The organism is Agreia sp. Leaf244 (assembly GCF_001422695.1).
Lineage (GTDB): Bacteria > Actinomycetota > Actinomycetes > Actinomycetales > Microbacteriaceae > Agreia.
In genome coordinates, this window is the sequence record NZ_LMLX01000002.1 from 568638 (window position 1) to 682974 (window position 114337).

Annotated in this window: 106 protein-coding genes and 1 tRNA gene (2 of these 107 only partly in view); 57 read left to right on the forward strand and 50 right to left on the reverse strand. The window is 68.3% G+C overall.

From position 1 onward, the window contains the following. Both ASF06_RS07515 and ASF06_RS07520 read right to left on the reverse strand, forming a co-directional pair. A protein-coding gene (locus ASF06_RS07515) for a hypothetical protein (protein WP_055945245.1) crosses the window boundary here: on the reverse strand, positions 1-297 show its 5' portion. The gene continues 171 nt to the left of window position 1, outside the view; 297 of the gene's 468 nt are visible here — the first part of the coding sequence; the start codon lies at positions 295-297; its stop codon lies beyond the left edge, outside the window. 2 nt (positions 298-299) lie between these two features. Then, positions 300-692 carry a hypothetical protein gene (locus ASF06_RS07520; RefSeq protein WP_055945247.1) on the reverse strand — a complete coding sequence of 131 codons (393 nt, stop codon included), beginning with the start codon at positions 690-692 and terminating at the stop codon, positions 300-302. 215 nt (positions 693-907) lie between these two features. On the opposite strand from ASF06_RS07520, the gene ASF06_RS07525 reads away from it, so the two are divergent. From ASF06_RS07525 to ASF06_RS07535, 3 genes are read left to right on the forward strand one after another with little or no spacing between them, the layout of a single operon-like run. Continuing rightward, positions 908-1600, forward strand: a complete 693-nt coding sequence (locus tag ASF06_RS07525) for a TetR/AcrR family transcriptional regulator (RefSeq protein ID WP_055945249.1) — start codon at positions 908-910, stop codon at positions 1598-1600. Beyond that, positions 1597-2340, forward strand: coding sequence for a hypothetical protein (locus ASF06_RS07530; protein WP_200920335.1), 744 nt, complete (start codon positions 1597-1599; stop codon positions 2338-2340). Before ASF06_RS07525 ends, ASF06_RS07530 begins: the two co-directional genes overlap by 4 nt. After that, positions 2337-4583 carry a YhgE/Pip family protein gene (locus tag ASF06_RS07535; protein ID WP_055945251.1) on the forward strand — a complete coding sequence of 749 codons (2247 nt, stop codon included), beginning with the start codon at positions 2337-2339 and terminating at the stop codon, positions 4581-4583. The genes ASF06_RS07530 and ASF06_RS07535 overlap by 4 nt, the downstream gene beginning before the upstream one ends. A gap of 37 nt (positions 4584-4620) precedes the next feature. Here the strand turns inward: ASF06_RS07535 and ASF06_RS07540 are convergent, their stop codons facing one another. Further along, a complete protein-coding gene (locus ASF06_RS07540) occupies positions 4621-6153 on the reverse strand; it encodes a molybdopterin-dependent oxidoreductase (protein WP_055945253.1) in 1533 nt (510 codons plus the stop codon). 102 nt (positions 6154-6255) lie between these two features. Between ASF06_RS07540 and ASF06_RS07545 the strand changes: the two genes are divergently transcribed. Together ASF06_RS07545 and ASF06_RS07550 are read left to right on the forward strand one after the other, a co-directional pair. Beyond that, positions 6256-7914, forward strand: coding sequence for a sensor histidine kinase (locus ASF06_RS07545; RefSeq protein WP_055945255.1), 1659 nt, complete (start codon positions 6256-6258; stop codon positions 7912-7914). Then, positions 7911-9071, forward strand: a complete 1161-nt coding sequence (locus tag ASF06_RS07550; protein ID WP_055945258.1) for a sensor domain-containing diguanylate cyclase — start codon at positions 7911-7913, stop codon at positions 9069-9071. Before ASF06_RS07545 ends, ASF06_RS07550 begins: the two co-directional genes overlap by 4 nt. 15 nt (positions 9072-9086) lie before the next feature. On the opposite strand, the gene ASF06_RS07555 is transcribed toward ASF06_RS07550, so the two are convergent. Then, positions 9087-9704, reverse strand: a complete 618-nt coding sequence (locus tag ASF06_RS07555) for a hypothetical protein (RefSeq protein ID WP_055945261.1) — start codon at positions 9702-9704, stop codon at positions 9087-9089. 125 nt (positions 9705-9829) lie between these two features. On the opposite strand from ASF06_RS07555, the gene ASF06_RS07560 reads away from it, so the two are divergent. Together ASF06_RS07560 and ASF06_RS07565 are read left to right on the forward strand one after the other, a co-directional pair. Next, entirely contained in the window at positions 9830-11275 is a 1446-nt protein-coding gene (locus ASF06_RS07560) for a glycosyltransferase (RefSeq protein ID WP_055926689.1), read from the forward strand. Continuing rightward, positions 11272-11634: an Hpt domain-containing protein gene (locus tag ASF06_RS07565; RefSeq protein WP_055945264.1), complete on the forward strand. Its 363-nt coding sequence runs from the start codon at positions 11272-11274 to the stop codon at positions 11632-11634. Before ASF06_RS07560 ends, ASF06_RS07565 begins: the two co-directional genes overlap by 4 nt. Before the next feature lie 37 nt (positions 11635-11671). Here ASF06_RS07565 and ASF06_RS07570 read toward each other — a convergent pair whose 3' ends face one another. The 3 genes from ASF06_RS07570 to ASF06_RS07580 form a co-directional block, all read right to left on the reverse strand. After that, on the reverse strand, positions 11672-12592 hold the full coding sequence (locus tag ASF06_RS07570; protein WP_055945267.1) for a response regulator transcription factor: 921 nt from the start codon (positions 12590-12592) through the stop codon (positions 11672-11674). 76 nt (positions 12593-12668) lie between these two features. Beyond that, on the reverse strand, positions 12669-13745 hold the full coding sequence (locus ASF06_RS07575) for a glycoside hydrolase family 6 protein (RefSeq protein WP_055945269.1): 1077 nt from the start codon (positions 13743-13745) through the stop codon (positions 12669-12671). After that, positions 13742-14437 carry a TrmH family RNA methyltransferase gene (locus tag ASF06_RS07580; RefSeq protein ID WP_055945272.1) on the reverse strand — a complete coding sequence of 232 codons (696 nt, stop codon included), beginning with the start codon at positions 14435-14437 and terminating at the stop codon, positions 13742-13744. Before ASF06_RS07580 ends, ASF06_RS07575 begins: the two co-directional genes overlap by 4 nt. Positions 14438-14620: 183 nt before the next feature. Here ASF06_RS07580 and ASF06_RS07585 point away from each other — a divergent pair, with 183 nt between their 5' ends. The 3 genes from ASF06_RS07585 to ASF06_RS07595 are packed head-to-tail and all read left to right on the forward strand — an operon-like array spanning position 14621 to position 17460. Beyond that, positions 14621-15874, forward strand: coding sequence for an Nramp family divalent metal transporter (locus ASF06_RS07585; protein WP_055945275.1), 1254 nt, complete (start codon positions 14621-14623; stop codon positions 15872-15874). 18 nt (positions 15875-15892) lie between these two features. After that, complete coding sequence (locus ASF06_RS07590) at positions 15893-16603, forward strand: metal-dependent transcriptional regulator (protein WP_055945277.1); 711 nt, start codon at positions 15893-15895, stop codon at positions 16601-16603. A 56-nt stretch (positions 16604-16659) separates the two neighbouring features. Then, on the forward strand, positions 16660-17460 hold the full coding sequence (locus ASF06_RS07595; protein ID WP_055945279.1) for an HAD-IIA family hydrolase: 801 nt from the start codon (positions 16660-16662) through the stop codon (positions 17458-17460). Positions 17461-17548: 88 nt separating this feature from the next. On the opposite strand, the gene ASF06_RS07600 is transcribed toward ASF06_RS07595, so the two are convergent. The 5 genes from ASF06_RS07600 to pyrE all read right to left on the reverse strand — a co-directional run bounded on the left by ASF06_RS07600 (position 17549) and on the right by pyrE (position 22783). Further along, positions 17549-18352 carry a DUF1206 domain-containing protein gene (locus ASF06_RS07600; protein WP_055945281.1) on the reverse strand — a complete coding sequence of 268 codons (804 nt, stop codon included), beginning with the start codon at positions 18350-18352 and terminating at the stop codon, positions 17549-17551. 48 nt (positions 18353-18400) lie between these two features. Beyond that, positions 18401-20269, reverse strand: coding sequence for a DUF2207 family protein (locus tag ASF06_RS19695; RefSeq protein ID WP_082500769.1), 1869 nt, complete (start codon positions 20267-20269; stop codon positions 18401-18403). A gap of 97 nt (positions 20270-20366) precedes the next feature. Beyond that, on the reverse strand, positions 20367-21269 hold the full coding sequence (locus ASF06_RS07610) for an LPXTG cell wall anchor domain-containing protein (protein WP_055945285.1): 903 nt from the start codon (positions 21267-21269) through the stop codon (positions 20367-20369). A gap of 320 nt (positions 21270-21589) precedes the next feature. Beyond that, on the reverse strand, positions 21590-22231 hold the full coding sequence (locus ASF06_RS07615) for a septum formation family protein (RefSeq protein WP_055945287.1): 642 nt from the start codon (positions 22229-22231) through the stop codon (positions 21590-21592). 3 nt (positions 22232-22234) lie between these two features. Further along, complete coding sequence (gene pyrE, locus ASF06_RS07620; protein ID WP_055926666.1) at positions 22235-22783, reverse strand: orotate phosphoribosyltransferase; 549 nt, start codon at positions 22781-22783, stop codon at positions 22235-22237. A gap of 44 nt (positions 22784-22827) precedes the next feature. Here pyrE and ASF06_RS07625 point away from each other — a divergent pair, with 44 nt between their 5' ends. Next, the gene (locus tag ASF06_RS07625; RefSeq protein WP_055945289.1) at positions 22828-23664 is read left to right on the forward strand and encodes an exodeoxyribonuclease III; all 837 of its coding nucleotides are present in this window, start codon (positions 22828-22830) and stop codon (positions 23662-23664) included. 101 nt (positions 23665-23765) lie between these two features. Here the strand turns inward: ASF06_RS07625 and ASF06_RS07630 are convergent, their stop codons facing one another. Then, complete coding sequence (locus ASF06_RS07630; RefSeq protein ID WP_055945291.1) at positions 23766-24689, reverse strand: AEC family transporter; 924 nt, start codon at positions 24687-24689, stop codon at positions 23766-23768. Between the two features lie 9 nt (positions 24690-24698). Continuing rightward, positions 24699-26837 (reverse strand): acyltransferase family protein, encoded by a 2139-nt coding sequence (locus ASF06_RS07635; RefSeq protein ID WP_162237688.1) that lies wholly within the window; start codon positions 26835-26837, stop codon positions 24699-24701. 47 nt (positions 26838-26884) lie between these two features. Between ASF06_RS07635 and ASF06_RS07640 the strand changes: the two genes are divergently transcribed. The 5 genes from ASF06_RS07640 (at position 26885) to ASF06_RS07660 (ending at position 30548) form a co-directional block, all read left to right on the forward strand. Beyond that, the gene (locus tag ASF06_RS07640; protein WP_157439113.1) at positions 26885-27523 is read left to right on the forward strand and encodes a hypothetical protein; all 639 of its coding nucleotides are present in this window, start codon (positions 26885-26887) and stop codon (positions 27521-27523) included. A 119-nt stretch (positions 27524-27642) separates the two neighbouring features. Next, positions 27643-28263, forward strand: coding sequence for a hypothetical protein (locus tag ASF06_RS07645; RefSeq protein WP_055945296.1), 621 nt, complete (start codon positions 27643-27645; stop codon positions 28261-28263). A 64-nt stretch (positions 28264-28327) separates the two neighbouring features. Continuing rightward, a complete protein-coding gene (locus ASF06_RS07650; protein WP_055926657.1) occupies positions 28328-28678 on the forward strand; it encodes a hypothetical protein in 351 nt (116 codons plus the stop codon). A 5-nt stretch (positions 28679-28683) separates the two neighbouring features. Continuing rightward, positions 28684-29481, forward strand: coding sequence for a ThuA domain-containing protein (locus tag ASF06_RS07655; protein WP_055945299.1), 798 nt, complete (start codon positions 28684-28686; stop codon positions 29479-29481). Continuing rightward, the gene (locus ASF06_RS07660; protein WP_055945301.1) at positions 29478-30548 is read left to right on the forward strand and encodes a Gfo/Idh/MocA family protein; all 1071 of its coding nucleotides are present in this window, start codon (positions 29478-29480) and stop codon (positions 30546-30548) included. The genes ASF06_RS07655 and ASF06_RS07660 overlap by 4 nt, the downstream gene beginning before the upstream one ends. A gap of 14 nt (positions 30549-30562) precedes the next feature. Here ASF06_RS07660 and ASF06_RS19990 read toward each other — a convergent pair whose 3' ends face one another. Further along, positions 30563-30898 carry a hypothetical protein gene (locus ASF06_RS19990; RefSeq protein ID WP_235500933.1) on the reverse strand — a complete coding sequence of 112 codons (336 nt, stop codon included), beginning with the start codon at positions 30896-30898 and terminating at the stop codon, positions 30563-30565. Then, positions 30899-31252, reverse strand: a complete 354-nt coding sequence (locus ASF06_RS19995; protein WP_235500934.1) for a methyltransferase domain-containing protein — start codon at positions 31250-31252, stop codon at positions 30899-30901. It abuts the gene before it with no gap. Between the two features lie 134 nt (positions 31253-31386). On the opposite strand from ASF06_RS19995, the gene ASF06_RS07670 reads away from it, so the two are divergent. Together ASF06_RS07670 and ASF06_RS07675 are read left to right on the forward strand one after the other, a co-directional pair. Then, positions 31387-32394 carry an ATP-binding cassette domain-containing protein gene (locus tag ASF06_RS07670; protein WP_055945304.1) on the forward strand — a complete coding sequence of 336 codons (1008 nt, stop codon included), beginning with the start codon at positions 31387-31389 and terminating at the stop codon, positions 32392-32394. Next, positions 32391-33212: an ABC transporter permease gene (locus tag ASF06_RS07675; protein WP_200920336.1), complete on the forward strand. Its 822-nt coding sequence runs from the start codon at positions 32391-32393 to the stop codon at positions 33210-33212. Before ASF06_RS07670 ends, ASF06_RS07675 begins: the two co-directional genes overlap by 4 nt. Positions 33213-33232: 20 nt before the next feature. Here the strand turns inward: ASF06_RS07675 and ASF06_RS07680 are convergent, their stop codons facing one another. Together ASF06_RS07680 and ASF06_RS07685 are read right to left on the reverse strand one after the other, a co-directional pair. Continuing rightward, positions 33233-36613 carry an AfsR/SARP family transcriptional regulator gene (locus tag ASF06_RS07680; protein ID WP_055945308.1) on the reverse strand — a complete coding sequence of 1127 codons (3381 nt, stop codon included), beginning with the start codon at positions 36611-36613 and terminating at the stop codon, positions 33233-33235. A 22-nt stretch (positions 36614-36635) separates the two neighbouring features. Beyond that, positions 36636-37598: a DUF4190 domain-containing protein gene (locus ASF06_RS07685; RefSeq protein WP_162237689.1), complete on the reverse strand. Its 963-nt coding sequence runs from the start codon at positions 37596-37598 to the stop codon at positions 36636-36638. Between the two features lie 174 nt (positions 37599-37772). Here ASF06_RS07685 and ASF06_RS07690 point away from each other — a divergent pair, with 174 nt between their 5' ends. The 4 genes from ASF06_RS07690 (at position 37773) to ASF06_RS07705 (ending at position 42027) form a co-directional block, all read left to right on the forward strand. After that, complete coding sequence (locus tag ASF06_RS07690) at positions 37773-39209, forward strand: DUF6421 family protein (RefSeq protein ID WP_055945312.1); 1437 nt, start codon at positions 37773-37775, stop codon at positions 39207-39209. Positions 39210-39271: 62 nt separating this feature from the next. After that, positions 39272-39994, forward strand: a complete 723-nt coding sequence (locus ASF06_RS07695; protein WP_055945314.1) for an SDR family oxidoreductase — start codon at positions 39272-39274, stop codon at positions 39992-39994. Positions 39995-40021: 27 nt separating this feature from the next. Then, entirely contained in the window at positions 40022-41689 is a 1668-nt protein-coding gene (locus ASF06_RS07700; protein ID WP_055945316.1) for an alpha-amylase family protein, read from the forward strand. Positions 41690-41745: 56 nt separating this feature from the next. Beyond that, the gene (locus tag ASF06_RS07705; RefSeq protein ID WP_055945318.1) at positions 41746-42027 is read left to right on the forward strand and encodes a hypothetical protein; all 282 of its coding nucleotides are present in this window, start codon (positions 41746-41748) and stop codon (positions 42025-42027) included. Between the two features lie 84 nt (positions 42028-42111). Here ASF06_RS07705 and ASF06_RS07710 read toward each other — a convergent pair whose 3' ends face one another. From ASF06_RS07710 to ASF06_RS07720, 3 genes are all read right to left on the reverse strand, one after another. Next, positions 42112-45543 carry a TM0106 family RecB-like putative nuclease gene (locus ASF06_RS07710; RefSeq protein WP_055945320.1) on the reverse strand — a complete coding sequence of 1144 codons (3432 nt, stop codon included), beginning with the start codon at positions 45541-45543 and terminating at the stop codon, positions 42112-42114. A gap of 8 nt (positions 45544-45551) precedes the next feature. Beyond that, entirely contained in the window at positions 45552-46805 is a 1254-nt protein-coding gene (locus ASF06_RS07715; RefSeq protein WP_055945321.1) for an MFS transporter, read from the reverse strand. 63 nt (positions 46806-46868) lie between these two features. Continuing rightward, positions 46869-48110: an MFS transporter gene (locus tag ASF06_RS07720; RefSeq protein ID WP_055945323.1), complete on the reverse strand. Its 1242-nt coding sequence runs from the start codon at positions 48108-48110 to the stop codon at positions 46869-46871. 85 nt (positions 48111-48195) lie between these two features. Here ASF06_RS07720 and ASF06_RS07725 point away from each other — a divergent pair, with 85 nt between their 5' ends. Beyond that, on the forward strand, positions 48196-49938 hold the full coding sequence (locus ASF06_RS07725; RefSeq protein ID WP_055945324.1) for a cation:proton antiporter: 1743 nt from the start codon (positions 48196-48198) through the stop codon (positions 49936-49938). Between the two features lie 36 nt (positions 49939-49974). Continuing rightward, positions 49975-50646, forward strand: a complete 672-nt coding sequence (locus ASF06_RS07730) for a nucleoside/nucleotide kinase family protein (protein WP_082500772.1) — start codon at positions 49975-49977, stop codon at positions 50644-50646. Between the two features lie 27 nt (positions 50647-50673). Here the strand turns inward: ASF06_RS07730 and ASF06_RS07735 are convergent, their stop codons facing one another. Next, on the reverse strand, positions 50674-51387 hold the full coding sequence (locus tag ASF06_RS07735; RefSeq protein ID WP_235500935.1) for an HAD family hydrolase: 714 nt from the start codon (positions 51385-51387) through the stop codon (positions 50674-50676). A gap of 213 nt (positions 51388-51600) precedes the next feature. Here ASF06_RS07735 and ASF06_RS07740 point away from each other — a divergent pair, with 213 nt between their 5' ends. From ASF06_RS07740 to ASF06_RS07750, 3 genes are all read left to right on the forward strand, one after another. Then, positions 51601-52569 carry a hypothetical protein gene (locus ASF06_RS07740; protein WP_055945326.1) on the forward strand — a complete coding sequence of 323 codons (969 nt, stop codon included), beginning with the start codon at positions 51601-51603 and terminating at the stop codon, positions 52567-52569. A gap of 62 nt (positions 52570-52631) precedes the next feature. Continuing rightward, positions 52632-53711 carry a threonine aldolase family protein gene (locus ASF06_RS07745; RefSeq protein WP_055945328.1) on the forward strand — a complete coding sequence of 360 codons (1080 nt, stop codon included), beginning with the start codon at positions 52632-52634 and terminating at the stop codon, positions 53709-53711. A gap of 160 nt (positions 53712-53871) precedes the next feature. Continuing rightward, positions 53872-54471 (forward strand): nitroreductase family protein, encoded by a 600-nt coding sequence (locus tag ASF06_RS07750; RefSeq protein ID WP_055945329.1) that lies wholly within the window; start codon positions 53872-53874, stop codon positions 54469-54471. 60 nt (positions 54472-54531) lie between these two features. Here ASF06_RS07750 and ASF06_RS07755 read toward each other — a convergent pair whose 3' ends face one another. Continuing rightward, entirely contained in the window at positions 54532-56115 is a 1584-nt protein-coding gene (locus tag ASF06_RS07755; RefSeq protein WP_082500773.1) for an amino acid permease, read from the reverse strand. Between the two features lie 119 nt (positions 56116-56234). After that, entirely contained in the window at positions 56235-58388 is a 2154-nt protein-coding gene (locus ASF06_RS07760) for an ATP-dependent Clp protease ATP-binding subunit (protein ID WP_082500774.1), read from the reverse strand. A gap of 309 nt (positions 58389-58697) precedes the next feature. Here ASF06_RS07760 and ASF06_RS07765 point away from each other — a divergent pair, with 309 nt between their 5' ends. From ASF06_RS07765 to ASF06_RS07805, 9 genes are all read left to right on the forward strand, one after another. Further along, complete coding sequence (locus tag ASF06_RS07765) at positions 58698-62072, forward strand: DEAD/DEAH box helicase (RefSeq protein ID WP_055945332.1); 3375 nt, start codon at positions 58698-58700, stop codon at positions 62070-62072. A 183-nt stretch (positions 62073-62255) separates the two neighbouring features. Then, positions 62256-63140 carry a C40 family peptidase gene (locus tag ASF06_RS07770; protein WP_055945334.1) on the forward strand — a complete coding sequence of 295 codons (885 nt, stop codon included), beginning with the start codon at positions 62256-62258 and terminating at the stop codon, positions 63138-63140. A gap of 124 nt (positions 63141-63264) precedes the next feature. After that, positions 63265-63639, forward strand: coding sequence for a hypothetical protein (locus ASF06_RS07775; protein ID WP_055945336.1), 375 nt, complete (start codon positions 63265-63267; stop codon positions 63637-63639). 32 nt (positions 63640-63671) lie between these two features. After that, positions 63672-63968 carry a hypothetical protein gene (locus ASF06_RS07780; RefSeq protein WP_055945337.1) on the forward strand — a complete coding sequence of 99 codons (297 nt, stop codon included), beginning with the start codon at positions 63672-63674 and terminating at the stop codon, positions 63966-63968. A 129-nt stretch (positions 63969-64097) separates the two neighbouring features. After that, entirely contained in the window at positions 64098-65537 is a 1440-nt protein-coding gene (locus ASF06_RS07785; RefSeq protein ID WP_055945339.1) for a gamma-aminobutyraldehyde dehydrogenase, read from the forward strand. Positions 65538-65632: 95 nt separating this feature from the next. Continuing rightward, the gene (gene gabT, locus ASF06_RS07790) at positions 65633-66973 is read left to right on the forward strand and encodes a 4-aminobutyrate--2-oxoglutarate transaminase (protein ID WP_055945341.1); all 1341 of its coding nucleotides are present in this window, start codon (positions 65633-65635) and stop codon (positions 66971-66973) included. A gap of 13 nt (positions 66974-66986) precedes the next feature. After that, the gene (locus ASF06_RS07795; protein WP_055945342.1) at positions 66987-68984 is read left to right on the forward strand and encodes a primary-amine oxidase; all 1998 of its coding nucleotides are present in this window, start codon (positions 66987-66989) and stop codon (positions 68982-68984) included. 123 nt (positions 68985-69107) lie between these two features. After that, complete coding sequence (locus tag ASF06_RS07800; RefSeq protein WP_055945344.1) at positions 69108-69965, forward strand: universal stress protein; 858 nt, start codon at positions 69108-69110, stop codon at positions 69963-69965. A 27-nt stretch (positions 69966-69992) separates the two neighbouring features. After that, on the forward strand, positions 69993-71585 hold the full coding sequence (locus tag ASF06_RS07805; RefSeq protein ID WP_082500775.1) for an APC family permease: 1593 nt from the start codon (positions 69993-69995) through the stop codon (positions 71583-71585). A 71-nt stretch (positions 71586-71656) separates the two neighbouring features. On the opposite strand, the gene ASF06_RS07810 is transcribed toward ASF06_RS07805, so the two are convergent. Beyond that, positions 71657-73147: a GntR family transcriptional regulator gene (locus tag ASF06_RS07810; RefSeq protein ID WP_055945345.1), complete on the reverse strand. Its 1491-nt coding sequence runs from the start codon at positions 73145-73147 to the stop codon at positions 71657-71659. 78 nt (positions 73148-73225) lie between these two features. Then, positions 73226-74362 carry a class I SAM-dependent methyltransferase gene (locus ASF06_RS07815; RefSeq protein WP_055945347.1) on the reverse strand — a complete coding sequence of 379 codons (1137 nt, stop codon included), beginning with the start codon at positions 74360-74362 and terminating at the stop codon, positions 73226-73228. Between the two features lie 76 nt (positions 74363-74438). On the opposite strand from ASF06_RS07815, the gene ASF06_RS07820 reads away from it, so the two are divergent. From ASF06_RS07820 to ASF06_RS07825, 3 genes are all read left to right on the forward strand, one after another. Further along, the gene (locus tag ASF06_RS07820) at positions 74439-75041 is read left to right on the forward strand and encodes a class I SAM-dependent methyltransferase (RefSeq protein ID WP_235500936.1); all 603 of its coding nucleotides are present in this window, start codon (positions 74439-74441) and stop codon (positions 75039-75041) included. Positions 75042-75128: 87 nt separating this feature from the next. Next, the gene (locus ASF06_RS20000) at positions 75129-75272 is read left to right on the forward strand and encodes a hypothetical protein (protein ID WP_235500937.1); all 144 of its coding nucleotides are present in this window, start codon (positions 75129-75131) and stop codon (positions 75270-75272) included. Between the two features lie 126 nt (positions 75273-75398). Continuing rightward, the gene (locus ASF06_RS07825) at positions 75399-76745 is read left to right on the forward strand and encodes a glycosyltransferase family 87 protein (RefSeq protein WP_055945349.1); all 1347 of its coding nucleotides are present in this window, start codon (positions 75399-75401) and stop codon (positions 76743-76745) included. 20 nt (positions 76746-76765) lie between these two features. Here ASF06_RS07825 and ASF06_RS07830 read toward each other — a convergent pair whose 3' ends face one another. Beyond that, a complete protein-coding gene (locus tag ASF06_RS07830) occupies positions 76766-77227 on the reverse strand; it encodes a GNAT family N-acetyltransferase (protein ID WP_235500938.1) in 462 nt (153 codons plus the stop codon). A gap of 26 nt (positions 77228-77253) precedes the next feature. On the opposite strand from ASF06_RS07830, the gene glpX reads away from it, so the two are divergent. Further along, entirely contained in the window at positions 77254-78132 is an 879-nt protein-coding gene (glpX, locus tag ASF06_RS07835) for a class II fructose-bisphosphatase (protein ID WP_055945351.1), read from the forward strand. Between the two features lie 92 nt (positions 78133-78224). Here glpX and ASF06_RS07840 read toward each other — a convergent pair whose 3' ends face one another. From ASF06_RS07840 to ASF06_RS07860, 5 genes are all read right to left on the reverse strand, one after another. Further along, entirely contained in the window at positions 78225-78635 is a 411-nt protein-coding gene (locus tag ASF06_RS07840) for a heat shock protein transcriptional repressor HspR (protein WP_055926585.1), read from the reverse strand. A gap of 68 nt (positions 78636-78703) precedes the next feature. Next, entirely contained in the window at positions 78704-79690 is a 987-nt protein-coding gene (locus ASF06_RS07845; protein ID WP_055945353.1) for a DnaJ C-terminal domain-containing protein, read from the reverse strand. A gap of 90 nt (positions 79691-79780) precedes the next feature. Further along, positions 79781-80425, reverse strand: coding sequence for a nucleotide exchange factor GrpE (locus ASF06_RS07850; protein ID WP_055945354.1), 645 nt, complete (start codon positions 80423-80425; stop codon positions 79781-79783). A 2-nt stretch (positions 80426-80427) separates the two neighbouring features. Next, positions 80428-82299, reverse strand: coding sequence for a molecular chaperone DnaK (gene dnaK, locus ASF06_RS07855; protein WP_055945356.1), 1872 nt, complete (start codon positions 82297-82299; stop codon positions 80428-80430). A 181-nt stretch (positions 82300-82480) separates the two neighbouring features. Continuing rightward, positions 82481-83692: a hypothetical protein gene (locus tag ASF06_RS07860; RefSeq protein WP_157439115.1), complete on the reverse strand. Its 1212-nt coding sequence runs from the start codon at positions 83690-83692 to the stop codon at positions 82481-82483. 102 nt (positions 83693-83794) lie between these two features. Between ASF06_RS07860 and ASF06_RS07865 the strand changes: the two genes are divergently transcribed. Continuing rightward, the gene (locus ASF06_RS07865) at positions 83795-85243 is read left to right on the forward strand and encodes an MFS transporter (protein ID WP_055945359.1); all 1449 of its coding nucleotides are present in this window, start codon (positions 83795-83797) and stop codon (positions 85241-85243) included. Positions 85244-85344: 101 nt separating this feature from the next. Here the strand turns inward: ASF06_RS07865 and ASF06_RS07870 are convergent, their stop codons facing one another. From ASF06_RS07870 to ASF06_RS07895, 6 genes are read right to left on the reverse strand one after another with little or no spacing between them, the layout of a single operon-like run. Further along, positions 85345-86205 carry a prenyltransferase gene (locus ASF06_RS07870; RefSeq protein ID WP_055945361.1) on the reverse strand — a complete coding sequence of 287 codons (861 nt, stop codon included), beginning with the start codon at positions 86203-86205 and terminating at the stop codon, positions 85345-85347. After that, entirely contained in the window at positions 86202-86540 is a 339-nt protein-coding gene (locus ASF06_RS07875; RefSeq protein WP_055945363.1) for a lycopene cyclase domain-containing protein, read from the reverse strand. Before ASF06_RS07875 ends, ASF06_RS07870 begins: the two co-directional genes overlap by 4 nt. Next, positions 86537-86887: a lycopene cyclase domain-containing protein gene (locus ASF06_RS07880; RefSeq protein WP_055945364.1), complete on the reverse strand. Its 351-nt coding sequence runs from the start codon at positions 86885-86887 to the stop codon at positions 86537-86539. The genes ASF06_RS07875 and ASF06_RS07880 overlap by 4 nt, the downstream gene beginning before the upstream one ends. Further along, positions 86887-88728: a phytoene desaturase family protein gene (gene crtI, locus ASF06_RS20005; protein ID WP_235500939.1), complete on the reverse strand. Its 1842-nt coding sequence runs from the start codon at positions 88726-88728 to the stop codon at positions 86887-86889. Before crtI ends, ASF06_RS07880 begins: the two co-directional genes overlap by 1 nt. Next, the gene (locus ASF06_RS07890) at positions 88725-89600 is read right to left on the reverse strand and encodes a phytoene/squalene synthase family protein (protein ID WP_055945367.1); all 876 of its coding nucleotides are present in this window, start codon (positions 89598-89600) and stop codon (positions 88725-88727) included. The genes crtI and ASF06_RS07890 overlap by 4 nt, the downstream gene beginning before the upstream one ends. Beyond that, on the reverse strand, positions 89597-90667 hold the full coding sequence (locus ASF06_RS07895; protein WP_082500778.1) for a polyprenyl synthetase family protein: 1071 nt from the start codon (positions 90665-90667) through the stop codon (positions 89597-89599). The genes ASF06_RS07890 and ASF06_RS07895 overlap by 4 nt, the downstream gene beginning before the upstream one ends. Before the next feature lie 139 nt (positions 90668-90806). Between ASF06_RS07895 and idi the strand changes: the two genes are divergently transcribed. Next, positions 90807-91343 carry an isopentenyl-diphosphate Delta-isomerase gene (gene idi / locus ASF06_RS07900; protein WP_055926566.1) on the forward strand — a complete coding sequence of 179 codons (537 nt, stop codon included), beginning with the start codon at positions 90807-90809 and terminating at the stop codon, positions 91341-91343. On the opposite strand, the gene map is transcribed toward idi, so the two are convergent. Next, the gene (gene map / locus ASF06_RS07905) at positions 91315-92097 is read right to left on the reverse strand and encodes a type I methionyl aminopeptidase (protein ID WP_055945370.1); all 783 of its coding nucleotides are present in this window, start codon (positions 92095-92097) and stop codon (positions 91315-91317) included. The genes idi and map overlap by 29 nt on opposite strands. 47 nt (positions 92098-92144) lie before the next feature. On the opposite strand from map, the gene ASF06_RS07910 reads away from it, so the two are divergent. Further along, positions 92145-92411 carry a helix-turn-helix transcriptional regulator gene (locus ASF06_RS07910; protein WP_055945372.1) on the forward strand — a complete coding sequence of 89 codons (267 nt, stop codon included), beginning with the start codon at positions 92145-92147 and terminating at the stop codon, positions 92409-92411. Here ASF06_RS07910 and ASF06_RS07915 read toward each other — a convergent pair. Then, positions 92377-92847: a winged helix-turn-helix transcriptional regulator gene (locus tag ASF06_RS07915; protein WP_055945374.1), complete on the reverse strand. Its 471-nt coding sequence runs from the start codon at positions 92845-92847 to the stop codon at positions 92377-92379. The two genes, ASF06_RS07910 and ASF06_RS07915, sit on opposite strands and share 35 nt — an antisense overlap. 82 nt (positions 92848-92929) lie before the next feature. On the opposite strand from ASF06_RS07915, the gene ASF06_RS07920 reads away from it, so the two are divergent. From ASF06_RS07920 to mnhG, 7 genes are all read left to right on the forward strand, one after another. Next, positions 92930-93646, forward strand: coding sequence for an SDR family oxidoreductase (locus ASF06_RS07920; protein WP_055945377.1), 717 nt, complete (start codon positions 92930-92932; stop codon positions 93644-93646). Positions 93647-93789: 143 nt separating this feature from the next. Continuing rightward, positions 93790-96909 (forward strand): Na+/H+ antiporter subunit A, encoded by a 3120-nt coding sequence (locus ASF06_RS07925; RefSeq protein WP_082500779.1) that lies wholly within the window; start codon positions 93790-93792, stop codon positions 96907-96909. Next, the gene (locus ASF06_RS07930; RefSeq protein WP_055926556.1) at positions 96906-97349 is read left to right on the forward strand and encodes a Na(+)/H(+) antiporter subunit C; all 444 of its coding nucleotides are present in this window, start codon (positions 96906-96908) and stop codon (positions 97347-97349) included. The genes ASF06_RS07925 and ASF06_RS07930 overlap by 4 nt, the downstream gene beginning before the upstream one ends. An 8-nt stretch (positions 97350-97357) precedes the next feature. After that, the gene (locus tag ASF06_RS07935; RefSeq protein WP_055946319.1) at positions 97358-98923 is read left to right on the forward strand and encodes a Na+/H+ antiporter subunit D; all 1566 of its coding nucleotides are present in this window, start codon (positions 97358-97360) and stop codon (positions 98921-98923) included. A gap of 5 nt (positions 98924-98928) precedes the next feature. Further along, positions 98929-99570, forward strand: coding sequence for a Na+/H+ antiporter subunit E (locus ASF06_RS07940; RefSeq protein ID WP_157439146.1), 642 nt, complete (start codon positions 98929-98931; stop codon positions 99568-99570). Beyond that, positions 99567-99902: a monovalent cation/H+ antiporter complex subunit F gene (locus tag ASF06_RS07945; RefSeq protein ID WP_082479583.1), complete on the forward strand. Its 336-nt coding sequence runs from the start codon at positions 99567-99569 to the stop codon at positions 99900-99902. The genes ASF06_RS07940 and ASF06_RS07945 overlap by 4 nt, the downstream gene beginning before the upstream one ends. Continuing rightward, positions 99899-100285 carry a monovalent cation/H(+) antiporter subunit G gene (gene mnhG / locus ASF06_RS07950; RefSeq protein WP_055945382.1) on the forward strand — a complete coding sequence of 129 codons (387 nt, stop codon included), beginning with the start codon at positions 99899-99901 and terminating at the stop codon, positions 100283-100285. The genes ASF06_RS07945 and mnhG overlap by 4 nt, the downstream gene beginning before the upstream one ends. 108 nt (positions 100286-100393) lie before the next feature. On the opposite strand, the gene dcd is transcribed toward mnhG, so the two are convergent. Continuing rightward, the gene (dcd, locus tag ASF06_RS07955) at positions 100394-100981 is read right to left on the reverse strand and encodes a dCTP deaminase (protein ID WP_055928005.1); all 588 of its coding nucleotides are present in this window, start codon (positions 100979-100981) and stop codon (positions 100394-100396) included. A gap of 81 nt (positions 100982-101062) precedes the next feature. Between dcd and ASF06_RS07960 the strand changes: the two genes are divergently transcribed. Together ASF06_RS07960 and ASF06_RS07965 are read left to right on the forward strand one after the other, a co-directional pair. Next, a complete protein-coding gene (locus tag ASF06_RS07960) occupies positions 101063-102427 on the forward strand; it encodes an RDD family protein (protein ID WP_055945384.1) in 1365 nt (454 codons plus the stop codon). A gap of 65 nt (positions 102428-102492) precedes the next feature. Continuing rightward, positions 102493-102563, forward strand: a tRNA-Gly gene (locus tag ASF06_RS07965). 61 nt (positions 102564-102624) lie between these two features. Here the strand turns inward: ASF06_RS07965 and ASF06_RS07970 are convergent. Beyond that, positions 102625-102942 (reverse strand): GlsB/YeaQ/YmgE family stress response membrane protein, encoded by a 318-nt coding sequence (locus tag ASF06_RS07970; RefSeq protein WP_326941296.1) that lies wholly within the window; start codon positions 102940-102942, stop codon positions 102625-102627. A gap of 89 nt (positions 102943-103031) precedes the next feature. Between ASF06_RS07970 and ASF06_RS07975 the strand changes: the two genes are divergently transcribed. Then, positions 103032-103700, forward strand: coding sequence for a response regulator transcription factor (locus ASF06_RS07975; RefSeq protein WP_055926546.1), 669 nt, complete (start codon positions 103032-103034; stop codon positions 103698-103700). Between the two features lies 1 nt (position 103701). Here ASF06_RS07975 and budA read toward each other — a convergent pair whose 3' ends face one another. After that, on the reverse strand, positions 103702-104433 hold the full coding sequence (budA, locus tag ASF06_RS07980) for an acetolactate decarboxylase (RefSeq protein WP_235500940.1): 732 nt from the start codon (positions 104431-104433) through the stop codon (positions 103702-103704). Between the two features lie 40 nt (positions 104434-104473). Between budA and ASF06_RS07985 the strand changes: the two genes are divergently transcribed. Next, positions 104474-104875 (forward strand): PPOX class F420-dependent oxidoreductase, encoded by a 402-nt coding sequence (locus ASF06_RS07985; protein ID WP_055926542.1) that lies wholly within the window; start codon positions 104474-104476, stop codon positions 104873-104875. A gap of 4 nt (positions 104876-104879) precedes the next feature. Here ASF06_RS07985 and ASF06_RS07990 read toward each other — a convergent pair whose 3' ends face one another. The 5 genes from ASF06_RS07990 to ASF06_RS08010 form a co-directional block, all read right to left on the reverse strand. Continuing rightward, on the reverse strand, positions 104880-106652 hold the full coding sequence (locus ASF06_RS07990; RefSeq protein ID WP_055945390.1) for a glycoside hydrolase family 35 protein: 1773 nt from the start codon (positions 106650-106652) through the stop codon (positions 104880-104882). Continuing rightward, the gene (gene arfA / locus ASF06_RS07995) at positions 106645-108210 is read right to left on the reverse strand and encodes an arabinosylfuranosidase ArfA (protein ID WP_055945392.1); all 1566 of its coding nucleotides are present in this window, start codon (positions 108208-108210) and stop codon (positions 106645-106647) included. Before arfA ends, ASF06_RS07990 begins: the two co-directional genes overlap by 8 nt. Before the next feature lie 74 nt (positions 108211-108284). Next, entirely contained in the window at positions 108285-109637 is a 1353-nt protein-coding gene (locus ASF06_RS08000) for an ABC transporter substrate-binding protein (protein WP_157412025.1), read from the reverse strand. A gap of 78 nt (positions 109638-109715) precedes the next feature. Then, a complete protein-coding gene (locus ASF06_RS08005; RefSeq protein WP_055945394.1) occupies positions 109716-110666 on the reverse strand; it encodes a carbohydrate ABC transporter permease in 951 nt (316 codons plus the stop codon). 1 nt (position 110667) lies between these two features. Then, positions 110668-111603: a carbohydrate ABC transporter permease gene (locus tag ASF06_RS08010; protein ID WP_055926534.1), complete on the reverse strand. Its 936-nt coding sequence runs from the start codon at positions 111601-111603 to the stop codon at positions 110668-110670. Positions 111604-111762: 159 nt separating this feature from the next. On the opposite strand from ASF06_RS08010, the gene ASF06_RS08015 reads away from it, so the two are divergent. After that, positions 111763-112815 (forward strand): LacI family DNA-binding transcriptional regulator, encoded by a 1053-nt coding sequence (locus ASF06_RS08015; protein ID WP_055945396.1) that lies wholly within the window; start codon positions 111763-111765, stop codon positions 112813-112815. 6 nt (positions 112816-112821) lie between these two features. Here ASF06_RS08015 and ASF06_RS19465 read toward each other — a convergent pair whose 3' ends face one another. Both ASF06_RS19465 and ASF06_RS08020 read right to left on the reverse strand, forming a co-directional pair. Further along, positions 112822-112992 carry a hypothetical protein gene (locus tag ASF06_RS19465; protein WP_157439116.1) on the reverse strand — a complete coding sequence of 57 codons (171 nt, stop codon included), beginning with the start codon at positions 112990-112992 and terminating at the stop codon, positions 112822-112824. Positions 112993-113092: 100 nt separating this feature from the next. Then, positions 113093-113425: a DUF7882 family protein gene (locus tag ASF06_RS08020; protein WP_055945398.1), complete on the reverse strand. Its 333-nt coding sequence runs from the start codon at positions 113423-113425 to the stop codon at positions 113093-113095. A 181-nt stretch (positions 113426-113606) separates the two neighbouring features. Here ASF06_RS08020 and ASF06_RS08025 point away from each other — a divergent pair, with 181 nt between their 5' ends. Together ASF06_RS08025 and ASF06_RS08030 are read left to right on the forward strand one after the other, a co-directional pair. After that, on the forward strand, positions 113607-113873 hold the full coding sequence (locus ASF06_RS08025) for a hypothetical protein (RefSeq protein WP_055926529.1): 267 nt from the start codon (positions 113607-113609) through the stop codon (positions 113871-113873). Between the two features lie 94 nt (positions 113874-113967). Further along, positions 113968-114337 carry the 5' portion of a hypothetical protein gene (locus ASF06_RS08030; RefSeq protein ID WP_055926527.1) on the forward strand. 119 nt of this gene lie beyond the right edge of the window, so the window shows 370 of its 489 coding nt (coding positions 1-370); its start codon is at positions 113968-113970; its stop codon lies off the right edge, out of view.

A 114337-nucleotide genomic window follows, 5' to 3' on the forward strand; every position in this document is an offset into this window, starting at 1 on the left:
CAGCTCGATCACGGGCCGACCCGCGATCACCATGCCGGTCGGGACGAACTGGGTCACGGTGGCTGCGGCCTCGATGCGCTCGGCCCGCCCGTCGACCCGCCCGTCTACCGGGCCGTCGACGGGTCCGTCGACCGCGGCGCGCTCGGCCGACCGACGCTGGGCGGTCATCGTGGCGAGGGTCTGATTCGCACCGTTCATGCCGGCCTGCATGCGGGCGAGATCGCCCTTCACGTCGCTGTTCTTCTCCATCTCGTTCGTGAGCTTCATGACCTTGAAGTAGCTTGCGAAGACTCCCATGATCAGGCGGCCCGGTACAGGGCGTTGAACCGCTGGGCGACGCCGGGGTCGGCGGCCAGACGGGTGTTCCAGCCCTCGACGGCGACGGCCCAGTCCGCCGGAGCGACGCCGAACGAGGCGGCGACCGCGGGCAGCTTCGACGCGTCGTAGCCGTAGGGGGCGATGCCCTTGGCGATGCGCGCCCACAGCTCGATGTCGACGCCGGCGATCGGCACGAGGTTGGCGGGATTCGGCTCGATCGGCACGGGCGCACCGAAGCCGTAGGCTCCGGCGGCGCCGGCGGCAGGAGTCTGCATGGCCTTCGCCTGGGCGGACATCTCGTTGGCGGACTCGATCAGCCCGGGGGCGGCGTTCAGCATCGCGCCCATGTCGCGGAAGCCTTTGATGATGTTCATTTCTCGTCTCGATTCTTTGTCGGTATGTCAGTGATGTGGTGTGTCTGTGATGAGGTGCCGGTCTCCGGCAGTGACACCACTCTGCTGCGATGCGCACGGCGACGACTGAGCAGGCTCTACTCACTGCGTCGCGGCCGATTACCCACTCCGCCGAGTCGATCGGTCCTCGCGCGAAATAACTTGCACATTGATGTGCAAGTTATTAGAATCGTCCCGTGACCGACACCAGCACCTCCCCCCGCCGCGCCTCCCGGCCGCCCCGCGCACCCCGGCGCGACGCAGCGGAGAACAGGGTCGCCATCCTCGATGCCGCCATCTCCGAGCTCAACCACGACCCGGATGCGTCGCTCGAGACGATCGCATCGGCCGCCGGCCTGTCGCGCCGCTCGATCTACGGCCACTTCAGCACTCGCGACGAGCTGGTCGCGGAGCTGAACGACCGAGGCATCGCCCGGGTCACGGCGGCGCTCGCGCCCATCCGGCATTCGGATGCGCGAATCGCCCTCGCCCTGGTCGGCGCGCGACTCTGGAGCGAGGTCGAAGACGTGCGCGTCACCGCGCAGCTCGCCATTCGCGGCCCGCGCCGCGAGATCGTGGGCAAGGGCCTCGAGCCCGTGCGCCGCGGAGTTCTCGACCTCGTGCGCCAGGGAGTCGAGGCCGGGCAGCTGCGAACCGACATCGAACCGGCCACACTCGCCCGCCTCATCGAGGGTGCCGCACTGTCGGTACTCGACGAGGCGGTCCGCGCCGACATCTCGCGCGACGAGGGCCACCGGCTGGTGATGCTCGTCGCGCTCAGCACCGCCGGGCTGTCGTGGCGCGAGGCCGCCGAGCTCATCGACGCGTCGCCCGAGCTCGCCCCCGACGCCCAGCCCCACGCATCCCACCACGCAGGAGACACCGAATGAGAATCGACCTCGTCGACGTGACCGCGGGCGAGGGTGCGGATGCGCTGCGCCCGACGACGGTCGGCTTTGAAAGCGGCGCCGTCACGCTGATCGCCACCGAGACCGCCCAGCGGCCGACGCTGCTCGCGCTGATCGCGAGCGGGCGCATGATCCCCGAGCACGGCTCGGTGACCCGCGACCCCGACGCGAGCGGCGACGAGCTGCGCGCATCCGTGGCCGTCGTCGACGCACCCGACATCTCGGAGCCGGCCGCCGGACTGCGGCTCGACGGCATCGTGCAGGAGGAGCTGATGTTCGCCGAGCTGCCCTCGTCGTCGAAGGCCGTTCTCGAGACGCTCGACACGCTGGGCGCACGCGAGTTCGCCCGCACCCCCATCGAGCACGTTCCAGCGACCGTGCGCCTGCACGTGCTCGCCGAGCTCGCGGCCATGAGGGAGGACGTCGAGGCGCTCGTGCTCACCTCCCCCGACCGGCACGGTGGCGACCCGCTCGAGTGGTATCCCATCGCCGAGGGTCTGGCCGAGCGCGGCTACGCCGTTCTCGTGATCGCGGGAGCCGCGTCTGTGGCGCTGCTCGATGCCGCCCTCGCCGAACCGGAGCCCACGGTGGCACCGAAGCACGTGCTGCCACCCGAGCCCGAAGCAGACCCCGAGCCCGAGCCCCAAGCCAATCCTGAAACCGAGCCCGACCCCGTCGAGCTCGACATCCCTGCACCAGCAGAAGAAGAAGACACGAAATGACCATCGTCACGCTCGTCCGCGCCGAACTGCGCCGACTCACCTCATCGAGGATGGGAATCCTGGCGCTCGTCGCGCTCATGTGCGTTCCCATCATCTACGCGGGGCTCTACCTCTGGGGAAACAACGACCCATACGGCAACCTCAAAGACGTGCCCGTCGGCCTCGTCGTCGAAGACACGGGAGCCACGCAGACCGACTCCGACGGAACGACCGCGACCGTGAACTACGGCGACGAGGTGCGCGACGAGCTGCTGAAGGACAACAGCGTCAAGTGGATCGAGGCCACCGCGGCCGAGGCGAAGACGGGTGTCAGCGACGGCACCTTCGACTTCGTGCTCACCCTGGGCAAGGACTTCTCGACCGACCTCACCTCGCCCATCACCGCGTCGCCGAAGCAGGCCTCGGTCGAGCTGACGACCAACGACACGAACAGCTTCCTGGCCACCACCATCGCCGGCAACGTTGCCGAGAAGGTGCGCTCCTCGATCGCCGAGAAGGTCGGAAAAGAGGCGGCACTGCAGTTCCTCGACGGCTTCGCCGACGTGGGCACGAGCCTCGAGACCGCCATCGACGGCGCGAACCAGCTCGCCGACGGCACGACCACCGCGGCGAACGGCGCGGCGACCCTGAGCGCGGGAGCGGCGACCGTCAATGACGGCGCCCAGCAGCTCGCGACCGGACTCGACACCGCCCAGGCGGGCGCCGCGACGCTGAGCACAGGTGCGTCCGCCGCCAACGACGGTGCGCAGACTCTGTCGGCGGGCGCTTCGGCCGCGAACACCGGAATGATTCAGCTGCTCGCCGGTTTCACGACCCTGCAGACAGGCGTCTCGACTCTTCCGACCGACTCCGCAAACCTCAACACCGGCGCGCAAGACGTCGCGACCGGGGCACAGACGTTGACAGCAGGGGCACAACAGGTCGCAGTAGGGAACGCCGCGCTGGCCGACGCCGCTGCGCCGGTCGCCTCTGCCGCCCAGGCCGCGGCAGACAGTGTTCCCGTGATCCGTGCCCAGATCCAGCAGACGATGACGGATGACGGTTTCTCCCAGGAACAGATCGATGCCGTGCTCGCCGACCTCGACCCTCTCGGCGACAAGGTGATCGAAGCGAACACGCAGGCGCAGGGACTCGATCTGAAGCTCGACCAACTCGCCGAGGGAAGCCAACAGGTTGCCGATGGAAGTGTTGCCCTGGCCTCGGGAAGCGCACAGGTCGCCGCCGGCACCGCCCAGCTGGCGGGCAAAGCGCCCTCGCTCACGGACGGTGTGAACCAGGCTGTCGACGGTGCCACGAAGATCCAGGCAGGAACACAGCAGCTTGCCGATGGCACAAGCACCCTCGCCGCGAAGACTCCGGAACTCGCCTCGGGCGCGGCCACTTTGAGCAGTGGGATCACCGATCTCGACACCGGCGCTCGCACGCTCGCGGACGGAACGCCCGCTCTCGCAACCGGAGCCTCCGATCTGCAGACCGGCATCCTGAAGCTCGACGACGGGGCGCACAAGCTCGCATCCGGCCTCACCGAGGGCCTCGGCAAGCTGCCCATCGAGACGGCCGCCGAGCGCGAGAAGAGCGCGTCGATCATCTCCGACCCGGCCGCGATCGACACGAGCGCCGTGACCAAGGCCAGCACCTACGGCGCGGGAATGGCGCCGTTCTTCATCAGCCTCGCCGCCTGGATCGGCATCTACGCCCTGTTCCTGATCATCAAACCGCTGTCGAAGAGGGCGCTCACGGCGCTTCGCAAGCCCGTGCGGGTGACCGCGGCGGGCCTGATGACGCCCGGCATCCTCGGCGCCGTGCAGATGATCGCCGTCTTCGGCATCGTGACCCTCGCCCTCGGCTACTCCGTGGCCAACCCGCTGGGCATGCTCGGATTCATGATCGTGACCTCGGTGACATACGCCGCGATCATCCTCGCGCTGAACGTCTGGCTCGGCAGCGTCGGGCAGTTCCTCGGGCTGGTGCTGATGGTGCTGCAGCTCGTGACCGCCGGAGGCACGTTCCCGTGGCAGACGCTGCCCGGCCCGCTCGCCGCACTGCACCACGCGTTGCCGATGGGATACGCGGTCGACGGAATTCGGCAGCTCATGTACGGCGGCAACCTCGCGCTGGCGTGGGCCGACGTGGCCGTGCTGCTCGCGTTCCTTCTCGGTGCACTCGCTCTCTCGTGGCTGGGCGCGCGTCGCATGACGAGAACGCGCACCCTGAGAGACCTGCGCCCCTCACTGATCGGCTGAGCCGGGGGCAGGGCCCGAGCGTCGGAACCCGGCAGGGTCAGCTGCCGACCGTCACCGTGATCGTGTCCCATCCGGTCGCGCCGCTCGGTGCGGGCGGAGCCTCCTGCTGCGTCTGCGTGTACCCCGATTTGTCGGTCGCCCGCACGGCGATCGTGTGCGAGCCCGAGGTCGCCGGCCACTGCAGCACCCACTGCACCCACGTGTCGTCGGAGATCGGCGCGGCCAGGGTGGCTTGCTGCCAGGCCTCGTCGTCGATGCGCACCTCTACCCCGGCGATGCCGGTGTGCGGTGCCCAGGCCACGCCCGCGATCGCGACGGTGCCGGATGCGACGGTCTGGCCCGACAGCGGAACGTCGATCCTCGACTCGGTCACCACGGGCCCGAGCGCGTCCCATCCGCGCGGAGTCCAGTACCCCTCCGCATCGGCGAAGCGCGTGACCCGCATCTCGGTGACCCATTTGGTGGCAGAGACGTAGCCGAAGAGGCCGGGCACGATCATCCGGGCCGGGAAACCGTGTTCGGTCGGCAGCGGCTCTCCGTTCATGCCCACGGCCAGAAGCGCCTCGCGGTTCGGATCGGTGAGTGCCTCGATCGGCGTGCCGGCGCTGAATCCGTCGGGACCCGAGGAGAGCACCATGTCGGCCCCCGCCTGCGGCCCGGCCTTGGCGAGGAGCTCTCTGATCGGGTAGCCGAGCCAGGTCGCGTTACCGATGAGGCCTCCCCCGACCTCGTTCGAGACGCAGGCGATCGTGGTGACGTGCTCGGTGAGCGGCAGTGCGAGCAGCTCGGCATAGCCGATCGTGACCTCGGTGTCGACGAGCCCGGTGATCTTCAGCTGCCACGAGTCGGGGTCGATCTGCGGCACCTGCAAAGCCACGTCGATGCGATAGAACTGCTCGTTCGGGGTGACGAGGGTGGTGATGCCCTCCACGTCGAGGCTGGTTCCCGCGGGGATCGCCGGCGCCGGCGTCGCCGGGGCGGGCAGCGTGATCGCCTGCCGGATGGCGGTGACCGCCGCCGTGCTGGCGTTCATCGCGCGGGCACCGACGGCCGCGATCAGGGCGACGGCGCCCGTGACCCCGGCGAAGGTCAGGAACTGCCGCCTGCGCATCCCTGCCGCGGCGCTCGCCGGCGCGTCGACCCAGGCCCCGAGCCGCCCGATGCCCGTTCGCAGCACCAGCACTCCGGCGATCATTCCCAGCACGGTCGGGAACGCCCACAGGGCACTGGCCTCGGGCCGGGTCTGCACCGCGACGACCGCGATCGCCGAGAACAGCACCAGCACGGCGACTCCGAGGGGCGGTCGACGGCGCTCGAGAACTCCCGCGAGCGCGGCGAACGCCACGACCACGATGCCGAGGATCACGAAGAGCGCGATCTTGTCGCCCGTGCCGAAGAGGCCGATCATCGTCTCCTTGAGCCAGCCGGGGGCCAGATCGATGGCAAGCTGGCCGACCGCGAAGAAGGGCGATGACGAGGCCGAGACGAAGACGGCCACGACCTCGGCCACGGCCAGCACGGCGAGGGCCGACAGCACTCCGACGAGGGCGGCCATCCACTGTGTGCGCATGGGTTCGACACTACGCGTCGAGTCCGTGAGACCAGCTGGGTATTCGAGCCACCCCTCGGTTGCTACTCTCAGATGGTGGTAGCTGTGTCGGGGGACAGTGGGGTGGCCCTCCGCGCTGCCGTCGAGCGGTCCGTATTTCTCTCCCAGCTACTTCTGACGGGCGCGACGCTGGTGCTCGCGACGATCTCGTTCATCATCGATCCCTCGAATCTCGCCTCTCCGATGTTCTTCGCGGGAGTCATCGGCATCTTCACCGTGACCGGATTGGCCGCCGCCGTTCCGTGGGGCCGCATCGCGAAGACCTGGATCGCCATACTTCCCGTCCTCGACATCCTGTTCATCGCCTTGATCCGACAGGATCAACCCCTGCTGGGCGCCACCCTGCTCTTCGTCTTCCCGGTGATCTGGATGTCGATGCATTTCGGGTTGTGGGGCGCGGCCACGAGTGTGGTGCTTCCGGCCGTACTCACCTGGGGAGGCGAACTGATTCGCGACGGCGGTACCGCGATCGACCCCGCCGTGCTCCCACGACTCGGCGTCGTCCCCATCGTGCTCGGCTTCGTCGCCACCACGGTCTACACCACGACCCGACGTGCCGCGGCACAACGCTCCCTGCTCCAGCAGCAAGCCGATCTGTTCGACCAGGCCCTGCAGAGCTCACGCAGGCAGAAGCAGACGCTCGACGAACTCTTCGACGCCGTCGACTTCGGCGTCATCGGCTTCGATGGAAGCGGCCGTGTGAATCTGATCAACCGCGCCCAGCGCGAAATGGTCGCGCCGTTCGGGGTGGGAGACGGCGCGATCGTCCCGGCCGTCGTCTACAGGGAAGACCGCACGACCGCGTACGAAGAGGAGGATCGGCCTTTTCAGAAAGCGCTCCGGGGCCAGGTGATCGACCGTGAAACCGTGTGGTTCGGCGAACCGGGCGAAGCGCAGGTGGCGATTCTCACGTCGTCGCGGCCCGTGATCGACGAGCACGGCAACTACGACGGAGGGGTCATCGTCTTCCGCGACATCACGGCCGAGCTGAAGGCGGTCAAGGCCCGCGACGATCTCGTGGCATCGGTGTCGCACGAGCTGCGAACCCCGCTCACCTCGATCGTCGGCTACACCGAGCTCGCCCTCGACGAGGACATCTCCGACAGCACCCGGGCGATGCTCGAGATCACCTCGCGCAATGCCGACCGCATGCTGGGCATCGTCGCCGATCTGCTCACGGCCGCGAGCGAATCGACCCAGACCCTGCTGATGGTGTTCGCGCCCTGCGACCTGGCCCAGATCGTTCGCGAGAGCATCGAGTCGATCACGCCCGTCGCATCCATCAGCCACATCACCTTCACGACCCCCGAACTCGAATCGCTGGTGTTCGACGCCGACGCCTTCCGCCTGCGGCAGGTCGTCGACAACCTCCTGTCGAACGCCGTGAAGTACAACGTGCCGTACGGACGCATCGATGTCAGCCTCACCGCGACGTCCGAGGATGTCGCCGAGCTGCGTGTGCACGACACCGGCCGAGGCATGACGGATTCGGAGCAGGCCCATCTGTTCGACCGCTTTTACCGGGCCGACTCGGTGCGCAACTCGGCCGTGCACGGATCGGGCCTCGGGCTCAGTATCAGCCGCGACATCGTGCACCAGCACGGTGGCGAGCTGCGGCTCGAGTCGGCCCGCGGCAAGGGCACGACGGCGATCATGACTGTTCCGATGAAGGAACGCGAAGCGGCTGGCGACGCTTCATCTGAATCTAAGGTGACCCCATGACCCTCGACATCACCACCCTCATGACGATGTCGAGCCTCGCAGTGGTGCTCTGCGGAGTCTCGTTCATTCTCAACACCTCGTTCACACGCAACGACCCGACCGGTCGTATGTGGAGCCTGGGCTTCATCAGCGCCATCATCGTGGCCGCCGGTTTCGGGGTCGTGGCCGTCGTTCCGGGCGCCTGGTGGGGTCTCGTCATCGGCAATGTCGCCTATATCGGCGCCGTCGGCGCTCTCTGGTCCGGTACCCGGCTGCACAACGGTCGACGGCATCTGCTCTGGGTCGTCGTCACCATCGCCGCCATCGTCGCGGTCGTCACGCTTCTTCACACTCAATCCGAGGGCATCTGGGCCGGAGCGCCAGTGCTCTGGTTCGGGGTGAGCGCACTCAGCGTGCTCGGCGCCTTCGAGCTGCAGCGCGGCCGGCTTCGCCGCAACGTCAACGGGCGCTCGCTCGGAATCGTGCTCTGGATCGTCGCGGTCTTCTCCATCGGCCGCGCGGTCTCCTTTCTCTACGCCGGGCCCGAGGGCGTTCCCTTCAGCCTGTACTTCAACTCGGGAATCGCGTCCGTCGTCACGATGGCCCTCATCATCAGCGCCGCGATCACGGCCTCCGTGCTGCGCGCCGAGCAGGGCGGAGGCAGCGCGGTCGGAGACCTCAGCGTGGGCATCCTGTCGCGCGCCGGTGTGCTCTCCGCCGAGTCATTCCTTCAGATGGCCGAGGACCACCTCGAGAGGGCCGCTCCCCGCGGCGTCGGCATGGCCCTGATCGGTGCCGACGTCGACCGACTCCCCGAGGTCAACACGGCCTTCGGGCGCGCCGCGGGCGACGAGGCGATCTCCACGTTCGCCCAGACCCTGCGCGGAAGTGTCCCGGTGATGGCGGCCATCGGTCATCCGTCTGCCGGCCGTTTCTTCATACTCGTCGCCGTCGCCAGCGCGACCGAGGCACTCTCGTACGCCGAGCGCATCCAGGTGGCCCTCGTCGACAATCCTCTTCCTGCCACCCAGAAGATCAGACTCACCGCGAGTCTCGGCGTCGCCGATACTTTCGATCACGGTTACACGCTCGACGCGCTCATCGCCGAGGTGTCACGCTCGATCGACGCGGCGAAGGCGGCCGGCGGAAACCGCATCGAGGTCAGCGCCGCGTCGTGACGAGCGTTCCTGACGTCACTCAGCGATCGCGATCGTGACCTGGTCGCTGGCCGTCTGCTTGGCGTAGGTGCCCGACGTCGGCGTGGTCTGGATGAGCAGCTCGTAGGTGAACGACAGGGTCACGCTGGTGGCCGCGGGGTCGACTGCGGGCAGGATGAACGTCTGGCTGTAGCTGTAGGGCGACTTGATGTCGTAGCCCGGCGTGACGGAGGCCTGGTCGCTCAGCGGAGCCGGCGCCTCGAGGGAGCCCTTCGGCCCGGCCACGGCGACGACGACGCTGACCCGCGACAGGTAGACCCCCTGTCCCTGATCGGTTCCGAGGGCTGCGATCAGCGAGAAGCTGATGGGCTTGTTCGCCTCGGCGGTCCACTGATCCATGCTGAGGGTCGACCAGTAGTTGGCGGTGAGGGCCGCGTCGCCGGCCTGCAGCTGATGCTGGGCGGAGCCGGTGGCGAGCTCGTTCACGATCGACGTGATCGTGGCCTTGGGCGTCGGGGTCGACGTCTTGGTCGACGTGGCGGCGGATGTCTCGCCGGCGGCCCACGGGGCGGTGCCGCACCCGCTCAGGGTCACGACCAGGGCCGTGCCGAGGGCAGCAGCTGCGGCCGCGTTCTTCCAGCTTCTGCGAATCATGCGTCATTCCCCCAGACGGTCGCGTCTCACCCCTCGCATGAGGTGCGCGAATCTTGAGCATATCTTGTGGAGACCTTGTCATTGGCTTGCCGAAAGCCTGATGTCGCTCGGGCACAGTTGCATTCATGACCGAGACGAACCGCTACGTGAAGCCCCAGCCGGCTGTCGACCCCGCACTTGCCGCCTACGCCACCGAGTTCATCGACATCGTCGATGCCCTGCCGAGCTACCGCCCCATGGTCGGCTGCATCGTTCCCGCGTACAACGAGGCCGACTCCATCGCGGAGGTCCTCGAGTCGCTGCTGGCTCAGACCCGCCTCCCCGACGTCATCCACGTGGTCGTCAACAACTCCACCGACAAGACCGTCGAGATCGCCAGCGAGTACGCCGGCCCGCACAGCCGCACCGACAACGGCGTCACGCAGGAGACCGAGGTCTTCATCCACGACATCGGCGAGAACCCCGACAAGAAGGTCGGCGCGCTCAACTACGGCTACTCGCTGGTCGAGGGCTGCGACTACCTGCTCGGCGTCGACGGCGACACCACGGCAGACGTCACCGCCGTCGAGTCGCTCGAGGCAGAGATCGCCTCCGACACCCGCATCGGCGGCATCTCGGCGATCTACTCGATCGACGAGGCGCCCATCAAGGGCACCATGGCCAAGTTCCTCATCTCGGGACAGCGCGCCCAGTTCGCCGCCTTCAACATGCAGAACATGCTGCGCGGCCGCAACATGGCGGTTCTGGGCGGTCAGTTCTCGATCTTCTCGATCAAGGCCCTGCGCGAGGTCATGGCCGACAGCCACCAGGCCACCCCGTGGGTCAAGGACAGCGAGGTCGAGGACTCCCTGCTCTCGCTGCAGATCAAGAGCGCCGGCTACCTCACCAAGATCTCGGCCCGCGCCCGCGCCAACGTCGGCGGCATGACCACACTGCGCGGCCTCGACGCCCAGCAGGTCAAGTGGAACTTCGGCGCCATCGAGCTCATGTGGCCGGGGCAGCGCGGCGACACGAAGGGCCAGCCCTTCCACCCCAACCTGCGACTGCGCTGGCTCGAGAACCTCTCGATGGTCGCCAACATCGTCACCCGGGGCCTGTTCTTCCTGCTGCTCATCGCCTCGCTCTCGATCGGCGCCTTCGTCTTCAGCCCGGTCTGGCTCATCCCGCCCGTCGTCGCCATCGCGCTGAACTGGCGCACCGCGGCCTCGATGAAGAACCGCAGCTGGCGCGACACGTTCTTCGCCATGGCCATGTTCCCCGCCGAGCTCTACATGTGGGTGCGCATCGGACACTTCGTTCGGGCCTGGTCGAAGTTCGCCAGCAACAAGCAGGTCGACAACTGGGCAGAGCAGGCCAAGGCCGAGCGCGGCTCGGGCAACGCGTACCTCACCCCGCTGCTCGTCGCCGCCGGCATCATCGTCGCGATGGTCGTCATCTGGATGCAGCTTCCGATCATGCTGCAGTCCACGATCCTCTGGATCGGCTGGCCCGTGCTCGGTGTCATCACCGTTCTGCAGACGCTCACCATGTTCGCCAAGCTCGTCAAGCGCCAGCACGGGTACAAGGTATGAGTCGACTTCTCGACGAGGACGCCCTCCACGACCTGCTCACCTCGGTGGGGCGGGACGAGGGGGCGCGTTCCCGTTTCGCCCGCGATTTCGTCAGCCTCTGGGAGACCCGTGTCCGGAGGCTGACGAACGCCCTCGACCGCCGCGATGCCGAGGAGACCCACGTCGTGCTCCTCAGCATCCGGTCGTCGTCGAGGATGATCGGCGCGCAGGTCATCGAGGCGACCGCATCGCTGATGCACAGCTCGCTCGAGCGGCAGGACTTCGAGGGCTGCGCGCGGCACCTCTCACGGCTCGAGCAGGTCGGGCAGGAGACGTGCGTCGAACTCGACGTGCGGTTCGGGCTCACCTCGACCGCGTGAGCGCCGAGACGATGAGCTCTGAGGGGCCGACGAGTCTTTACTCGTCGGGCGCCGCGAGCCGGTAGCCGACCCCGCGCACCGTCTCGAGCCACCGGGGCGTCGTGAGGCTGTCGCCGAGCTTCTTGCGCAGGTTGCCCATGTGCACCTCGACGGCGCGCTTGTCGGCCTCGGTCACGTAGTAGGCGGTCACATAGCTCTCGCCGCGCAGAAGCAGGGCCAGGTCGGCCTTCGTGCGCACTCGACGCTTCGACTCGACGACAGCGACCAGCAGGTCGAACTCCGTGCGGGTGAGGTCGAGGTCTTTGCCTTCGAGCGACGCCAGGCGCATCTCGCGGTTGAGTCGGAGTCCGTTGTGCTCGATCCACCCCTCGCCGCCGTCGTCCGACGTCTCGCGGGCAGCCGGCTCTGCGGCATCCGGCACGCCCGGCGCGGCATGAGCGCCCGTTCTGGTGATGGGCTCAGCGGCAGGAGGCGCCGCGGGCGCCGGCGCGACAGGCGCCGCCGCGACGGGTGCCGGAGCGGTGGCGACAGGAGCCGTGGCGACAGGAGCCACGACCGCGGCTGCGGGAGCGGCCGCAGCGACCGGCTCATCGGCCGACGCGATCCGCGGGCGACGCAGCATCGCGTCGATGCGGGCGCGCAGCTCGCGCGGGCGGAAGGGCTTGGTCAGGTAGTCATCGGCACCGGCCTCGAGCCCCTGAAGCGTGTCGATCTCCTCGTCGCGAGCCGTGAGCATCACGATGTAGGTCTGGCTGAAGGTGCGCAGGCGCTTGGCCACCTCGAAACCGTCCATGCCGGGCATGCTCACGTCGAGCGTGGTGACGATGGGCTCGTAGGCGCGCACCGCCTGGATGCCGTCGTGGCCGTTGCTCGTAGCGATGACGTCGAAGCCGGCCTGGGTGAGGACGCTCTCGAGCAGGTGCCGGATGTCTGCATCGTCTTCGATGATGACGGCCATCCGTCTGTCTTGCGCCTCAAACCCCACAGTGATCCCCAATCATCAAAGGTACGCTGCACCCTACCAAAGGGCGCGGCTACCAGCCGGCATTGTCGGCGAGCTCCAGCGCGCTTTCGGGCCACCATGTTCCGGCGGCGGGCCCGCCGTTGCACGTGCCGTCGCTCTCGCCCGGCGGCTTGACCCAGAGCTCGGCGTCGAGGTGGCCCGCGTCGGTGACGACGGTCGGGGCCACGCCGAGGGCTCGGCCCGACGGGTTGCACCACTCGCCGTTGGACCCCTTGCCGTTGCGACCCGTGTCGATCACGTAGTGCGAGTCGCCCGTCAGCGACGACAGCTTCTCGCCGTACGCGCGTTCCTTGACGGTGGAGTTGTAGTTCGACACGTTCGTGGCGAAGCCCCGCGTCTCGGCGATGCCCGCGCGATTCAACAGGTCGGCCATCTGCGTCGCCGGAAGCCAGGTCGAGTGCCCGCCGTCGAGGTACACGACGGCCTGCGTCGACGAGAAGGTGTCGACGGCGCCCTTGATCTGTGCGATGCGCTCGTCGACGTTGCCGCACTGCGTTGCCAGGGCGAGCGCGTCGGGCTCGAGGATGACGATGGCCGAGCGGTCGGCGAAGGCACCGGCGATCTGGGCGACCCAGAGCGGATACTCCGCAGCGGTGAGCCCGCCGGACGAGAGGTTTCCGCAGTCGCGGTTCGGCACGCCGTAGACCACGAAGACGGGCGTCTGACCGGATGCGGCGGCCGCGTCGAGCGTCGCGGTCACCGTGGCGGCGACCGTCTCGGTCGGATACCTCTCGGGGACGAGCCAGATCGCGGCGGGAGTGGCCGCGAGCTTGTCGAGCACCTCGGTCTGCACCGACGGCGCCACCGTCGAGTCCGAACCGCCCTGGTCGGCTGCGGTGGATGCGGCGGCGGCCTTCGCGGCGAGCGACTCGGGATCGACGTAGAAGGTCTGGCCCTGCAGCGGATTGTCGATCGGCGCTCCCGGGTCGCTCTCGGAGCCGGAGCCCGACTCGGAGCCGGAGGCCGATTCGGAGGCGGGTATCGGGGTGGAGACGAGCCCGGTGAAGACCACGCCCAGGGCCACGATGGGCAGCGTGAGGGCCACGATGGCGATCGCTACCCCGATTCGCGAGCCTTTTGACGTCACGTCGTCAGTGTATCCGGCGTCGGCTGCGTATCCGGCGTCGGCCGCGCGAAAGAGACGTGCTGCAGAATCCAGGCGTGCATCGCGACCGCCGCCGCGGCCGAGGCGTTGATGGAGCGGGTCGAGCCGAACTGGCTGATCTCGACGATCGCCTGCGCGGCCTCGAGCGCCTCCGGCGAGAGACCCGGCCCCTCCTGGCCGAACAGCAGCACGCAGGACTCCGGAAGGGCGAAGGTCTCGATGATCACGCTGCCCGGCACGTTGTCGATGGCGATTACCGGCAGCCCCGCATCCGCTGCCCACGCGACGAACGTCTCGACGTCGGGATGGTGCAGCACATGCTGGTAGCGATCGGTCACCATGGCGCCGCGCTTGTTCCACCTGCGCCGCCCGATGATGTGCACCGTGTCGGCGCCGAAGGCGTTGGCGCTGCGCACGATCGATCCGATGTTGAGGTCGTGCTGCCAGTTCTCGATGGCCACGTGAAAGGGATGCCGCGTGAGGTCGAGGTCGGCGACGATCGCGTCCATGCGCCAGTAGCGGTAGCGGTCGATCACGTTGCGCGAGTCGCCCGCCGCGAGCAGCTCGGGGTCGTAGATGTCGTCGTCGGGCAGATCGCCCTGCCAGGGGCCGACGCCATTGGTGGTGAGTTCGGCAGACGGATTCGGCGACGCGGGAACCGGCTCATCGGGCATCCCCTCAGGCTACCCTCCCGCTTCGCTCCGCCGTTCCCTGAGCCTGTCGGAGGGCGTCTCGACAAGCTCGACGAACGGAACGTTCGTTCCCTGAGCCTGTCGAAGGGCCCCGTCGACAGGCGTCTCGACAAGCTCGACGAACGGAATTTTTAGGCGCGCCTAAAAATTCGCTACAGTAGCGGAATGCTTCACACCCCCTCACCGGTGACGACGCCGGCAGCCCCCCGCGGCTCGCACCTCGTGTGGCTGCTCGGACCCGCCCTCGTGGCGGGAGTGGCCTACCTCGACCCGGGCAACGTCGCGAGCAACATGACGGCGGGCGCCGCGTTCGGCTTCCTCCTCGTCTGGATCGTCGTGCTCGGCAACGTCATGGCCTGGCTCATCCAATACCTCTCCGCCAAGCTCGGGATCGTGACCGGCAAGAGCCTGCCCGAGCTGCTCGGCGAACGCATCGGCAGCACCTGGGGCCGGCGACTCTTCTGGGCGCAGGCCGAGCTCGTGGCCATGGCCACCGACCTCGCCGAGATCATCGGAGGGGCCATCGCCCTCTCGCTGCTGTTCGACCTGCCGTTGCTTCTCGGCGGCGCGATCACGGGCACCGTCTCGATGCTCGTGCTCATCCTGCAGGGGTCGGGACGGCAGAAGACCTTCGAACGCGTCATCATCTCGATGCTCGTGATCATCGCCGTGGGCTTCGCGGCCGGAGTCGTCATCAATCCGCCCGATGCCGCATCCGTCGTCGGCGGGCTCGTGCCCCGCTTCGACGGCCCCGCGTCGGTGCTGCTCGCGGCATCCATTCTGGGCGCCACGATCATGCCGCACGCCATCTACGCGCACTCCGCCCTCACCCGCGATCGTTTCGTCAGCCGCAGCGTCGACCAGACCACGAAGCGCCTGCTCACCGCCACCCGCTGGGACGTGTCGATCGCCCTCGCCATCGCGGGGACCGTGAACCTCGCCATCCTGCTGCTCGCCGCGACCTCGCTGCAGGGGGTGGCGGGAACCGACACGCTCGAGGGCGCGCACGCGGCGATCGGCCAGGCCATGGGCGGAGTGATCGCGACGCTCTTCGCGGTCGGACTGCTCGCATCCGGTCTCGCCTCGACCTCGGTCGGCGCCTACGCGGGGGCCGAGATCATGCACGGGCTGCTCCGCGTGCGCATCCCCATCGTGTGGCGTCGACTGGTCACGCTCATCCCCGCGCTCGTGATTCTGGGGGTCGGGCTCGACCCCACCTGGTCGCTCGTGGTCAGCCAGGTCGTGCTCTCGTTCGGCATCCCGTTCGCCCTGATCCCGCTCGTCTGGCTCACGTCGCGCCGGCAGCTGCTCGGAGAATTCACCAACCGCTGGTACACCACGGTGGCCGGCATCATCGCCTCGGCACTGCTCGTCACGCTCAACGTCACGCTGCTCGTGCTCATCTTCACCGGAGCCTGACAATAGGCTGGAGCGATCATGAGCATCCCCGAGCCGGCCCGACGAACCCAGCCGAACGCCGACTCGGCCGCCGAGGACTACCTCAAGACGATCTACCACCACACCGAGTGGCAGTCCGACCCCGTCACGCCCTCCGTTCTGGCCTCGACCATGGGCGTCGCCCCGTCGTCGGTCACCGAGATGGCGAAGAAGCTCAGCGCGGCGGGCCTCGTGAACTACGAGCCCTACAAACCGCTGACCCTCACGGCCGAGGGAATCGCCCGGGCCCGGGGCGTCATCCGGCGCCACCGGCTCATCGAGACGTGGCTGGTCGACGAGATGGGCTACGACTGGCACGAGGTGCACGACGAGGCCGAGGTGCTCGAGCACTCCATCTCTGAGAGGCTCCTCGACGCCATCGACGCGCGCCTCGGGCATCCGAGGAGCGACCCGCACGGAGACCCCATCCCCTCGGCGGACGGCACCGTCCATTCGTCGCCGGCGCTCCTGCTCTCCCAGGCCGCCGTCGGAGCCTCGGGCACGATCGTGCGCATCAGCGACCGCGATCCGTCGCTGCTCCTGGCGCTCGCCGCGGCGGGAATCCGCCCGTCGACCACGGTCACGGTCGTGTCTCAGGCGGACGACGGCGCCATCGTCGTGCGGGCCGACTCCGGGGCCGACGCGACGGGCGCGCTCGTGCCCGTGTCGGCATCCGGCAGCTCGTCGATCTGGATCTCATCAGGGATCTGAGCGCGCCCGGTCGACGCGGCTAGGCTGTCGAGGGCAGGCGACGAAAGGACTCTCCCATGGCTCGACGCGATGAGATCGAATGCTGGCTCACCGATATGGACGGCGTCCTCGTCCATGAGAACCGGGCGCTTCCCGGGGCGGCCGAGCTCCTGCAGCAGTGGCGCGACGAGGGCAAGCCCTACCTCGTGCTCACCAACAACTCCATCTACACGCCGCGCGACCTCAGCGCCCGGCTCCGCGCATCCGGTCTCGAGGTGCCGGAAGAGGCGATCTGGACCTCGGCGCTCGCCACCGCCAGCTTCCTCAAGTCGCAGATGCCCGGCGGCAGCGCCTTCGTGATCGGCGAGGCCGGAATCACCACCGCGCTGCACGAGGCGGGGTTCATCATGACCGACACCGACCCCGACTACGTGGTCGTCGGCGAGACGCGCAACTACTCGTTCGAGGCGATCACCCGCGCGATCAGGCTGATCTCGGCGGGCGCGCGGTTCATCGTCACGAACCCGGATGCGACGGGGCCGAGTGCCGAGGGCCCGATGCCGGCCACCGGGGCGGTCGCCGCCCTCATCACGAAGGCCACGGGAATGGAGCCCTATGTCGTGGGCAAGCCCAACCCCATGATGTTCCGTTCCGCGCTCAACCGCATCGGCGCCCACTCCGAGAACACGGGCATGATCGGCGACCGCATGGACACCGACGTGGTCGCCGGCATCGAGGCTGGCCTGCACACGATCCTCGTGCTCACCGGCATCAGCGACCAGGCCGAGATCGAGAAGTACCCGTTCCGCCCCGACGAGATTTTGTCGGGAGTGAGCGAGCTTCTGCGCACGGAACCTTTCGAGTCCGACGAGATCTAACCCGCGCCATCCGCGCCTCGGCGGCGCTTCCGCCCCCGGCCGTCCAGGCGCGGATGCACCGGACGGGCGCGCCTGCTGCGACAGAGGGCTAGAGCTTCGCCCAGCGGGCGCGGGCCGCACAGAAGAGGCCGTAGGCGATCAGTCCGATACCCACCGCGACCAGGATCACCTTTCCGAACGGCAGGTCGATGAGCGCCTTGAGGGCGCCGTCGAGGCCGGATGCCTTCTCCGGGTCCGCGGTCACGGCGGCCACCACGAACAGCACGCCCACGACGAACAGGGCGATGCCCTTGGCCACGTAGCCGCCGATCCCCAGTCCACGCACGACCTTTCCGGTGGTGCCCGCGGGGATGACCAGGTGCTTCTCGAACTTCTTGAGCACTCCCTGAACCACGAAGGCCACGCCGATGCCGGCAACCACGAGTCCCACGACCACCAGGAGCACGACGCCTCCGGGGCTCGCGAGCAGCTTCGCGCTGAGGCCTTGGCTCGAGTTCGACGAACTCGACGAACCCCCGAGAGCGAACGTCAGCGCGGTGGCGCCCACGGCGCCGTAGGCGATTCCCTTGCCGAGCTCGGAGACGCGTCGGCCCCACTTCTTCTTCGGGTCGGGCTCGTGGAGCAGGAACACCTGCGCGATCTGCCAGAGGGCCAGGGCGAAGAGGCCGATGGCGACGAGCCAGATCACGACGATGCCCCCGGGCTTCGACGCGAGCTCGCTCAGGGCGCCCGACTGGTCGGCCGACTCCCCCGATCCGCCGACGAGGCCGATGGCGATCGCGCCGATCAAAATGTGCAGCAGTCCGAGCACGGCGAAGCCTGTGCGGGCCAGGATCTCGAGCGCCCGACTGTTCGTGGCGGTGCGGGCGGCGCTCTTCGCAGAATTGGTCATTGTTCGAGGCTACCGAGACAACGCCCCGCGCGCGGAGGGCTGGACAGGCTAGACGCCGCCCACTCCGCCTCCACCACCGCCGCCTCCCGAGAAGCCGCCGCCGCCCGATCCCCCGCTCGATGACGAGGACGTGCTGGCGGCGCTGCCCGAATAGCTCGCGGCCGAGGCGGCCGCGAACGATCCGACGCTGGCCGCGAAGTAACCGGCGTTGAAACCGGCGGTTCCGCCGTACCATCCGGGCTGCGTCTGCTGGTTCTCGTAATAGGTTCCGAGCACCTTCGCCCACTCGTCTTCGACGCCCCACAGCACGGCGAAGGGCAGCAGCTTCTCGTAGATCTCGACGATCTGTCCCCCATCGGGAGAGGTGACCTGGGTCTTCAGAGCACCCTCGGGGCTCTGGAGCATGCGGAACCGGTCTTCCTCCGCCACCGTCAGATAGAGCTCGATGCCCTTGAGGTAGTCGCGCAGCTCGGCACCGGAGGCGGTGAGGGGCGTGCGGGCCAGAACCACCCACGACAGCCCGACACACAGAACGCCGATCGCAATGGGAATGAACGGCAGCGCCCCTCCCCGATCCTGCGAGTTCAACATGGCGCCGAAGATGATCGTGGCGACGCCTGCCACGAAGGCGACCGCCGAGAGCAGCAGGCTCCGACCCGCCGTTCCCTTCTTGTAGTAGCCGTCTGCGATGGCCTTCGCTCGCACGGTCTTGAGGAACGTCTGCACGCCCTTCGCAAGTGCCGTGTCGGTCTTGCTGAGTTCGCGGCTGCCGCCGGTCGCATCGTCGAAGATCAGCCGGTAGAACTCGAGCTCCTGCGCCGTCAGGCCGTCGCTGTGCACGGCCTGCAGCCAGTACTCCGGCTTCTTCGACCACATCTTCTCGCTCGGCTTCTCGACGATCTGCAGGTTGCCGCGCACCGCCAGATCGACGAATCCGGATGCCGCGGCGCGGCTCGTGCGCTTCAGGATCACGGCCGAGGTGAAGACGTCGGCCTGCGGCGGCGTGTACTCGGCGATGATGGTCGGCCTGCCCCGGGCATCTCGAAGCCCGGTGGTGCGCCAGACGATCGCGAGCACTGCCGCGGCCAGAGCGAGCAGGCCCGAGCCGAGCTGCGCCCATCCCTGCCAGGCGCCGAGGTACGAGTCGTCGCGCGGCACGAAGGTGTCCGAGGCGAACCCGACCGCGATGGTCACGTTCTCGCGCGCTCCGAGGGGCACTCCGCCCGCGGTGATGACGGTCTCGCCGTCGCCCGACTCGGTCGTGACAGGGCATGGCGTGTTCGACGCGTAGGGCCCGGCGTAGCAGCTCGCCTCTCCGGTGAGCGAGGCGGCGAGCGGGTCCGGCACGTGCAGCCGAGCTGTCGCCGACCCGAAGCTCTGAGCCGAGTCGAAGCCCACCGTGTCCCAGTAGAACTCGTCGACGTCGGTGTCGTCGGCATGTCTCGTGACGTTGTGCTGCGTGTACGTGAATGTGTACGTCTGCGCGCCGTGCACGAACTCGTCAGCGCGCACGGTGACTACGAGGAAGTCCCCGTCGTCGTTCCTCTCCGCCTCGAAACCGCGCGGCTCGCCGTTCTGGTCGACGACACTCTCGACGTGCACATCGGTCGGATGCCCGTCGTACTCCACCGGAATCGCCCGTCGGATTCCGCGGTTCTGATCGGCCTCGGGGAACTCGGCGACGAACGTCTCGACCGTCTTGAGCGTCGACCGGCCGTCGGCGTCGGTGCCGAGATAGAAGTCGGCGTCGTACGACGAGAACGAGAAGTCGTCGACGCCCGCTGAGACCCCGGATGCGACGGGTGCGGCCTCGAGGACCGTCGCGTTCGCGGGGGCGGCCGTGAGCAGCCCCGTGAACCCCAGACCGGTGACGACGAGGGCGGTCATAAGACGTGCGGTCACGGGGATGGGGCGCATGCTGCTCACTCTACGGAAAGGGCGACGGGAACGACGAAGGGCCGAGACGGAATGTCTCGGCCCTTCGGGTGCCGATCAGATCGGCGGGTGATTCAGGTTACGCGTCGGCGTTCTGGCGACGACGGGCGACCACGAGGGCGGCACCGACGAGCAGCAGGAGAGCCGAGCCACCGACGAGGATGCCGGCGTCGGACGAACCGGTGTTGGCCAGCTGCGGGGCAGCGGGGACAACCTCAGCAGGAACGACGGGGACAACGGGAGCGTCGCAGTTTCCGATGGTCACGAGACCGGCGGTGGTGACCGAACCGGAGAACGTGATCGTGTAGACGCCGTCGGGGATGTTTCCGGTGGAGGAGAACAGCGTCAGGAACGCGGGGCCGACCGAACCGGTCTGGTCAGCGGTGACGGTGTTGCCGTCGCCCGGAACAACGGTGCCGGCAGCGTCGGTCACGGTGTACGTGACGACCTCGCCCTGGCCGAAGCCGGTGGCGTAGACGGACACGCCCGGGTCGCGGACAGCGTCGCCCGTGAGGCAGATCGGGTCGATGATGACGTTCTGAGCTGCAGGAGCGAACGCCGTGACGGCGATCGGAACGAAGATCGGGTCTACATCGGCCGTGTTGTTGAAGATCGCAGCGAAGACGGTGTCTCCGAGCGCGGGGTACGCGGAGAAGTCAGATGCTTCGAGCGAGAACGTGATCGAGTAGGTGCCATCTTCCAGGACCGTGGTCTCGAAGACCGCGGTGTCGGAGAGGTAGGAGTTCGGCGTGCCACTCAGGTCGTTCGAGTCCAGCAGGTCGACCTCGAGCTCGTCGCCGGCGGTGCCGGTTCCGGAGACCGTGACGGTGTTGTCAGGGCCCCAGGTGTTCTCGACGACGGAGTTGGGCGTGACGATGTCGTTAGCGGCGGAGGCCGGCGCTGCGACGAGGAGCGATCCGCCAGCAACGAGAGCCGTTGCGACGAGGCCCGCGCCGAGGCGGGAAAGGATTGTGCGGGACATTGTTCTCCTGGAATAGGCGAGCAGGGGGAGCATCATCGGTGTTTCCATCGATGAAAGGGGTGATGCTGCGAATATGCTGCGTCCCCGTCAGGCTATAGGCAGTTTCCCAGAAAAGCCAAGGCCCCCAAGAGGGGCAATCCCGAGACCCCACGAAAAGGTTACAGACCCTCCGTTTTTTGGTTTGTCACAAAACGAGTGGTCAAACGGGTTTTGCTCCTTGACGCCATGAGCTCCTGAGGCGTCTGAACTGCCGAAAAAGAATTTTGAGTTTGTTTCGCTGCCCACTAAAACCAAGCGGGAACGAACTCGATGCGTGTCGGTCAACCCGCCGCGACGGCTTGGACCGACCCGGCGAGCGGTTCGCCCGACGATCGGCTGATAAAGCACGAGTAGTCGCGCTGTCCCGCAGCCCACTGCGCGTCCGAGACCGGATAGCTCGCCTGCCACTGCACATCGGGGTATGCCGCCGCCGCAGCGAAGTCGAGCGCGGTCGCAGCCGTGCAGGCCAGGTTGAGCTGCGACGTGATGGCGGCCTCGCCGGGATACGCCGCGGCCGGGTCGGGGTTGAGCGACACCCGCGCGATCAGCTGGGCTGCGTGCGGCGCCGCGCAGTCCACGACCGTGAACGACTCGTCCCAGGGAGAGGTGAAGGGGTCGAGGCACTCCCCTCCCCGCAGCTCGGTCCACGGGTGGACTCCTGCGGCGACAGGACCCGTCTCCGCGACGGGCTCGGTTGTGGGAGTCGGCGTGGATTCTGCGGTCGCGGTCGGCGTCGTCGACAGCGTCGGGGTGGATGTCGGCACCACGGCCCCCGAGTCATCGAACCAGGGCAGGTACCGACCCAGCACGAAGAACAGCACCACGATGAACACCGCTGCGAGCGAGACGACGACCACGACCAGCCATCTCGGCGTCGCGGGCCGAGCGCCCGCGCCGCCCGTGGCATCCACCGGGTCTGTCACGCTCTACTCGAGACCGAGGTCAGCCAGGCCGATCGCGTAATAGTAGGGGTAGCCGGCCTTCTCGATGCGCTCTCGCGCGTCGGTGTTGCGGTCGACGACGACCGCGACGCCCGCGACGATCGCTCCGACCTTCTCGAGCGCCTCGATGGCCTTGAGCGGCGATCCACCGGTGGTCGAGGTGTCTTCGAGCACGATCACGCGCTTGCCCTCGAGCTCGGGGCCCTCGACCTGCTTGCCGCGGCCGTGGTCCTTCGGCTCCTTGCGCACGACGAAGGCGTCATACGACAAGCCCTGCGCCGCACCCTGGTGCAGAATCGCGGATGCCACGGGGTCGGCCCCCATGGTGAGGCCGCCGACCGCGAACACGTCGGGAATGTCCTTGATGACGTCGATCATGACCTGGCCGATGAGCGGTGCCACGCGGTGGTCGAGGCTCACCTTGCGCAGGTCGACGTAGTAGCTCGCCTTCTTGCCGCTCGTGAGCGTGAAGTCGCCGTGGAAGACGGCTTCGGAGGAGATGTAGTCGATGAGTTGCTGGCGCGCGTTCGTCACCGCCCCAGTTTAGGGGAGCCGTTCGCGCGAATAAACTGGGCCGCATGCGCATTGCGACCTGGAACGTGAACTCCATCAGGGCCCGGGTCGACCGGGTCGCCGACTGGCTCGTGCGGGAGGACGTCGACGTTCTCGCCATGCAGGAGATCAAGTGCAAGGAGAACCAGTTCCCCTTCGAACAGTTCACCGCCGCGGGTTACGAGGTCGAGCTGCACGGCCTGAGCCAGTGGAACGGCGTGGCCTTCGCGTCGCGGCTGCCCATGACCGAGGTCACGAAGGACTTCGAGAACATGCCCGGCTTCGGCAAGGAGAACGACGACGGAACGCTCCCCCTCGAGGCCCGCGCCCTCGGCGTGACGGTGAACGACGTTCGTCTCTGGAGCCTCTACGTTCCCAACGGCCGCGAGCTCGAGAACGCTCACTACGACTACAAGCTGCGCTGGCTCGCCGCCCTGTCTGCAGACACCCGCGCGTGGATCGCGGCGAACCCGCAGCAGCCGCTCGCGCTGATGGGCGACTGGAACGTGGCTCCCCTCGACACCGACGTGTGGGACATCCACGCGTTCGACGGGTCGACCCACGTGTCGGCGCCCGAGCGCGCGGCGTTCGACGACTTCATGGATGCCGGGCTCACCGACGTGGTGCGCCCGCGCATCCCCACCGGCTACACCTACTGGGACTACAAGCAGCTGCGCTTCCCGCGCAACGAGGGCATGCGCATCGACTTCATCCTCGGCTCCAAGCCCTTCGCCGATGTGGTCTCGAACGCCGGCATCGACCGCAACGAGCGCAAGGGCGACGCGCCCAGCGACCACGTTCCGGTGTGGGTCGACATCGACGTCGACACAGAGGAAGACGAAGACCGCCCGATGTTCTGGTAGTCGGCACTGACCGGCACCAGTGACTGTTACCCGGGGCGACGGGTGTTGCCGGTCGCCCGCTAACACCCGTCGCGACCAGCAACACCCGCGGCCCATTCCGGTTACGGCGCGAGCAGCGCCGCCGCGATCACCAGCACGGGCACCGACGCGATGGTCGTGATGAGCACCGTGTCGCGGGCGATCACCACTCCCCGCTCGTAGCGCGATGCGAAGTTGAACACGTTCTGCGCCGTCGGCAGGGCCGCGAGCACGACGACCCCGAACAGGTGCATGGCGTCGAGGTCGAACACGAACCGGCCCACGAGATAGGCCACCACGGGCATGACCACGCTCTTGAGCAGAGCCGAGGTCAGCACGTCGCGACGGCCTGTGCCGGGGGCGAGTGGGCGCTGCCCGGCGAGCGACATGCCGAAGGTCATGAGCACCAGCGGAATCGTGGCGGCGCCGATGAGATCGAACGGCGCCATCACGGGCTCCGGCAACGTCACGCCGAAGACGCTCAGCAGCAGTCCCACCAGCGACGCGATGATCATCGGGTTGCGTACGGGCTGGGTGAGAAACGATCCGATGGATGCTTTGCCTCGCGTCACCGTGTCGAGCACCGTGAGCGTGAGGGGCGCCATCACGATCAGCTGGAGCATCAGCAGCGGCGCCACGAACTGCGGATCTCCGAGCACGTAGATGGCCACGGGCAGGCCGATGTTGTTCGCGTTGGAGTACGACGCGGCGGCCGCGCCGACGGTGGTCTCGGCGGCCGGTCGGCGGAAGAAGATGCGCGACAGGGCCACGTAGAGCCCGATCGACACCGCGATCGTGATGACCGTGACCACCAGGAACGACGAGAAGATGACGCTCACGTCGGCGCGCGCGAGCACCGTGAAGAGCAGGGCGGGGCTGGTGACGAAGAACGCGATGCGGTTGAGCGGCTTCTGCGCATCGACCTGCAGGATGTTCGTGCGCCCCACGACATAGCCGACCGCGATGACGAAGCCGATGATGGCGAACCCGGTGAGCACCCCGGCCATGCCCGGCTCCTAGCGCACGGTCGATCGACCGAGGGCGGCGACGATGGCACTCTCGATGAAGGGGGCGAGCGTGAAGGCGAAGGTGCGCGTCAGGTGATCCTGGTCGCGGTAGACGTTCGCCCCGCCGATCACAGGGAAGCACTTCGACGAATCGCAGTACGTCTGCGTGAAGTCGAGGAGGGTGACGTCTTTCTGCTCGGCCTGAAGCTCGTATGCGGCGGCGGCCAGGCCGTCGAACTGGCCGAGACCCTCCTTGATCGACTCGGAGCAGTCGGCCGGGTCGGAGATGCGGAGGCACTTGTTGGGGTCGGTCTCCCACGACGGGTTGTCGACGAGGGTCACCACGGGCGTTCCCTGGTCGAGCTGCGGGGTCCAGGCCTCGACGAAGCCGGCGGTCGTGGCCCGCGCTTCGTCGCTGTCGAATTCGACCGTGTGATCGGCGAGCGCGGCCGTGAAGATCGCGTCGTAGGGAGCGACCTCGGCGAGTTCGGCGTCGAGCTTCGACCGCCAGTCGGCGCACGAGGCCGCGAAGGCGTCGCCGCCCGCGATCGGGGTCGTGCTCCAGGGGCAGGCTCCCTTGAGGTACGTGGTCAGGTGCCAGCCGTTCGTCTCGGCGAGCTCGATCAGCGGGTCGAGCAGCGAGTACGCGTGGCTGTCGCCGATGATCGCCACCCGGGGCGCCGCATCCGACGTCGTGTCGCCGAACTCGCAACTGGTGAGCGTGGAGTCGTTGAGAGTGACCAGGCAGTCGGGGTGCTGCGGCCGGTCGGCGTTGCCGAACCCGGGGCTGGGGATGATCTGACCCTCGAGCTCGGGATTCGAGCAGAAATCGATCTTCTCGAGACCGTCGGTGAGCCCGGATGCCGCACCGAAGCAGTCGGGCATCGTCTCGAGAGTGCTACGCAGCTCGGCGGCCGCCGCGTCGTACTTCGGCTGCTGCACGAGGCTCGTGACTCCGACGACGAGAGTGACCACGGCCATCGCCGCGATCATCGACACGAAGGTGAATCGGGGCTTGCGACGCACGAGCGGCTTCCAGGCCCTGGTCGGGTCCTCGATGAACCTCTTCGTGAGCCACGCGATCACGAAGCAGAGCACGAAGAGCACGAGACGGTTGATGGTCGAGAGCCCCCAGCCCGGAACGAACGGGGCGATGACGATGAGCGGCCAGTGCCACAGGTAGAGCGAGTACGAGATGTCGCCGACGAAGCTCACCGGGCGGAGGCTCAGGACGCGGCCGGCGTCGTACCAGCGCTCGCGGTGCGAGGCGAGGATGATCGCCATCGTTCCGACGACCGGCAGGATCGCCGCGGAGCCCGGGAACGGCGTGGACTTGTCGTAGAAGTAGCCGCAGCCGAGCACGATCGCGATTCCGCCGTAGCCGAGCACGTTCGACAGCCACGCCTTCGTTGGGCGCAGCCTCGGCAGCAGGGCGAGCACGGCGCCCGCGCCGAACTCCCACATACGGGTGAAGGTCACGAAGTAGGCCTGGGCCGCGTTGGTCTGCGTGTAGACGATCGAGAACACGAGAGACAGGATGCTGACGGCCACGACGACCGCGAACAGCGCGTTCCAGCGCTTGCCCGACCCGAACTTCACCGCGAGCCAGGATGCGCCGAGGAGCATCAGGGGCCAGATCAGGTAGAACTGCTCCTCGAGCGACAGCGACCAGTAGTGCTGCACGAGCGTGGCCTCGTTGGCCGCCGCGAGGTAGTCGACGGAGTTGGCCGCGAGCGCCCAGTTCTCGACGTAGAAGGTCGACGCGAGGATCTCGCGCAGATTCTCTCCGAGGCTCGACAGGGGCAGGATGAACAGCGTCGCGAGCGCGGAGAAGATGAGCACGGTGACCGCGGCGGGGAGGAGCCTGCGCACCCGCTTGGCGTAGAAGCCGGGCAGATTAATGCGGCCCCCTTGTGCTGAGCCTGTCGAAGCATCCAGCTCTCGGGCGAGCTGTCCGGTGATGAGGAAGCCCGAGATGACGAAGAAGACGTCGACGCCGATGTAGCCGCCCTGCAGGCGGCCGGGCCAGAAGTGGTAGACGACCACGAGCAGAACGGCGATGGCCCGCAGACCCTGCAGGTGGGGAAGGAAGTGGGCCGGGGTGCCCGCGGACGCGCGCGTGCGGGAGGGCGGCGGGCTCGTATGCATATCGCTGACCATGCTAGCTGGCGGCGTCTGGGCGTTAAGGTTGCCTCATGCCTAAGACCGTGACCTGGGACTACATCGACGAGTCCAGCTTCAAAGCCGACGACCCCGAGAAGGCGCTCGCCGTAGCCGAGGAGTTCCTCGCGCTCGCCCGCGACCCCGAGACCTTCTACGACGACGACGTGACGCCCGCCGCCGTCTTCATCGCCGCATCCGAGAGCTTCTACGACGCCCTTCTGCCGTTGCGCGCCTACGAGGCCGCGCGCGAGGCCCAGGATGCGCCGGGTGACGCCGCTCCCGACAAGCGCGTCTACCTGATCGAGGGCCTGCTGCGCACCGGCCAGGAGGCGGAGGCGAACGAACTCGCCAAGGCCCTGCGCGCGGAGAAGCCCGAAGACCCGATGGTGTACTCGTTTCTGGGCGACAGCTACGACGCCGCGGGCGACGCGCACAACGCCGAGCGCTGGTTCGACATGGGCATCGAGATGGTGACGAAGGTCATCAACGACGCCGACGACCTCGATCGCGACGAGCTGGCGGATGCCATGGAGACGCGCGAACTGCTCATCCTCGGCCGCCACGCCGTGCGGCACGCGGCAGGGCACAAGCCCGACGACCTCGACGAGGAGGCCCTCGAGATTCTCGAGGAGTACGACGAGGTCGACGACGACGAGGACGACAAGAAGTAGAGCGCCCTTCGACAGGCTCAGGGAACGGATCGTTCGTCGAGCCTGTCGAGACGCGCTTCGTCGAGCCTGTCGAGACGCGCTTAATGCGGGCGTAACATCGGCGGCGGATACTGGAGGGCATGTCTCCAGAAGAGTCGGAGAACGCGTTCGGGCAGCCACAAGCATCGCCCTCCGTTCCCATCACCGTGTCCATCACCCGCGCAGTCGATCCCGACAGGATCCCCGACGTCACCCGCTGGGTGCAGGCGGGGGTGAACCTCGCCAATCGCTATCCGGGCTTCCTCGGTTCGGGCTGGGTGAGGCAGGGCGCCGACTCGGTGCACTGGCACATGCTCTACCGCTTCGCCGATGCGACGCTGCTCGAGAAGTGGGAGTCGTCGGCCGACCGGCGCGCCTGGCTCGAGGGCGGGCGCGAACTCGTGCGCGAGTCGCGCGTCGAGAAGCGCACGGGCATCGAGGGCTGGTTCGACCAGCCGCAGGTGCTGCAGGCGCCGGATGCCGACGGCCAGGCCTCTGCGACGGTCGCGCCGCCGAGATGGAAACAGGCGACGAGCATCTGGCTGGGATTCTTCCCGGTGAACCTGGCGTTCACGCTGCTCGTCACGACGCTGCTGCCGGGCTGGAACGACCTGGCCACCGCGCTCAAGGTGCTGCTGACGACTGTCGTTCTCACGCCGATCATGGCCTACTGGGTGCTGCCCGGCGTCACTCGACTGCTGAGGCGCATCGGCTTTCTCTAGCCCCGTCGCGATAGTTGTGAGAAATCAATTTGTTTTGAGCCCCGCACAGGTGAATGATGTCAAGGTGACCCACGATCTCATGACCCCCGAGAAGAACGTCCAGCGCATCATGTGGACGGGAACCATCTGGTTCGTCGCTGCCGTCGGGGCATCGGCAATCACTCTGGGCTTGCTGCTGTCGAGCGGATGGCGGCCGGCGCTGCTGGCGAAGGGCCTCGCGCTGCTGTGGTGGATCGGTGCGGGCCTCGTCGCCGTGAGCATCGGACTGATCGGCTGGTCGGGCTGCCCCATTCTCGAGGTCGACGTGCCGACCGCGGACCGCAACAAGACCCGCACCATGCAGCTGGGAACGATGCTCTTCATCGTGGGCGGCGCGGCCGCCATGCTCGCAGTACTGTTGGGCCCGGCCGGCTGAATCCCATGATCCCCACCGCCTCCCCCGGCCCACTGAACGTGCTCGTCTGGGGCGAGAACCGACACGAGCAGCTCGAACCGGCCGTCGCCGAGCGCTACCCTCACGGCATGCACGGCGCCATCAAAGAGGGCATCGAAGAGAATCTGGGCGACTCCGCCGTCGTCACCACGGCCACCCTCGACGACCCCGAACACGGTCTCACCGAGGAGGTGCTCGCGCGCACAGACGTTCTCGTCTGGTGGGGCCACGCCGCGCACGCCGAGGTCTCCGACGAGGTCGTCGAGCGGGTGCACCGGCATGTGCTCGCGGGCCTCGGGCTCGTCGTGCTGCACTCCGGCCACTGGTCGAAGATCTTCGGCAGGCTGATGGGAACCAGCTGCACCCTGCGCTGGCGCTCCGACGAGGATCGCGAGCTGGTCTGGACCGTCGACCCCACGCATCCGATCGCCCAGGGCGTGCCGCACCCGATCATCATCGAGCAGCAGGAGATGTACGGCGAGTTCTTCGACATCCCCGCGCCCGATGAGCTCATCTTTCTCAGCACGTTCAGCGGGGGCGAGGTCTTCCGCAGCGGGTGCACGTGGCGACGCGGACACGGCAAGATCTTCTTCTTCAGCCCGGGCGACCAGGACTATCCGGTCTATCACCACAGCGACGTGCGCCGCGTGATCGCGAACGGTGTGGAATGGGCCCGCACCGTGCGCCCGGAGCGACAGGTGCCGACCCTCCTGCGCTACGACAGGGAGGACTTCTTCGCCGGCCACGGCTACGAGGGCGCCCTCCGCGCAGACGTGGCCGAATGACCGCGTTCGCGACCATTCCGCACGACGGCGACCCCCTTCCCGTCGTCCTCGTCGGGGCCGGAGCGATGGGCCGGGCCTGGCTCGCGACGATCGAGACGTCTTCCGACGTGCGTCTCGCCGGGCTCGTCGACCTCGACACCGACCTCGCTCGAGCGGTTCTCGACGATGCGGGGCTCGCCGACGTGCCGGTGGGGTGCGGCGTCACTGAACTCGCCGCCCGCACAGGGGCCCGGGCCGTGATCGACGTGACCGTTCCGGTCGCCCATCATCCCGTCAACACCGAGGCCCTGTTCGCGGGTCTGCCCGTGCTGTGCGAGAAGCCGATCGCCCCGACCGTGGCCGAGGCGCTATCGCTCGCCGCCGCCGCGGAGGTGACGGGGCAGCTGCTCATGACCAGCCAGTCCCGGCGGTACTACGGCACCCTCGCCGCGTTCCGAGACCGGGTGCGTTCACTCGGCCGAGTGGGAATCGCGACGACGCACTTCTTCAAGGCACCGCACTTCGGCGGCTTCCGCGAGACGATGCACAGCCCGCTGCTCGTCGACATGGCGATCCACGCCTTCGATGCGTCGCGCTACGTTCTCCACTCCGAGCCCGTGTCGGTCTTCTGCGAGAGCTTCAACCCGGCCTGGAGCTGGTTCTCCGGAGACGCGGCGGCGACCGCGATCTTCGAGTTCGCCGGGGGCACACGCTACGTCTACACCGGCAGCTGGGTCAGCGGTGGCGACGAGACCTCCTGGAACGGAACCTGGCGAGTGAGCGGGGAGCACGGAACCGCGACCTGGGACGGCGAGAGCGCCCCGGGCGCGACGGGCGAGGAGATCGCCGGTTCGCTGGCGGAGTTCGTCGCGTCGCTGCGCTCGGGCGTGGTGCCGTCCGGCGAGGTGCACTCCAACACCGTGAGTCTCGCGATGGTCGAGGCGGCGGTGATCTCCGCGAGCACCGGCCGGCGCGTGTCGATCTCCGAGGTTCTCGAGCAGGCCTATGCCCGGGCCCTCGAGGTGGAGACCCGCGACGACGTTCGAGCGGCGCTCGAGGGATGGGGCTCCACCTCGGCCGCGATCTGAGCCGGCGTGGCCACTCAGCCGCGGGTCAGGCGGCAGAAGCGACGGCCGCCCGCAGTGAAGGATCGGTCGACGGCGAATCCGGATGCGTGGGCGATCTCGCGCAGGCGGGTCAGGCCGATCTCGGCCCACGGAAAGGCGGCGCTGCGCGCACCGTCGGCGCCGACGAGGGCCGCCGTATAGGAGTGGTCGCGATCGTCATCGGCGTGGAGTTCGACGACGAGCCGCCCCGACTCGGCGAGCACCTCGCGGCAGCGTGTCAGCAGGGCTGCGACGTCTCCCCCGATGCCGACATTGCCGTCGAGGAGCAGCGCGGTGCGCCAGAGCCCCTCCGCAGGAACACGGTCGAACACCTAGCCGAGCGCGACGGCCAGACCGTCACGGCGAGCCAGCGCGACGACCTCGGGCGAGACATCCAGGCCGAGGGCCACGAGACCGTACTCGCCCGCCGCCCGCACCATCCGGCCGGGACCGCATCCGATGTCGAGCACGGGACCGGGGGCGTGCCGCAGCAGTGAGCGGTCGACCTCGTCGGCGTCGGCGCTCCACTTCGTGACATCAAGGTCGAGCAGGGCCGTCGAGCCACTGCGCCCGGCCTCGCGCAGTTCGAGGCGTCCCGCGGCGCCATCCCTGAGCGCCCGGGCGTAGGGCTCGTCTCCCCCGCGGCCGAACGTGGCATCGGCGGGGTTCTGCTGCAGGAGGCTCATGGACTGTATTCGTGCCCGAGCATCGCAACGGATTGTCTTTCGGCCGAGGCGACAGAAGGCGACAGCGCCACGACAGCGCCACGACAGCGGGCCGCTGAACGATGGAGACAACTTCAGCGAAAGGAAGTCCACCCATGGCAACCAGCTCCGACTGGGCCGTCGAGGCCACCGGCCTCGTCAAGATCTTCGGCGACAACCGCGCCGTCGACGGCGTCGACCTGCGCGTACGAACCGGAAGCGTCTACGGCGTTCTCGGCCCGAACGGCGCCGGCAAGACCACCGTCATCCGCATGCTCGCAACCCTTCTGCGACCCGACGCCGGCCACGCCACCGTCTTCGGGCACGACGTGCAGCACGAGGCGCAGATCGTGCGCCAGCTCATTGGCGTGACGGGGCAGTACGCCTCGGTCGACGAGACGCTCAGCGCAACCGAGAACCTCGTGCTCTTCAGCCGGCTCAACGGTCTCGGCCGCGCCGAATCCCGGGTCAAGGCCAACGAGCTGCTCGAGGAGTTCGGGCTGACGGCCGCCGCCAAACGCCCGCTCAAGAACTTCTCCGGCGGCATGCGACGGCGCCTCGACCTGGCCGCGAGCCTGATCTCGCAGCCCCCTCTCATCTTCCTCGACGAGCCGACCACGGGCCTCGACCCGCGCACACGTTCGCAGATGTGGGACACCATTCGGCGGCTCGTCAGCACGGGATCGACCGTGCTGCTCACCACCCAGTACCTCGACGAGGCAGACCAGCTCGCCGACCGCATCGCCGTGATCGACACGGGCAGGGTCGTCGCGGAGGGAACCGCCGACGAGCTCAAGGCCTCGGTGGGGAAGTCCTCGCTTCAGCTGCGCCTGCTCGACCCCGCCGATCGAGACGACGCCGTGCGCGCCATCCGCTCGGTGCTCGGGGTCGACGTGACCCTGTCGCCCGAGGCCGCACGCATCACCGCGCCCATGCAGGATCCGGACCGCATCACCGACCTCCTCGTCGCGCTGCGCGAGCAGAACATCAGCCTCACCGAGCTCGCCGTGCAGAAGCCGACGCTCGACGAGGTCTTCCTCACCCTCACCGGGCACGGGGTCGAGACCGACTCCGCGACCCAGCCCGACGCATCCGAGACCCCGAAAGGACGGGTGAACGCATGAGCACCATCACCTCGACCATCCAATCCGGCGTGAGCCGGGAGCTGCGCAACCACGTGAGCGTCGGCCAGACCGTGCGCAACTCGTTCTCGATGGCCTACCGCGGCCTGCTGAAGGTGAGGCGCACCCCCGAGCAGCTGATCGACGTCACGCTGCAGCCGATCATCTTCACGGTGATGTTCACTTTCATCTTCGGAGGCGCCATCGCCGGCGACGTGGCGAGCTACCTGCCCCTGCTCATTCCGGGCATCCTCGTGCAGACCGTGATCACGACCTCGGTCGTGACCGGCGTGCAGCTGCGGGAGGACATGGACAAGGGCGTGTTCGACCGCTTCAAGTCGCTGCCCATCGCCCGCATCGCCCCGCTCGCCGGTGCGCTGCTGGCCGACACCGTGCGCTACACGATCGCCACCACGATCACCTTCGTCGTGGGCTTCATCCTGGGCTACCGGCCCGAGGGCGGCATCGGCTTCGTGGTGCTCGCCGGCCTGCTGGTGATCGTCTGCTCGTGGGCGCTGAGCTGGATCTTCGCGTTCTTCGGCGTGATCGCCCGCAGCGCCTCGAGCGTGCAGGGCATCTCGTTCCTGGCGCTCTTCCCGCTCACCTTCCTGTCGAATGCGTTCGTTCCGAGCGACACCATGCCGGGGTGGCTCCAGGCGTTCGTGAACGTCAACCCGGTGTCGCACCTGGTGTCGGCGGTGCGCGACCTCGCGAACCTCGGCACGATCGGCGGCGACTTCTGGCTGGCGCTGCTCGGAGCCGCGGTCGTCGTGGTGATCTTCGCTCCGCTCACCGTGCGCGCCTACATGCGCAAGGCATAGAGGCGCGTCCGCTCTGCTCATTACTGCAAGCGCAGGGCGGGAGACGACAGCAGCTCGGAGATGCGCGCCACGCGCTCGTCGCGAGTCAGACGGCCGGATGCCTCGAGCATCCGGCCGTACTCGTCTGCCCCGACGGCCGCGCTCACGTGTGCGACGTGCTGCTCGATGCGCATGCTCGGGCTGTCCTGCCGCGGCGAGATGCCGGATGCGAGGGCGAGCAGTTCGGCCGCCAGCTCGGGCTCGTCGAGGGCGTCGAGGGCCCAGCGGGCCATGGCCACGGTCGCCGTTCCGAGCACGGGCCTGTCGAACTGGATGCTCCGCCTGCGGAACTCGACGAGCAGCCGGATGCGCAGGTCGCGCCCGTGGTCGCGCAGCATTCGCGCGTCGGCGACAGCGTTGGTATCCGCAGCGGCGTCGCCGTCCGCAGTGGCGTCGCTGTCCGCAGCGGCATCGCTTGCGGCCTGGCACTCCGTGGCGACCAGGATGGCGAGGGCGATGAGAGCCTCGGGGCGCAGGCGCTGAGCCGACGAGCGCGCGCGGTCGACGCTCGTGCGGTACCCCTCGGTGCCGAGCGCACGATGCCGGGCTGCCGCAGCACGATCTCCGGCCCGCGCGGCCTTAGCGGCGCGGGCGAGCTCGACCTCTGCGAGGCCCGCCCGCCCGTTCAGCGCGAGCATGCCGTCGTCCAAGCCCCCCTCGACCGCAATCACCTCGTGGAGCAGGACCTCGGCCTCGTCGAGTTCGCCGAGTCCGATCCGGGCGATGGCGATGGCCCAGGTCAGCTGGTGCAGATCGCTGAGGGCGCCCATGTCGCGCAGACCCTCGCTCGCGATCGGCGCCCAATCGAGAACGCCCTGCCAGTCGCCGGCCTCGCTGCTGAAGAGCACGAGCATCTGGGCGCTCATGGTCGAGCCCCACTCGTCTCCGACCTGCTCGGCCAGCTCGCGGGCGCGCAGCGCGAAGACGCGCGCACCCTCGACGTCGCCCCCGTTCTCGGCGAGCTGGGCGCCCATCACGTTGCCGAGGATCGCGGTGCGGGCATCCGGATGCGCCTGGGTCGCCTCCACGGCGGAGAACGCGGCCGACAGGTCCTCGATCGAGAGCACCAGGCGGGCCATCGCCTGCAGCTGCGGATACGCCACCTCGACGCGGTCGACGAGTCTCCGCAGCAGCACGATCGCCCGAACTGTCGTGCTGAACTGGAACAGTCCGAAGGTCGCCGCAGTGATCACCAGCGCGAGCACGGCGAGCTGCCCCAGGGCAGCGGCCGGCCGGTAGCCGCCGAGCATCGCCATCACGGGGGCACCGAATGCGAGCACCTCGGAGTGAGCGCCCCGCAGGGTCCACAGATAGGCGAGCGCGGCGTACACGCCGACGGCCGCATCCTGCTCGCCGTCGGCGATGGCGCGCCGGAGCACGGCGACGAGGTTGTCCTGCTCGATGCTCGCGGGGCTGTCCCTGAGGCGCGCGCTCTGCCCCGATCCGAACCAGAGTTCCGCGGAGTCGAGGGCCAGGCCGATCGCCCAGTCGCGTTCGTGCTGCGCCAGCTCCTTCTCGTCGACGATCGAGCCGATGCCGCGGTTCCCGAACTCCCTGACCGTCTCGAGCATCCGGTAGCGGGTGCCCTGCGCCGTCTCGGTGACGACCACAAGCGACTGCAGCACAAGACCGTCGAGCGCATCGGCGGCCGCGCCCTCCCGGCCGGCCGCGCGCATCATCGTCTCCGCCGTGCGGAGCGAGAATCCGTCGGCGAACCGCGACAGGCGCACGAGGAGCTGCTGCTCGTCGTCGTGCAGCATGTTCCAGCTCCACTCGATCACGGCGAGCAGCGTGCGGTGGCGCTCCGGGGCCGAGCGGTCGCCCGACGTGAGCAGGGCGAACCTGTCGACGAGCCGGGCCTCGATCTCCTCGACCGAGAACGAGCGCACGCGGGCCGCCGCGAGTTCGATGGCGAGGGGAAGACCGTCGAGCCGATCGCAGAGCCGCTCGACGACGGTCAGCGGCAGACGAACGGATGGCCGGGCCGCGCGGGCGCGATCGACGAAGAGCGTGACCGCCGCCGCCGCGGAACCGTCGTCACTCGTCGAGGGAAGCGGCTGCAGCGAGTAGACCTGCTCCGCTGCGATGGAGAGGGGCGAGCGGCTCGTGCAGAGGATCGTCAGCTCTGCGGACGCAGCGACGAGGTCGGCGGCCCAGATCGCGGCGGCGTCGATGACGTGCTCGCAGTTGTCGAGCACGAGAAGGGTCGGCTGCCCGCCTTGCGCTGGCTGACCGACGAGGGCGTCGAGAATGCGTCGACGCACGTCGGGCACCACGATCGGGTCGCCGATCCGGCGCGCCGACTGCACCTCCCGGATTCCCAGCGTCGACGCGATGAGCAGCCCGACATCGTCGCCCGACGCGATGCTCGCGAGCTCGACCACGGCGACCGACGAGCCCGCCAGGGCGGCGCGCGCCGCAACATCCTGCGCCAGCCGCGTCTTGCCGAGACCGCCCGAGCCCAGAAGCGTGACGAGCCGGTGACGACCGAGCAGCTCGAGCACGCGACGCGCGTCGTCGTCTCGCCCGACCATGTCGTTCGGCGCCTGGCGCAGGCCGATGCCGAACGCCGGCCGGAGCATCCGGGCCTGCTGCCCCTGGGGTGCGCTCTGAACGCTCTGAACGCTCTGGCCGTTCGACGCCCTGAGGATCGCCGCGTTGGCCTCGACGAGGGCCGGCGACGGGTCTGTACCCAGCCGCTCGGCCAGCAGCTCGCGGTGGTCGGCGAAGCGCTGAAGCGCTGACGCGAAGCGCCCCGCGTCGACCGCTGCGTTCATCGCCTCGAGCTGGGCCTTCTCGTCGAGAGGGTGCGCCTGGGCGAGCTCGTCGAAGGCCGCCGAGGCGTCGTCGGTCAGGCCGAGCGCCGCGAGGGCCCGTGCCCGGATGCGACGGAGCGCATCTCGGGCGCGCTCGGCCCGGTGGGCGAGGGCGGCGGCGACGGGCGCGGTCGGAGGGAGGTCGGCCGCCGGCTCGCCCCGCCAGAGCGCGAGCGCCGTCTCCGCCTCGGCCAGCGCGGTCTCGGGGGCGCCCGGAGTCGCGAGGCCGTCGAGAACGGCCTCCGCGACCAGCAGGTCGATCGACGGCCGGCCCAGCGCGAGTCGGTATCCCGCGGCCGACGATTCGATGATCGGCGACGGCTCCAGGGCCCGGATACGAGAGACGAGTGTCTGCAGGGAGGCCCGGGGATTCTGCGGCGGCTCGTCGCCCCACACGTCGTCGACCAGGCCGTCGATGGAACGCGGCCGGCCGCCGGCGAGCGCCAGCGAAGCCAGCACGGCGCGGCCCAGCGAACCGCGAACGGGGGTGGGCTCACCCGCCGCCGTCACGAGCTGGATCGGGCCCAGGAGGGCGAGGCCTCCCACGGAGGCCTCCCGCCCCAGTGAATTAGAAGACAGTGATGGCAGCCTTCGTCGTCACGGTGTCGTACACGGACTCGAGGTCGCCGCCGGACTTGCAGGTGACATCGACGTAGAGTCCGCTGCCGAGCTCGCCGAACGCTCGACCCGCCAGCTTCCAGTTCGAGCCGTCGGCGTCGGTTCCCTGCATCAACAGGGTGTCGACGAGGCCGGCATCCTCGAAGTTGTACGAGATCGTGCTGTCGGTGGCCTTGCCCGCGATCGTCGAGTCGTCGGTGTCGAGGACGACGGCCAGGAAGCTCGTGGTCGTCGCGCGGTCGTCGCCCGCGGTCACGGGAACCGTGTCGCCGAGTCCGCCCTGGTGGAACGATACGGTGCAGAGGCCCGAGGGGTCGAGGTAGGACCAGTTACCGTTTCCGTCGTCGGGGCTGGCCACGGTCCATTCGGAGTCGATGATGAACGGGTCGGCGAACTGGGCGACCGTGGTCGCGTCGAGGTCGTTGCCAGCCTCGAACGTGAGGTCTCCACCGAGCGAGTCGGGCGCGGCCGTCGAGGTGAAGGGATCGGACGTGTAGCTGTAGTCGTCGGAGTCGTAGTTGGTGGCGATGGTCGCGAAGAGCCCGATGCCCGCGATGGCCATGACGACCAGGGCGATGATCGTGATGATGCCGCCGACGATTCCGGCGTAGCCGAGGACCAGGCCCGCGATCGCGAGCCCCCGCCCCTTCTCCGCCGTGCGCTTGATCTGTCCGAGCGCCATGTGCCCTGTGATGACGGCGACGAGTGAGAGGAAGAAGGCCGAAACGAACGAGACGATCGCGAGCACGTTGTACCGGGGTTCCTGCACGGGCGAATAGCTGCCGCCGGGCTGGGCGCCGTACGGAGGCGTCGCGTTGCCGTACCCGTTTCCGTACCCGTCGCCGGGCGGAACCGGCGCCCCGTATCCGGGGGCGGGCGGCACGGAGGGCGGGGTGGGCGGCGTCTGGCTCATGCGGTTCATCCTAAAGGGGGACGTGCGTCGCGTGCAGGATTCGTGCACCGCGGGCGGCCCCTGCCGCAGCAAATCGATGCTCCGGGCACGAAACCACGGCTCGATCGCCCGTAGCCTCGAAGCACGGCGCATGCCGCGCCCCACGAGCACTGTCCTTTGGATCGGAGGTTCCCCATGCCCACCACAACGACCACCCAGTACGTCGTTCCCGCGATCGGCGATGAACCCGAGGTCGTCGAAGACGCGTCCCTGGCCGAGACCTCCGCCGCCTGGACCGGCCTCAAGGCCGCCGCCACGCAGCTGCAGTCGCTGCAGATCAAAGACGGCTCCGTGCCCGACGCGGCAGACCACGAGCGCGCGGCCGACCTCGTCGCCGTGATCTCGGCATCCATCGCGGCCCTCTCGCCGGCGTTCCCCCACGACGCCGAGTATCACGAGGCCCTGCGCGCCGACTTCGCCCGCTGGGCGGCCGATGGCTTCGGGGTTCCCGACTTCCTCGACTCGCTCGTGCTGTTCCACCCCGAGAGGCACCGCTTCAACGGCATCCGGCACCTGGTCGTCTTTCCGATGACGACCCAGAACGGCTCGGCGTCGCGGCTCGTCGAGGCCGTGCTGATCGAGGTCATCTGGCCGGAGTTCGTGGCCGAGCTCGAGGCGGGCGACTACTCGAACGCCCTGTTCGTTCCCATCCGCTTCGTCGACTTCACGCCCGGCTACGACACCAACTCGGCCGTGCTCTTTCCCGAGACCGTCGCCACCCGCAGCATCCCGACGTTCACCTGGGGCGCCATCTTCGCCGACAGGGAAGCGGCCCGATTCCGCACCGTCGTGCGGGCGGCGGCCGACACCACGGGGCTCGAGCTGCCCGACGACGCCGCCCGGCTGCTGACCGACCAGGCCTTGGCCGAGCGCACCTTCGTGATGTGGGACCTCATCCACGACCGCACCCACATGCGCGGCGATCTGCCCTTCGATCCGTTCATGATCAAGCAGCGCATGCCGTTCTTCCTGTACTCGCTCGAGGAGCTGCGCTGCGACCTCACCGCGTTCCGCGAGTCGGTGCGCATCCAGCGTCGCCTCGAGGCGCTCGGCGAGGCCGAGCTGTCGGATGCCGATGCGCACCTTCTCGAGCACGCCCGGCTCGTGCAGTACGCGGTTCTCTTCGACCGCATCTTCCGTTTCGCGCTCACGGGATCGCGCGTGCGCAACTACGACGGACTCGGCGGCCAGCTGCTGTTCGCGTGGCTGCACCAGCACCACGTGCTGCACTGGACCGACACGAAGCTCACCATCGACTGGCCCGAGGTCGCCGACAGCGTGCTCGCGCTCGGAAAGCAGATCGACGAGCTCTACTGGCGCTCGATCGACCGGCCCAAGGTGGCGCACTGGCTGGCCGCCTACGAGCTGGTCACCGAGACGGTCACGCCGAACCCGGCATCCGTCTGGGCCCGCGGCCCGCAGGCCCTGCCCCTCGACGGCCCCCCGCGCGCCCTGACCGACGCGATCCTCGACGACGAGTTCCCCCTCTCGATGTTCTACGAGGCGCTCGCGAAGAAGATCGGAGACGTGATCCTCTCGACGGAGGGCATCACGGGAACATCGCACCAGTAGCGTTGGTCGAGTAGGCCGCCAGCGGCCGTATCGAGGCCAGCCGAACGCAAGGAGAGGGCCACATGGAGGTTCGCAACAGGGTCGTCGTTGTCGCGGGGGCCACCAGTGCGTCGGGGGTTGCGACCTCGCGGGCGCTGCTGGGTGCGGGTGCTCGCGTCATCGCGGTCGGGTCGAATGTCGAGAGGCTGAGCGCGTTCGAGCGAAGCGTGCCCGGCGCCACGACGCGAGTGTGCGATCTGTCGAAGCTCGCCGCTGTCACGGAGCTCGCCGACTCGGTCTCGCAGCAGTTCGGCGCCGTCGACGGGCTGATCCACCTCGTGGGGGGATGGCGCGGAGCGGCGGGCATCACAGCCCAGAGCGACGACGACTGGGCCGCGATGGAGTCGGGCTTCACCACCCTGCGCAACACCTCGCGCGCCTTCTTCGATGCCCTCGTCGCCAGCGAGGCCGGCCGGCTGGCGATCGTGTCGTCGAACTCGGTCGAGCGTCCGACCGCCGGGGGCGCCAGCTACACCGCGGCGAAGGCAGCCACCGAGAGCTGGGTGCGCTCCGTCGCAGACGGCTTCCGCCGCGCGCAGTCGGGCAGCAAGAGCGATCCGACGCCCCAGCGTGCGGCCGCCGTGCGGTTCTCGATCATGGCGCTCGTCGACGACGACATGCAGCGAGACAACCCCGAGAAGACCTACGCCGGTTTCACCCACGTGGATGCGCTCGGCCAGGCCGTGGTCGGACTCTGGCAGGGCGACGCGGCCGAGCTCAACGACAGTCGCGTTCCGCTGGGCTGACAGCTGGTGCCGTCCTAGGCTCAAGCCATGAAGATCACCGACACGTCAGACCTGTGGTGGAAGAGCGCCGTCGTCTACTGCCTCGACGTCGAGACCTTTCTCGACTGGAACAACGACGGCATCGGCGACTTCGCCGGCCTCGCCCACCGACTCGACTACCTGGCCGAGCTCGGGGTCACCTGCCTCTGGCTCATGCCGTTCTATCCGACGCCCGATCGTGACGATGGCTACGACATCATCGACTTCTACGGCGTCGACCCGCGACTCGGCTCTCTCGGCGACCTCGTCGAGTGCATCCGCATCGCCCGCGACCGCGGGATGCGGGTGATCGCCGACCTCGTCATCAATCACACGTCGGACAAGCACCCCTGGTTCCGGTCGGCACGGAGCTCGAGGGATTCGCAGTACCGCGACTACTACGTGTGGCGCGACGAGCCGGTCGACGACGGAGAGCCGGTCTTCCCAGACCAGGAGAACAGCAACTGGGAGCTCGACGAGAAGACCGGTCAGTACTACCAGCACGTCTTCTACAAGCACCAGCCCGACCTGAACATCACCAACCCGGTGGTTCGAGACGAGATCGCGAAGGTCATGGGGTTCTGGCTGCAGCTCGGTCTCTCCGGATTCCGCGTCGACGCGGTTCCCTTCCTGCTCGACGCGTCGGGCGTTGTTGGCGGGTCGAAGCTCCTTCCCGATCCTCACGCGTACCTGCGCTCCCTGCGCTCCTTCCTGGGTCGCCGGAGCGGCGACGGTGTGCTGCTCGGCGAGGTGAACCTTGCGCGCGCAGAACAGGAGCAGTTCTTCGGCGGCTCGGAGGGAGACGAGCTCACGATGCAGTTCGACTTCATCGCCATGCAGAACCTCTACCTGTCGCTCGCGCGGCAGGATGCTCGCCCGCTCATCGAGGCGCTGCTGTCCCGCCCGGCGGGCTCGCCCGACTCGCAGTGGGCGAACTTCGTACGTAACCACGACGAGCTCACCCTCGACAAACTCAGCGACGACGAACGGCAGGAGGTCTTCGACGCCTTCGGCCCCGAGGAGCGCATGCAGGTCTATGGCCGCGGCCTGGTGCGCCGCCTGCCCACCATGCTCAACGGCGATCCCCGGCGCATCCGCATGGTCTACAGCCTGCTGTTCTCGCTGCCCGGCACGCCCGTGCTGTTCTACGGCGAGGAGATCGGCATGGGTGAGAACCTCGACGCCGATGGCCGCATGGCGGTGCGCACTCCGATGCAGTGGAACGGCGGCGCCAACGGCGGATTCTCCAGCGCGTCGAAGCGTCGCCTCCGCAATTCCGTGGTCGAGGGAGGTTTCGCACCGGCGCACGTCAACGTCGAAGATCAGCGGCGCGACCCCGAATCCCTGCTGCGCTTCATCCAGAACCTGGTGCGGCACTACCGCAATGCGCCCGAGTTCGGCTGGGGCGCCTTCGAGGTGATCGACCAGCCGAACACGGCGGTCTTCGTGCACTCGCTCAGCTGGGACGGCGGCCGCGTCGTGGTTCTGCACAACTTCGGCTCCGAGCCCGCCGATGTCGCGCTGACGCTCGGCACCGAAGACGACGACGTGCTGAACGACCTGCTCTCGGGCGATTCCGTAGCGCTGGATGCGCGTGGCCGGGCCACGATCGCGCTCGACGGCTACGGGTTCCGCTGGCTGCGGGTGGTACGGGGCAGCGACACGACGCAGTATTGAGATCTGATCTGACAAGGGGGTGGTTGCGAGCGGCCTGTCCGCATAGCGTGGCTGGCATGACCCACGAGAAGCGCACCCATGGATTGTCGTCAGAAGCAGACCTCGAGAAGGACACGTCGTACAGCCCATCGAGCGAGCGTGACGATGATGTGCTCGAGAACGAGGCGGTCACCGACAGCGACGCCGTCGACACGGACATGGACTCCTCGGAGATCCTCGTGCTTCCCGGCACGGGAGGCCCCGACGATGTCGGCGACATCGAGGTGGACCCGTCGGAGTTCAACCTGAGCGGCGATTCGATCCCAGGGCACCCGAAGCCCGCGTCGCACCCGCACTAGCCGGCCGCCCTTCGCATCCGCCCCCGTTGGGCGCATGCGCTGCCGCACGACCGGGCGCGGATGTGCCGACAGGGCGCGGATGCCTCAGGACACCAGGCGGATGAAGGCGCTCAGCTGAGCGAGGGCCTCTTCGGATCTCGGCAGCGCGTCGGTGAGGGCTGGCGAATACACGAGGTAGGCCGCCCACTGCGCGCGGGAGATCGCGACGTTGAGCCTGTTCGCCAGGAGCAGGAACTCGAGGCCCCTCGGCACGTCGTCTGCCGACGACGCGGCGAGCGACACTATGGCGACCGCGGCCTCGCGGCCCTGGAACTTGTCGACCGTTCCCACCGGGATCGACTCGTACCCGGCCGCCGCGAGCCGCAGCCTGAGCAGTTCGACCTGCGCGTTATACGGCGCCACCACGATGATGTCGGTCTCGCCGAGCGGCCGCGAGACGCCGCGCGACGACCAGGTGCGGCCGAGAACGGAGTCGACGATCCGGGCCACGGCGTCGGCCTCCTCGGGAGAGGATGTCGAGCGCTCCGCGTGGTCGATCGGCACCGGATGCAGCCCCGGCTGGACGCCCTCGAGCCGTCGATCGGAGGCGTGCGACACCAGCCGGCCCTCGTAGGACAGCTCGGACACCGGTGCACACACCGCGGGGTGCATGCGCCACGACGTCGCGAGGAAGTAGCCGAACTCGGGCGGCAGCACGTCGTGCCCCGCAGACAGCCAGCCGAGGGCGGACTCGTCGACCGGCTCGGGGTGGGTGCCCTGGCTCACCTGCGGCAGCTGCTGCGGGTCGCCCAGCAGAAGCAGGCGCGTCGCCGCCACGGACGAGGCGATGGTGGAGGCCAGCGAGAACTGGCCGGCCTCGTCGACGACGAGCAGGTCGAGCGACTGCCTCGGGATGCGGGACGCGTTGCTGAAGTCCCACGCCGTTCCGCCGACGACGTAGCCGCCGTCGCGGGAGGTGAAGCGCGCGAAGTCGGTGGGCGACAGCACGGTCAAGGCAGGCTCGGTGTCGCCGGCGCTCGCCGCTGCGGACGCCTTCTTGCCCACCAGCGACCGGTCGACGCCCGCACCCACCACGGCACGCAGCATGTTCTCGACCGCGGCGTGCGACTGCGCGACGACGCCGATCCTCCACCCGTGCTCGTGCACCAGACGTGCGATCACGTGCGATCCCGTGTAGGTCTTGCCCGTTCCCGGAGGGCCCTGCACCGCGAGGTACGAGCGGTCGAGGGTGAGCAGCGACTCGACGAGGGCCGAGGCCACGTCGCCGACACCGTCGGCGCCGACGGTCACGGGAGCGAGGGTCGCACGCGGCGGCCTGCGACGCAGCACGTCGTAGGCGGGGTCGACGAGCGGCTCGGGATGCGCGTCGAGGATCGCCCTGCCCCACTCGTTGATGGCGTCGACCTGGGTGCCGGGCGGCGGGGGCGTGCCCGGTGTCAGGGCGACGGGCAGCTCGTCGTAGTGGGGCGCGTCTTTCTCGAGCATCTCGTCGACGACGATCGTGCCGTCGTCGAGGGTCTCGACGACGGTGACCCTGCTGTGGGCGGTTCTGGCGCCCGGTTCTCGCCCGCGCAGGATCGGCGGGTAGGGCGCGTCGTAGAGAATGAACGGACTCTGCCCCGGCTTGATCGAGCTGCCCGGCGCGAGGATTCCGCGCAGGCCGAGTCGCCGCCGGTCGCTGCGCTGCCTGCCCTCGCGGAACCAGTCGCGCAGCACGACCGCGTCGGTCACGACGAGAACGTCGCGGGTGTCTGCCCACTCGTCGATGGGGCCCGTGAGCCGCGCGAAGTGCTGCCACCAGAACGACTTCTGCTCACGCCGGTGGTAGTCGATGGCGGCGGATGCGAGTGCGAGCGCCGTGTCGTCGGCCGTGCGCTCTGCAAGCGGCACCGCCGCAGACAACGCGGCGAGTTCGAGGTACACCGGATCGGGCTCGCGCACCGGGAGGTCGAAGTCGAGCCTGCCGCCGGCCTCGGGAACGGAGTCGCGCGACACCGACGCGGCCCGCTCGAGCAGCCAGTCCCTCAGCCTCAGCGTGCTGACGCAGTCGTAGGTGTTGTAGCGGGCGATGTCGTCTTGCACCCGCGCCGACCCCGCCACGTCGCCCGCGGCGAGCAGCTCTCGCGAGCGCACGTACTCCGTGATGGAGTCGGCTGCATTGGCCACGCCCGCCCGCTCGGCGTCGCCCATGTAGAGCGGCTCGAGCTTCTTCAGCGAGTAGCTGTGCGTGCCGATGCGCACGCCCTGCCGCACGATCGGGTACAGGTCGACCAGCACGTTCTGGCGCAGCAGGTCGTCGACCGCGTCTTCTCCGACGCCGTGCCTCGCGGCCAGCGTGAGCAGATGCGTGCGCTCGTAGGAGGCGTAGTGGTAGATGTGCATCAGCGGATGCCGGGCCCGGCGCTCGGCCACGTAGTCGAGGAAGTCGATGAGCGCCTGCCGCTCCTGGGCCAGATCGTGCGCCCAGAACGCCACGAACGTCTCATCCGGTTCGACGAGGCCGAACAGGTAGTCGAGGCCCCACGCGGAGCCCTCCTGATAGAGGGGGTCGCCCTCGAAGTCGAAGAAGATGTCGCCGTCGTCGGGCACCGGAATGGCGGCGAGCGGTGCCGGATCGGCGATCTGCCAGCTCAGCGCCTGGCCCGGGGCCGGCGGTTCGAGCTGCATGCGCGCCTGCCCCGCGAGCGACTCGAGCGTCGACTGGGCGAGGCCGGCGACGGGGCCCGTGGCCACCGCGAGCTGGTCGATGCTCTGGATGCCCGCGGCCCGCAGGCGCGCCCGTTGCGTGAGCCGCATGCCCGCCACGAGCAGCACGTCGCGGGTGCGTTCGACCTGCTCGGCGCAGGCGGCGCAGCGCCCGCATGCCGTGTAGCGCGGATCGCCCCACGGCGTGGCCTCGGGATCGGCCACGCGGTCGTCGACGAGCTGCTGCAGGCGTGCGCGCCGCCGACGATAGACGGGCAGGATGTCGCGCAGCCGATGCGAGGTGGTCTTACCCGTGCCGAGAATGAGGTGCACTGTCTCGCTCGTGGGGATGCCGTTCTGCTGCAGCTGATCGGCGTAGGCCGCGAGCTGCAGCAGCGCCGTGATCTTGGCCTTGCGGGCGAGCTTGGTGTCGTACACCGAGTAGGCGGGCGCGTCGTCGTCGTCGACGCCGTCGCGCACCAGGAAGTCGGAGTAGCCCAGGAACCGCCCGTCGAAGAACGCGCCCTGGAACACGACGGCCGCCCCCGAGCGAAGCGCGTCGAGGGTCTGCTCGGCGGCGACCGCCACCTGGTCGATCGCGGGGCGCTCGATCTCGACGACGCCGCCCTCCTCGCGCAGCTGCTCGAGCGTCGCGAGCTCGTGCAGGTCGCCCAGCGTCGCCGTGCGCCGCAGCATGTCGTCTTCGGCCTCGACGACCGCGTCGATGCGGCCGAGCTTGGCGTCGAGCCTGCGCATCAGGGCCCATTCGCACGCCGCTGCTGCGGTGAGGTCGCTGGCGGAGTAGACCACCGTGCCGTCGAGAAGGAACATGGATACGCCTAACCTTCCGTCGTCGTACCCACGCTAGCGGGAGCCGCCGACACCGTCCGAGGCATCCGGAGCGAGTAGAGCGACGCTGCCAGGAAGAAGACGGCGCCCACGCCGAACGCGACAGGGAACGAGAAGGCGTCGACCAGCGCGCCCGCCGCGAGCGGCCCCACGATGGCGCCGATGTCGGAGCTCATCGAGAAGATGGCGATGCCGCGCCCGCCGCGTCGGCCGACGACATCGCCGACGGATGCCGCGGGCGCGATCCCGAGGAACGCCGAGACCACCCCGTAAAGGCTGAGCAGAACAGTGAGCGTGACGATGTCGCCCGTGAACGAGATGGCCACGGTCAGCACCGCAGCCGCGGCCAGCGACAGCACGAGGGCCGGCTTGCGCCCTGCGCGGTCGATGAAGCGCGCAGCCGGGCCGAGTGCCAGGGTCTGTGCGACGGCGGCGATGGCGAACGCGATACCCGTGAACGAGCTCGGTCCCTTGATCACCTCGACGACGATCACGGGGATGAGGGCGCTGCGCACCCCGAAGGAGTTCCAGCCCTGCGCGAAGTTCGCGAGGCAGGCGGCGCGGAAGCGCGCATCCCGCAGCACGTCGCGAAGGGGAACCAGCGGGTTCACCGAGCCGTCGGCATCCGGAGCGCCCGCGGCCACGGCCTGCCCGTCGGCGGGCTGCGCGCGGGGTCGCAGCAGCACCAGGCCGACGATTCCGGCCACGGCGAGGGTGCCGGCATAGAAGAAGAACGGAGCGGTGAGCGAGATCGTGGCGAGGAGGCCTCCGATCGCGGGGCCGGTCATTCCGCCGATGAGGAAGCCGCCCTGGTAGAAGCCCACGGCGCGGGCGCGATGCGCGGCGCTGGTCGAGCCGAGCAGCAGGGTCATGGCGGCGACCGTGAACATGGCCGAGCCGATTCCGCCGACGCCGCGCAGGATCAGCAGGTGCGGGTAGTCCGCGGCGATCCCGACGAGTCCGCTCGAGACGGCGACGATGCCGATTCCGACGGCGAGCACCACACGCTCGCCCATCAGGTCGATGAGCTTGCCGACGAAAGGGCTCGCGACCAGGCGCATGAGGGCGAAGGCCGAGACCACGGCGCCGACCTCGGCGTAGCCGACGCCGAAGCTGCGCACGAAGACGGGCAGAACGGGAACGACCACACCGAAGCCGACCATCACGAAGAAGGCGATGAGACCGAGAACGTAGACGTCGCGGGAGAGGCGCTCGCGAGGAGCAGAGCGGAAGAGGCGTGGCACTACCTCAGGCTACGGGCGTTTCGAGCTTACGTTCCCGTCTCGACAGGCTCGACGAACGGGCTTCTACAGCGACTCGCCCACCGTGATCGCCTCGGCCTCGACGAGCGGGCTCTCCTCGTGGGCGGAGTCGACCCGGCGCAGGGCCTTGCGGCCGAGGAACGCGATCAGCACGGCGACCAGCACTGATGCGGCTCCCGCGTACATGGGTGCGCTCGGCGAGATCGCGTCCGCGAGGGCGGCGGCACCGGGAGGGGCGAACGCACCACCGAGGAAGCGCACCGCGGAATACGACGACGACGCCACCGATCGGGGCAGGTCGCTCGCCTCCATCACGCTCTCGGTCAGCACCGTGTTCACGATTCCGAGCATGAGCCCGCCGATGACGATGCACACGATGAGTCCGGCCTGCGAGTCGATCACGATGCCGCCAGCGATCAGGTCGAGCGCGAGGATCGTGAGCACCAGCTTGAGCACGCTCGTGCGCTTCATGCGCTTCGTGAGCAGGGGCGCGACGAACACCGAGGTGAAGGCCACGGAGAGTCCCCACGCGAAGAAGGTGTAGCCGAGGCCCATCTCGTTCAGCCCGAGGGGGTAGGGCGTGTAGGCCAGCAGCACGAAGAAGCCGATGTTGTAGAACAGGGCGATTCCGGCGAGATAGCGGATGCCGGGCACCTTCATCGCGGTGAACGGCGCCGACAGCTTCGTGGGCGTGCGCTTGGCGGTCTTGTCCTCGCGCAGCAGCGTGACGATCGCGATGAATCCCACGGCCATGAGCACCGCGGTGCCGAAGAACGGACCGCGCCAGCTGATCGTGCCCAGCGTGCCGCCGAGCAGGGGGCCGACGGCGATGCCGACGCCGAGCGCGGCCTCGTAGAGCGTGATCGCCGCTCCGCTTCCTCCGCTGGCCGCGCCGACGATGGTGGACAGGGCGGTGGAGATGAAGAGCGCGTTGCCGAGCCCCCATCCGGCGCGGAAGCCGATGACGCCCTCGACGCTGCCCGCGAATCCGGCGAGCGCCGCGAACACGATGATCAGCGCGAGGCCGATGAGCAGCGTCTTCTTGGCGCCGATGCGGCTCGAGATCCAGCTCGTGATGAGCATGGCGAGGCCGGTGACGACGAGGTAGCTCGTGAACAGCAGCGAGGTCTCGGTGGGGCTGGCCTTCAGGCTCTTCGCGATGGCGGGCAGGATCGGGTCGACGAGGCCGATGCCCATGAACGCGATGACGCTGGCGAAGGCGACCGCCCAGACCGCGAGCGGCTGCTTGAGGATGGATCCGGTGTGGGGTGATGGAGAAGTTGGCACTGATCAACTATATAGCCTGGGCATGTAGTTTGCCCCCGGGCTGCGAAATGTGGCCGGAACATAGCCGCACTACCCTGTAGTGACCATGGAACTCGGCGTCTACGCAGTATTCGGCATCGCGGTCATCGTCGCGGTCGCGTACTTCTCCAAGCGCCTCGGAGTCGCCGCTCCCATCATTCTGGTGATCGTCGGCGTCGGAATCTCGTTCCTGCCCGGATTCCCCGAACTGCACATCGAGGGCGAGCTCGTGCTCGACGTGGTGCTGCCGCCCATCCTCTATGCGGCGGCCATCAGCGTGCCCGTCGTCGACTTCAGACGCAACTTCAGCACCATCACGAGCCTCTCGGTCGTGCTCGTCATCGTCACCGCCTTCGGCTCGGGCTTCCTCCTCTTCACGATGCTGCCCGACCTCAACCTGGCCGCGGCCATCGCCCTCGGCGCCATCATCAGCCCTCCCGACGCCGTCGCCGCGACATCCATCGGCCGTCGTCTGGGACTGCCCCCGCGCATCCTGACCGTGCTCGAGGGCGAGGGTCTCGTGAACGACGCGACCGCCCTGGTGCTGCTTCGGTCGGCCACCGCCGCCGCCGCGGGCGGCCTGCTCTCTCCGTGGGAGACCATCGGCGACTTCCTCTTCGCGGTCTTCGTGGCGATCGTGATCGGCCTGCTCGCCGGCCTGGTCTCGGTGTTCGTGCGAACCAAACTCAACGACCCCGTGCTCGACACCGCGATCTCCATCGCCGTGCCGTTCCTGGCGTTCCTTCCCACCCAGGCGCTCGGCGCATCCGGCGTTCTCGCGGTGGTGGTCGCCGGCCTCTACACCGGGCACCACGCGCCGTCGGCATTCTCGGCGCAGGCACGAATCAGCGACCGCATCAACTGGCGCACGATCCAGTTCCTGCTCGAGAACGGCGTGTTCCTGCTGATCGGGCTCGAGATCCGCACGCTCATCAACGACGTCGAGAACCCCGAGGTGCTCAGCGTGACGGATGCCATCGGGCTCGGTCTCATCGCCGTCGTCGCGTTGACGCTCGTGCGCTTCCTCTGGATCGGCCCCCTCGTGTATCTGCTGAAGAGACGCGCGGAACACGCCGAGAAGCTCACCTACAAGAACCTGCTCGCGCTCTATCACTATCGAAAGACACCCCACCGAGGCGTCTGGACGGCGCGGCGACGCCTGCGGGAAGAGCGCATGTACCAGCGCAGGCGCAGCGACCTCGAGCAGCTGCGCCGCGAGAGCATCGACTGGCGCGGAGGCATCGTGCTGAGCTGGTCGGGCATGCGCGGCGTGGTCACCCTGGCGGCAGCGCAGTCGCTGCCCGACTCCATTCCGTACCGCGAACAGCTGATCCTCATCGCGTTCACCGTCGCCGTGGTGACCCTGATCGTGCAGGGCGGCACTCTGCCCTGGCTCATCCGCCTGCTCGGAATCCAGGGCGTCGACGAGGCGGAGGACCGGCGCGAGCTCGCCACCCTGCTCGATGAGATCAGCTTTGCCGGCCTGGCCGTGCTCGACGACCCCGCGGCGGCCACCGACAGTACGAACGACGTCGACCCCGACGTGGTGGAGCGCGTTCGCCAGTCGTCGTTCCTCAGGGCCGAAGCCGCCTGGGAACGCTCGCACGAGGCGTCGCCCACCTATTCGGGTGACGGCGAGACGCCCCACCGCGTCTACCGGCAGCTGCGGTTGGCCGTGGTGCTCGCCGAACGCGAACGGCTTCTGGATGCGCGGCGCCGGGGCGCATACCCCTCGCGGATCCTCGCCCAGGCCCAGGCGATGCTCGACGTCGAGGAGACTAGGCTGAGGCCCCGCGCGTCGGACCACTGATCGCCCTTCCGCCTTACGCCCTCCGGAGATGACCGCGTGATCGATCTGACTGCAGAAGACCTCTCGTTCGACGAGCTGGTCGACCGAGCCCGTGGCCTCGCCACCCCCGGCCGGCGCCACATCTTGGGCCTGACGGGGGCTCCGGGTGCAGGCAAGTCGACCGTGGCCGGTCAGCTGATCGACGCTCTCGGCCCCGCCCTCGCTGAGCTGGTGCCCATGGACGGCTTCCACCTCGCCGACGAGGTGCTGCGCGCGCTGGGGCGCCGCGATCGCAAGGGCGCGCACGACACCTTCGATGCGGGCGGCTACGCGGGCCTGATGAGCCGCATCCGCGATCAGCGGCGGCCGAATGCTGATGACGTCGGTGACGACGACGGGATCGTCTACGCCCCGCGGTTCCTGCGCGAGATCGAGGAGCCGATCGGGTCATCGATTCCGATCCACCCGGAGACCCCGCTCATCATCACCGAGGGCAACTACCTGCTGCTCGAGAGCGGAGCCTGGCCCCGGGCGCGGGCCGCGATCGACCAGGTCTGGTTCCTGGCTCCGCGCGAATCGGTGCGACAGGACAGGCTGATCAGGCGACACGAAGCCTATGGAAAGACCCGCGCCGAAGCCGAGCTCTGGGCGCTCGGCAGCGATCAACGCAACGCCGAGGCGATCGCGGCCACGGCATCCAGGGCAGACGCGATCCTGCGACTCATCTGAAGGGCGCCGCCCTCAGGCCGGCTCTGGTCACCGCTTTCTGAACGCAGCCAGAATCGCCGCGGTGTCGTCGAACACCCGCGTCGCGCCGGCATCCGTCAGTTCGTCGGCGCCGAACCCGCCGGTGCGCACGCCGATCGACCGCACGCCCGCGCGCTCCGCCGCCACCATGTCCCACACGGCGTCGCCCACGAACAGCGCCTCGGATGCCTGCACCCCGGCCCGCTCGAGCGCCACGTTCACGATGTCGGGCTCGGGCTTCGCAGTGTCGACGTCGTCTGACGAGGTCGTCGCGTGCAGGGCGTCGTCGGAGTCGAGCACGCCCGTGAGAACGTGGAGCTCGTCCTCGGGCGCACTCGTCGCGAGCACGACCCTGATGCCCGCGTCCGCGAGCGCGTGAAGCAGCTCGACGGCTCCGGGAAGAGGAATCAGCCGGTCGTACATGTCGCCGTAGAGATCGGCGTGCAGCTGCTTCGCGCGGCTTCCGAGCTCGTCGGCGTCGTCGCCGAGCAGGGTCTCGACCAGTCGAGCGCTGTCGAGTCCGATCGAACGATGGATGCGCCAGGCCTCGACGGGGTGACCGACCTTCTCGAAGGCCCGGCTCCAGGCATCCACATGCAGGTAGTTGGAGTCGACGAGGGTTCCGTCGATGTCGAACAGCACCGCCTTCGGCATCGGAGACCAGGTCTCGGGCTCGTTCTCAGCGGTGCGGGTGGTGTCGTCGAAGCTCTCGCCGGTGGCCATCGTGTCCTCTCGGTTGGTGTGAAGTCGGCCACGTTAGTCCTCCCGCCGGGATGCGCTCGACCCCCTTGCGCTCGAGCGAGGTGCAGCAAAGCGCCCTTCGATGACTGCCCGATGGGCGCTTTACTGCACCTCAATTCAACGAAGCTCGACCGGGCAGGACGGGCCTGTGGATGGATTCCGCGACGCTTCGCCGATCCGGTGCAATGTGGTGGCGTGATCAGACGCAAGCCGCTGCCTCCCCCGGTCGTCGGTCGCGCCTTCTCGACCCGCGAGGCGCTGTCGCTCGGGGCGTCGTCGAAGCAGCTCAGGGCCTCGGATCTGCAGGCACCCTTCCACGGGGCTCGCCTGCCGGCCGGAACGACTGCGCTTCGAGACCGCTGCATGGCCCTGCAGGCCGTAGCCACCCCGACCCTGTTCATCAGTCACTCGACGGCAGCTCGGCTCTACGGTGTGCCACTGCCCTGGCGACTCCAAAGAGATTCCGCAATCCACGCAACCGTGGCGAAACCGGCCCGCGCACCCCAACGCCCCGGCGTCATCGGACACTCATGGACGCCCGGCGCGCACTACGCACCCTGGCTCGACTCCCGCGGACTGCGCATCTCCCGGGCGGCACGCATCTGGCTCGACCTCGCGAGCCAGCTCGATCTCGTCGAGCTCGTGATCGCGGGCGACTACCTGCTGCGCGGCTTTCGACAGCCGAACGGCCGACGAACCCCCTTCGTCACGATGAACCAGTTGCGCGACGAGGCGGCGAGCAACCCGGCGCGGCGACACGGGCGGCTCATCTCGGCAGCGCTCGATCTCATCCGCGAGCGCGTCGACTCCCCCTACGAGACCCGCCTCCGACTGATCGTGCAGAGCGCGGGCTTTCCCGATCCCATCGTGAACGAACCGATTCTGGATGCCCGGGGCGACACGATCGCGCAGCCAGACCTGCGAATACCCGGCTTCAACGTGGGTCTCGAGTACCAGGGCGACGGCCATCGAACGAACAGGTCGCAATGGCAGCGCGACGTGGTGAGGCGCAGGGAGCTCGACGCCATCAAGTGGAAGACGATCGAGGCGGTCGCTCTTGACATCCGCAACCCGGGCCACCTGCTGCACACCCTCGAGCAGGAACTCCGCGAGCGCGGCTGGACGGGCACCCCCACGTGGCCGACCCTCGGTATCGAGACCTGACGCGACAACAAAGACGCGCCGAACGCAACGCCCGTGCGCGGCCCGTGCGCCACACTGGAAAGGTGACCCCTTCGACTGACACCGCCACTCCCCTGCGCCTTCACGACCTCGACTACCGCGGGTTCGCGTCCGACAACTACGCCGGCGTGCACCCCGAGGTGCTCGCCGCCGTCGCCGCGGCCAACGGCGGCCACCAGATCGCCTACGGAGAAGACCTCTACACGGCCCGCCTGCAGCACGTGATGGCCGAGCACTTCGGCGACGGCGTCGAGGCGTTCCCCGTATTCAACGGCACGGGCGCCAACGTTTTGAGCCTGCAATCGATGCTGCCCCGCTGGGGTGCGGTGATCTGCACGCAGACCGCTCACATCCACACCGACGAGAACGCGGCGCCCGAACGCGTTGCGGGCCTGAAGCTGCTCACCGTTCCGACGCCGGACGGCAAGCTCACACCCGAACTCATCGACCGCGAGGCCTGGGGCTGGGGCGACGAGCACCGCGCGCAGCCGCTCGCCGTGTCGATCACGCAGACCACCGAGCTCGGCACCGCGTACACGCCCGACGAGGTCCGAGCGATCGCCGACCACGTGCACTCCCGCGGCATGACCCTGCACATGGACGGCGCGCGCATCTCCAACGCCGCCGCCTACCTCGGCGTGCCGCTTCGGGCGTTCACTTCCGACGCCGGAGTGGACCTCCTCTCGTTCGGCGGCACGAAGAACGGGCTCATGTTCGGTGAGGCGGTCGTGGTGCTCAACCCGAAAGCATCCGAGGGCCTCACGTACCTGCGCAAGCTGAACATGCAGCTGTCGAGCAAGATGCGCTTCGTCTCGGCCCAGCTCATCGCGCTCCTCAGCGACGGGCTCTGGATGCGCTCCGCCTCGCAGGCCAACGCGATGGCCCAACGGCTGCGGCAGGCCGTCGAGGGGCTGGACGGCGTGACGATCACCCAGCACACGCAGTCCAACGCTGTCTTCGCGATCGTGGCTTCGGAGATCGCGGACCGGCTCCGCGAGAGCTTCCGCTTCTACGACTGGGATCCCTCGACGGGGGAGGTTCGCTGGATGTGCGCCTTCGACACCACGGAGGCCGACGTCGACGCGTTCGCAGGGCGCCTGCGTGAGTTGCTCGCCGAGCGCTGAGCACCGCACCCTGAGCCTGTCGAAGGGGACCGTCTCGACAAGCTCGACGAACGGGAATAGTGGGGACATCTATGCGTTTGCATAGCTAGGCAATGGATGCCGGGCCGCGCATCCGCCATTTGAGGAGGGTGCGAAGAATCACACCCTAAGGAACTCCCTCATGACCCTCACCACGACCACAGCCGTGACCCGCGCCGACGAGACCAGCGCTCCGATCCTCGAGGTGCTCGCCGCCCGGTGGAGCCCGCGCTCGTACGACCCGACCGTCGCGATCGACGAGCAGGCACTCGCATCCGTTCTCGAGGCCGGCCGCTGGTCGCCGTCGATGGCCAACACGCAGCCGTGGCGCTTCATCGTCGCCCGCCGCGGAACCGCCGCGTTCGACGCGATCGTCTCGAACCTCATGGGCTTCAACCAGGCCTGGACCCCCAACGCCGCCGTGCTCATCGTGAACATCGCCGAGACCACGGACCCCGATGGCAAGCCGCGCGGCATGGCCGCCTACGACCTCGGCCAGGCCGTTGCCCACATGTCGGTGCAGGCGCACCACGAGGGCCTGCACGTTCACCAGATGAGCGGCATCGTCGCTGAGGGACTGCGCGATGCGTTCTCGATTCCCGAGAACCTCACCGCCCTCACGGTGACCGCCCTCGGCACGATCGACACCCCCGAGGCACTCGGCGAAGAGGGCGCGATCGCCCGCGAGAAGGCTCCGCGCGAGCGCTTCCCCCTCGACGAGATCGTTCTCGTCAACGAGTAGCAGGCCCCGTTCCCTGAGCTCGTCGAAGGGAGGCCCTTCGACGAGCTCAGGGGCCGGCCGCTACTCCTTCGTGCTGTCGATTCCCGGTCGCTCCGCGACCACCGGGAACGGACCGGTGTGGCCCTCGCGCGCGGCCGCGATCGCCTGGATGCGGTCGCGGCTGGCGTACCAGCCGATGATCAGCAGCGGAATGATCACGACGAGCGATGAGATCGTGATCGTTCCGACCGGGAAGTCGATGGCCATGAGCACCAGCACCGTCGCGAGGAACGCAAGCGTGAGCCACGAGGTGAACGGCGCCCCGAACAGGCGGAACGACGGGCGCTCCAGCCGGCCCTCCTTCGCCCACTTCTGCAGCCGCATCTGACACAGGATGATCGTGCCCCAGCCGCTGATGATTCCGAGCGCCGACACGTTGAGAACGATCTCGAACGCCTGCTCGGGCACGATCGCGTTGAGGCCCACGCCCAGCAAGGTGATGGCAGCGGTGAGCAGGATTCCGCCGTACGGCACCCCCGACGCGTTCATGCGCCCGGTGAACTTCGGCGCAGCTCCCGCCACCGACATCGAACGCAGGATGCGACCGGTCGAGTAGAGCCCGGCGTTCAGGCTCGACAGGGCAGCCGTCAGAACGACGAAGTTCATGATGTTGCCGGCAATCGACCCGACCTCGGGACTGCCGATGCTCGAGAAGAACGTGACGAAGGGACTCTCGCCCGCCTTGTACGCGGTGTACGGCAGCAGCAGCGACAGCAGCAGGACCGAGCCCACGTAGAAGACGGCGATGCGGATGACGACGGTGTTGACCGCGCGGGGCATGATCTTCTTCGGATCGGCCGTCTCTCCCGCCGCGGTGCCGACGAGCTCGATGGCCGCGTAGGCGAACACCACGCCCTGAACCACCAGCACGGTCGGCACGAGGCCGGCGGGGAAGAAGCCGCCGTTGTCGACGAGCAGCGAGATCCCCGTCTCGCCGTTGCCGACATCCGTAGGGAAGGAGAACGCGAGGAAGATCGCGCCGATGATGAGGAACGCCACAAGTGCAACGACCTTGATGATCGCGAACCAGAACTCCATCTCGCCGAAGACCTTCACCGAGACGAGGTTGAGGCTCAGCACGATCGCGAGGGCGATGAGCGCGAGCAGCCACTGCGGCACGTCGGTGAACGCCGACCAGAACTTCACATACAGGGCCACGGCGGTCACGTCGACAATGGCGGTCATGGCCCAGTTGAGGAAGTACATCCACCCGGCGACGAAGGCCATCTTCTCGCCGTAGAACTCGCGGGCGTACGAGATGAACGAACCGGATGACGGCCGGTGCAGCACGAGTTCCCCGAGGGCCCGCAGGATGAGGAAGGCGAAGAGACCGCAGATCGCGTAGACGATCACGAGCGACGGGCCGGCCGACGCGAGCCGCCCTCCGGCACCGAGGAAGAGTCCTGTTCCGATGGCGCCGCCGATGGCGATCATCTGCAGCTGCCTCGGCTTGAGGGTCTTGTGATAGCCCTCCTGCTCATGCGAGAAGTCCTGCACGCTCGTGAGCTCGTCGCCGAGGTCCTCCCGGTTGCGAGCCGCGGCGAGGCGCCGGTCTCGGGGCGTGGGCGTGTCGGACGGGTTCACGGATGGCTCTGACTTCGTCATGGAATGCCTCGTTTCGGTCGACGTCTGCTGACTCGCAGAAAGAGAGCCTAGACCCGAAAGGGGGCCACCCGACGACGGGTGGCCCCCTTTTTTACACGGCCGAAACGATGGGCGAGGCGCTAGGCGTTGTTGCCCTCCGCGGTAACTGTGAGCCCTTCGCCGTCGTCGTCGAGGTCGACCCGAACGGTGTCGCCGTCGCGCACTGTTCCGCGCAGGATCTCCGTCGCGAGGCGGTCGTCGATCTCGTGCTGCATGAGACGACGCAGTGGACGCGCCCCGTAGATCGGGTCGTAACCCTTCTCGGCGAGCCAGGCACGGGCATCCGGTGTGACGGCGAGCTCGAGCCGGCGGTCGCCGATGCGGCGAGCCAGCCGATCGACATACAGCGAGACGATCTGCGCGAGGTCTTCGCGGGTGAGCGCCTGGAACACGACGATGTCGTCGAGCCGGTTCACGAACTCGGGCTTGAAGGCCTGGCGCACCAGGGCCTGCACGGCCTCCTCCTTCTGCTCGGTGGTCAGCGAGCCGTCGACGAGGTACTGCGACCCCAGGTTCGACGTGAGGATGAGGATCGTGTTGCGGAAGTCGACCGTGCGGCCCTGCCCGTCGGTGAGTCGACCGTCGTCGAGCACCTGGAGCAGCACGTCGAAGACCTCGGGGTGCGCCTTCTCGACCTCGTCGAGCAGCACGACCGAGTACGGACGACGGCGCACGGCCTCGGTGAGCTGGCCTCCCTGCTCGTAGCCGATGTATCCGGGAGGGGCACCGAGCAGACGCGCAACGGAGTGCTTCTCGCCGTACTCCGACATGTCGATGCGGATGAGCGCCTTCTCGTCGTCGAAGAGGAAGTCGGCGAGCGCCTTCGCGAGCTCGGTCTTGCCGACGCCGGTCGGGCCGAGGAACATGAACGACCCGGTGGGCCGATCGGGGTCGGCGATGCCCGCCCGCGAGCGCCGGATCGACTCCGACACCGCCACGACGGCGCGCTTCTGCCCGATGAGTCTCTTGCCGAGCTCGCCCTCGAGGCCGAGCAGCCGCTCGGTCTGGCCCTGGGTGAGCCGGTCGACGGGAATGCCGGTCCAGGCGGCGATCACGCTCGCGATGTCGTCGCTGGTGACCTGGTCGTTGACCATCAGGGGGCCGTCCTGTTCGACGGCCTCGGCCTCGGCGAGCTGCCGTTCGAGCACGGGGATGTCGGCGTAGAGCAGCTTCGAGGCCTGCTCGAGCTTGCCCTCGCGCTGGGCGCGCTCGGCCTTCATGCGTGCGGCGTCGAGCTTCTCCTTGAGCTCGCCGACGCGGTTGAGGCTCGCACGCTCCCGCTCCCACCGGTCTTGCAGCTCCTTGAGGGCTGCGCCGCGGGTCTTGAGGTCTTCGCGCAGCTTCTCGAGCCGCTGCTTCGACGCGTCGTCCTTCTCTTTCTTCAGCGCGAGCTCCTCGAGCTTCAGCCGGTCGACGCTGCGCCGCAGCTCGTCGATCTCGACGGGGGCCGAGTCGATCTCCATACGCAGGCGCGAGGCGGCCTCGTCGATCAGGTCGATGGCCTTGTCGGGCAGCTGCCGGCCCGGAATGTAGCGGTTCGACAGCGCGGCGGCCGCGACGAGGGCGGAGTCGGCGATGGAGACCTTGTGGTGCGCTTCGTAGCGCTCCTTCAGCCCGCGCAGGATTGCGATCGTGTCTTCGACGCTGGGCTCGCCCACCAGCACCTGCTGGAAGCGACGCTCCATCGCCTTGTCCTTCTCGATGTACTCGCGGTACTCGTCGAGCGTGGTGGCGCCGATCATGCGCAGCTCGCCTCGGGCGAGCATGGGCTTGAGCATGTTGGATGCCGCCACGCTGCCCTCGCCGGCACCCGCACCCATGAGGGTGTGCAGCTCGTCGATGAAGGTGATGATCTGCCCGTCGGCGTCGTTGATCTCCTTGAGCACGGCCTTCAGGCGCTCCTCGAACTCGCCGCGGTACTTCGCGCCCGCGACCAGGGCAGCGAGGTCGAGCGAGATGAGCTGCTTGCCCTTGAGCGAGTCTGCGACGTCGCCCGCGACGATGCGCTGGGCGAGCCCCTCGACGACGGCGGTCTTGCCGACGCCGGGCTCGCCGATGAGCACGGGGTTGTTCTTGGTGCGTCGCGTCAGCACCTGGCTGACTCGGCGGATCTCGGCATCGCGCCCGATCACCGGGTCGAGCTTGCCGCTCGCGGCGATCTCGGTGAGATTGACGCCGTACAGTTCGAGGGCGCTCTTCGCGTCCTCCTGAGCGGGGGCCTGCCCTGCCTGCATTGTGTCTGTCCTTCTATTTATCGTGGGGCTGGCCGACCGGCTGCCTCAAAACTTGAGCCTTGCTGGCTCAACTTTACTCTCAACGCTACGGATGCGCCAGAGCATTCCCGCACAAGCACCGCCGGACACGACATGGATCGCGAACTGACCGTCGCGCGGCGTTGAGTGGTGTCATTTCGCCCTTCGCAGAGCGCCGGAAGGGCACAACGCTGCCACTCAACTGGCGCTGCCGCCGCCTTCTGTCACCTCTGGTCGCTCAGCAGAATCGGGTAAGCCTCCGGTGTCGGCGGTGCGTGGGAGCATGGACGCATGCCCGAGTCGATCTTTCCGCTCGTCGATGCGACGGAGATCACCCGGCTCGTCGGCCGCAACGCGTTCGAGCGCGGGCAGGCCTACTTCCGCCAGGGCGCCGTGGTCGACGTCTCGTGGAACGCCGACACCCGGGTGATCAGCGCCTTCGTGCAGGGCAGCGCGCCCGAGCCCTACGCGTGCTCGGTCACCCTCGGCACGACCGGCCGCGGCTTCCGTCCGATCTTCAGCATGTGCGACTGCCCCGTCGGCATCGACTGCAAGCACGTGGCCGCCGCACTCGTCGACACCAACGCGCGCGCCATGAAGCCACTGGTGGCGTCGCCCGCCCGGCCCGAGGCATCCGTCGCCGCCGATTGGAAGAGCGTTCTCGGCACGGCCGTCGGCATCGCGGGAGCGGGTGCCGACGCCGACACGGGCGCGAGCGCCGAGATCGACAGCCCCGGCTCCGTGCCCATGGCCCTGCAGTTCGAGCTGCGTGAGCGGGCGACCCGCACGCACGACCGGTGGCGTGGTCCCACCTCCACGTCGGCGTCGCCGCGGTCGTCGCCCGCGGTGGCCGCGACCCGCCGGCTCGGCGTGCGGCCCGTGGTGCGCAGCGCATCCACCGGGGCCTGGGTGCGCAACAACCTCACCTGGGGCACCTTCATGCATCAGGCCAACCGCATGAACCTCGACCCCGCGCAGCACCGCTGGTTCGCCGAGTTCGCTGCCGTGCAGCGCGCGAGCCGGGCCACGTACACGGGTCAAGACCTCGACTGGATCTACCTCGACGAGTTCGCCAGCCCCCTGCTCTGGCACCTGCTCGACGAGGCCGAGCGGCTCGGCATCGCGCTCGTCGGGGTGAAGAAAGACGCGTCGGTCGCGGTCGCCCGTCGGGCGAGCGTGGGTCTGGATGCCTCGGCCGGCGACTCGGGCGACCTCACGCTGGCCACGTCGATCGACTTCGACGGCGCCGAGGTGGCGGCCGAGTCCGTGGGGCCGATCGGCACGCACGGGCTCTACTCCTATGCGCTCAGTCCGCGGTTCAGCGTGGCCCTCGCGCCCCTCGAATCGCCGCTCGCCGACGAGCAGCGCCGCCTGGTCTTCGACACGGCCTCGCGCGCAATCGAGGTGCCGAAGAACGAGGTCCCCGAGTTCCTCGCCGACTACTACCCTCGGCTGCGCCGCCTGCTGCCCGTCACCAGCACCGACGAGTCGGTCGCCCTTCCCGAGCAGGCGAAGGCCACGCTCGTGCTCACGGCCACCTTCGAGCCGAAGGGTCGCCTGCGCATCTCGTGGGGGTGGCGCTACGGCGGCGAGCGGCTGCTCCCCCTTCAGTCGACCGGGGCCGACAGGGCGCTGCGCGACGACGCCGCAGAAGATCGCATCCTGTCTCTGCTGTCGCACACCCTCACGGCGCGCGGGTGGGGAGGGGCCGACCCGAGCGTGGCCTTCGCGAGCCGCAACGTGTTCGACGGGGTCGACGCGGCCCAGTTCGTGGTCGAGGTCATCGACCAGATCGACGGCCGCGACGACGTGGTGGTCGAGACCGTGGGCACTCGACCCGACTACGTCGAGCTCACCGAGGCGCCGGAGCTCACCGTCACCACGGTCGAGACCGACAAGCGAGACTGGTTCGACCTCGGCATCATGGTCACCGTCGAGGGGCGCACCATCCCGTTCGGGCCGCTCTTCACCGCCCTCTCGAAGGGCAAGAAGAAGCTGAAGCTGGTCGACAACAGCTACATCTCGCTCGAGCAGCCTGTATTCGAGAGACTGCTCGAACTCATCGAAGAGGCCCGCAGCATCGCAGAGTGGGAGACCGACGCTCCGCGCATCAGCCGCTACCAGGCCAGTCTCTGGGCCGACTTCGAAGACCTCGCCGAAGAAACCGTCGAGGCCACGAGCTGGCGCGCGGCCGTGTCGGGGCTCAACGCGGCAGACGGCGTCGACACCGTGGAGGTTCCCTCGACGGTGAAAGCCGAACTCCGGCCCTATCAGGTCGATGGATTCTCGTGGCTGGTCTTTCTGCACGCGCACTCGCTGGGCGGCATCCTCGCCGACGACATGGGGCTCGGCAAGACGCTGCAGACGCTGGCGCTCGTCGCGCACGCCCGGCAGCAGCCTGCCGCGGCCGACTCCGGAGAGACGCGCGCCCCGTTCCTCGTCGTCGCTCCGACCTCGGTCGTGTCGAACTGGGTCGCCGAGGCGCAGCGGTTCACGCCGCACCTCGTCGTGCGCTCCATCAGCGCCACCGAGGCGAAGAGCAAGAAGAAGGTGGCCGCGATCTCGGCCGGCGCCGACATAGTGGTCACGTCGTACGCCCTGTTCCGGCTCGACTTCGCGGCCTACAACTCGGGCCACTGGGCCGGGCTCATTCTCGACGAGGCGCAGTTCGCCAAGAACCACACCTCGCGCATCCACCAATGCGCCCGCGACTTGAAGGCTCCGTTCAAGCTGGCTATCACAGGCACGCCCATGGAGAACAACCTCCTCGAGCTGTGGTCCCTCTTCGCCATCACGGCGCCAGGGCTGTTCCCGTCGTCGCGCCGGTTCACCGAAGACTACGTTCGGCCCATCGATCGCGGCGAGAACCCGCAGCTGATCGCGCGGCTGCGCCGTCGCATCCGGCCCCTCATGATGAGACGCACCAAGCAGCTCGTCGCACCCGAACTGCCCGAGAAGCAGGAGCAGGAGCTGCAGATCGAGCTCGCGCCGAGCCACCGCAAGCTCTACGACGGGGTGCTGCAGCGCGAGCGGCAGAAGCTGCTGGGCCTCATCGACGACCTCGACAAGAACCGCTTCATCGTGTTCCGCTCGATCACCCTGCTGCGCATGCTCAGCCTCGACGCGTCGCTCATCGACGAGAAGTACGCGAACATCCCGTCGTCGAAGCTCGACTCGCTGATGGAGCAGCTCGACGACGTGGTGGCCGAGGGGCACCGCGCTCTCGTCTTCAGCCAGTTCACGACCTTCCTGCAGAAGGCGGCCGCACGACTCGACGCGCTCGGTGTGCCCTACGAATACCTCGACGGCTCGTCGCGCCGGCGAAAAGACATCATCGACCGATTCAAGCAGGGCGAGGCCCCGGTCTTTCTGATCAGCCTCAAGGCCGGCGGATTCGGGCTCAACCTCACCGAGGCCGACTACGTCTTCCTGCTCGACCCGTGGTGGAATCCCGCATCCGAATCGCAGGCCATCGACCGCACCCACCGCATCGGGCAGACCAAGAACGTGATGGTCTACCGACTGGTCGCAGAGGGCACGATCGAAGAGAAGGTCATGGCGCTCAAGGCCAAGAAGGCCGAGCTCACCGACGCGGTGCTCGACGACGAGGCCGCGTTCAGCCAGGCGCTCACGGCCGACGACATCCGGGGTCTGCTCGAGTCCTGAGGCGTGTTCCCCGTTTGAGCGCAGCTCACATTTGCCAGCTTTCACTCAGGGCGCCCCTGTACCGTCGCCCGGGTTGGAAAGCACCCCCGCCGATCGCGTCGTCGACCTGCGTACGGGAAGCATCCGCACGGGGGGAACCCGAATACCTGCCCGACGCTCTACAGATCCCTGAGGTACTAAAGCATGAGTGGACGACACTCAGCAGAATCCGCAGCCCTTGCACTCGCCGGGCAGCACCGTTCGACCTTCCAGGCTCCTACTCGGGCTGCCCTCGCGGCTGCTGCTCGGGAGTCGCGCACCTACAAGCCGACGGCGATCAAGCCGAAGAGCCGCGGCATCCGCAATCTCGCCCGAGCCGGCGTCTTCGTCGTCGCGGCGGGCATGGCCAGCGTCACCGCTCTGCCGGCCTACGCGATGATGCCCACGGGCACCAACCCCGTCGCCACCACGGTCAACGCCGGCCAGACCTTCGTCGACGAGACGGCGCCCGCCACGCAGACGATCGATGTCGACGCCGACAGCCAGGTCACTGCGCTGTCCGCCACCCGCGATTCGTACAACTCCACCGACATGTCGGTGCTGCAGGCCCAGCGCGACGCCGAGGCCGCCGCGGCCCAGGCCGCCGCCGATGCACTCGCCGCCGCTGCGGCAGCCGTCGAGGCCGCATCGACCCCGTCGACACCCTCCACCCCGTCGGCACCCAGAACCTTCGCCGCACCCCAGGGCGGCTACAGCGGCGAGGCCGTCGTGGCCTACGCCGAGCAGTTCGTGGGCGTCGTACCCTACGGCTGGGGCGCAGACCCCAACGACAGTTTCGGATGCGACGGGTTGACCCAGTACGTCTACGGCCAGTTCGGCATCTCCCTGCCCCGCGGCGTCGACCACCAGTCGGCGCTCGCCACGCAGATCTCCGAGAGCGAAGCTGTAGCCGGTGACCTCGTGGTCTGGCCCGGCGAGCACATCGGAATCTATGACGGCGCGGGAGGCGTGATCCACTCCCCCGACTTCGGTCGCTTCGTCGAGCACGCCCACAGCCTCTGGGGCAGCCCGGTCTTCTACCGCCTGTAGCCGCGTCCGGCCGCCGTCGAGCGCGGGTGTTTCCGCAGTGCGCGCCGGCTGAGCCCGCGCGCTCGGCGCGAAGTCCCGCGCTCGGCGCTTGCGACGAGGAGACCCCACGAGGCATCGTGGGGAGGTGACACACCCCGAGGATGCACCCCTCCGCTTCTCCGCCTCCTACGAGACGCCGCTCGATCCGCTCGAGGCGCTCGATGTCGTCGCCGCGTACGCATTCGACCGACGAGCGCACGTGTTCAACCGCACCGACCGGGTCATCCAGGTGCAGCTGGGCTCGGGTGGATACACGACGGCGCTTCCCTCCTCCCTGCCCATGAACCTCGACGTCGTCGTCACGCTCGAGGACGGCCATCCAACGCTCGTGGAACTGATCATGGCGAGCGACGACGGGCCTCTTCGGCGTTCGGCGGCGCTGTCCGCGGCCTACGCCGACCTCGCGGAGGACACCGTCGCGAGGCTCCAGCGGCGCTCTCGAGGAACAACCGTCTCCTGACTCTCCGCGAGCGCAGGTGGCATACTCGCTGCGTGCCCTCCTACCGGTTCTCCGCCGCCATCGGCGCGCTGCGCCCGGGCGTCGCGGCAGCGCGCCTGCTTCCCGAGCTCAGCGACGACGCACGCACGCTCGCAATCGTCGAGGCCTCCAGCATCGCGGTGGTCCGCGGCGAGGCGAGGGTCGTCATCCGCTTCACCGGCGACGACGATCCGGATGCGCGCAGCATCGCGCTCGGCATCTTCGGCCTGGCGGGCGAGCTGGCAGAGCTGAGCACGCCGGAACTCACCCGCAGGGTCGGCAACCGCTGGATCGCCGTCGCTGCGGAGTGACGCTGCGGAGCACGAGCGCCGAGTGATAACATTCGGAATCAAATCTTTACCGATTCGATCGCCGCGACGGCGCGGGCAGTGCCAGACTGGCCCCAGCCGCCCAGGTTGTTCCGCCACTCGACGCAGAGGATGAGATCCGTGTCCACGCCCACGCTCCAGAACTTCATCAACGGCCAGTTCGTCACGCCAGGGGGCTCCGAGCTGCTCGACATCGTGAATCCGGCCACCGGCGAGACCGTGGCCCAGGCGCCCGTCTCCACCGCCGACGATGTCGATGTCGCGATGAAGGCCGCGAAGGCCGCCTTCAAGCCCTGGGCGCGCCTCACTCCCGGCGCCCGCCAGCTCGCGCTGCTGAAGCTCGCCGACGCCATCGAGGCGAACGCCGACGCTCTCGTCGAAGCGCAGCACCGCAACACCGGCCAGCCCCGTGACACGATCCGCACAGACGAGGTCGAGGCCGGCGCCGATCAGATCCGCTTCTTCGCCGGAGCCGCCCGCCTGCTCGAGGGCAAGAGCGCCGGCGAGTACATCGAGGGCACGACCTCCTACGTTCGCCGCGAGCCCATCGGCGTGGTCGGCCAGGTCACCCCGTGGAACTTCCCCTTCCTCATGGCGATCTGGAAGATCGGACCCGCCCTCGCCACCGGCAACACCATCGTGCTGAAGCCCAGCGACACCACGCCCGAATCGACCCTCGAGCTCGCCCGCATCAGCCAGGGCATCCTGCCCGACGGCGTGCTCAACATCGTGCTCGGCAACGGGGCCACCGGCGCCGCGATCGTCGACCACCCCACCCCCGGCCTGGTCTCGATCACCGGATCGGTGCGCGCGGGAATGGCCGTCGCATCCGGTGCCGCCAAGACCCTGAAGCGCGCCCACCTCGAGCTCGGTGGCAAGGCGCCGGCCGTGGTCTTCGGCGACGTCGACGTGGCGAAGACCGCCGCGGCGATCGCCGACTTCTCGTTCTACAACGCCGGCCAGGACTGCACGGCGATCACCCGCGTGCTCGTGCACGAGTCCATTCACGACGAGCTCGTCGAGGCGCTGTCGAGCGAGGCGAAGGAGCGCAAGACCGGCAGCGCCGACGACAGCGAGAACTACTTCGGCCCGCTCAACAACATCAACCACTTCACCGACGTGGTGACGAAGGTGGAGTCGCTTCCCGACCACGCCGTCATCGCCACGGGCGGCCACCAGGTGGGCGACACCGGATTCTTCTTCGAGCCGACCGTCGTCACGAACGTGCTGCAGAGCGACGACATCGTTCAGGAGGAGACCTTCGGCCCCGTCATCACGGTGCAGAAGTTCAGCGACGAAGAGGAGGCGGTCGAGCTCGCCAACGACGTGCGCTACGCCCTGGCCTCGAGCGTGTGGACGAAAGACCACGCCACCGCGATGCGCGTCTCGCGCGACCTCGACTTCGGAGCCGTGTGGATCAACACGCACATCCTGCTGACGGCAGAGATGCCGCACGGCGGGTTCAAGTACTCGGGCTACGGCAAAGACCTGTCGATGTACGGCGTCGAGGACTACACGCGCATCAAACACGTGATGTCGTCGCTGGAGTAGCCCCATCGTTCCCTGAGCTTGTCGAAGGGAACCTCCACACGGCCCCTTCGACAAGCTCAGGGAACGACAAGCTCAGCGAACGACACAAGGACACCATGACCATCACGCATCGCCTGCCGCAGGAGCGGCGCATCACGGGCACGTTCCCGGGGCCCAAGTCGGCCGCCCTCACCGAGCGCCGCCGCAAGGCCGTATCGGCGGGCGTCTCGTCGCTCGTTCCTGTCTACGCAGCGGATGCCGATGGCGGGGTCGTCGTCGACGTCGACGGCAACTCGTTCATCGACCTGGGCGCCGGCATCGCGGTCACCAGCGTCGGAGCATCCAACCCGGCAGTCGCCGCTGCGGTCACCGAGCAGTCCACCCACTTCGCGCACACCTGTTTCACGATCACCCCCTACGAGGGCTACGTCGAGGTCGCCGAACTGCTGGCCGAGCTGACTCCCGGCGACCACGAGAAGCGCTCCGCACTCTTCAACTCGGGCGCCGAGGCGGTGGAGAACGCCATCAAGGTGGCCCGCCTGGCCACGGGTCGCAACGCGGTCGTCGCCTTCGACCACGCCTACCACGGGCGCACGAACCTCACGATGGCGCTCACCGCCAAGGCCATGCCCTACAAGACCAACTTCGGACCGTTCGCGCCCGAGGTCTACCGCATGCCCATGTCGTACCCGTTCCGCGACGAGCCGGGCCTCTCGGGCGTCGCCGCCGCGAACCGCGCCATCCTGGCCATCGAGAAGCAGCTGGGCGGCGACCAGGTCGCGGCCCTGATCATCGAGCCCATCCAGGGCGAGGGCGGCTTCATCGTGCCCGCTCCGGGCTTCCTGCCCACCCTGAGCGCTTGGGCCACGGCCAACGGCGTGGTCTTCATCGCCGATGAGGTGCAGACGGGCTTCGCCCGCACCGGCTCCTGGTTCGCCAGCGACGACGAGGGCATCGTGCCCGACCTCATGACCCTCGCCAAGGGCATCGCGGGCGGGCTTCCCCTGGCGGCCGTCGTCGGTCGCGCCGAGCTGATGGATGCCGTGCACGCCGGCGGCCTGGGAGGCACCTACGGGGGCAACCCGATCGCGTGTGCCGCGGCCGTCGCATCCATCGCCCAGATGCGCGAGCACGACTTGGCCGGCCGTGCGCGCCACATCGAGGAGATCGTTGTGCCGCGGCTGCGGGCGCTGGCCGACGACACCGGCGTGATCGGCGACGTGCGGGGCCGCGGCGCGATGCTCGCCATCGAATTCGTGCGGCCCGGCACCACAGAGCCGGATGCCGACATCACGAAACGCGTGGCCGCTGCGGCCCTCGAGGCGGGCGTCATCATCCTCACCTGCGGAACCTACGGAAACGTGATCCGCCTGCTCCCCTCGCTCGTCATCGACGACGCTCTCCTGCTCGAGGGGATCGGTGTGCTCGAAGACGCCGTCCGCTCACAGATCCGATAAAAGGAACCACGCCATGACCTTCCACCCGCTCGACCCGCTGAGCGCCGACGAGTTCCGCGCCGCATCCGCGATTCTGAAACGCGAGAAGGACGTCGGCCCGGGCTGGCGCTTCGCCTCGATCGAGATGATCGAACCGTCGAAGGCCGCGGTGAAGCAGTTCGAGGCCGACGGCACGGTTCCCGAGCGCCGGGCGCGCCTCGTGGTGCTGAACCGCGCCGAAAACGCGACGTACATCGCTGTCGTGTCGCTCGCATCCGATGCCCTGCTCGAGTGGACCCACGTGCCCGACGTGCAGGCGAACTTCACCGTCGACGAGTGGGAGGAGGCCGACGCGGCACTGCGCGCCAACCCTCAGGTCATCGCGGCACTCGCCAACCGCGGCATCACCGACCTCGAACTCGTCTTCATGGACACGTGGACCTACGGCGCCGCCGTGATCCCCGAGAAGTACAAGGGACGCCGCCTCGGCTGGAGCGACACCTGGGTGAAGTCGCAGCCCGGTGCCAACCCCTACGCCGGCCCAGTCAACGGCTTCCACTGCGTGATCGACGTGAACACCATGGAGCTGCTCGAGATCGAGGACACGTTCACGGTCGAGACGCCGCAGATCATGGGCGAGTACGTGCCGCACCTCATTCCCGAGCGCATCCGCGAGCACTACAAGCGCCCGCCGCTCAAGCCTCTCGACATCGTGCAGCCCGAGGGGCCCAGCTTCTCAGTCGACGGCAATCTCATCGAGTGGCAGAACTGGTCGCTTCGGGTGGGCTTCAACTACCGCGAGGGCATGACCCTGCACTCCATCTCCTACAAAGACGGCGACGAGGTGCGCTCCATCGCGAACCGCCTCTCGTTCTCCGAGATGGTGGTGCCCTACCGCGACCCGAGCGTCGACCACTTCCGCCGCACGGCCTTCGACATCGGCGAGTGGGGCCTCGGCTTCATGACCACATCGCTCGAACTCGGATGCGACTGCCTGGGTGAGATCCGCTACATCGACGCCGTGATGCACGACTCGAAAGGCGAGCCCTACGCGATCCCGAACGCGTTCTGCATCCACGAGGAGGACAACGCCGTTCTGTGGAAGCACGTCGACCACGACGCTGGCGCCGAGGTGCGCCGCATGCGCCGGCTCGTCGTCTCGTTCCACGTGACGGTCGCCAACTACGAGTACCTCGTCTACTGGCGCTTCTATCAAGACGGCAACATCGAGTGCGAGGTGCGCGCCACCGGCATCATGGTGGTCACCCACATCGACGAGGGCCAGGCGCACCCCAACGGAACGCTGGTCGACAACCGCACCTACGCGCCGTTCCACCAGCACTTCATCGTGGCCCGCATGGACCTCGACATCGACGGCACCGAGAACACGGTCTACCGCTCTGAGACCCAGATCGTGCCGATCTCCGACGAGAACCCGCATGGACTCGCGCTCGTGCAGGCGAACACCCCGATCGAGGTCGAGGGCCACGACGACTTCGACTGGAACACGCAGCGCGCCTGGAAGGTCGTGAACGAGAACAAGCGCAACACCATCGGAAACCAGGTGGCCTACAAGCTGGTTCCGGGCGGCGCCATCCCCTCGTTCTTCGCTCCGGGCTCGGCCGTGCTGGAGCGCGCCCAGGTGATCGGGCACACCGTGTGGGTCACGCCCAACGACGAGAACGAGCGCTGGCCGGCCGGCGAGTTCGTGAACCAGAGCTCGATCGACCACGGCCTGCCCGAGTGGATCGAGGCGGAGCGCCCCGTGCGCAACACCGACGTGGTGCTCTGGTACGTGTTCGGAATCCACCACATCACCCGCCAGGAGGACTGGCCGATCATGCCGAGCGACACCGTGTCGTTCTGGATGAAGCCGGTCTCGTTCTTCGACCGCAACCCCTCAATCGACGTGGAGCCGAGCCCCGGCGCTCACTGCGCCCCCGGGCACGACCACGGCGGACACGACCACGGCCACGATGGCCACGACCACCATGCGCCGAGCACCGATGGCGGCCTGACCCACGACCACTGATCCACCCGTTCCCTGAACACACCGTTCCCTGAGCCTGTCGAAGGGGCGACGTCGAGAGATTCCCTTCGACAAGCTCAGGGAACGGAATGCAGGCCCAGGGAACGAGAAGCAAGGAGCACCGAAGTGACCCGCACAGCGAACTACGTCGTGGCATACGAGGCCACCGAGCGAGGCCGCGAGGCCATCGAACTCGGCATCGCGCTCGCGCGGCTCACCGAGGCCGAGCTGCGCATCTGCCTCGTACTGCCGCAGAGCACCGCGGTGCCCGCGAAGGTGCCGGCATCCGCCGCCGATTTCGAGGGCATCATCGCCCAGCAGGCGCAGTTGTGGCTGGATGAGGCCATCCAGAATGTGCCCGCCGACGTGACGGCCACCACCCACGTGCTGTGGGCCGAGTCGACGTCGGAGGGCCTGATCGAGGCGGCAGAGGCATTCGACTCCGACCGCATCGTCGTGGGTGCCGCCCGATCGGGAATCCTCAAGCGCTTCTCGATCGGCAGCGTCGCGAATGCCCTGCTGCACGCCTCGCCGGTTCCCGTGGCGCTCGCACCTCGGGGCTATCGGGCGCCGGAGCGCATCAGCCGCATCACGTGCGCCATCGGAACCCGCCCCGGCTGGGAGGCCCTGCTCGACTCGATGGTGGCGATCTCCGAGGGCCTCGATGTGGAGCTGCGCTTCGTGACTCTGGTCGAGGTGGGGGCCGGCGAGTCCCGCCCGGTCTCGAGCGACGAGCACCTGCTGACCGTGCTCGACTACTTCTCCGAACGGGAGAAGACGGAGGGCATCCTGTCGACCGAGGTCGCGGAGGGTCCGAGCGTCGAGGCCGCGGTCGAGGCGCTCGGCTGGCGAGACGATGAGATCGCCTTCGTCGGATCGTCGAGGCTCGCCTCACCGAGTCGCATCTTCCTGGGCGCCACGGCGAACCGCATGCTGCACTCCCTGCCCGTTCCCCTCATCGTCGTTCCCAACGACGCCGACTAGCGCCGCCTCACCAGAAGGATCGAAACCATGGCACGCAAGAACACAGCCCCTTCGACAGGCTCAGGGAACGGGAGTGGGGGCGGCTCAGGGAGTGACGCGGGCGTCGACTTCATCGACGCAGCGGATGCGAAGACGGGCCTCTCGTCGAAGGGCCTCTCGGCCGGCTCGATCGGCCTGCTCGGAGCCACGGTCATCGGCATCTCCTGCATCGCCCCCGCGTACACGCTCACCGCGTCGCTCGGCCCCACGGCGGCAGCGGTGGGAACGCAGATGCCCGGCATCTTCCTCGTGGGCTTCCTGCCCATGCTGCTCGTGGCCCTCGGCTACCGCGAGCTGAACAACGCCATGCCCGACAGCGGCACGTCGTTCACCTGGGCCACGCGGGCGTTCGGGCCGTGGCTCGGTTGGCTCGGCGGATGGGGTCTGATCGTCGCGACGGTGGTGGTGCTCTCGAACCTCGCCGGCGTCGCGGTCGACTTCCTCTATCTGGCGATCGCGCAGATCACCCAGAATCCCGACATCGCCGACCTGGCGGGCAACATCCCCATCAACATCCTCACCTGTCTGGTCTTCATGGTGGGCGCCTGCTACGTGTCGTACCGGGGCATGGAGACGACGAAGTCCCTGCAGTACTGGCTCGTGGGGTTCCAGCTCGTGGTGCTCGTCTGGTTCGCCATCGCCGCGATCGTGCACTTCGCCGACGGCTCGGCCTTCGACGCCACCCCCTTCAGCCTCGACTGGTTCAACCCGTTCGGCGTTCCCTCGTTCTCTGCCTTCGCCGCGGGCGTCTCGCTCTCGATCTTCATCTTCTGGGGCTGGGATGTGACCCTCACGATGAACGAGGAGACGAAGAACCCGAAGACCACTCCGGGTCGCGCCGCGACGCTGACCGTCGGCATCATCTTCGTGCTCTACATCCTCGTCGCGGTCGCGTCGCTCATGTTCTCGGGCATCGGAACGGGCGAGCTCGGGCTCGGCAACGAGGACATCTCGGGCAACGTCTTCGCGGCGCTGGCCGGCCCCATCATGGGACCCTTCGCCATCCTGCTGTCTCTGGCCGTGCTGTCGAGCTCGGCCGCGTCGCTGCAGTCGACCTTCGTGGGCCCGGCCCGCACGATGCTCGCCATGGGCCACTACCAGGCGTTCCCCAAGCGCTTCGCGTCGATCAGCCCGCGCTTCAAGTCGCCCGGCTTCGCCACGATCATCGCCGGCGTCGTGGCGTGGGGCTTCTACGCGGTGATGCGGGTGCTGTCGAACGACGTGCTCACCGACACGATCCTGACGCTCGGCATGATGATCTGCTTCTACTACGGCGTCACCGCGCTGGCCTGCGTCTGGTACTTCCGCAAGGAGGCCTTCTCGGGCGCGCGGTCGTTCTTCTTCAAGTTCCTCGCTCCTCTCCTCGGCGGCATCATCCTCGCGGTCATTTTCGTGACCACCCTCATCGACTCGATGAACCCCGACTACGGCAGCGGATCGAACATCGGCGGCCTCGGCCTGGTCTTCATCCTGGGTGCGTTCCTGCTGCTCGCGGGCGTCGTGCTCATGTTCGTGATGCGCGCGGTGAACCCCGCGTTCTTCACCGGCCAGACCCTGAAGCGCGGAACCTCGACCGACTGATTCGGTGCAGCCACAGCGCGAGCACGCCGCTATACGACGAGTTCGGGCGCCGGCTGAACAGAATCGTGCGCTCAGTGCCGCACGAGGGCAAGGGGCAGGGTTCCGCAGGCCACGCGCTCCCCGCCGCCGGGCAGCGCGGTGACTTCGGGCAGCAGAGTGCCCGCCGCGATCGTCGGGTCGGTCGAGAGCACGACCCTCGATGCCGCGTTCACCAGCGTGACGCGCTCGCCGAGCCGCGCGAATGCGGGCAAAAACCGGGCCTCGAGGGCCGACACCGTCACATCCACCCCGGCGACGCCGGGCTGCGCGCCCGCCGCATCGAGCACGGGCATGGTGAGGGTCAAAATGAACTCGTCTGTGCAGAGGTAGTCGACGTAGGGGCCGGTCACGTGGCTCGCCTCGCCCGACGCCACTCCGCGCCACCACTCGAGCCGGGTGTAGTCGCGGAAGAACTCGGACTCGGGGTCTTCGACCACGGCCAGCTGGCGCGGCGGAAGCCGCTGCACGAGCGGGTCTCCCGCCTGGCGCACCCACCAGGCGAGGTGCCAGGCCGCGTCATCGACGAACCCCGGCGTCGCCACGAAGCCGGCCCCGATCACGAGCTGGGCACCGGCGCTCAGCTCGGCCTCCGCGAGGGCGCGCACGCTGTCGTCGAGGGCGGCCCGGGTGATCGGATGCGCGAGGCCCGCCAGCGTGGTCGCGAAGGCGTCGCGGGCCCGGCCGAGCGCCTCGAAGACGGTGTCGAGCGTCTCGACGACGAGGGATGCGCAGTCGTCGGGCGTGAGGATCGCGTGAGGGGCGGCGTCGGTGGATGCGGCGTGCGCATGCTCATCGGAGATGGAGATCGCCCCGGCTGCCAGGGCCGCGAGCTGCTCGTCGACGATCGCCCGCGCCCGAGCCGAATCGCGCCGGGCGAGCGCATCGATGAGCGCGAGCTGCGCGTCGCGAACCGTGTCGCGCAGGGCCTGGTCGCGCATGCCGAACCACAGAAGAGGACCGAACTCGGCCTGAAGACGCAGCTCCTCGGCCACGAGCCGGGGCGACTGGGCGGCTGCCGCGACCTCGACGCGGAAGAGGGCCTCGCCCCGGCGGGCGGAGACCTCGTCGCCGAAGTCGATCGACTCGGCGATCGACCGCAGGCTGTCGAGGTCGGAGCTCGTGGCGCGCGTGGCCGCCGTGGCCGCGACGGAGCCGCTGATCGCGCCGAGCTGCAGAGCGAGGTCGTGCAGCTGAGCCCTCGAGAAGCGCGAGAGGCGGGCCGCGAGGAGTTCGCGCTGGCCCTCGGGGCTCGAGGTGATGAAGCTGCCGCCGTCTCGTCCGCGGGTCGTGCGCACGAGCCCCTGGCCGCGCAGCGCGTCGAGCGCCTCGCGCACGGTCGACACGGCCACGCCGAACTGTCGCGCCAGCTCCGTTTCTCGGGGCAGACGCTCGCCGTGCCCGACGAGCCCGAGCACGATGGCCTCGCGCATCCGCTGCTCGACCTGCTCGCTGCGGCCGGGGCCGGCGAGCGGCGCGAACACGGCCGAGCGGGCCTCCGCGGTGAGGCCGAGCGAACGCGACATCTGGCCTCCCGGAGCTGGATTCGACGCTATCACCTGGTGGTCTCCGCGGCGTTCCCTGAGCCTTGCCTGCGGGGCCGGTCAGCGCTTCGTGCTGCGCGTCACCGTGAACTTGGCGTTCTGCCCGACAACGTCGGTCGGCCCCACGATCTTGCGCAGGGTCGCGGCGTGCGAGAGCGAGCTGTTGAACACGGTCCAGAGCTCACCGCCCGACTCGAGCACACGCGCCGCGTCGCGGAACAGCCCGAGGGCCGCGTCCGCGTGCACGGCCGCGCCCACGTGGAACGGCGGGTTGCACAGGATGAGCCCGGCCGACGCATCCGGCTGCGAGCGCAGCGCATCGTCGCGAACGACCTCGACCCGGGCATCGAGCCCGTTGAGCCGCATCGTCTCGCGGGCGGATGCGACAGCCGACGACGACTGGTCGCTCGCGATCACCCGCGCCTCGGGCCGGGCCCGGGCGATCTCTGCGGCGAGAACGCCGGTGCCGCATCCGAGGTCGATGGCCACGTCGGGGTGCGCCGCCATCTGCGGAATGAACGACAGCAGGAAGCGCGTGCCGATGTCGAGCTTCGTGCCCGCGAAGGCGGTGCCCTGCGCGGCGACCCAGAGCTGCACGTCGTCGTGGAACTCGGTGCGCATCGCGGCAGTGTCGGATTCGGCGTGGGCGCCGGCCCGGGGCTGGGAGGCCACGAGCACGCGCGACTTCTGCCGCGCCAGGCTCACCCGCAGCTCGGCGAAGTGCGTCGTGAGCACGTCGTTCATGCTGGTCGAGAGGTGCTTGATGCGCCCGCCCGCGAACACCACGACCGACGGATGCGCGTGCCGGGCGATGAGCGCAGCCGCCTGCTCGAGCGCGGCGAGCGTTCGCGGCAGCTGCATGAGCACGACGGTCGCCCCCTCGACGAGTGAGGCGTCGAACGGCATCGACTCGTACGAGTCGGCGAGCCCCGTGCGGTCGGCGTTGCGGGCCAGGGCCCGCTCGCCCGTCAATGCATCCTGCTGAACCCGGATGCGCGTGGCCCCGTGCAGCCCGGCCGCGCCGAGCGTCAGCGCCCCGTAGCGATCGCCCAGCACGGCGACCTCCCCGGGAGCGGCCGCGGCAAGCGCATCCGCAGCCTCATCGAGAATCAGCCTGTCGCTGGCGTCGACCGCGAACAGGTTGGGAGCCTCGACGTCGGGAAAGCGGCGGAGGTCGTCGAACGAGAAATCGGGCATCCCCCCATCCTGACAGGGATGCGCCCGGACTGATATTCTGGCGGGCTCGCCGGACGGCGGCAGGAAGAGGCCGACGATGACCGACTATCTCGACGCGAACCGCGACAACTGGAATGATCGGGCGTCTGCGCACGCCACCCGCAGCGGAGTGGGCTACCAGGTGCAGCGCTACATCGACGATCGGCGGCTCATCTCCGACGTCGTGGGGTTCGACCGCGACCGGCTGGGCTCCGTCGAGCGGCTGCGCACCGTGCACCTGCAGTGTCACATCGGCACGGACACACTCTCGCTCGCGCGACTCGGCGCCCGTGTCACGGGGCTCGACTTCTCGCCCGTCGCGCTCGACGAGGCACGCCGACTCGTGGCGGAGACGGGCGACGACGTCGACTTCGTCGAGGCAGACGTCTACTCGGCACTGTCGGTGCTCGAGCCGCAGAGCTTCGACCTCGTCTACACCGGCATCGGCGCCCTCTGCTGGCTGCCCAGTGTTCAGCGGTGGGCGGAGGTCGTCGCGGGCCTGCTGAAACCGGGCGGCCGACTCTTCATCCGCGAGGGCCACCCCATCTTGTGGACGATGGACGAGCGCCTGACAGACGACCTGCACCTGCGCTTCCCCTACTTCGAGCAGAAGGCTCCGCTCGAGTGGAACGACGAGGCCAGCTACGTCGAGACGGATTAGCCTATCACCGCGACCACGACCTACGAGTGGAATCACGGCATCGGCGAGATCGTCACGGCGCTCCTCGATGCCGGCCTCAGGCTCACGATGCTCGTCGAACACGACAGCGTGCCGTGGCGAGCACTCCCGGGCCAGATGCTGCTGCGACCCGATGGCGAGTTCGCCCTCGATGCCCTCGCGGGAGTGGCCCCGCTGAGCTACACGATCCAGGCGGTCAGACCGGCAGTGTGAGTCGTGAATCACATCGTGCGCCTCACACGACAGTCGTCGAGATTCCGGTGTCTGCCGAGCGACGGTCAGGTAACGGCAAGGTGAATCCCTGCTCGCTCGCAGGCATTCGACACTACGGTCACAAGAGTGGCGACAACCGATACAGCGATCCAAGGCCTAGCGCCGCAGGGCATCTACGACCGATTCATCCGACCCGCTCTGCCGGAGCCCGAGATCTTCGAGAAGCCGCGCAACCTGCTCTGGGGCTTCATCGGAATCCACGTCGTCTACCTGCTCGGCCTGCTGCCCAATATCGTCGCCGGAACCGTCGAGGGCGACCTGCCCCTGTACCGCCGCTGGGCCATCGCCGCCGAGAGCTTCGGCCAATGGCCGGGCATCCACTTCGAGTGGGTCTACCCGATCGGGGCGATCCTGCCGATCGCCATCTCGAACATCGCGGGCCCCCAGCTCTACCAGCTGCTCTGGTTCGTGCTCATCGCCTCGCTGAACGCGGCGTCGATCGTGGTGCTCTCCAACCGCGGGCGCTCCCGCCGCGGCGTGCTGGCCTCGTGGTGGTGGCTCGGAATCCTCACTCTTCTGAGCCCGGTGGCGTTGCTGCGCCTCGAGGGCATCACCGCTCCCCTGGTGATCATCGCCCTCGTTCTGATCGCGCGCCGGCCGATCGTCGCATCCGTTCTTCTTGCCCTCGCCACGTGGATCAAGGTGTGGCCGGCCGCGATCTTCCTGGCCATCATCGGGGCGTTTCCGCGCCGCCGCATCGCGGTCGCGACCGGAGCCGTGTTCTCGGTGGGGGTCGCCGCCATCGTGTGGGCCTTCGGCGGCCTGCACTACCTTCTCGGCTTCGCGCAGATGCAGACCGCGCGCGGCCTTCAGCTCGAGGCTCCCGTGACAACGCCGTGGCTCTGGCTCGCGATCCTGAACAGGCCGGGCAGCCACATCATCAACAACACGGAGATCGCCACCCGTGAGGTCGTCGGCCCCTACGACCACATCGCCATTTCGCTGATGACGCCGGCCATGGCGCTGGCCGTCGTCGGCGTGCTCGCCCTCGTGGTGTGGGCCAAGCACCGTGGCGCTCAGACCCAGAGGCTGCTACTTGTCGCGTCCCTGGCGCTCGCCACCACGGTGGTCGTGTTCAACAAGGTGGGCTCACCGCAGTACATGCTCTGGCTGGCGCCGATCATCGCCGTGGGAATCACGCACGGATGGCGCGCCTGGAGAACGCCCGCGCTGCTCATGGTGGCCATCTCGGTGCTCACCACGTTCGTGTTCCCGATCCTCTACATGCCGCTCATCGCGGGAGATCCCGGGGTGGCGCTGCTGCTCACCGCCCGCAACGTTCTGCTCGTGGTGCTGCTCGGCTGGGCCGTGCGCGAACTCGTGTCGCTCGGGGCCCGGGCGGCCGGCGCGGAGCCCCGCTTCGAGCGCAGGGCGCGCGAGCGCGAGCAGCGCCGGGCGCGCCTGACCGCCTGACGGCCTGACCGCCTGACCGTCTAGAGGCGGCGCTCGTAGCAGAGCGACTCGGCGGCTCCCGCGTAGGCTCCGAAGTTCGGAATGAGCGTGTACCCCTCACGCTCGTAGAAGCGAACGGCGTCGGGCTGCGCCGTGCCCGTCTCGAGCCGCAGGGTGCTCCAGCCGCGGCTGCGAGCCCGCTCCTCGAGGGCGCGCAGCACCGCAACCGACACACCCGTGCCGCGCGCATCCGGCGTCACGAACATGCGCTTGATCTCGGCGCTGACATCGTCGAGCTGTCGCAGGCCGCCGCACCCCACGGGTCTTCCGGACTCGTCGTAGGCGACGACGAAGACGGGCACATCGGATGCCGACGGCTTGGTTCCCGGCTCGGTGTCACCGCCGTAGCGCGCGTCGATCTCGATGCGCTGCGCGGCTCGCAACGCCTCGGAATCGGGGTGGTCGAATGCCGTGTCTCGGATCTCGATCGATGCAGTGCTCACGGGCGACAACGCTACCCTTTTCAGTCATGCCCCTGCCGACGCCGCCCCTCGCCCCCACCACCGTCGTGGGGGCCCACAACTATCCCGACGATCTCGTGGCCGCCATCGTTCGCGCGACCGAGGCCGCGGCATCCGCCTGCCTGCCCCTCGTGGGGTCGGGCGACAAGAACGGCGTCGACGAGCTTGCCGTCGCGGCGATGCGGGATGCCCTGGGCCGGGCCCCGTTCGACGGTACGGTCGTGATCGGCGAGGGTGAGAAGGACGAGGCCCCGATGCTCGCGAACGGCGAGCGGCTCGGCACAGGCGCGGGCCCGGTGTGCGATGTGGCGGTCGACCCGCTCGACGGTACGCGGCTCGCGGCGGAGAACCTTCCGGGAGCGGTGGCCGTGATCGCGCTCGCACCGCGCGGGAGCATGTTCGACCCGCGCGACGTGTTCTACATGCAGAAGCTCATCGCGGGCGCGGCGGCGGTCGGGGTGCTCGATGTGCTCGCGTCGGCCACGCAGAATGCGACGCGGCTCGCCGACGCTCTCGGCAAGCCGATCGACGACCTCGTCGTGGGCGTTCTCGACAAGCCGCGGCACGCATCCGTCGTCGCCGAACTGCGCGGGCTCGGCGTGCGCGTGCACCTGGTGGGAGAGGGCGACGTGTCGATCGCGATCGCGGCGGCCACCCCGGGCTCGGGCATCGACGCCGTGATGGGAACGGGCGGCACTCCCGAGGGGATCATCGCGGCGTGCGCGGTGCGCTCGCTCGGCGGGTTCATGCAGGGCCGCCTGGATCCGCAGTCGGAGTCTCAGCGGGCCGCGGCCATCGCTGCGGGCCACGACCTGCACCGCGTCTTCACCCTCGACGAGTTGGTGGGGAGCGACCGAGTTCTCTTCGTGTCGACCCCGGTCACCTGACAGGTCGGCCTCGCGACGGCCGCGAGCGGCCTACCCGACCAGCACACTCGCTGCGCCAGTCGAGTAGCGAGGTACGAGCGTATCGAGACCAGCTAGTCGGTGGGGCGCCAGATCACGACTTCTGTGCGGCGCGCCGTGCGCGTTCCGTGCTTGAGCGACACCACGTCGCCCTGCACGTCGGCGGCGAAGACCCGGCGGTTGGGCCGGTTGAGCAGTTCGTCGGCGAGGGCGCTCTCGAGCTCGCGGACTCGGCCGGTGAGGGCGCTCACCTGGTTCTCGAGGGTCAGGATGCGGGCGATGCCCTCGAGACTCACGCCCTCCGCCGAGAGACGCGCGACCTCGCGCAGCTGCACCACGTTGCGCATCGAATAGCGACGCGACTTGCCCGCCGTGCGGGTGGGGCTCACGAGCCCGATGCGGTCGTACTGGCGCAGGGTCTGCGGATGCATGCCGGCCAGTTCGGCGGCCATGGCGATCGCGAACATCGGTGAGTTCTCGTCCATGGCCTGCCTTTCTGTACGAGGGGTTGCGAGGGAGACCCCCGGTGAGGGTGCGGTGACGACGCGAGAGGTTACTCGTGCGCCTTGGAGAGCAGCTCGAGGCGCGGGTTCTCCTGCGGCTCGACCGCGTGGAACGCCTCGAGCGCCTCGCGGGCCTCGGGGCTGAGGTGCGCGGGAACCGCCACCTGCACCACGGCGAGCAGGTCGCCGGTGCCCTTCGACGTCTCGACGCCTCTTCCCTTCACCCGCAGCACGCGCCCGGAGGGTGTGCCGGGTGCGACCTTGAGCTTGACGGGCTCGCCGCCGAGGGTCGGAACCTCGATCGTCGCCCCGAGCGTCGCCTCGACGAAGGTCACGGGAACGTTCACGCGCAGGTTCAACCCGTCGCGTTCGAATACGGGGTGTTTGCGCACAGTCACGGTCAAGACGATATCGCCTGGCTCGCCCCCGTCGGGACTGCCCTCACCCTTGCCGCGCAATTTGATCTTCTGGCCGTCGGAGACGCCGGCCGGGATCTTCACGGTGATCGGGCGCCCGTCTGCGGTCTGCAGCTTGATCGTGTCGCCCTTGGTGGCCGTGAGGAAGTCGATGGTGGCGCGGGCCGTGACGTCGCGGCCACGGGTCGGTCCGCCGAAACCGCGGAAGCCTCCGGACGATCCGCCGAAGAGGCCTCCGAGCAGGTCGTCGTACTGGCTGCCGGCACCGGGCTGGGTGTAGGTGTACTGCTGGCCTCCGCGGCCGCCTCCGCCGCCGCCGAACATTCCGCCGAAGACGTCTTCGAATCCGCCGCCCTGCTGGCCGGGAGCCTGGAAGCGGGCCCCTGAGCCCATGGCGCGGATCTGGTCGTACTCCTTGCGCTGCTCAGGATCGGACAGCACCGAGTTTGCCTCGGAGATCTCTTTGAACTTGGCCTCGGCTTTGGGATCGCCGGGGTTGGAGTCGGGGTGGTACTGACGCGCGAGCTTGCGATACGTCTTCTTGAGCTCGGCCTCGGAGATGTCTTTCGAGACGCCGAGCACCTTGTAGAAGTCCTTGTCGAACCAATCCTGGCTGGCCATTTTTTCCTTGTTGATCAGTGGTGCCCTTCGACAGGCTCGGGGAACGGGTCGTTCCCCGAGCCTGTCGAAGGGGCTCTACCAGGTTGTGTGTTACGCGCTGACCGGAGTCGAGACGACGACCTTGGCTGCACGCAGAAGCGTGGAGCCGAGGTAGTAGCCCGTCTCGACGACGTCGGCTACCGTCTCGACCTCGACATCGGCCGACGGCTGCTGGAAGATCGCCTCGTGCAGCTGCGGGTCGAAGGCATCGCCCGCGGCTCCGAACGGCTTCAGTCCCAGACGCTCGGTGCCGCCGCGCAGCTTCTGCGCGATGGATGCGAACGGCCCGTCGCCGAGGTCGCCGTGCTTCTCGGCACGGTCGAGATCGTCGAGCACCGGAAGCAGGACCTTGACGACCTCGCCGACGGTGCGCTCCCGCTCGACCTCTCGGTTCGCCTCGGTGCGCTTGCGGTAATTGGCGTACTCCGCGGTGACCCGCTGCAGGTCGGCGAGCCGTTCTGCAGCGAGCACCTCGTCGGAGGCCGTCGACGACGACGCAGAGGAGGCGTCTTCGAGGAAGCTCAGGTCGGCGTCGCTCAGCGAGGTCTCGACATCGGGGCCCTCGGCCTCGATGAACTCTCCCTCGATGATCGGTTCGGTGGCTGGAGAATCGCTCCCCGATCCTGTCGAGGGGCCCGCCGCCGAAGCCGCTTCCTCCCCTTCGACAGGCTCAGGGAACGAGTTCTGATCCGTCATGGTTACTTGTCCTTCGAGGGCTCGTCGTCTTCGACAACCTCGGCGTCGACCACGTCTTCGTCAGACGGGGCGTCCTGAGGTGCGTCGGTCGGCGCGTCGCCTTCGGCGGCTGCGTCGGCCTGGCTCGAGGCGTAGATGGCCTCGCCCAGCTTGCCCTGGCTCTCGTTGAGCTTGTCGAACGCGACCTTCACGGCCTCGTCGTTGTCTTCTCCGGCGAGTGCCGTCTTCAGCTCGTCGACGTCGGCCTGAACCGAGGTCTTGACGTCTTCGGGCAGCTTGTCCTCGTTCTCCTTGATGAGCTTGTCGATCGAGTAGGCGAGCTGCTCGGCGTTGTTGCGCACCTCGGCGGCCTCACGACGCTTCTTGTCTTCAGCGGCGTGCTCCTCGCCCTCGCGGACCATGCGGGCGATGTCCTCCTTCGAGAGGCTCGAGCCACCCGTGATGGTCATCGACTGCTCCTTGCCGGTGCCCTTGTCCTTCGCGGACACGTGCACGATGCCGTTGGCGTCGATGTCGAAGGTGACCTCGACCTGCGGGATGCCGCGCGGGGCCGGCGCGATGCCGGTCAGCTCGAATGTTCCGAGGTTCTTGTTGTCGCGGGTGAACTGGCGCTCGCCCTGGAAGACCTGGATCGCGACGGACGGCTGGTTGTCGTCTGCCGTCGTGAAGGTCTCGCTGCGCTTGGTCGGGATGGCCGTGTTGCGCTCGATGAGCGTGGTCATCATGCCGCCCTTGGTCTCGATACCGAGGCTCAGCGGGGTGACGTCGATGAGCAGAACGTCCTTGCGCTCGCCCTTCAGCACGCCGGCCTGCAGGGCGGCGCCGACGGCGACGACCTCATCGGGGTTGACGCCCTTGTTGGGCTCCTTGCCGCCCGTGAGCTTCTTGACGAGCTCGACGACGGCGGGCATACGGGTCGATCCGCCGACGAGCACCACGTGGGCGATGTCGTTGACCGAGACGCCGGCCTCGCGGATGACGTCTTCGAACGGCTTCTTGGTGCGGTCGAGGAGGTCGGAGGTGAGCTCTTCGAACTTGGCACGGCTGAGCGTCTCGTCGAGGTTGGCGGGGCCGTTCTCGGTGAGCGACAGGTACGGCAGCTGGATGCTGGTCGACGTCGACGACGACAGCTCCTTCTTCGCCTGCTCCGCGGCCTCCTTGAGGCGCTGCTTGGCGATCTTGTCGCCGGAGACGTCGACGCCCGTGGCGTCTTTGAAGCGCTTGATCAGGTAGTCGACGACGCGCTGGTCCCAGTCGTCTCCACCGAGGCGGTTGTCACCGGAGGTGGAGCGGACCTGGATGGTCGAGAAGTCGTCGTCCTTTCCGACTTCGAGGAGCGACACGTCGAACGTTCCGCCACCGAGGTCGAAGACCAGGATGAGCTCGTCTTCCTTGCCCTTGTCGAGGCCGTAGGCGAGGGCGGCGGCGGTGGGCTCGTTGATGATGCGCAGAACGTTGAGGCCCGCGATCTCACCGGCCTCCTTCGTGGCCTGGCGCTCGGCGTCGTTGAAGTAAGCGGGAACCGTGATGACCGCGTCGGTGACGGTGTCGCCCAGGTAGGACTCCGCGTCGCGCTTGAGCTTGGCGAGGATTCGAGCCGACAGCTCCTGCGGGGTGTAGGGCTTGCCGTCGATGTCGACGGTCCAGTTGGTGCCGATGTGCCGCTTCACCGAGGAGATGGTGCGGTCGACGTTGGTGACGGCCTGGCGCTTGGCGGTCTCGCCGACGAGAACCTCGCCGTCTTTGGTGAATGCGACCACCGAGGGGGTCGTGCGGAAGCCTTCCGCGTTGGCGATGACGGTGGGTTCTCCACCTTCGAGGACCGCGACCACCGAGTTGGTGGTACCGAGGTCGATTCCTACTGCACGAGCCATGTGAGTGATTTCTCCTTGTTTTGCTGGCGGGACCGACGTTCTCACATCAAGAATGTCTAAGTTCTCACAAGGGTTGAGCCTTGTTGACTCAAGCTTGCCAGCGACCGAAATCCATGTCAAGTCTTCACAGCTAAAGTTGAGCTAGTTCGACTCAACTTTGACCACCGGCTCGCCGATCGGGTCAGTCCCGGATGCGCGAGGGGTGCGACAGCCGGGCGTCTCGCGCCGCGAAGACGGCTCCGTCGACGATCCTCGACGGATGCGAGGGCAGCGCGATCACCTCGACGTGGGCGTCGACGGACGGCGCGATGAGCGTGCCGAGCACACCGAGGTAGCCGTCGAGCACCACCACCTCCGCCCCGACCACCGCGGCGGCGGCCTCGATCGCCTGCGCCAGCGAGGCCATGGCGGCGGCCACCGCGGCCGCCGCCGCCTCGTCTCCCTCGGCCACGGCTGCCAGCAGCACCGACAGGGCCTCACGGGGAAAGCGGTCGACGAGGTCGGCCGCCTCGGCGTCGGATCGCACGCCCGCCGTCGTCAGCAGCCCCGCCAGGGCGACCGCGTCTCCGAGTCGACACGACTCACCGCCCTCGATCGTCACGGGGATCCGCGCGAAGTCGGCCTCGCCGAGGCCGCCGGGGATGGCCGGCTCGCCGGCGACGAGAACGCAGCCCGCCACCGCGCGCTCCCCGCCGAAATACAGCAGGGTGCGTTCGCCGATGCGCTCGCGCAGTTCGCCGCGCACGAGCCCGAGGGCGGCGGTCGCACTGTCGCTCACGACCTGAACGACGGCGCCGCCGCAGCCGTGCGCGGCCAGCTGATCGCGCACCCCGCTCGCGATGTCGACGTCGGCCCAGTCGAGGGCATCCGACCGCACGACGACGTCGCCCCAGGGCGATACACGCCCTGCAACAGCGATGCTCACGGCCGTCAGGACTCGCGGGGACTCCACCGACTCGACGATCCAGTCGATCGCGGCGGCGAGCATCCGTATCGCCTGTGTGGGATCGCCGCCCCGCAGGTCGGCGCGATCGGCGTAGCTGCCGAGGTGATCGCCACCGACGGTGGCCGTCTTCGCACGAACGCCGTCGACATCCACCCGGAGCCCCGCGACGACCCAGCCGTCACCCGACAGCGACACGGCGTGCGTGGGGCGTCCGAGACGGGACTGCGTGTCGGCGAGCCCCTCTGTCACGAGATCGAGGGCCTTCAGCTCGCCGATCATGCCCGTCAGGGTCGACAGTCCGAGCCTCGACGAGTCGGCGATCTGGGCTCTGGACGACGGGCCGTGGTCTCGCAGATAGCGCAGCACGAGTGCGAGATTGTGCTCTCGCAGATCTGCAGTATCTCCTCCGCGCCCCCGCACGAAGAGGCCCCCCGGGTGCCTATTCATGCGTCTAACCCTAGCCCGGAAGATCACGGCGGCACGGGTGATTTCACCTCGTGTGCACGCGTTGTCTGCTGCCTCGTCTCGGCGCACGGCTACTGTGTGAACATGACTCAGAATCCCGGCGACGCAGCCGGCCCAGACGACGCCTCGACGCGGGCCGCGATGCCACTTGTCGCCAATACCGGCGCGGCCCTGGCTGTGGGACTCGACCTGCAGGTGGAACCCGTTCCGGCGAGGCAGGTTCGGTCATGGGCGCTGTGGGACTGGGCCACCCAGCCCTTCAATTCGGTCATCCTCACCTTCATCTTCACCGCCCTCTATCTCACCACCGACGTGTTCCTGCCGGCCGACGTGGCCGCGCTGCCCAAGAACGATCCGGTGAAGGTCGCCGGCCTCGCCGAACTCGCCAGCGGGTTCGGCTTCGCGATCTTCCTGGCCGGGCTGGTCATCCTCGTGCTCGCGCCGGTGCTCGGCCAGCGCGCCGACCGCACGGGCAGCCGCAAGGGCGGCCTGCTCGTCTACACGGTGCTGCTCGTGCTCTGCATGGCCGGTCTGTTCTTCGTGCAGGGACAGCCCAGCTTCTTCGTTCTCGGGGCGTCACTCGTGGCAATCGGAAGCGTCTTCAGCGAACTCGCCGGGGTGAACTACAACGCGATGCTCGTGCAGGTGTCGACGAAGAAGACGATCGGGCGGGTCAGCGGCCTGGGCTGGGGCCTCGGCTACATCGGCGGCATCGTCGCGCTCGTCATCGTGGTCGTGGCCTACAGCGCCGACTGGTTCGGGCTGTCGCAGGAGAACGGCCTGCCGTTCCGCGTCGTCGCGGTCGGCTGTGCCATCTGGACCGTGATCTTCGCCATTCCCATCTTCGTGTTCGTTCCGGAGCTGCCCCCGGCGCCCTCGGTCGGCCCCAAGGTCGGCTTCTTCGCGAGCTACGCGGTTCTCGTGAAAGACATCGCCCGGCTCTTCCGCGAGAGCCGGCACACGTTCTGGTTCCTCGTGGCCAGTGCCGTGTACCGCGACGGCCTGGCGGGCGTGTTCGCGTTCGGGGCGATCATCGCCTCGGGCACGTTCGGATTCGAGTTCCTCGAGGTCGTCGCCTTCGGAATCGCCGCCAACCTCGTTGCCGGAGTGAGCACGATCATCTCCGGGCGCTTCGACGACCGCTTCGGGCCGCGGGCCGTCATCCTGTTCTCTCTGATCGGCCTCGTGGTGGCGGGCACCGCCGTCTTCGCCCTGCACGACGCGGGCAAGATCGTGTTCTGGATCGGCGGCCTCGCCCTCTGCCTCTTCGTCGGCCCCGCACAGACCGCATCGCGCTCGCTGCTGGCACGGGTGTCGCCCGTGGGGCGAGAGGGCGAGATCTTCGGCCTCTACGCCACGACGGGACGAGCGGCCAGCTTCATCTCGCCCGGCCTCTGGGCGCTGTTCATCGCCATCGCGGGTGCACAGTACTGGGGCATCCTCGGCATCGTGCTCGTGGTGGCGGTGGGCCTGGTGCTGATGCTCTTCGTGAAGCTCCCCGACCTGCGCGCGGCCGCCACCGACGCGCGGTAGCCGGCCCCGAGCATCCGCTGCCCCGCGCCTGTTGCCGGGGGCGACGGATGTTGCCGGTCGCCCGGGCACATTCGTCGCCCCGAGCAACACTCGCGGCGAGGCTAGGGAACGAGCACCCACAGCCAGATCAGCAGCATGGTCACCACGAATCCGCACACGAAGTTGAACAGCAGGAAGCGTCGCCACCCGGTGTTGGCCCGCTCGGCGTCGGCGTCGGCGATCGACCAGTACGGCAGCACGCTCAGCGCGTACGGCAGCACCAGCAATCCTCCCAGCGGGCCCGGCCACGTGGTGAAGAGCATCAGCACTCCCCCGAGCAGGTAGGCCACGAAGGCGAAGCGCACAGTCGCGGCACCGCCGATGACGGTGGCGATCGACGCGATGCCGCCCTCCCTGTCGGCCACGATGTCCTGCACCGCACCGAACGCGTGGCTGGCGACGCCCCACAGGAAGAACGCGGCCAGCACGGCCCAGAGCGCGGGCGTGAACGCCGCCCCGGCCAGCACCAGCCCGTAGACGGCCGGACTCACGAAGTGCGTGCTCGAGGTGAGCGAGTCGATGAACGGGCGCTCCTTGAACCGCAGCTTCGGAGCGCTGTAGGCGAGCACCGCGAACAGGCTCACGGCGAGCACCAGCCACGACAGCGGCGATCCGACCAGCACGAGATACACGATGAACGGCACATTCGTGATGACCACCGCCCAGAGGGTCGGCCGGTGCAGTGACTTGTCGAGCACCGCCCCTTCGACGCCGCCCTTGCGCGGATTGCGCATGTCGGACTCGTAGTCGAACACGTCGTTGATCCCGTACATCGCGAGGTTGTAGGGAATCAGGAAGTACAGGGTGCCCAGCACGAAGACGAGGTCGACCTCGTGCGTGACCAGCAGGTATCCGGCGGCGAACGGAAACGCCGTGTTGACCCACGAGAGGGGCCGCGACGACAGCAGCAGTTGACGGATCATGCGCGCTCCTCCGGGCGTGCGACGGCACCGGATGCGCGCGAGCCCGCGGGCAGCAGCATCCAGAGCGACGGCAGCAGAACGGCGGCGGCGATCGCGTAGGCGAAGTCCTCGAGCGGCGCGATGCCGATGAAGGCCCCCGAGATGAGGGAGGGCTCGTAGCCGACGAGCCCGATTCCGATCATCACGTTGTCGAAGACCGCGGTCATCACCAGCAGAACGCCGAGGGTGATGGCGACCGCGACCCACGGCCGGGTGCTCCGGATGCGCACGGCCGCGACGATCGCGACGATCGCGACGACCGCGAGGAAGATCGCATTGAGCGTCCAGTAGGTCACGAGCGCACCGCCTCGCGGCGGGTGCCGCGACCGGCCTGACCGGCGGATGCCCGCGTCAGGAACCCGAACAGGTTCATCGCGAGATAGCAGAGCAGGGTGAGGAAGAAGATCTCCTCGACAGGCAGCTCGGGCGCCAGCTGCAGACCCGTCATGAACGACGTCTCTCCGCGAAAGAAGATGCCGAGCCCGATGCCGGCCAGATCCCAGCCGACGAAGAACACGAGACCTGCGACGAGAACAATGGATGCCCGGCGCGCGTCGCGGAAGAAGAACAGCGTGAATCGACGGTCGAGCACCACCATGCCCGTGATCGAGACGAGGAGCGCGAGCAGGTACAGCAGACCCATCAGTCGCCGGGCTCCGCCAGTGCTCCCGTGCTCGTGTCGCCGCGCAGTCGCTTGATCACGAGCTCCGCGCTGATCAGGCACATGGGCAGGCCGATGCCGGGAATCGTGGATCCTCCGGCGTAGACGAGTCCGTCGACCTTCTTCGACACATTGCCCGCTCGGAAGAACGCGCTCTGGCCCAGGGTGTGGGCCGGGCCCAACGCTGTGCCCTTCCACGCGTTGAGGTCGTCGACGAAGTCGGCGGGGCCGACGGTGCGTCGCACCACGATGCGGTCGGCGAGGTCGGGAACGCCGGCCCACTCGGCCACCTGCGCGATCGCGGCGTCGGCGATCCTTTCGACCCGGGCATCCCCCAGGCCGTTCTCGCCGCCGTGACCGATGCCGGGGTCGGCCGGGATCGGAACGAGGATGAAGATGTTCTCGTGACCGTCGGGCGCGACGGTGTCGTCGGTGGCGCTGGGGCGGCAGACGTAGATCGACGCGGGCTCGGGAACCGAGGTGGCCCCCTTCGGCCCGAAGCGCCCGAAGCGGCTCGCTCCGAAGATCTTGCCGAAGTCGCCCTTCCAGTCCTTCGTGAAGAACAGCGAGTGGTGCGCCAGCTGGGGCAGCTCGCCCGAGACGCCCAGGTAGACCAGCACGGCGCTGGGCCCGGCGGTCTTCTTCTGCCAGTACGACTCGGGGTAGGTCTGCAGTTCGGGCAGCAGCATGGTGGTCTCGACATGCCGCAGGTCGGCGGTGGCGACAACCAGCTCGGCCTCCAGCTCGTGGGCGCGCCCCTCGTCGTCGACGTAGTGCACGCCGCCGACACGGCTGCGATCGGATGCCGGTGGCCCGGCCACGACGTCGGTCGCCGCCGCGGGCGCCGTCGCTGGGGCAGCCGGTGCGGACTCAGTGGAGCCCTGCGCATCCGCCTCGCCCGCGAGCAGTCGCCGCAGCTCGTCGCGGTCGATCACGTTCGTGTCGAACTCGGTGGTCTCGTAGTCGTACACGCTCTTCTCGGGCTCGGGAGCCTTCAGCGCGGGATCGAGTTCGAGCACGATGCGCGTCACGGTCGCGCCGCTGCGGATCTCGACGCCCGCGTCTCGGGCGATGTTCTCGATGCTGGCGATCACCTGGCCGAAGCCGCCCTGGGGGTAGAGCACGCCGTCGTTCATGTCGAGGTGGCTCATGAGGTGGTACATGCTCGGAGCGGCATACGGCGAGGAACCCAGGAAGACGGCGGGGTAGCCGAGGATCTGCTGCAGTCGCGGATCGCGCACCGTGCGACCGGCGAAGCTGGCCAGCGTCTCGGTGAGCAGGCGCACGAGTCGGGGCGTACGTGTGACGACGGGGCCGACCGCGAGCGGCTTGAGGTCTTGGAACGTGGAGTAGAGGAAGTACTTCTTGGCGAGGTCGTAGGTCTCGGCGGCGGAGTCGAGGTAGCCGGCCATCTTCACGCCGGCGCCGGGCTCGATCGATTCGAACAGCTCGAGGTTCGATTCGAGGTCGCTGCGGATGTCGACCGTGGTCTCCTCGCCCTCGAAGAACACCCGGTAGCCCGGGTCGAGGCGGGTGAGGTCGAGCTGCTCCGCGGCCGATGTACCCATGAGCTTGTAGAAGTGGTCGAAGACCTCGGGCATCAGGTACCACGAGGGGCCCGTGTCGAAGGTGAAGCCGTCTTTCTTCCACACGCCCGCGCGGCCGCCGACAGCGCCCCGCTTCTCGAGCAGGGTCACCCTATAGCCCTCGCGGGCGAGCAGGGCGGCGCTGGCCAGCCCGCTGATTCCGGCCCCGATGACGATGGCCCGCCGGGCCTCGCCCTGCGACTCGGTGCTGTCGCCGGTGGGGATGCTGGCTGTCACTCGTGCTCCTTCGGTAGACGACCCGCGGCAGCGAGGGCCGCGATTCGCATCTTAACGGGGTTGGGCACGCGGATGCGGGTGGTCACCAGGACGGAGGCCGGCGTTTCGCGTAGACGGCGGGTGAGCTCGGCAAAGAGTCCCTGCGCGAGCACGACGGCGCGCCGGGAGGAGCTGGGCAGCAGCGTCAGGGTCGAGCAGGCGATGTCGAGGTCGTTCTGGATGTCGTCGATGATGACGGCCTTCTGCGCCTCGGTGAAGGAGTCGACGTCGACACCGGGAAAGTAGCTGCGGCCGAGGGCCGTGAAGTCGGCGGCGAGGTCGCGCAAAAAGTTGATCTTCTGAAAGGCCGCGCCGAGGTGCCGCGCGCCGTCGACAAGCCGCGCCTCGTCCTCGTCGGAGTAGCGGTGACCGACGAGGAACGCCTTGAGGCACATCAGGCCGACGACCTCGGCGGATCCGTAGACGTAGAGGTCGAACGACTCGGGCGTGTGCTCGGTCTGGCTCAGGTCTGCGCGCATCGACGCATAGAACGGGCCCGAGAGCTCTTCGCCGAATCCGGTCTCGCGGGCCGTGAGCGCGAACGCGTGCACCACCAGGTTGGTGCTGAAGCCGCAGCGCATCGCCTCGTTCGTCTCGCTCTCGAGCGCGTCAAGCTGGGCTCGGATGGCGCCGGCATCGAGACGCGCCTCTGCGGCGACCCCGTCGACGACCTCGTCGGCGAGCCGCACGAGGGCGTAGATGTTCTCGACGTGCTGCCGCACCGTCGGAGACAGCAGCTTCGACGCAAGACCGAACGAGGTCGAGTATCTGCGGATGACGACAGCCGAGGCCTCCATGGCCACGCGGTCGTACAGCGATTCGGGCCGGGTCATTTGACCCGTTCCAGCACCGTGGCGACGAAGGCGCGGAACTCCGCGCGCACCGCATCGGGAAGCGCGCTCGACGCGAGCTGCTCCCAGGCCCTGTTGGCGAAGTCGCGGGCCAGAGCCTCTGCGTAGCGGCGGGCGCCGCTTTCTTCGAGCAGGCAGCGGATGCGCTGGGCACCGTCTTCATCGAGCTCGGGATCGCCGAACGACGGCTCGATCTGCGGCCACTGCTCGGTCGTCGCGGCGTAGGCGATGAGCACCGTGCGCTTGCCCTCGCGCAGGTCGCCGAGGGTGGACTTGCCGGTGTCTCCTTCGTCGCCGAAGACCCCGAGGAGGTCGTCGACGATCTGGTAGGCGATGCCGAGGTTGCGCCCGAACGACCCCAGGGCCTCGACCGCCGCCTCGTCGGCGCCCGCGAGCACCGCGCCGGCCTGGAGGGGGGTCTCGAAGGAGTAGACGGCCGTCTTCAGACGCTCCATGTCGACGATGTCCTCGACCGAGGGCGGGTCGGGGTGCAGCGAGAAGTCCACGTCGAGGAGCTCGCCGGCCGCCGATGCGAACATGGCCTCGTCGAGGATCTCGTGGAGGCGCTCGCGCAGCTCTCCGCTGACGCCGCTCCTATCGAGCAGGCGGAAGGCGTTGAAGAGGGCGAGATCGCCCGCGATGACGGCGACCGAGAGGCCGCGGTGCTCTGCGGTGGGAATGGGGATGCCCGCCGTCTGCGCCAGGTCGCGGTAGCTGCCCGACACGTTGGGGCCGCCACGACGGATGAAGTCTCGATCGATCACGTCGTCGTGCACGATCAGGGCGGTGTGCAGCAGCTCGAAGGCCGCGCCGACATAGGCGGCGGTCTCCGAGTCGGTTCCTCCCAGAGCCTCGTAGGCGGCGAGAACCATGGCCGGACGAAAGCGTTTGCCGCCGGCGGAGTTCTTCTCGAGCGTCTCCCAGAGAGTCACATAGCGAGGGCCGATGCCCGACGCCCGCGCCTTCGCGAGCCCGAAGAAGCGGTCGAGAACCGCATCGACGTGCTGCTGCCGCCGGCGGGTCACCACCACGAGATCATGCGTATCCACGGTTCGAGGCTAACTTACGAGACTGTCTAAGTACCGCGCCTCGTCGTGGGGATTGCACAATGGCGGGCCGCCTGCTCGAAGAATCCCCGCACGATCAGTCAGTCGGCTGACTATTCGCCCGCTCTGGCACAATAAGTGCATGTCCTCTCATGAACAGGTGGTTCTGCTTTCCGACGAAGGACTGCCGATCGGAACGGCCGACAAGGCCACGGTCCACACCGCCGACACGGCCCTGCACCTCGCCTTCTCGTGCCACGTCTACGACGCGCAGGGCCGCATCCTGGTCACCCGCCGCTCGCTCGGCAAGGTCGCCTGGCCCGGGGTGTGGACGAACTCGTTCTGCGGTCATCCGGCTCCGGGCGAGGCGATGACCGACGCCGTGGCGCGCCGCGCGCAGCGCGAGCTGGGAATCACGCTCGACGAGGTGACCCTGGTTCTCCCGGACTTCCGCTACCGGGCGACCGACGCATCCGGAATCGTCGAATACGAGATCTGCCCGGTGTTCACGGCCACGACGACCGACGAGGTCGCGGGCAACCCCGACGAGGTCGCCGAGTGGAACTGGGTCGACCCCGATGCCCTGCGCTCGGCCGTCGACAGCACGCCGTGGGCGTTCAGCCCGTGGCTGACCCTGCAGCTGCCGCTGCTCAGCGAGGCGACCGCGTCGGCACGGTGAGGATCTCGGCGCCGTCGTCCGTGATGGCGATCGTGTGCTCGCTGTGCGCCGTGCGTGCGCCGGTGGCGCTGCGCAGCGTCCACCCGTCGGGGTCCGTCACGAGTTCGTCGGTGTCGGCCATCACCCACGGCTCGAGCGCGAGCAGCAGGCCCGGCCGCAGGCGATAGCCCCGACCCGGTCGACCTGTATTCGAGACGTGCGGATCCTGGTGCATCGTCGACCCGATTCCGTGGCCGCCGAACTCGACGTTGATCGGATAGCCCGCGTGCGTGAGTACGGAGCCGATGGCGTGGGAGATGTCTCCGATTCGTGCACCCGGGCCTGCGGCGGCGATGCCTGCGGCGAGAGCCCTCTCTGTCACTTCGATCATCGCGACGCTCTGCGGCGGCCTCGATCGACCCACGACGAAGCTGATGGCGGAGTCCGCGGCCACGCCGCCCAACGACACGGCTAGGTCGAGCGTCAGCAGGTCTCCGTCCTGCAGGGCGTAGTCGTGCGGCATGCCATGCAGAACGGCGTCGTTCACCGCGGTGCAGATGTAGTGGCCGAACGGTCCTCTGCCGAACGACGGTGCGTAGTCGACGTAGCAGGATTCGGCGCCGGCCTCGAGGATCAGGTGCTTGGCCCATCGGTCGATGTCGAGCAGATTCGTGCCCACGGTGCTCCGCAGCCTCAGAGACTGCAGGATGTCGGCGACGAGGCCGCCGGTGACTCGCGCTCGGGTCAGTTGGGCCGGGCTCAGGATCTCGATCATGCCGATAACTATACCGGTACTGTTATAACGGTATTAGAATAGCAAGCATGGTCCGACTTCCCATCACCCCCGACGAGCTCGAGCGCGGTCAGCGACTCGGTGCCCTGTTACGGCACGCGCGAGGCGAGCGCTCCATGCTCGACGTGGCCCTCGAGGCAGGGGTCTCGCCTGAGACGCTGCGCAAGATCGAGACCGGCCGCGTCGCCACTCCGTCGTTCCAATCGATCGCGGCGATCGGGCGCGTTCTCGGGCTCTCGCTCGACGACGTGTGGGCCGAGATCAACCCGCCGCAGGCAGTGCTCCTGGCCCGCTGAGGGTCTCGACGTTCTCGAGGGCGACCTCGCGGCCGTCGCTCGCGACGAAGGCGATGTGCAGCAGCTCGTTCGTGCCGCGCTCGCGATGCTCGACGACCGGGCCGAACCCCGTCGGTCGATGCGTGTCGCCCCACTGGGCGAAGCTCGCGAGCACAACACCGAGGTCACGGCCCGCTTCAGTGAGCAGGTACTCCGACCGCTCGCGCTCGCCTTCGGCGCGGTAGGAGCGCCGCTCGAGCACGTCGAACTCGACGAGCGTCGACAGCCTGGCCGCGAGCACGTCTTTGGCCACGCCGAGCCTCTGTTGGAAATCGGAGAACCTCGTGACGCCCGCCAGGGCCTCCCGCACCACGAGGATCGTCCACTTCTCTCCGAGCACCTCGAGGCTGCGCGCCACGGGGCACCGAGGGTCTTTTCCCAGAACCGATGTCGCCATTCCTCGACGATAGCATCTGGGTTTGATTCCGCAACTCAGGGTGCTAGGTTGTGAATCACAACCTAGAAGGAAGAAGTTCACCATGCCATCAGCAATCAGCGGCGCCGTCGTTCTCGTCACCGGAGCAAACGGAGGACTGGGACGCGAGTTCGTCGCCCAGGCCCTCGAGCGCGGGGCGACGAAGGTCTACGCCACGGCCCGGACGCCGCGCGAGTGGAACGACGCACGGGTGCAGACGATCGCGCTCGACGTGACGGACGAGTCCTCGGTGAGGGCCGCCGCCGCCATCGCAGCGGACACCACCATCGTGATCAACAACGCCGGCGTCGGCGGCGACGTGCCCATGCTGGGCGGCTCCGAGGCGCTGCGCCGCATGTTCGAGACCAACTTCTTCGGAGCGGTCTCGGTGGCGCGGGAGTTCGCGCCCGTGCTCGCCGGCAATGGAGGCGGGGCCCTGCTCGACGTGCACTCCGCGCTGAGCTGGCTCGGCGTGGCCGGCGGGTACAGCGCCACAAAGGCCGCCTTCTGGTCGGCGACGAACTCGCTGCGCCTCGAGCTCGCACCCCAGGGCACGCACGTGGTCGGCCTGCACCTCGGCTACGCGGACACTCCCATGACCGAGGGGGTCACCGAGTTCAAGAGCGACCCGGCCGACATCGTCGCCCGCGCCTACGACGGCCTCGAGGCCGGCGAGTTCGAGGTGCTCGCAGACGAGACGAGCGTTCAGGTGAAGGCGGGCCTCTCCGCCCCACTGCACGCCCTGTACCCGCAGCTCGCGTCGGCGGTGCCCACGGCCTGAGCACGGAGAGTGCTGCCGATGCCCCGGACGGACTTATGCCGTTCGGGGCATTCACCTGTCATGTCCCGGTAGACTGAAGCTCCACACGGCCGCTTGCGACCGGGCGCGAACCGTTCCCCGGCTGACTATCTGAGGGAGCCGAAATGATCATCTCTCTCGTCGGCTTCGCCCTCGCCGGGCTCGTCCTTCCCACGCTTACGGCCCGCTTCGGCCCTCGTATGTTCGTGTTCGCCGCACTCGTTCCCGCGGCCGTCTTCGTCGCACTGCTCTTCCAGGTCCCCGCCGTGACCCGAGGCGAGACTCCCACCGAGCTGCACCCGTGGGTGCCGCAGCTCGACCTCGCATTCGCGTTCCGCCTCGACGCCCTCTCGCTCACGATGGCGCTCATCGTCACAGGCGTCGGAACGCTCGTCGTGCTCTATTGCGCCCGCTACTTCCGGCGCGGCGAAGACGGACTCGGCCGCTTCAGCGGCGTGCTCCTCGCCTTCGCCGGAGCCATGTTCGGCCTCGTGGTCAGCGACGACATCTACGTGCTCTTTATGTTCTGGGAGGCGACCACCGTCTTCTCCTACCTGCTCATCGGCCAGTACACCGCGAAGCGCAAGAGCAGGGGTGCCGCGCTCCAGGCCCTGCTCGTGACCACGGCGGGCGGGCTCGCCATGCTGGTGGGCGTCGTCATCCTGGCCGTCGAGTCGGGCACCACGCGGGTGTCGCAGATCGTCGCAGACCCGCCGCAGGCATCCGGTCTCGTCACGGTAGCCGTGATTCTCGTGCTCGTCGGAGCACTGTCGAAGTCGGCCCAGGTTCCCCTGCATTTCTGGCTTCCCTCCGCCATGGCCGCACCGACCCCCGTGAGTGCCTACCTGCACGCTGCGGCGATGGTGAAGGCCGGCATCTTCCTGATCGCCCTGCTGGTTCCCGCGTTCGGTGACACCCCCGGATGGCGGCCGCTGCTCGTGGCGGTCGGCGTTCTGACCATGCTGGTGGGCGGATGGCGGGCCCTGCGCCAGCACGACCTGAAGCTGCTGCTCGCCTATGGAACCGTCAGCCAGCTCGGCTTCCTCACCGTGGTCGTGGGCTACGGCACCCGCAACGCCGCGCTCGCCGGCATCACGCTCATCACCGGCCACGCCCTCTTCAAGGCCACCCTCTTCCTGGTGGTCGGCATCATCGACAACCGCCTCGGCACGCGCGACCTGCGCAAGATCAGCGGGCTCGGGCGGCAGGCTCCCCTGCTGGCGATCGTCGCGACCCTCGCGGCCGCGTCGATGGCGGGCCTGCCTCCTCTGCTCGGCTTCGTGGCGAAGGAGGCCACGTTCACGGCCCTGCTCGAAGACGCCGAGCACGGGGCTCCGCTCGGGCTCGTCGCCCTCATCGGCGTCTCCGTCGGCTCCGTTCTCACCGTTGCCTACACCGCGCGATTCCTCTGGGGCGCCTTCGCGTCGAAGCCAGGCGTCGAGCCCGCCGAGTTCGTGCACGAGCACGTCGACTTCCTCATCTCGCCCGCGATTCTCGCCCTCACCAGCCTCGGCCTCGGCATCGCCTCCCCGCTGCTCGACCCGCTCTTCGGCCTGTATGCCGACACCGTTCCGCCGCTCAGCGGCGAGGCGTCGGCCGTCTCGGGCGCCAGCGCCGCAGGCGACCAGCTAACCCCTCCGGATGCGGCCCATCTGGCGCTGTGGCACGGTCTCGAGCCGGCCCTCGGCATCTCGGCGGTCACCCTCGTTCTCGGACTCGCCCTCTTCGCCGCGCGCACCCGGGTGTCCGCCATCCAGGGCCGCGTGCCGTCGCTGATCGACTCGGCCCGCGGCTACAGCCGCATCGTGCACCTCGTCGACCGCGGAGCCGTGCGCCTTACCCGAGTGACCCAGACCGGATCGCTGCCGATCTACGTCGCGACCATCCTCGTCGTGCTCGTGGCGGCGGTCGGCACCGCGCTCGCGCTCGTCGGCGAGCTGCCTGGCTCGTTCCGAATCTGGGATTCGCCGGCTCAGCTGCCCATCGCGATCGTCATGGGCGTCGCCACCATCGCCGCCGCCCGAGCACAGAAGCGCTTTATGGCCGTGGTGCTCGTGGGCGTGACCGGCTACGGCATGGCCGCGCTCTTCGCTCTGCAGGGCGCCGCCGACCTCGCGCTGACGCAGGCACTCGTCGAGACCGTCACGCTCGTGACCTTCGTTCTCGTCCTGCGCCGGCTGCCGTCGGCCATCGGGCAGGACCACGGCCGGCGGCACCGCGTCGTGCGGGCCGTCATCGGCGTCGGCGTCGGCATCCTGATGTCGGTCGTGGCCGTGGTCGCCCTCGGCTCCCGCATCGCCGAGCCCATCTCGCTGCAGTTCCCCCAGCTCGCCTACGAGGGCGGGCACGGACGCAACGTGGTGAACGTGCTGCTCGTCGACATCCGCGGCTGGGACACCCTGGGTGAACTCAGCGTGCTCGTCGTCGCCGCGACCGGCGTCGCGAGCCTCGTTTTCCTCTCCCGACGCAGCGGTGACATGCCGAGGCTCGGGCCCGAGACAGAGCGACCCCGTTGGTTCGCCCGCCGCACGCGTCTGGCCGAGGCGCCCGTCGAGGCCACCGCGAGCGCCGGGGCCACTCCCGACGGGGCCGCGCCCTCGCAAGAGGGGTCCGGGCAGCGCACCCCCTGGCTGCTGGCAGGCAAGACGCTCGCCCCCGAGAATCGCTCGATCATCCTCGAGGTGGTCGTGCGGCTCCTGTTCCACTCGGCCATCGTCGTATCGGTCTACCTGCTCTTCGCCGGCCACAACATCCCCGGCGGCGGCTTCGCCGGGGGGCTTGTCGCCGGTCTCGCTTTCATCGCACGCTACCTCGCAGCGGGGCGGTTCGAACTGGGCGAGGCGGCCCCCGTCGATGCCGGAAAGCTGCTCGGCTTCGGCGTGCTCTTCGCCGGAGGCACGGCGCTGGTGCCCATCTTCCTCGGCGCCGACGCCCTCACCTCGACCTGGTTCGAGGCCGAGATTCCCGTGATCGGGCATATCGAGTTCGTCACCTCCACCCTGTTCGACATCGGCGTCTATCTCATCGTCGTGGGTCTCGCCCTCGACATCCTGCGCAGCCTCGGAGCCGAGATCGACCGGCAGCAGGAAGAGGACCACGACGACGAGAGCAGTGACGACGACGGCCTTCCCGGAGCCCACGAGGTGAACTCGCTGAGCAGCGCGCCCGATGCTGCAGCCCTCGACGCTCCCGCATCCGACTCACCCGCCGACACACCGACATCCCCCGAGAGGAGCCCCCGATGAGCGCCTCCCTGGTTCTGATCCTGCTGATGGCCGTGCTGTACGCGGGCGGCGTGTATTTGCTGCTCGGGCGCAGCATGACCCGCATGCTCCTCGGCTTCCTGCTCGTGGGCAACGCCACCAATCTCCTCATCCTGATCATCGCGGGGCCGGCCGGCCTCGCCCCGATCGTGGCCGACGGTGTCGAGCCGTCCGAGATGCACGATCCGCTGCCGGAGGCGCTCATCCTGACCGCCATCGTCATCACCTTCGGCGTCTCGGCGTTCCTGCTCGCCCTCATCTACCGCTCGTGGCGCATCGCCCGGGCCGACGTGGTCACGACCGACGCCGCCGACGCGGCCGTGGGCGGCAGCTCCATCGACGACGAGGAGAGCACCGAGGCCGAGGACGGCTCGGACGAAGACACCGAATTCGAAGGCCGAGCGGAGGCGAAGACATCGTGACCGCCCTCATGAACTCGCTCATCCCCCTCGTCGTGCTGCTGCCCCTCATCGGCGCCGCGGGCGCCCTCGTGGCGGGTCGACGACCGCGCCTGCAGGTCACGTTCTCCATCACGGTGCTGTCTCTCGTCGTGCTCACGAGCGCCGCACTCGTCTACCTCACCGACCAGACCGGCGGCCACACCGTCGAGGTGGGCGGGTGGTCGGCACCCTTCGGCATCGTGCTGGTGGTCGACAGGCTCTCGGCGCTGATGCTGCTGATCTCGTCGATCGTGCTTCTGTGCGTTCTCGTGTTCTCGGTCGGCCAGGGCATGGCAGACGGCGACCGCGAGACTCCCGTGTCGATCTACCACCCGAGCTACCTGATCCTGGCCGCCGGGGTCTTCAACGCCTTCATCGCGGGCGACCTCTTCAATCTCTACGTGAGCTTCGAGATCCTGCTGGTGGCGAGCTACGTGCTGCTCACCCTCGGCGGAACCCAGGCGCGTATCAAGGCCGGCATCACGTACATCATCGTGAGCCTCGTGTCGTCGATGCTCTTCCTGGCGTCGATCGCCATGATCTACGGCGCCACCGGAACCGTGAACATCGCCCAGCTGTCGGTGCGCCTCGGCGAGCTGCCCGCCGACATCCAGCTCGTGCTGCAGATCATGCTGCTGGTGGCGTTCGGAATCAAGGCGGCCGTCTTCCCACTCTCGTTCTGGCTGCCCGACTCCTACCCCACGGCCCCGGCGCCGGTCACCGCGGTGTTCGCGGGTCTGCTCACCAAGGTCGGCGTCTACGCAATCATCCGCACCGAGACCATCCTGTTCCCGGGCGACACCCTGCAGACGGTGCTGCTCGTCGTCGCGCTGCTCACCCTGGTGATCGGCATCCTGGGCGCCGTCGCGCAATCCGACATCAAGCGGATGCTGTCGTTCACGCTGGTCAGCCACATCGGTTACATGATCTTCGGCATCGCGATCGGAACGGTGGCCGGGATGGGCGCCACGATCTACTACGTGATCCACCACATCACTGTGCAGACCACGCTCTTCCTCGCGACGGGACTCGTCGAGCGGCAGGGCGGGACAACCGCGCTCAACAGACTCGGCGGACTGCTCAAGGCCTCGCCCGTGATCGCGGTGCTGTTCTTCGTTCCCGCGCTCAACCTCGGAGGCATCCCGCCGTTCTCGGGCTTCATCGGCAAGCTGGGCCTGTTCGAGGCCGGAGCGCAGGCGCCATCGCCGCTCATCTGGGTGCTCATCGGGGCCGGTGCGCTCACCTCGCTGCTCACCCTCTACGCGCTCATGCGCGCGTGGAGTCTCGCGTTCTGGCGCCCCAAGCGCGAGGCGCACGAAGAGGAGTCACCGGCGCTCGACCGCATCGAAGAGGCGCCCGACGAGTCGGCCGACGTGCAGGAGACCAAGGCGTCGCCGCGCATCATGATCGGTGCCACCGTGGCCATGGTCACCGTGAGTCTGGCCCTCACCGTCTTCGCCGGGCCCCTGTACTCCATGGCCACCCGCGCGGCCCAGAACCTCGAGCAGCCCGCCGACTACATCTCGCTCGTCTTCCCCGACGGAGGCGTCTCGTGAGCCGCATGAAGGGGTCGATCTGGCGTCAGGTGCCGCTGCTCGTCTGGCTCGTGGTGCTCTGGCTCTTCCTCTGGGACCAGGTGTCGGTGCTCAGCATCGTCACGGGACTGGTGCTCGCCCTGCTCGTGACCCGGGTCTTCTACCTCCCGCCCGTCGAGCTGCCCGACCGGGTGAATCCGCTCGGCGTGCTCCTGTTCCTGGCGAGATTCGTCTTCGATCTGGTTCGCGCGTCGTTCCAGGTGGCGTGCATGGCGATCGACCCGCGACGCGTGCCGACGAGCTCCATCATCGCTGTGCAGCTGTCGACGAAGTCCGACCTCAGCCTCACCCTCACCGCCCTGGCCGTATCGCTGGTTCCCGGCTCGCTGATCGTCGAGGCCGACCGGCAGGACGACATCCTGTATCTGCACGCGCTGGGAACCGAGACCCCGGAGGACGTCGAGCAGGTTCGCGCTGGCGTTCTCGCGGTCGAGGAGCGCATCGTGCGCGCCATCGGTTCGCGCGACGACGTGCGCCGCGTCAACATGTCGCGGGCCGAGCGGTCGCTTCCTCCACTCATCACCGGGAGGCGACAGAGCGCCTGGGAGTCGCGGCATCCGATCGTTCCCGCCGAGCAGTACACACCAGAAGGGGGATACCCGGAATGAACATCGTCGTCTACGTGGCCGGAGCCCTCTTCGCGGTCGCCGCACTCTTCGCCGTCGTGCGCATCTGGCGCGGACCGTCGATCCTCGACCGCATGGTGGCCGCAGACATGCTGCTCTCGACCCTCATCTGCGTTCTGGGGGCGGAGATGGTCTACAACCACCACACGCGCACCCTTCCCGTCGCCCTCGTGCTCGCCATGTTCGCCTTCGTCGGCTCGGTCAGCGTGGCCCGGTTCGCGACGAAGCAGAAGGAGGCCGAGGCGAAGCAGGCCGATAGGGGCACTTCCCCCCTCGACCCGTCGCTCGACGAGCTGGCAGGAGGCGAGAAATGAGCGCCGACGCGTGGTTCGAGATCGCATCCTCTGTCTGTCTGCTCATCGGCGCGCTGCTCAGCCTCGCGGCCGGCATCGGGCTCCTGCGTTTTCCGGATGCCCTCTCTCGCATGCACGCGGCGACCAAGCCGCAGATCGCGGGGCTGGCGTTCATCCTGCTCGCCATCGCGCTCGAGCAGCGCAACTGGGCCACGGCCTCCACGCTGTTTCTGGTGATGCTCTTCCAGATGCTCACGGCCCCGGTGGCCGCGCACATGATCGGGCGCGCCGCCTACCGCACACGCCACCTTCGCCGCGAGCTGCTGCTCACCGACGAACTCGCCGACGTGGTCGACCGCGCCAGCCAGGACCTGGCGACGGACCCGGCCGCCCGCCCGGAGTAGCCGGCGCGCCCGCCCGCCCGCGCGCATCCGGCACGTCTGTTGCCCGTGGCGACGGATGTGCCCGGGCGACCGGCAACATCCGTCGCGCAGGGCAACACCCGTGAGTGGTCAGTCGGCCTGGGAGACGTCAGTCCGGTGGAAGTTGAGGTGCGAGCGCGAGGCCGTCGGGCCGCGCTGGCCCTGGTAGCGGGAGCCGTACTCCGTTGAACCGTAGGGCTTCTCGGCGGGGCTCGACAGGCGGAAGAAGCAGAGCTGGCCGATCTTCATGCCGGGCCAGAGCTTGATCGGCAGGGTCGCCACGTTCGACAGCTCGAGGGTGACGTGGCCGGAGAAGCCGGGGTCGATGAACCCGGCGGTCGAGTGGGTCAGCAGGCCGAGTCGGCCCAGCGAGCTCTTGCCCTCGAGTCGCGCGGCGATGTCGTCGGGCAGGGTGACGAGCTCGAATGTCGAGCCCAGCACGAACTCCCCCGGGTGCAGGATGAACGGCTCGTCGGGCTTGGCCTCGATGAGCCGCGTGAGTTCGGGCTGATCCTCGGCCGGATCGATGAACGGATACTTGTGATTGTCGAACAGCCTGAAGAAGCGGTCGAGGCGCACGTCGATGCTCGAGGGCTGGATCAGCTCGGGCTGGTAGGGATCGAGGCCGATGCGGCCCTCGTCGAGTTCGGCTTTGATGTCACGATCGGATAGCAGCACGGCCATAGCCTAGCCAAGTGGCGGGCCTGGCCACATGCGTAGCCCTGCAGGGCCGATCGGGCCTCGCACTAGGGTGGTCGGATGGACGCCTCCGACCCGTTCGCCCGGGCTCTCTCCGCCCCCTCGACTCTTCCCTCGGAGCTCGCCGGACTCGACGCCGACCCCCTGTGGGCGGCCCTGCTGACGAGCGTGCAGAACGTGGTGCTCGGAGAGGTCCGCCGCGGCCGCCACCCCGAGCTCGCCGACGAGACGCAGCGCTCGGCGTGGCCGGCGCTCCTCGACCGGCTCGGGCACGACGCGCGCGTGCGCATCGGGCGCGAGATCGTCGACGAGCTCACGGTGGGCACGGTCGACGAGCTCTGGGTGACGGCGATGCGCGTGGCGGGCCAAGGCGGCGGCGCGGGGTCGCCTGGGGTCGCCGGTGCGGCCGGGGTCGATCCGGATGCGATGGGCCGGCAGGCCGTGACCAGCGCCGACCCCGGGGTGCAGGAGCGCGTCGTCGACCTGCTCGAGCTGCTCGGCGAGGTCGTCGACGCCCAGCTCACCGATCGCTTCGGAGTACTCGCCGACGAGTCGCGCGCGGGGGCGGTCGAGTTCTCGCTGTCGGATGCCGGACCCGCGCCGGCACCGGTGTCAGAGCCCTCGCGGCCGACTAGGTCCGAGCAGCGGCCGGGTGCACCTCAGGCATCGCCCTTCGTCGCGCCCGTCCCCGTGGCTCCCGCCGATGCGGGGCTCGTCGCGGCTCTGCCACCGGCGCTGGCGCAACCGCCCGCCCGACCGGCGGCCCTGCCGGTGTTCGACTGGGAACCCGGCCCCGGGCATCCGGTCGCGGCGCGACCTGAGAGCGCCGCAGCCGCACAGCCCGCGGCCCCGCAGATCGCCGCGCCCCAGGCTCCGCCAGAACACACCGTCGCGCGGCAGCCCGAGACGCCCCCGGGCGATCCGGGATGGCGGCCCCTGCCGACGACGTCGGCCACGCGCACGCCGGCAACGTTCGGAAAGCGCGCGGCGGCCTTTCTGATCGATCGGGCGATCACCACCCTCATCGTGACCGCGGCCGCGCTGCTCTTCGTGTGGCCGGCAGCGGCGTACGCGTCGTCGACGCCTCGCCCCGAGGCGGGCACGCTCGTCGTAGCCCTGGCCCTCGTGGGCGTGGCTGCGGTGAGCCTCGGCTGGTTCCTCGTCATCGCCTGGCTCGTCGGAACGCGCGGCGCCTCCCCCGGCAAGCGGATCATGCGCATCGAGGTGGTGGGATTCTCGTCGCCCGGACCGATCGGCTTCGGGCGAGCGCTGTTGCGCGGGCTGATCCTCGCCGCCTTCACGATCGGCAGCATCGTGACCTCCTGGCTGCCCTACGCATCCGTCTTCTGGGACTCGTCGAAGCAGCTGCGCGGCTGGCACGACAAGGCCGTCGACGACATCGTGGTCGAACTCGCGAGCCTCTGACGCATCGCGACTCCGCGCCGATCGTCGGTTAGGCTATGGATGCCTGCGGCACGAATGCAGGCCACGCGGATGTAGTTCAATGGTAGAACTTCAGCTTCCCAAGCTGATAGCGCGGGTTCGATTCCCGTCATCCGCTCTCATACATACAGAAGCCCGTCGGACGCAGTGTCCGACGGGCTTTTCTGATGAAAGACCGACTAGCGGCGGGCAGTGCTGCGGCCGCGCACCTGGATCCAGACGATGAGCACGATGATCGCGCCGATGATCGATCCGATGATGCCGGCGGGCTGGAAGAAGCCCTCCTGGGCGTCGGCGCCGAAGATCAGGAAGCCGAGGAATCCGCCCACGAAGGAGCCGACGACGCCCAGCACGATGGTCATGCCGATCGACAGGTTCTGCTTGCCTGGCACGACGAGGCGGGCGATGGCGCCGGCGATGATGCCGACGACGAGGATGCTGATGATGAGTCCGAGCATGATGATGACCTCTTCAGGTGAAGTGCGTTGTGAATGCACGGTTTCGCCGTCCGGGTGTCGAACGGTGTACCCAATCAATCACCTTCGCAGGCTGGGAAATACACCCCTAGGGGTGTAAGTTCTACCCCATGGCAGCCACGAGCACGCGACCCCTCACCGTCGCCCTCGTCGACGACTACGACGTGGTGCTTGTCGGCCTCGCCCACATGTTCGACTCCTATTCCGACCGGGTGGTCGTCGCCGAGATCGACGCCACGACAGAGCTCAGCGACACCGTCGACATCGTTATGTACGACTCGTTCGCCCAGCCCGAGTCCGACCACGACGAGATCAGTGCACTCGTCGCCAGCCCTCGGGCCGGCAAGGTCGTCATGTACACCTGGAACTTCCACCCCGACCTCGTCGAAGGGGCGCAGCAGCAGGGTGTGCACGGGTACCTGTCGAAGACGCTTCCCGCCCGCGAACTCGTGGCGTCGCTCGAGCGCATCCATGCCGGCGAGATGGTGATCAGCGACCCTCCCCGTCGCGCGAGCCCGGCATCCGGACTCGATTGGCCCGGGCGGAACGAGGGCATCACCGACCGCGAGTCCGAGATCCTCGCGCTCATCACCCAGGGCAAGAGCAACGCCGAGGTCGCGCAGCTCACCTACCTCAGCCCGAACACGGTGAAGAGCTACATCCGCAGCATCTACCGCAAGATCGGCGCATCGAGTCGCACGCAGGCGGTGCTCTGGGGCGTCGACCACGGCTTCACCCCCGACAAGCACCGCATCGACCACTGGCGGGGCGGGCCCTGACCTAGCGCGGCGGCCTGCTGTTCTCCGCGTTGCGCACCTGGTCGTCCAGGTCTGCCGGATCCAGGTCTGCCTCTCCGAAGCTCTCGTTGAGCGGCAGGCGCAGCTGCAGGTCTGTGCCCTTGCAGATGTCGACGCGCCCGTGCTCGAGCACGAAGTCGAGCACGTGCCCGCCCGCCGTGAACTCGTCGTCGATGAAGTGCACGTGCCCGCCCGGAACGCCGATGCCGCGTTCGTACAGGGGCGTGCGGAACCCCGCGACGGTGCCGTCGACCGCCTCGAAGGTCACGATGGCCTCGTCCTTCACCGCCTCGCGCATCGGCGGATACGGCTTCTGCTGCTTCCTCACCGTGCGCGTCGTCACCGACTCGAAGCGCCCGCGCACCCGCACGGCGAACAGGTAGTTCTGCGAATCCTCGCGCGCGATGATCTGCGCCACCACGTCGGCGCGCGACATGCGTGACGTCACGTCGAAGCCGACGGTCGGTTCGAACGGCGTCACCACGGCGAACGGCGTGCGGTCGTCGAGGGATGCGCGCTCCGCCGTTCCGTCTGCGCGCAGCCGGTGGCACACGCCGTCGAGAACGAGCATCTCGCCGTCGAGGGCATTGAACGTTCCGAGTCCGAAGTCGCCATGTTCGAGCAGCCCTGCCACGGTCAGATCGCCGTCGTAGACGCCATCGAGGAGCGCGCTCATGAGGCTGGTCTGAAAGACGGTTCGGCGTCGGCTGTCCACCCGTCCAGTATGCGTCAGCACCTGCCGTAGCCTGTCGATCATGAGCAATTCAGCAGCCTTGACCGACGAGGGCCAGCAGTTCGTGACCGAGCGGCACCTCGCGATCCTGTCGACCATCTCGCCGAGCGGCCGCATCCACTCGGTGCCCGTGGGCTTCACGTTCGCCGACGGTGTGCTGCGCATCATCACGGGCGACGGCACGCAGAAAGTGCGCAACATCGAGCGCGCCGGGCACGCCACCGTCAGCCAGGTCGACGGAATCCGCTGGCTCACCCTGTCGGGCCCGGCCCGCATCGAACGCGAGCCCGATGCGGTTGCGGATGCCGTGGCCCGGTATGCGGTCAGGTACCGCCAGCCGCGGGTCAACCCCCAACGCGTCGTGATCAGGGTCGACGTCGACGACCTGCTCTCTTCGAGCGGCCTGCGGGCGACGTCGGACTGACCCTTCAGAAGTCGGTGTGCCCCAGCGACGGCCCCGACACGAACCGCACGACCGCCTTCCCCGCACCCTGCAACTCGAACAGCACCAGCTCGTTGGCGCCGTCGACGAGGAGGGGACCGGGCACGTACAGGGTCGTGGCCGGGCCGCGACTCCAGTACCGTCCGAGGTTGAAGCCGTTGACCCAGGCCTGGCCCTTGCCCCAGCCTTCCGTGCTGAGGAAGAGGTCGCGGCCCGCCTCGGCCTCGAACCGGCCCCGCAGGAACGACGGACCGGGCACAGACCGCTCGGCCGGCACTGCCGAGTAGACGTCGGAGGCCTGCCCCGAGGTCACGCCGGTGAAGTCCAACTCGGTGACGGCCCAGTCGTCGTGCTCGACCCCGTCGAGGCGAACCCCGCCGATCAGACCCTTGTGCTCGCCGATGCGCGGGCCGTAGTTCACGCGCCCCTGGTCCTCGACGAGGATGTCGAGCGTCGCGCCGCCGTCGGGCACGGCGGGAAGGCCGAGGGCGGTGTCGTGGTGGTCGCGCTGCAGCACTCCAACGGCGGCGGCGTTGACAAAGACCTGCGCTCTGTCCCTCACCTCGTCGACCGTCAGCACACGCGGGCCGCCCGCCTCGATCCGGCTGCGGTAGAACGCGAAGCCCCGGAACTGACCCTGCTGGTCCATGGTCGGAAGACCGCCGACCGTGACGGCCTCGCCCAACGCGCCCAGGGCATCCGACAGCGCCGCGCGCTCGCCGAGCGCGACCTCGATCTCGGGCGCGGCGACGGCCTCGGTCGGCATCTCGACCGGAACCGCCGCGTAGCGCGCGATGACGTCGCGGAACGCCCAGTACTTGGGCCCGGGGTCTCCCGACTCCGTGAGCGGAGCGTCGTAGTCGTACGACGTGACGGTCGGCTGATAGACGCCCTTGTCGTTGGCGCCGTTCGTGAAGCCGAAGTTCGTGCCGCCGTGGAACATGTAGATGTTCACCGAGGCGCCGGCGGCCAGGAGCGCGTCGAGCTCCCGCGCCGACTCAGCGGCGTCGGTCACGTGGTGGTGTGCGCCCCAGTGGTCGAACCAGCCGTCCCAGAACTCGGCGCACATGAGCGGGCCGGTCTTCTGGTGCGCGCGCAGGGTGGCGAGCCGTTCGGCGGCCCTCGATCCGAACGAGCCCGTCTTGTGCAGTTCGGGCAGGCTGCCGTCGTCGAGCATCTGGTCGGTGGGCTGGTCGATCGTGGTGAAGTCGACCGTGATGCCGCCCGCACGGGTGAGCTCGATCAGCGCGCGCAGATAGTCCTTGTCGGAGCCGTACGCCCCGTACTCGTTCTCGATCTGCATCAGGATCACGGGACCGCCCCTGTCGATCTGGCGCGACGCGACGATCGGCAGCAGTGCGGCGAAGTAGTCCGCGACGGCGCGCATGTACACGGGCTCATTGCGTCGAACCCCCACGGCCGGATCGCTGAACAGCCAGCCGGGGAACCCGCCGTTGTCCCACTCGGCGCAGATGAACGGCCCGGGTCGCACGATGGCGTACATGCCCTCCGCGGCCACCAGGTCGAGGAAGCGACCGAGATCGAGGCCGCCCTCGGTGTCGAAGCGGCCGGGCTCGGGCGAATGCTCGTTCCACGCGACGTAGGTCTCGATGGTGTTGAGCCCCATGAGCTTCGCCTTGTGGATGCGATCGGCCCAGTGATCGGGGTGCACCCGGAAATAGTGCAGGGCCCCCGAGAGGATGCGGAACGGCTGCCCGTCGAGCAGGAAATCGGTGTCGCCGATGCGGAAGTCAGACATTGTCGGTCCCAGGTGTCGTGATGGTCGAGGTGGTTCGGGGAGTCGCCAGGCGCACGATCGACCACGACAGGGCCGGCAGCACGACCCTCGCGGCGCCGTTGCCGACCGTGACGATGCCGAGGTCGAGCGGCAGCACGGCATCCGGGTCGCTCTGGCTGTTGCTCGAGTGCCGGCTGCCGCCGTCGGGCACGCCGAGCGTGCGCTGGTGAAGAACGGATGCGACGGGTGCGCCCTCGACATCGACCGCGACCTCGAGGGCCTCGGTCGTCGAGCGGTTCACCAGGAGGAGCGTCGTCTCGTCGCCGTCGGCGAGGGCGACGGCGTCGAGCAGCGGCACGGCCCCGTAGTCGGCCGTGCTCTGCTCGTCGGCCTCGACCGTGGAGCGCACGACGGAGCCCTGCGCGAAGCGCGCGGTCAGGGCGAAGGGGTGGAACGTCGTCTGCCGCCACGCGGGGCCATCGGGCTCGGAGCGGATCGGGGCGATGACGTTCACCAGCTGGGCGAGGTTCGCCATGCTCACCACATCGGCGTTGCGGAGAAGCGACATCAGCAGCGATCCCACGACGACCGCGTCGGTCACCGTGTACTCGTCTTCGATGATGCGCGGGTGCTCGTTCCACCCGCCGGCGAAGAGCGGCGGCTTGTCGATCTCGTTGAAACGGGTCTGGTTCCAGACGTTCCACTCGTCGACGCTGATGCCGATCGTGCGGTCGGAGCCGTAGGCGTCGAGGGTCTCGCGGATGATGTCGGCGACCCGGCGGATGTAGCGGTCGAGGCCGACCCCGGAGGCGAGGAAGCTGTCGACGTCGCCGTTCGTCTCCTCGTAGTAGGCGTGCAGCGAGATGTGGTCGAACACGTCGATGCCGTGCTCGAGCACCGTCTTCTCCCACGTGCCGAAGGTGGGCATGTCGGCGTTGGAGCTTCCGGCGGCCACGAGCTCGATGCCGGGATCGATCCATTTCATGACCCTGCCGGTCTCGGCGGCGAGCCGGCCGTATTCATCCGCCGTCTTGTGACCGATCTGCCAGGGGCCGTCCATCTCGTTGCCGAGGCACCACAGGGTGATACCGAAGGGCTCGTCGCGGCCATTGGCTCGGCGCAGCTCGGAGAGGGCGGTGTTCTCGGGGTGATTGCTGTATTCGAGCAGGGAGGCGGCCTCTTCGATGCCGCGCGTGCCCAGGTTGACCGCGTTCATGACCTCGACGCCGGCCGTCTCGGCCCAGTCGGCGAACTCGTGCAGCCCGACCTCGTTGGTCTCGATGCTGTGCCAGGCGACCTCGAGGCGGGTGGGGCGCTCGGCCACCGGCCCGACGCTGTCCTCCCAGCGGAAGCCCGACACGAAGTTGCCGCCGGGGTACCGGATGACGGTGGCCCCGAGCTCCCGAACCAGCTCGAGCACGTCTCGACGGAATCCCCGCTCATCGGCCGTGGCGTGACCCGGCTCGTAGATGCCCGTGTAGACGGCGCGGCCCATGTGCTCGACGAAGGAGCCGAACAGGCGCGGCGACACCGGAGCGATGATGTCGGACGGGGTGACGGTGAGGCGGGCGTGGGCCACGGAGGATTCTCTTTCAGGTGTGCGTGAAGACGGCCCCCGCCAGCAGGCTGACGGGGGCCGCGAGGTGCAGGAGGCTAGCTGCCCGCCTTGACGGTGAAGCCCTGCTCGTTTCCGTAGTCGGCCGTGGCCTTCTGCCACGCCTCGAGACCGGAGTTGAGGTCGGACTTGCTCGAGTAGGCCTTGCCCACGGTGTCGTTGAAGATGCTGTTCGAGTACACCTGGAAGGGCAGGTACTGCCATCCCTTCACGACGTCCTTCGAGGACTGCACCAGAACCTGGTTGATCTTCTGTCCACCGAAGTAGGGGCTCTCGTAGTTGAGGAACTCATCGCTGTTGAGGTCGGCGACGGTCGACGGGAATCCGCCGGCCGCGATCGAGGTCTGGGTTCCTTCGCCCTCGTTCATGTACTGAAGGAATCCGGCCGCGGCCAGCTTGTTCTTGCTCTGCTTCATGATCGCGTCACCGCCGCCGCCGTTCTCGGCGCTGGCGGCCGCTCCGGGCTCCCACGTCGGCATGGGCGCGACGCGCCAGTCTCCGGCCGCGTCGGCGACGCCGGATTCCAGGTTGCCCGGCATCCAGGCACCGATGGTCAGCGTGGCGATGCTGCCGTCGGCGAGGCCCTTGTACCACTCGTCGCTCCACGACGAGATCGGCGAGACGAGGTCGCCCTCGACGAGCTGGCTCCACGTGTCGGCGAACTTCTTCGAGCCCTCGTCCTGGAGGTTGATCGAGACGTCGGTGGAGTTCTCGGTCTTGTACGGCTCGCCGCCCGCCTGCCAGATCATGCTGGTGGTGAAGCCGGCGTCACCTGTGTCGTTGGTGATGTACTTCGTGGGGTCCGCGGCGTGCAGCTGCTTCGCTGCGGCGACGTACTCGTCCCAGGTGGTGGGCACGGCGATGCCGTACTGGTCGAAGACGGCCTTATTGTAGAACAGCGCCATGGGGCCGGAGTCCTGCGGAAGGGCGTAGACGCCGCCGTCGAGGCTGACCGAGTTCCAGGTGCTGTCGGTGTACTCGTCGGCGAAGGAGTCGAAGCCGAAGTCCTTCAGGTCGACGAGCGAGTCGCTGAGCGCGAACTGCGGCAGGGCGTAGTACTCGATCTGGGCGACGTCGGGCGCGCCCGATCCGGCCTTGATCGCGTTCTGCAGCTTCACGTACTGGTCGTTGCCGGTACCGGCGTTCACGACGTTGACGGTGACCTTCGGGTGCTCCTTCTCGAAGTCCTTGGCGATCTGCTCGACGGCGGGAGCCCAGGCCCACACCGTGAGCGTGGTCTCGGTGTCGAGCGCCTTGGCGATGTCGTCTGCGTTGCCCGTCTCGGCGCCGCCGCCGGCGGAGGAGCAGGCGGAGAGGGCGAGCCCCAGGGCCAGAGCCCCGGTGAGTGCCGCCGCGCCTCTGCGGAGGCCCTTATTGCTGCGAATCTTCATGTGTATGCCTTTCACTTCCTTGTGGTGTTGAACTGGTGGTGCGATGGAGGATGGGTTCGGGTGGGGGGCGCCGGCCGATCAGGCCTTGACGCTTCCTGCGGAGAGGCCTGACTGCCAGTACTTCTGCAGGAACAGGAACGCGACGATGATCGGAACGATCGTGAGCAGCGAACCGGTGACGACCAGGTTGTAGATCGCGTCGCCGCCGACGGTCTGCGACTGCGCGTTCCACTGGTTCAGCCCCACCGTGAGGGGGTACCAGGTCGGCTCCGACAGCATGATCAGGGGCAGGAAGTAGTTGTTCCAGGTCGCGACGACGGTGAACAGCAGCACCGTGACGATGCCGGGCGTCAGCAGACGCAGCGAGATGGTGAAGAAGGTGCGCATCTCGCCGGCGCCGTCCATGCGCGCGGCCTCGAGCACCTCGGTCGGCACGGCGTCGAGCGCGTAGGTCCAGATCAGGTAGAGGCCGAACGGGCTGATCAGCGACGGCAGGATGATCGACCAGGGCGTGTTGGTCAGGCCCAGCTGGCTGAACATCAGGAAGGTGGGCACCGCGAGGGCCGTGCCCGGGATGGCGACCGCACCCAGCACGACGGCGAAGACGCCCTTCTTTCCGGGGAAGTTGAACTTGGCCAGGCCGTAGCCGCCGAGTGCCGCAAGAAGCGTCGCACCACCGGCGCCGACCACCACGTAGAGCAGCGTGTTGCCGAACCAGCGCACGAATTCGCCGTTGCCGTAGCTGAGCGTCTGCGCGATGTTGTCGAACAGCGAGAAGTCGCCGCTGAACCAGAGGCCGAACGAGCTGAGCAGCTCGGATTGGGTCTTCGTGGAGCTGACGAACAGCCAGAACAGCGGGAAGAGGGCGTAGACCACCATCACGGACATGACGATCGTGAGCAGGATCGAACGGCGCTGGTGCACGCCTCGGCCCCCGAGGGAGCGGGTGTGCCTCGTCGCTCGCGACGACGACCGGGCGCCGCGGGTCGGGGCCGTAGTGGACGGGACGGGAATTGTGGCCTGGGTCATCTCAGACCTCCTTTCGCGAGCCGCGATTTTGCACGATGAGGGCGATCACCGCGGTGGCGACGCCCATGACGATGGCGATCGTGGCCGCGTAGTTGTACTGCTGCCCTGAGAACGACAGGTTGTAGGCGTACATGTTCGGCGTGAACGACGTGACGATGGTGTTCTTCGCCAGGGGCTTCAGGATGTTCGGCTCATTGAACAGCTGGAAGCTGCCGATGATCGAGAAGATGGTGCCGATCACGATGGCGGGGCGCAGCGCCGGCAGTTTGATGCTGCGGATGACGCGGAAGTGGTTGGCCCCGTCGAGCTCGGCCGCCTCGTAGAGGTCGGTGGGGATGACGCGGAGGGCCGCGTAGAACAGCAGCATGTTGTAGCCAACGAACTCCCACGTGACGATGTTGCCGATCGAGGCCAGAACCCACGCGTTCGAGAGCGGGTCGGGCAGCGAGATGCCGAAGAAGTCGTTGATATTGGCGACGAGGCCGAAGCGCACGCCGTACATGAACCCCCACATGAGCGTCGCGACCACCGCCGGCACGGCGTAGGGCAGGAAGATGCCGATGCGGAAGAACGCCGGGAAGTGCAGACGGGCACTGTCGATTGCGAGAGCCGCGAACAGTGCGAGCAGGAGCATGATCGGAACCTGCACAACGAGGAAGATGGACACCCGCCCGAGCGACTCCCAGAACTTCTGGTCTCCCAGCACCTGGATGTAGTTGGCGAGTCCGACGAAGGAGTTGCCGCCGACGAGCTGGTCTTTGAAGAAGCTCAGATAGATCGAGTAGACCACCGGGGCGATCAGCACGAAGGCGAAGATCAGCATGAACGGGCCGATGAACTTCCAGCCGGTCCAGTCCCGCTTCGCCTTGTGCGGGGCGGCACGCCTGCCCAGGCGGGGCTCGACCGCAGCGGTCGGATCCTGTGACACCGTCGTCATTTCACATTCTCATTCTTCTAGAGAGAGTCTCTGCGTGAGAGACGTTGACATCCGCCGCGCGGATGTTTACGTAAACACGATGGGATGACGCTAGCATGTTTACGTAAACAATTGCCACGCGGATGAGCGATCCGATCGCGTGCAGACAATCGGAGAACAGTGAGCGCTCGAGAAGACGACGATGTCACCGACCAGCTTCCCCGCCCGCAACGAGGGCCTTCGATGGCCGATGTCGCCGCCGTCGCAGGCGTCTCGGCGCAGACGGTATCGAGAGTCGCGAACGGGCTGAACAACGTCGAGCCGTCGACGAAGGAGAGAGTCCTCGCGGCGATGAGCCAGATCGGCTATCGGCCGAACAGTGCCGCCCGCGCGCTCAAGACCGGCCGGTTCAATTCCATCGGCGTCATCATGTTCACGCTGTCGACGTTCGGCAACATGCGCACGCTCGACGCGATCGCGACAGCGGCGACGCAGGCCGGGTACTCCATCACACTGATCCCGATCGCCCTGCCGACACAGGGTCAGCTGCTCGGAGCGTTCACCCGGCTGAGCGAGCAAGCCGTCGACGGCGTGGTCGTGATCGCCGAGTCGCACATCCTCGACCGGGCCGACATCTCACTGCCCACGGGCATGCCGGTCGTGATCGTGGACTCCGATGCCGACGACACCTACGCCGTCGTCGACACCGACCAGACGGCCGGGGCGCGTGACGCGACCCGACTGCTCCTCGACCTCGGTCATCGCACGGTGTGGCACGTGTCCGGGCCGGAGGCGTCGTACTCGGCCGCCCGGCGCAGGGATTCGTGGCTGCGCACCCTCACTGAGGCCGACATCGAGGCACCGCCCGTTCTCGTCGGGGACTGGTCAACCAACTCGGGCTACCAGCACGGACTCGCCCTGGTGAAGAACCGCGACGTCACGGCCGTGTTCGCCGCCAACGACCAGATGGCGCTCGGACTCATGCGCGCGTTCCACGAGAACGACCTCGCCGTTCCCGAGCACATCAGCGTCGTGGGATTCGACGACATGGAGGAGTCGAGCTCGTTCTGGCCGCCGTTGACCACCGTGCACCAGGACTTCAGCGCCGTGGGCCGACTGTGCATCGAGCAACTCCTCGCCCAGATAGACGGCTCGAGGCCGTCGGGCGGAGCGACGATCGTTCCGACCGTGCTCATCGAACGGCAGAGCACGGCGCCTCCCCGTTCGGTCTGACGCCGGCTACAGGGGCGGGGTCACCGTGTGGTTGATCTCCCAGCCGGAGTCCCACTCCTCGTCTGAGAAGAACGTGCCCATCTCTTCGGTTCCGTAGGGGATGGCCTTCGAGTTGAGCGAGCGTCGAGGTCGCGCGGTCGGCGGCGGCGTGATGTCGTCGTCGTTCGTGTCACCCATCCGGCTCACCTCCTGTCGCTCGTTCTTCGGCGTAAGGCTACGTCGTCGATCTCCGAAACAACAGGTCTAGGCAGCACGGGTCTCGCGAGAGACAATGCGCTCACACGTGTCCGCGGGGGTTCCACGAGGGCGGCACGCCCGGCTCCTCCGTGTAGACGAGGCCCTGTCCACTATTCGACGACGCTGCCAGCAGGTCGATCCATTCCCTGTTGACCGGGCCGAGTTTCGAGTCGTGGAAGCGGAAGTAGAGGGGAAGCGCGGGCGTGAGCCAGATGCTGGAGCGGCCGCTTCCCACGGCGACATCCTCTTTCCACGAGAAGAAGAAGCTCTCCCCGCGACGAAGCTTCGCTCCGATGACGAGCTGCAGGTGCAGGAGCGCACGATCGGCGATGTCGATCTCGAGTTCGGACCGTGCGTAAATCAGTTTTCCCATTGCTCTTCTCTTGGTGCGCGCGCCTCCATATAGCGAGACCGCATAACTGTAGGGAAGATCGCGGATCGGCATTCTGGGACTTGACAAAGGCGACCCCGATTCGAATTTTTCGAATCTTTGGCGTGTCGCGAACACACGCCTATGCTCGTGACTATCGAACATATATTCGAACGATCGGAGCATGATGAGCATCTCGTACACGGCCGAAGCGGTCACCCTCTGGGTCGACGACGACGTGCCCTCCCGCATGGTGTGGAACGGGCGGCGCTGGCGCGTCAGCGATATGCCCACCCCTCTCGAAGACCTCGCCTGGTCGCGCGTCACGCACCCCCCGATCGTTCGCGGCTGGCGGTTCCAGGCCACCAACGAGCTCGGTGTGAGCTTCGTGTTCGACGTGGTCTGGTCGGTCTCCGATCGCGAGTGGTCGCTCGTGCGCGTCTACGACTGAGACGGTGTCGTCGGCGCGCTCGCAGCACCTAAGACCTGACAGGGCACCCCTCGTTAGGGCATGCTAGAAGAGCTTTCGACACGAAAGGTGCCGCATGCTCCCGTTTCTCATCGTCGGCGCGGTCGGCCTTCTTCTGCTGCTCTCGAGCATCATCGTCGGCGATCTGCTCGACCTCATCGGGGCGGGCGACGGCCTCGTCTCCGGCATCGCGATCGGCGCCGCACTGTCGATCTTCGGCGTCGCCGGCATCATCACCGTCTCGAACGACCTGCCCACCTGGCTCACCTACGTCATCGCCGTGGCGCTCGCCCTCGTCGCCCTCGTGGCCATCCAGCTCTTCGTCAGTCACATCGCGAAACAAGAGAGCGGCGGCCACTACTCGCCCGTCGGTCTCGTCGGCGTCACCACCGTGACCACCGGCCCTGCCGGCGGAGAGGTGAACCTCGACGACGTGCGCGAGCTCG

Coding starts and splice junctions, on each gene's coding strand:
- gabT (WP_055945341.1), top strand. CDS start 65,633: ATGACCATCACGCATCGCCTGCCGCAGGAGCGGCGCATCACGGGCACG.
- ASF06_RS08020 (WP_055945398.1), bottom strand. CDS start 113,425: ATGGGAAAACTGATTTACGCACGGTCCGAACTCGAGATCGACATCGCC.
- mnhG (WP_055945382.1), top strand. CDS start 99,899: ATGAGCGCCGACGCGTGGTTCGAGATCGCATCCTCTGTCTGTCTGCTC.
- ASF06_RS07890 (WP_055945367.1), bottom strand. CDS start 89,600: ATGACCCGGCCCGAATCGCTGTACGACCGCGTGGCCATGGAGGCCTCG.
- ASF06_RS07645 (WP_055945296.1), top strand. CDS start 27,643: ATGTCTCCAGAAGAGTCGGAGAACGCGTTCGGGCAGCCACAAGCATCG.
- ASF06_RS07915 (WP_055945374.1), bottom strand. CDS start 92,847: ATGGCGACATCGGTTCTGGGAAAAGACCCTCGGTGCCCCGTGGCGCGC.
- ASF06_RS07815 (WP_055945347.1), bottom strand. CDS start 74,362: ATGCCCGATTTCTCGTTCGACGACCTCCGCCGCTTTCCCGACGTCGAG.
- ASF06_RS07810 (WP_055945345.1), bottom strand. CDS start 73,147: ATGTCGCGTTCGCTCGGCCTCACCGCGGAGGCCCGCTCGGCCGTGTTC.
- ASF06_RS07580 (WP_055945272.1), bottom strand. CDS start 14,437: ATGCCCGATGAGCCGGTTCCCGCGTCGCCGAATCCGTCTGCCGAACTC.
- ASF06_RS07870 (WP_055945361.1), bottom strand. CDS start 86,205: ATGATCCGTCAACTGCTGCTGTCGTCGCGGCCCCTCTCGTGGGTCAAC.
- ASF06_RS07750 (WP_055945329.1), top strand. CDS start 53,872: ATGACCCTCACCACGACCACAGCCGTGACCCGCGCCGACGAGACCAGC.
- ASF06_RS07550 (WP_055945258.1), top strand. CDS start 7,911: ATGACCCTCGACATCACCACCCTCATGACGATGTCGAGCCTCGCAGTG.
- ASF06_RS07670 (WP_055945304.1), top strand. CDS start 31,387: ATGGCAACCAGCTCCGACTGGGCCGTCGAGGCCACCGGCCTCGTCAAG.
- ASF06_RS07725 (WP_055945324.1), top strand. CDS start 48,196: ATGGAACTCGGCGTCTACGCAGTATTCGGCATCGCGGTCATCGTCGCG.
- ASF06_RS07625 (WP_055945289.1), top strand. CDS start 22,828: ATGCGCATTGCGACCTGGAACGTGAACTCCATCAGGGCCCGGGTCGAC.
- ASF06_RS07635 (WP_162237688.1), bottom strand. CDS start 26,837: ATGCATACGAGCCCGCCGCCCTCCCGCACGCGCGCGTCCGCGGGCACC.
- ASF06_RS07850 (WP_055945354.1), bottom strand. CDS start 80,425: ATGACGGATCAGAACTCGTTCCCTGAGCCTGTCGAAGGGGAGGAAGCG.
- ASF06_RS07705 (WP_055945318.1), top strand. CDS start 41,746: ATGACCCACGAGAAGCGCACCCATGGATTGTCGTCAGAAGCAGACCTC.
- ASF06_RS07570 (WP_055945267.1), bottom strand. CDS start 12,592: ATGGCCGTCATCATCGAAGACGATGCAGACATCCGGCACCTGCTCGAG.
- ASF06_RS07920 (WP_055945377.1), top strand. CDS start 92,930: ATGCCATCAGCAATCAGCGGCGCCGTCGTTCTCGTCACCGGAGCAAAC.
- ASF06_RS07785 (WP_055945339.1), top strand. CDS start 64,098: ATGAGATCCGTGTCCACGCCCACGCTCCAGAACTTCATCAACGGCCAG.
- ASF06_RS07735 (WP_235500935.1), bottom strand. CDS start 51,387: ATGGCCACCGGCGAGAGCTTCGACGACACCACCCGCACCGCTGAGAAC.
- ASF06_RS07520 (WP_055945247.1), bottom strand. CDS start 692: ATGAACATCATCAAAGGCTTCCGCGACATGGGCGCGATGCTGAACGCC.
- ASF06_RS08025 (WP_055926529.1), top strand. CDS start 113,607: ATGATGAGCATCTCGTACACGGCCGAAGCGGTCACCCTCTGGGTCGAC.
- ASF06_RS07595 (WP_055945279.1), top strand. CDS start 16,660: ATGGCTCGACGCGATGAGATCGAATGCTGGCTCACCGATATGGACGGC.
- ASF06_RS07610 (WP_055945285.1), bottom strand. CDS start 21,269: ATGTCCCGCACAATCCTTTCCCGCCTCGGCGCGGGCCTCGTCGCAACG.
- ASF06_RS19995 (WP_235500934.1), bottom strand. CDS start 31,252: ATGAGCCTCCTGCAGCAGAACCCCGCCGATGCCACGTTCGGCCGCGGG.
- ASF06_RS19465 (WP_157439116.1), bottom strand. CDS start 112,992: ATGGGTGACACGAACGACGACGACATCACGCCGCCGCCGACCGCGCGA.
- ASF06_RS07765 (WP_055945332.1), top strand. CDS start 58,698: ATGCCCGAGTCGATCTTTCCGCTCGTCGATGCGACGGAGATCACCCGG.
- ASF06_RS07990 (WP_055945390.1), bottom strand. CDS start 106,652: ATGTCTGACTTCCGCATCGGCGACACCGATTTCCTGCTCGACGGGCAG.
- ASF06_RS08000 (WP_157412025.1), bottom strand. CDS start 109,637: ATGAAGATTCGCAGCAATAAGGGCCTCCGCAGAGGCGCGGCGGCACTC.
- ASF06_RS07760 (WP_082500774.1), bottom strand. CDS start 58,388: ATGCAGGCAGGGCAGGCCCCCGCTCAGGAGGACGCGAAGAGCGCCCTC.
- ASF06_RS07865 (WP_055945359.1), top strand. CDS start 83,795: ATGACTCAGAATCCCGGCGACGCAGCCGGCCCAGACGACGCCTCGACG.
- ASF06_RS07805 (WP_082500775.1), top strand. CDS start 69,993: ATGGCACGCAAGAACACAGCCCCTTCGACAGGCTCAGGGAACGGGAGT.
- ASF06_RS07985 (WP_055926542.1), top strand. CDS start 104,474: ATGAGCAATTCAGCAGCCTTGACCGACGAGGGCCAGCAGTTCGTGACC.
- ASF06_RS07540 (WP_055945253.1), bottom strand. CDS start 6,153: ATGCGCACACAGTGGATGGCCGCCCTCGTCGGAGTGCTGTCGGCCCTC.
- ASF06_RS07690 (WP_055945312.1), top strand. CDS start 37,773: ATGCCCACCACAACGACCACCCAGTACGTCGTTCCCGCGATCGGCGAT.
- ASF06_RS07590 (WP_055945277.1), top strand. CDS start 15,893: ATGAGCATCCCCGAGCCGGCCCGACGAACCCAGCCGAACGCCGACTCG.
- ASF06_RS07695 (WP_055945314.1), top strand. CDS start 39,272: ATGGAGGTTCGCAACAGGGTCGTCGTTGTCGCGGGGGCCACCAGTGCG.
- ASF06_RS07640 (WP_157439113.1), top strand. CDS start 26,885: ATGCCTAAGACCGTGACCTGGGACTACATCGACGAGTCCAGCTTCAAA.
- idi (WP_055926566.1), top strand. CDS start 90,807: ATGTCCTCTCATGAACAGGTGGTTCTGCTTTCCGACGAAGGACTGCCG.
- ASF06_RS07975 (WP_055926546.1), top strand. CDS start 103,032: ATGGCAGCCACGAGCACGCGACCCCTCACCGTCGCCCTCGTCGACGAC.
- ASF06_RS07710 (WP_055945320.1), bottom strand. CDS start 45,543: ATGTTCCTTCTCGACGGCACGGTGGTCTACTCCGCCAGCGACCTCACC.
- ASF06_RS07630 (WP_055945291.1), bottom strand. CDS start 24,689: ATGGCCGGGGTGCTCACCGGGTTCGCCATCATCGGCTTCGTCATCGCG.
- ASF06_RS07535 (WP_055945251.1), top strand. CDS start 2,337: ATGACCATCGTCACGCTCGTCCGCGCCGAACTGCGCCGACTCACCTCA.
- ASF06_RS07755 (WP_082500773.1), bottom strand. CDS start 56,115: ATGACGAAGTCAGAGCCATCCGTGAACCCGTCCGACACGCCCACGCCC.
- ASF06_RS07945 (WP_082479583.1), top strand. CDS start 99,567: ATGAACATCGTCGTCTACGTGGCCGGAGCCCTCTTCGCGGTCGCCGCA.
- ASF06_RS07820 (WP_235500936.1), top strand. CDS start 74,439: ATGACCGACTATCTCGACGCGAACCGCGACAACTGGAATGATCGGGCG.
- ASF06_RS08005 (WP_055945394.1), bottom strand. CDS start 110,666: ATGACCCAGGCCACAATTCCCGTCCCGTCCACTACGGCCCCGACCCGC.
- ASF06_RS20000 (WP_235500937.1), top strand. CDS start 75,129: ATGCTCGTCGAACACGACAGCGTGCCGTGGCGAGCACTCCCGGGCCAG.
- ASF06_RS07770 (WP_055945334.1), top strand. CDS start 62,256: ATGAGTGGACGACACTCAGCAGAATCCGCAGCCCTTGCACTCGCCGGG.
- ASF06_RS07585 (WP_055945275.1), top strand. CDS start 14,621: ATGCTTCACACCCCCTCACCGGTGACGACGCCGGCAGCCCCCCGCGGC.
- ASF06_RS07685 (WP_162237689.1), bottom strand. CDS start 37,598: ATGAGCCAGACGCCGCCCACCCCGCCCTCCGTGCCGCCCGCCCCCGGA.
- ASF06_RS07655 (WP_055945299.1), top strand. CDS start 28,684: ATGATCCCCACCGCCTCCCCCGGCCCACTGAACGTGCTCGTCTGGGGC.
- ASF06_RS07940 (WP_157439146.1), top strand. CDS start 98,929: ATGAAGGGGTCGATCTGGCGTCAGGTGCCGCTGCTCGTCTGGCTCGTG.
- ASF06_RS07880 (WP_055945364.1), bottom strand. CDS start 86,887: ATGGGTCTGCTGTACCTGCTCGCGCTCCTCGTCTCGATCACGGGCATG.
- glpX (WP_055945351.1), top strand. CDS start 77,254: ATGCCCCTGCCGACGCCGCCCCTCGCCCCCACCACCGTCGTGGGGGCC.
- ASF06_RS07530 (WP_200920335.1), top strand. CDS start 1,597: ATGAGAATCGACCTCGTCGACGTGACCGCGGGCGAGGGTGCGGATGCG.
- ASF06_RS08010 (WP_055926534.1), bottom strand. CDS start 111,603: ATGACGACGGTGTCACAGGATCCGACCGCTGCGGTCGAGCCCCGCCTG.
- ASF06_RS07660 (WP_055945301.1), top strand. CDS start 29,478: ATGACCGCGTTCGCGACCATTCCGCACGACGGCGACCCCCTTCCCGTC.
- ASF06_RS07560 (WP_055926689.1), top strand. CDS start 9,830: ATGACCGAGACGAACCGCTACGTGAAGCCCCAGCCGGCTGTCGACCCC.
- ASF06_RS07840 (WP_055926585.1), bottom strand. CDS start 78,635: ATGGACGAGAACTCACCGATGTTCGCGATCGCCATGGCCGCCGAACTG.
- ASF06_RS07845 (WP_055945353.1), bottom strand. CDS start 79,690: ATGGCCAGCCAGGATTGGTTCGACAAGGACTTCTACAAGGTGCTCGGC.
- ASF06_RS07675 (WP_200920336.1), top strand. CDS start 32,391: ATGAGCACCATCACCTCGACCATCCAATCCGGCGTGAGCCGGGAGCTG.
- ASF06_RS07925 (WP_082500779.1), top strand. CDS start 93,790: ATGATCATCTCTCTCGTCGGCTTCGCCCTCGCCGGGCTCGTCCTTCCC.
- ASF06_RS07960 (WP_055945384.1), top strand. CDS start 101,063: ATGGACGCCTCCGACCCGTTCGCCCGGGCTCTCTCCGCCCCCTCGACT.
- dnaK (WP_055945356.1), bottom strand. CDS start 82,299: ATGGCTCGTGCAGTAGGAATCGACCTCGGTACCACCAACTCGGTGGTC.
- ASF06_RS07555 (WP_055945261.1), bottom strand. CDS start 9,704: ATGATTCGCAGAAGCTGGAAGAACGCGGCCGCAGCTGCTGCCCTCGGC.
- ASF06_RS07935 (WP_055946319.1), top strand. CDS start 97,358: ATGAACTCGCTCATCCCCCTCGTCGTGCTGCTGCCCCTCATCGGCGCC.
- ASF06_RS19695 (WP_082500769.1), bottom strand. CDS start 20,269: ATGCGCCCCATCCCCGTGACCGCACGTCTTATGACCGCCCTCGTCGTC.
- ASF06_RS07910 (WP_055945372.1), top strand. CDS start 92,145: ATGGTCCGACTTCCCATCACCCCCGACGAGCTCGAGCGCGGTCAGCGA.
- ASF06_RS07795 (WP_055945342.1), top strand. CDS start 66,987: ATGACCTTCCACCCGCTCGACCCGCTGAGCGCCGACGAGTTCCGCGCC.
- ASF06_RS07565 (WP_055945264.1), top strand. CDS start 11,272: ATGAGTCGACTTCTCGACGAGGACGCCCTCCACGACCTGCTCACCTCG.
- ASF06_RS07930 (WP_055926556.1), top strand. CDS start 96,906: ATGAGCGCCTCCCTGGTTCTGATCCTGCTGATGGCCGTGCTGTACGCG.
- ASF06_RS07600 (WP_055945281.1), bottom strand. CDS start 18,352: ATGACCAATTCTGCGAAGAGCGCCGCCCGCACCGCCACGAACAGTCGG.
- map (WP_055945370.1), bottom strand. CDS start 92,097: ATGATCGAGATCCTGAGCCCGGCCCAACTGACCCGAGCGCGAGTCACC.
- ASF06_RS07700 (WP_055945316.1), top strand. CDS start 40,022: ATGAAGATCACCGACACGTCAGACCTGTGGTGGAAGAGCGCCGTCGTC.
- ASF06_RS07860 (WP_157439115.1), bottom strand. CDS start 83,692: ATGAATAGGCACCCGGGGGGCCTCTTCGTGCGGGGGCGCGGAGGAGAT.